Consider the following 91208-nt stretch of genomic DNA (forward strand, 5'->3'; position numbering starts at 1 on the left):
GGTAGTTGACAGTTTTTGTGGCGGATGTTTCAACCCTAAAAGAGGCTCGTCATACTACTTCTTCATTATACAAAAATAGTGCAAGATAGGAATTACTTCCTTTCTTACACTATTTATGGTACTAAAAAAGAGTGGACATAGTCCACTCTCAAAATTATAATTCTTTTTCTATTTCGTCTAATATTTCCAATAATTGTGGAAGGATTTCTTCAAGAACTCCATCGTTCATTGGGTTTTTGATGTTACCAGCCTTCATTATTCCGAAGAATGATTGGCTTCCACCAACTTTACAGATTTCAAGGTAATCTTTGAATGCTTCTTCTCGATTCTTTCTTGATTTCAATAAGAATTGGAATGCGCAAACTTGTGCCAATGTGTAATCAATGTAATAGAATGGGTTATTGAAGATGTGACCTTGTCTGTACCACCAAGTTCCTTTTTCCAAGAATTCATCATCATAATCCAAGTTTGGACGATACATCAATTCTATTTCGTGGTATTTTGCTTTTCTTTCTTCAGCTGTTGCATCTGGATTTTCGTATACGAAGTGTTGGAAATGGTCGATAGTTACACCGTAAGGAATGAAACTGATAGCTCCATCTAAGTGAGAGAATTTGAATTTGTTAGTTTCTTCTTCGAAGAACAATTCCATCCATGGCCATGTCAAAAATTCCATACTCATTGAGTGGATTTCACATGCTTCAAATGTTGGCCAGATGTATTCGAAAATTCTTCCGTCCATTGAAGTGTATGCTTGGAATGCGTGGCCGGCTTCGTGAGTCATTACTTCGACATCGTGAGTAGTTCCGTTGAAATTTGCGAAGATAAACGGAGATTCATAATCTTCAATTGTCGTACAATATCCTCCGCCTTCTTTACCTTTTTTACTTTCCAAATCGAATAATTCTCTTTCATACATAAAATCAAAGAATTTTTTAGTTTCTGGTGACAATTCAGAGTACATTTTCTTAGCGTTATCTACCAAGAAGTCTTTTTCTCCGTGAGGTTTTGCGTTACCATCAGTGAACATTACGTTGTTATCGTAAGCTTTCATATCTTCAATGCCAATTCTCTTAGATTGTTTCTTTCTCAATTCAAGATAAACTGGTGTTACGTATTTTTTGACAAATTCTCTGTATTTTGCAACATCATTCTTGTCGTAATCAGTTCTCATTAATGATTTGTATTGGTATTCAATGTAAGAATCAAATCCCAAAGCTTTAGCCATATCTGTTCTAACGTGAACCATTTCATCGTAAATATCGTCGATTTCTTTTTCATGTTCTGCGAAAAATTCTGAGATTTTTCTTGTGGCAGCTTTTCTTTCATCACGATCTTTTGATTGTGTGTAAGGAGCCATTTGTGACAATGTCAATGTTTTATTGTCAAATTCGATTTGAGCAGATGCTATTAATTTGTTGTATTTAGTAGTTAATTGGTTTTCTTTTTGCTTAAAAGGAACAGCTTTTTCATTAAAAATCAATTGGCAGCTGATTAAATCAAACAAATGTTGTCCGAAATGTTTAACCAATTCGTCTTTGAATTTGGAGTTGTCGATAGCTTCGTACATTTTAGTGTCAAGCACTGAATAATGTGGCATGTATTCATCCAAGAAATCTTGTTCTTCTTTGTAGAATTCATCGTTTGTATCGATCGTGTGACGAACGTATGCAAGGTTTACATTAGTGCTTAGTGTTTTCTTGTATTTGTCCATTTCTTCCATGATTTTGATTTGTTCTTCAGAAGTTGTGGAATCGTTAAATCTTTTGATAAAATCTTCGACCTTTTTCTTGTCTTCTTCGAAATTAGGTCTAGTGTATTTGTATTCTGTAAATTTCATTTTTTCACCTCTAAAATTATTTTATCATATTTTTATTGAATGTAAATGTTTTTATGGTTGATAAATTCAATAAGCTATCGGTTTGAGATATAATATACAAAAGGGGATGAAAAAAAAATGAACTCTGATTACAAAGACAGAATAAAAGGAGCGTTGTACGCATTTGCGATAGGTGATAGCATGGGCGCTACGACTGAATTTATGACAGAAGAAGAAATCCATGAAAAATACGGCAGGATTACAGATATTGTCGGAGGTGGTTGGCTTGATTTGAATCCAGGAGAATGCACTGATGATACTGATATGAGTATTTGTGTTATGAATTCTCTGATGGAAAATGACCGTGATAATTTTGAGAAAAATAATATGAAACTATTTGTCGATTGGTACAATACTCATCCAAGAGGTATTGGCAATCAATGTAGACGTGCAATTGAACACTACATTCAATACGAAATATTTATCGAAGAAGATGATACAGCGCTTGGCAATGGAAGTTTGATGAGAGCACTTCCTTGTGCACTGCTAGATAATGAAACTTCTGAAGATTTGAATATAAAACAAGGACGACTAACTCACAATAACCAAATGTGTGACAGAATTTTAAAAGAATACACACAAATTATCAGAGATAATATCAATGGAAAAAATCATGAACTAAAAGATACGCAATTGTTAAAACCATCAGGATATATCGTGAACACTTTCAATAATGCGATTCATTGGGCAAAGGAAAATTCAATTGAAGATTGTATTATAAATGCCGTAAATCACGGGGGAGATTCTGACACGATAGCTGCTATTGCTGGGAGTATCAGTGGATCAATTCATGGATATTCTACAATTCCTAAAAGGTGGATTGAAAAATTAGACGAAAATGTAAAAGAGCAAATTGAAAAATTCGTAGAGTATTTGGAAAATCAAATATAAAAGCAATAAAAAATCCTGCATTACGCAGGATTTTTTGAGTTATATTATTCTGTTATATCTTCGCCGTTGTAAGCGTGAGTAAATATCATTTTAACTATTTCTGGATTTGATTCACGTGGGTTTGTCAAAGTACATGGATCTTCATAAGCGTTCTTGCTCATTTCATCTAATACTTCGTCAAATTTTTCTTTGTTAAATCCGAATTTTTCTTCAACTTCTTTCAAAGTTGGTGGAATGCCAACTTTTTTAGCTAATTCTCTAACAGCGATTGGATAATCTTCAACGTTTAATTCTTTTTCGATCCAATCAACTTTGTCAGTAGCTTTTCTGTTAAATTGTGTGATGTATGGAAGTAGAATTGCGTTAGCAAGTCCGTGAGTAATTCCAAATTCTCCACCAATTTTGTGTGCTAATGAGTGAATTAAACCAAGTGAAGCTGATGTGAATGCGATACCTGCCATTGTTGATGCATTATGCATTTTTTCACGAGCTTCCATGTCATCTGGATTTTCACAAGCTTTTGGCAAATATTCAAATACCAATTTCAATGCGTGAATTGCAAGTGCATCAGTATAATCGTTAGCTATATTAGATACTAATGCTTCAGTTGCGTGTGCTACAACGTCCATACCAGTATTTGCTGTAACTGATTTTGGCATCTTAGATGGTAGGACTGGATCTACTATAGCGATGTCTGGGACGATGTGATCAGATACCAATGGGTATTTGATGTGTTTTTCTGTATCAGTGATTACTGAGAATGCTGTGATTTCACTTGCTGTACCAGAAGTTGATGGAATTCCTACAAATTTTGCTTTTTTACGAAGTTCTGGAAGTGATCCTGGTTCGATAATGTCTTCGAATTTTAATTCAGGATGTTCATAAAAAGCCCACATACATTTTGCAGCGTCCATTGCAGAACCGCCACCTAATGCTACAATCCAATCTGGTTGGAATTCTTGCATTTTCTTAGCGCCTGCTTCAACAGTTGTAACTGATGGATTTTCTTCAACGCCATCAAAAACACATACTTCCATGTTTGCTTTCTTCAATTCTTCACAAGCTCTGTCTACGAAACCGTTTTTCTTCATAGAATTACCGCCTGTAACTATGATTGCTTTCTTACCTTTTAATTCACTTAATTTTGAAAAAGCTCCTTCTCCAAAGTGAATAAAACCTGGAATATGAAGTACTCCGTTTGCCATAATAAATCACTCCTTTTGTAATTTGTACAAAAACTTATATGTTTCTGCTATAATAATATTATATCAATATTGGAATCGTTTAGTCAAATAAAAAACGAAATATTTAACGAATAAATCATATAGTGTTAAAGTATTTTAACATGACAAATAACAACGATATTTTAAAACGTTCTTTTATAATTTGAAAAGCGTTTCATAAAAATTTGGGAAATAAAAAAAGGGGGAATAAAATGTCAGAAGAAAATAAAACGAAAAATGTGAAGAAAAAAATATGGATTATTTTGGTAGTTGTACTTATATTTTTGGCGTCGTGCAGTGCATTGGTGTTCAAATCAGCAGGATTTCAAAGATTTAAGAAAAATGTAAAAAGTGAGTACAGCGGTGGAATCAAAAGAGAGATTATAATTTACAACGCAGAAGGAAAAGAAATTTTCAAGAAATCAGGCAAATTTGATTTTACTTACGATGACAAATGCATCGAATACATCGATACGCAAACTAATTTGAAACACAACGTGTTTGCAGGAGACAACTCGACTGTAATTATTAATGAATTGAAATAACAAAAAGCAAACTAATAAAATAAGGTAGCCTATATAAGGCTACCTTTTTTAGTGGTGGAGATGAGGAGATTCGAACTCCTGTCCAAAAATATATCCCTAAGAACTTCTCCGAGTGCAGTCAATTAAGTTTTATTCGTCGATCAAAATTTAATTGACAAAACTATGATCGATATATCCTCTTAAATAATCTCATATATCAGAGGAAAATATACGAGATGTTCCTGCTAATTAGTTGAGATTCAAAAAGAAAACGCAGGACGATTTTCTAGCTTTTGAATCGGCCGCCGTTATTAGGCAGCTAATGCGAAGTTATTATCTTCAGCGTTTATATTTAGTTGTCCTTTTTTTACGTTTGTAGACGAAAACGACTCGCTATTCAAACTTCAATATCCCTGTCGAAACCAAGACATCCCCATATTTTTGTAACTATATTTTATCATAAAATGTGTAATTCTTCAAATAATTGATAAATACATAAACATATTATAAAATGTAGGTAATAAAATATTTGGAGGTTTTTATGAAAATAGCAATAGCAGCCGATCACGGTGGATTTGAATTAAAAGATTCAATGGTTGAATATATAAAAAGTTTGGGAAATGAAGTTATGGATTTGGGAACAAATTCAGCTGATTCAGTAGATTATCCAGATTATGCAAAGAAAGTTTGCGAAGAAATCCAACAAGAAAACTCTGATTTGGGGATTTTGATTTGTGGGACAGGAATTGGTATGAGCTTGGCAGCGAACAAATTTGAAGGAATAAGAGCAGCTTGTGTGTCGGATGTATACAGTGCCAAAATGAGCAGAAATCACAACAACGCAAATGTGCTTTGCATCGGAGCGCGTGTAATTGGAGATGAGGTTGCGAAACTTATCATCAAAACTTTCTTGGAAAATGAATTCGAAGCTGGTCGTCACCAAAGAAGAGTGGATAAGATAATGGCCATCGAAAAAGAAAACAAGGGATTATAAAATGTCAAAAAAAGCTTTAATTATTGACGGTTCATCGCTTTTATTCAGAGGATTTTACGCTATCAGAGATTTGACTACAAAAGATGGCATTCACACAAATGGTGTGTTTGGTTTTATGAATATGTATTATTCAGTTATGGGAAAACTCGATCCAGAGCTTGTGGTGGTATGTTTTGATAGAAAAGAGCCAACTTTTAGACACGAAAAATATTCTGAATATAAGGGTAATCGCCAAGAAACTCCAGAAGAACTTATCGCACAATTCGATATGCTTAAAGAATTGTTGAAAGCGATGGGAGTTTCATACATTGATTTAAAAGGATATGAAGCAGACGACATTGCTGGAACTTTGGCAAAACAAGCTTCATCAAAAAACTACGATGTGTATTTATTGACTGGTGACAAGGATTATTTGCAACTTATCGACGATAATACAAAGGTAGTTCTTACAAAAAGAGGAATTACTGAAACGAAAATCTACGATGTGGATACACTAAAAGAAGAATACGGAATTACTCCTAAGCAAATGATTGATTTGAAAGGCTTGATGGGAGATAAATCGGACAATATTCCCGGAATTGATGGCGTTGGTGAAAAGACTGCACTTAAATACATTCAAAAATACGGAAGTATTGAGGGATTGTACGAACATGTAGATGAAATCTCAGGTAAGAAAACAAAACAAAAAGTCATCGATGGAGAAAAAATCGCATATCTAAGTAGAGAACTTGGAACGATAAACACAGATGTTCCAAAAGATTTATTGGGATTTGTAATTGATGATTGTTCGATAAAAGAAGCTGATAAGAATCATTTGATTGAAGTTCTTACAAAACTTGAATTCAATAGTTTTATCAAAAAACTTCCAAATGAAGAATCTAGTGACAAGTTTGAATACGAAAACTTAGATGAAAACGTAGATGAGATTAAAGCTTATATTAAAGAAAATAAAAAGTTTACTTTTGCATTGTTCAATGATGATTATTACGTAGACAATGAGCCTGTGATTTTTGCAATTTACACTGATAAGGTGTACATCACAAGAAACGTAGACATTGTAAAATCATTCAAGGAAGAATTTGAATCAAAAGATATCAACAAGCTTTCATTTGATATCAAACCATGCATTTATCATTTGATGCGTTATGGTATCGACATTTCGTACAATTACGACGATGTTGTCATCATAGAATACTTGCTTGATCCTTCGAAGACAAGTTATAGTATGGAAAGGTCTGACCCTAAAGTTATCGGTTATGATTTCAAGCCGCTTGAAGATATTACTGGTAAAGGTAGATCCAAGAAGACTATTTTGGAATCAGATGACAAAGAAATCGACAATTACGTAGTAAAATACATGATGTTCACAAACAAATTGTACGAAAAGATTTCTGAAATCGAAGAAGAGGATATGATGCATCTTTACAGAGATGTTGAAATTCCTTTGATAAAAGTATTGTGCGATATGGAATTTACGGGAGTTTGTGTAGAAAAAGAAACTTTGGTTGAGATGGGAGAACTTTTCGAAGATGAGATAAAATCAATCGAAGACAGTGTTGAGGAACTTATCGGCAAGAAAATCAACATCAACTCATCAAAGCAATTGGCAGAAGTGTTGTTTGAAGATTTGGAGCTTCCTGTAATAAAAAAGAACAAAACTGGTCCATCGACAGACCAAGAAGTTTTGGAGGCTTTAAGTGGTAGACACGAAATCATCGACTACATTTTAAGATATAGAACTATTGCGAAACTCAAAACAACATATATCGATGGAATGGTTGATTTAATTAAAGAAGACGGCAAAATCCACACTACTTTCCAACAAACTATCGCGCAAACTGGAAGAATTAGCTCTACTAACCCTAATTTGCAAAACATTCCTATCAGAACTGAAGAAGGAAGACTTATCAGAAAAGCATTTGTTCCAAGCGAAGGAAGTGTCCTGTTGGATGCGGATTACTCTCAAATAGAGCTAAGGGTATTGGCTGATTTGGCAAACGATGAAGTGATGCTTGATGCATTCAAAAACGGAGCAGACATTCACAGAAAAACTGCCAGCGAAGTGTTCAAGGTTGATTTTGACAAGGTAACATCGCTTCAAAGATCCAACGCAAAAGCTGTAAACTTCGGTATTGTTTACGGAATTGGAGATTATTCTTTGAGTAAAGATTTGCACATAACTAGAAAAGAAGCCAAGGAATATATCGAAAATTATTTGAACACGTACAAAGGCATCAAACAATACATGGAAGATATTGTCGCAATTGGTAAGGAAAAAGGCTACGTTGAAACTATAATGAAGAGAAGACGATACATCCCTGAATTAAAATCCAAAAACTACAACGTGAGAAGTTTTGGAGAACGTGTGGCACTTAACACGCCAATTCAAGGATCTGCAGCGGATATAATTAAAGTTGCGATGGTGAAATTCTATAATAGATTGAATGAAGAAAATCTAAAAGCCAAGTTAATCTTGCAAGTTCACGATGAGCTTATTGTTGATTGTCCAGAAGATGAAAGAGAAAAAGTCCTAGAAATAATGAAGGATGTCATGACACATGCTGTTGATTTGAAAGTCGACATGAAGATTGATGTTAACAGCGCAGATAATTGGTATGATGCAAAATAAAAAAATCATTGTAGTATGTGGTAATATAGCCAGCGGAAAAAGTACGGTGTGTACAAGGATAAAAGAAAAAGGCTTTGTTGTAATAGATTTGGATGAGATTACTCACCAAATCTATGAACAAGGAACAGATCTTTATTACAAGCTTATAGATGAGTTTGGGGAAGGAATTTTGGACGAAAATTCTAACATCGATAGGAAGAAACTTTCCAACATTGTATTTAATTCAAAAACATTACTAAAAAAACTTGAAGAATTGACACATACTGATATAATATTAAGAGTAGTAAAAAGAATTGAGAAGGAAAAATCTGATTTGATTTTTCTGGAAATTTCTATGTATTTGGAAAGCAAAAATTTGATTGACAAATATATCGATGTCGACGAAGATTGGGTAGTTGTAGCTGATAGAAATATCAGAATTCAAAGGATAATGGATAGGAATAACTTTGATTACGATACTGCAGTTACAAGAATTAATTCTCAACTTGATTATGAGAAAAAAATTAGTGAATTTGACGAAGTTATTGTAAACAACACGACTGAAACTGATCTGCTACAAAAAGTTGACAAACTAATAGATAGGAAAAAATTATGAAATTTATTAAAAGATTTTTAATCACGATTATTTCTATTATTGTGATTGTGTTTTTAGTTGGATTTGGCGTGAGCGCTTATTCAACTATGACAAGACCAGTGAAATATGTCGATTTGGTTAATACATACGCAAAAGAATACAACGTTGATCCACTTTTGGTTATGAGTGTGATTAAAGTTGAATCTAACTTTGATCCAAGTGTAAAATCAAAAGCTGGAGCTTTGGGTCTTATGCAATTGATGCCAGACACTGCTGAAAGTATTAACAATATGAGAAACACTCACTTTACAGTGGAAGATTTGAAAAAACCTGATAAGAATATTGAAATGGGTACGGCTTATTTGTCCTATTTATTGCACCATTTCAAAAATCACGATTTGGCGATTGCGGCTTATAACGGCGGAATTGGAAATGTAAAAGAGTGGTTGTCGAACGAATCTTTTTCAAAAGATGGTCAAACTTTAGACGATATTCCTTCTTCTGAGACGAAATATTACGTTGTAAAGGTTGAAAACCAATACAATATTTACAAAATTTTCTACGAAGATACTAAGCTTGAAGAAAATATGCACAAAAACTTCAAAGTTTGGGCTAAAAACTACATTAAATTAATCAAAAATATTATTAACAAATATTAAAAGACCTTTGTAAAAAAAGGTCTTTATCACGCAGGGGTGGTGGAATGGTAGACACGCTGTCTTGAGGGGGCAGTGGGAATAATCCCGTAAGAGTTCAAGTCTCTTTCTCTGCACCATTTTTTATTTTATTAAAGGGGTGAAAAAATGAGTTTAGAAAATCTGACTTTTAAAGGCGGATTTCACATGGATGATCATAAATCCTACACTCAAAATTGTCCTTTAGATACAAATTTTGAACCTAAAATGGTTTATATCCCATTGCATCAACACATTGGTGCGCCTTGTACACCTACAGTAAAAGTAGGAGATGAGGTCAAAGTGGGCCAAAAAATTGGTGAATCTAAAGCGACTATTTCAGCACCTGTTCACAGTTCAGTTAGTGGAAAGGTTATGAAAATTGAGCAGATGGTATTGTCAAATGGTCAAAAAGGTGAAGTTGTAGTAATCGAATCAGACGGTTTAAACGAATTAGGATACACTGAAACTAATGATGATTTCACACAATTATCAAAAGAAGTTATCCTAGAAAGAATAAAAGAAGCTGGTATAGTAGGTTTGGGTGGAGCAGGATTCCCTACTCACATTAAGATGAAGAAAAAACCAGATGTAAAAATCGAGGAAGTAATCTTAAACGGGGCAGAATGTGAACCTTATTTAACTAGTGACCAACTTAATATGGAATTATATCCTCAAAAGGCAATCGGTGGATTGAAAATTATCATGAAATTGATGGATTGCGACAAAGGATACATAGGGGTTGAGGATAACAAACAAAAAGCTATCGGAATTTTGAAAAATGCCGCAAAGGATGAAACAAATATTTCGATTTGTGCTGTTAAAACTAAATACCCACAAGGGGACGAAAGAAGACTTATCAATGCAATTACTGGTAAGAAAATTTCTAAAGCTCAAAGATCAAACGAAAGAGGAGTTCAAGGTTTGAACATTTCAAGTGCTATGGCGATTTACGATGCTGTAGTTCACAGTATTCCTTTGACTCACAGAATAGTTACAATGACAGGTTCAGCTATCAAAGAACCTAAGAATATTTACGTTCCAATCGGTACTAAATTCAAAGATTTAGTTGATTATTGTGACGGATTCAAAGAAACTCCATATAAGATTGTAGTTGGTGGACCTATGATGGGTGCTTGTCAATACAATTTGGATGCTCCAACTGTTAAAACAACAGGCGGAATTATTTTCATGAATGAAAAAGATGCAACTCTTGCTTCTCCAGAACCTTGTATTAAATGTGCTAAGTGCGTGGATGTATGTCCTATCGGCTTATTGCCATTGTTCTTGCAATTAAAATCATTGAATGGTGATTTTGAAGGAGCAGAAAAAATGCATTTGAATGATTGTATAGAATGTGGTACTTGCAGCTATGTTTGTCCATCAAACAGACCATTAGTTGAAGCAATTGTACACGCAAAGACTCAATTAAAAGCACAACAAAGGAAAAGGGGATAGTCTATGGAAAATAAAGAAATTGTACAAAAAGAATACGACTTATCTCATTTAATCGTAGAAGCTGCTCCTCATCAAAGAAGTGCAGTATCTATTCAAAGAATTATGCTTGATGTTATCATCGCTTTAGTTCCTGCTTTGATAGTGAGTGTTTACGAATTCGGAATGAGAAGTTTAGTTTTGGTATTGGCAGCTGTTATAGCTTGTGTTTTATCAGAATATTGTTATCAAAAAATAATGAAACAACCTTCTACAATTAGCGATTTATCAGCTGTTGTTACAGGTATATTATTGGCATTCAACGTGCCAGTTACTTTACCAATTCCAATGATCATCATAGGATCGGTATTTTCTATTGTAATTGTAAAACAATTATTCGGAGGAATTGGATCTAACTTTATGAACCCTGCATTAGCAGGACGTGCTTTCATAATGGCAAGTTGGGCACAAGCAATGAGTAACTACACTGCTCCAATAACAGCAAAAGCAGTGGATGCAGAAACTTATGCGACTGTTTTATCAGGTGGTCAACCAGTTAGTTTTATGGATGCATTTTTAGGAAACATGGGTGGTACAATCGGTGAAGTTAGTGCGTTGGCATTACTTATCGGTGTAGCTTATCTATTATATAGAAGAGTAATTAATCTTAGAATTCCATTAGTTTACATCGCAACAACATTTGTAACATTACTTATTTGCGGCGTAGGAATTCAAGACGCTTGTATGAACATATTTATTGGTGGTTTAATCTTGGGTGCATTCTACATGGCTACAGATTATTCAACTAGTCCAGTTACTCCAAAAGGACAAATTATATTTGCAATTGGTTGTGGTTTCTTTACAGCTATCATAAGACAATTTGGTAACCTTCCAGAAGGTGTATCTTATGCGATAATCTTCATGAACTGTGCTGTACCATTTATCGATCAATATACAGTTCCAACACCAATTGGTAGAGGAGGTAAACAAGGAATATGAGAAGTTCAATAAATTTAGCTATTAGATTGTTTATAATAACTGCAATTAGTGCGGTTGTACTTGCATTTGCAAACCAAGTTACAGCTCCTAAAATTGAAGCTAAAAGATTAGAAAATTATCAAAAATCTTTGAAGGTAGCTTTTCCTGATGCAGAATCTTTTAAACCTCTTGATGAAGCAAAAGTAAAAGATTTGAAAGCAAAAGACGAAAACTTAGATGACGTACAAGAAGCTATCAAAGGTGGCAAACCAGTAGGTCATGTATATAAAGCTACAGGCGTTGGTGGATATTCAGGAAATGTTGTTTTCGTATTTGGTGTAAACAATGAAAATAAAATCGTAGGATATTCAATTCTTGAAACACAAGAAACTCCAGGTATCGGAAGTAGAATTGGAGATCCAGAATTCGTAAAATCAGTTATTGGAAAATCTATGGAAAAAGAAATAGCAGCTGTGAAAAAACCACAAGCTGACAACGAAATTCAAGCTTTAAGTGGTGCAACTTATTCCACTACAGCAGCCAAAAACGCATTGAACGTAGCTCAAAAGGCCAATGCAGGATTAAAATAGGAGGGAAATTATGAAGAAAAGTAAAGCGGCACAAGTTTTTACAAGCAGCATTCTTAAGAACAACCCAGTTTTAATCCAATTGGTAGGTTTGTGTTCTGTACTTGGTGTATCAACATCAGTAGAAAACGCAATTGGTATGACTGCGGCGTTCACATTCGTTTTAATTTGTTCAAACATAGTAATATCATTACTTAGAAATTTTATTCCGGATAAAGTAAGAATTCCGGCATATATCGTTGTAATCGCAACATTCGTAACATTAGTTTCAATGATACTTGAAGCATTTGTTCCAGCATTATACAGTTCATTGGGAGCATTCGTTCCTCTAATCGTTGTAAACTGTATAATCTTAGCGAGAGCTGAATCTTTCGCATCTAAAAATGGTGTATTCTTATCATTATTGGATGGTATCTCAAATGGTTTGGGATATGGTGTTGTAATCATTTTGGTTGCATTCATCAGAGAATTATTAGGCTCAGGAAAAATCTTAGGAAAACTTGTAATAGGAAATATTCCTCCAATTGGTATTATGTCAGCAGCTCCTGGAGCATTCATGGTACTTGGAATATTGTTAGCTACTTACAATTATTTCTTAACAAAACAAGAAAGAAAGAAGAACAATATGAGAGGTGAAGACTAATGTTAGCAAATGTATTTAAAATAATAGTTCTTTACTTATTAGTAAACAACTACGTATTTGGTCAATTCTTAGGACTTTGCCCATTGATAGGTGTATCTTCAAAAACAGAAACAGCTATTGGTATGGGTATGGCAGTATTCTTCGTTATCACAATAGCATCTGTCGTTACTTACGTTCTACAAATTCAAATACTAGAAAGATTTCACATTGAATACTTACAAACGATAGTGTTCATATTGGTTATTGCGACATTGGTACAATTCGTAGAAATGGCATTGAAGAAAATGAGTCCAAACTTGTACTCCGCACTTGGTGTGTTCTTGCCTCTTATAACTACAAACTGTATAGTATTGGGTGTTGCATTAGCAAACGTAAAAGAAAAATACAACTTAATTGAAACATTAGCAAGTGCTATCGGTGCTTCACTAGGTTTCATTTTAGCGATAACTTTATTAGCTGCAATCAGAGAAAGAATCGCATTAAATAAAAACATTCCTGAAAGTTTTAAAGGTGTACCAATCGCATTTATTACTATTGGATTAATGGCGATGACATTCTTCGGATTCGGCGGATTGGTATAGGAGGTAATAAATGACAATTTTAACTCCATTTATAATCTTGGGAGCACTGGGGATTTTATTTGCATTACTATTGGGTTTTGCATCTAAAAAATTCGAAGTTCAAGTTGATAGAAGAGTACTTAAAGTAAGAGAAATGTTACCTGGCGCAAACTGTGGTGCTTGTGGTTTTCCTGGTTGCGATGGACTTGCAGATGCCATCGTAAACAAAGGAGCACCTTGTAATTCTTGTCCTGTTGGTGGAAAAGAAACTGCCGACAAATTAGCAGCATTAATGGGAGCTGATGCAGTGGATTCTGCAAAGCAAGTCGCATGTGTAATGTGCCAAGGAACTCCAGAATACGCTACTGAAAAATTCAAATACAAAGGTATTATGGATTGTAGAGTTAACCACAATCTTCAAGGTGGAAGCAAAACTTGTCCAGACGGATGTTTGGGTTGCGGAACATGTGTAGATGTGTGTGACTTCGATGCAATTCACATTGTAAATGGCATTGCATTAGTAGATAAAGAAAAATGTACATCTTGTAAAAAATGTATTGAAATCTGTCCAAGAAATATTATTAAACTTGTTGACTACGATCAAGACGTTTATGTAAGATGTAACAGTCACGATAAAGGTAAAGATGTAAGACAATATTGTAAAGTTGGATGTATTGCTTGTGGAATTTGTGCTAAAATGTGTCCAGATGGATTCAGCGTTGAAGATAACTTAGCTCACTTCAACAATGCAGAAGGAATAGATCCAGAACAAGTTCAAAAAGCAGTAGACAAATGTCCGACAAAAGCTATTTATCCAGGACTTAAAATAAAAGAAGAACAAGCTAAAGCAAAAGCTCAAGAAGCTCCTGCTAAAGAAGCTTAATATTTTACAGACCGTTTTTTACGGTCTGTTTTTTTACATTTAATTATCAAAAACTTAACAAACAAAGACATCAAAACAGCAAAATTGAAAATAAAAATTAATTAAAAGTTTAAAATAAAAAAGTAATGGGTATAATTTTAAGAAGTCAAATTTTGTTTGGCTAATAAAAATTAAGGAGAGCAATATGGGAGAATATTTAGTTTTCATAGGAATATTAATTATTGTCGTTGGATTCGCACTAAAACTAGATGTTTTGGGAATAGTTCTCTTGGCAGGTCTTGTTACAGGTCTTGCGGGAGGTCTTGGATTAACAGGCACTTTGAAAATTATGGGAGAAGGATTTGTCAATAATAGACTGATGAGTTTGTTCTTGATTTCATTTCCTGTTATCGCAATTATGGAACGATACGGACTTAAGGAAAAGGCTAGAGATTTCATATCGAAATTTAAAATGGCTAGTGCAGGTTCTGTTTTGTGGATTTACTTGTTCATTAGATGGATAGCTGCTGCGTTTTCTTTAAGACTTGGTGGACACGTTCAATTTATACGTCCATTGATTTTACCAATGGCAGAAGGTGCTGCAAGAAAGAAGGTTGATTTGACAGAAGTAAGACTTGATGAGTTAAAGGGTTTAGCAGCTGCTGTTGAAAACTACGGTAACTTCTACGGACAAAATATATTTCCATTGGCATCTGGTGTACTTTTGATGCAAACTACATTAAAAGATGCAGGATTTCCATTGGAAACTGCAGAAATAGCAAAATGGTCTATATTTGCAGGTGTTAGTATGTTGATTATTGCACTTATACAATGTGCTGTTTTTGAAATGAAACTTAGAAAGGATATAAAAAATGTTTGATTTTTTTGTAGATAATCAGGTTGTTCTTGATGAGATAGCATACATCTTATGTGGAATTATCTGCATAATGACTGGTATCCGTGCAAGATTCAACAAAGAAGCAAAGATAGGTACAATGCTTTTTTGGATATTACTTGGAGTATTGTTTGCTGGTGGAGGATTCTTGGTAAGAAATGTAGAATCTGGTGGAATAATTGTAGGTGTTATACTTTTATTCTTAGGGGTATTATCAATTGCAAATCAAATCAAACCAGCAGAATTTAAGGAACTAACAGAAGAAGAAAGAATGAAAAATGCTGAAAAAGTTGGAGGCAAGATTTTTATTCCGGCTTTAGTAATGGGAATTAGCGCGATGCTTTTATCGCAATTGAAATCTTTTAAGATTCCTTTGAAAAACACTGATGGAATATTCTCATTGTCAGCTGCACAAGTTCTTACTATTTCATCATTATTGGCTTTGATTATTGCGATTATAATCGCAAAACCAAAAGCAAAAGAAACTGCAGAAGACACTACAAAAATGTTGATGCAAGTTGGATCTTCATCATTACTACCACAATTATTAGGTGGTTTGGGAGTTATATTTGCATCTGCTGGGGTAGGAAAGCTAATAGGTAGCTTGGCTGCTGGAATTGTAGGCGATGCGGGAGTATTTGCAGCAGCTGTTGCATATATTGTTGGAATGGTTGTATTTACGATGATAATGGGTAATGCATTCGCTGCATTTACTGTTATTACTCTAGGAATTGGTGTTCCATTATTGATGGCAAAAGGAGCAAATCCTGCTGTTGTAGCATCACTTGGTATGACTGCTGGATACTGCGGTACTTTGATTACACCAATGGCGGCAAACTTTAACATAGTTCCAGCTGCAATCTTAGAGATGAAAGATAAAAACGGAGTTATTAAGGCACAACTTCCTGTTGCTTTAGCTCTAGTAGTTGTTCATGTTGTATTATTAATGATATTAGCATTTTAGGAGGTAATTTATGAAAATTTTAGTTTCCGGATTTGATCCATTTGGCGGAGAGAAAATTAACCCTGCAATTGAATCGGTTAAGCTATTACCTGATTCAATTAAAGGAAATGAAATAATCAAAATAGAAATTCCTACAGTTATTGGGAAAAGTGTAGATAAATTAAAAGAAAAAATTGCAGAAGTTAAACCAGATGTTGTAATATCAGTCGGACAAGCTGGTGGACGTGAAGATATCACTGTAGAAAGAGTTGCAATCAATGTTGATGATTGTAGAATTAAAGATAACGAAGGAAACCAACCAATCGACGAAAAAATCGCCGAAGATGGCCCTGATGCATATTTGTTGACTCTACCAATCAAAGCAATAGTTGAAAACATTAAATCAGCAAACATTCCAGCATCTGTGTCAAACACTGCAGGAACATTCATCTGTAATCATGTTGCATACGGAATGGCTCATGTAAGAGCTACTGAATATCCAAACATGAGAACTGGATTTATTCACATTCCATTCTTACCAGAACAAGTTTTAGATAAACCACACACTGCTTCAATGAACTTGGATACAATTGTAAAAGCGTTGGAAAAAGCAATTGAAGCTGTAATAGACAATGATGAAGACATCAAAGTTACAGGTGGAAAAACTCATTAAAATAAAATATGATTTAAAATCATAAAAATTTTGATTGAAGAACTTCGAAGCATTTGAGTTTCGAAGTTCTTTTTTATTTGCAAATGAATTTTCATTTTTGTTTAATCTTGAAAAGATACACGATAAAATGATAAACTATAAGGTAGTTTAAAGGAGAATTTAATGACTAAATACGATAAAATTTTGATTGGATTTTTGTTGTGTTTTTCAGCTGTATTGTTTGTGATTTTAAATATTAATAATGTAAATTCACAAGACAAATACGTTTCAATTCAAGTGAACGGAAAAGAAATCAAACAAATTACACTTCCAATCGATCATTATGATTATAAAATCGATAATAAATACGGTCACAACATTGTTCATATTAATGGATACAGTGTTGCAATTACTGAATCCGATTGTCCGGACAAGTTGTGTATGCTAAAAGGAAAGATAGATAAACCAGGGGATGTTATTGTTTGTTTGCCGAACAAATTAGTTGTAGAAATTAAGGCTAACAAGCAAAACAAAGATGATATTGATGTGGTGAATTATTGATGAAAAGATTACATATTCCTATTTTAACGGCAGTTGCATTGGTTGTAAGCTTGATTGAGTCAATGATTCCACTTCCAATCGTAATGCCTGGAGCAAAACTTGGGCTCAGCAACATTGTAATACTAACATGCTTAATTGTTTTTGGTTTTAGGGATTCTCTTGTAATAGGAATCTTAAAATCATTTTTACTAATGCTAATCACAGGGGCTGTTATAAGCTTTTTTTATTCATTGGCTGGAGCTGTAAGCTCCCTTGTTGTGATGTATTTGGTAAACAAATATTTGAGAAAATATTTTTCGTTGATTGGAGTTAGCTTGTTCGGAGCTTTTACTCACAACTTATCGCAAGTATTGGTGTGTGCAATTATGCTGAACAATCTTAGAATTTTGGTTTATTTGCCAATTTTGGTGTTTTTGAGTATATTTACAGGTGTATTTGTTGGGCTTACTTCAAATTACCTAACAAATGCACTTTCTAAGCAAAAAAATTATTTGTTTAATAACAGGAGATAACAATGAGAGTTAAGGAAATGAATGAGTCCCTAAGACCTAGAGAAAAAATGAAAATCAATGGTATTTCTTCAATGAGCGATGAAGAATTAATGCAAATCATATTGAAGACTGGAATCAAAGAAGAGGGAGTAGAAATTCTCTCCAAAAGAGTCGTTGATTATATTAATGAAAATGATTATAAAGATATTTGCGTTGAGGAATTAATGAAGATAAAAGGAATTGGGATGGCAAAGGCTACATCAATCTTGGCTGGAATTGAAATAGGAAGAAGACTTGCTTTGAGAAAAGCTATGGATAGTTTCAGTCTTAATGATCCAGATAGCGTTGCAGAGATTTTTTGTAATGAGATTGGAAGTTGTGATGTGGAAAACTTCTATGCACTACTTCTCGATACTAAAAATAGAATTATTTCCAAAGAGCTTATTAGCAAAGGCACTATCAATCAATCTATCGTTCATCCTAGAGAAGTTTTTAAATCTGCTATTAAGAAGGGAGCGAATTCGATTATTTTAGTACATAATCATCCTTCAGGTTCTCTTATTCCATCAAATGCGGATATTGAAGTTACAAAAAGATTGGATAAAGTGGGGGATTTGGTAGGAATACAAGTGTTAGATCATATTATCGTTAGCTCAAATGATAGTCTGAGTATGAGGAAAGGAATGTATTTTTAAATGAAATTATTTAAATTTCAACAAGAGGGTTTGGGAATTGATTTGGGAACTTCTAATTCCATTATTTCCGATGAAAATGGGAAAATAATAATCAACGAACCTAGCGTTGTAGCTATAGATATAAATAATTACGATATTGTCGCTGTGGGAACTGAAGCGAAAAGCATGATTGGAAAAACTCCGGACAATATCGTAGCAATAAGTCCGATTGAAAACGGCGTTATAGCTGATTTTGAATCGACTGTTAGCATGCTTTCGTATTTTATTAAAAAAGCGAGACCAAATTTTTCGGTTTTTCAACCAGAAGTGTGTGTATCAGTGTCTGCATCTTTGACGGATGTTGAGAGAAGAAGCGTGGAAGATTTGGCGCTAAATTCTGGAGCGAGAAGTGTAAAATTGGTTGAAGAAAACATAGCTTCTCTTAAAGGATTGGGTGTCGATGTAGATGAACCAACGGGACACATTATTTTAAATATTGGCGCAGGTACAATCGAAGCTTCTGTGATTAGTTTGGGTGGAATTGTTACAAGCTACTGCATCAAAAGTGGTGGAGAAGATATTGACCAAGAAATAAAACAAATTTTGAAGAAAAAATTTGGAGTTAACATCGGTATTTCAACAGCAGAAGCGATTAAGTTTAAGATTGCGACATTGAATTCTGACAGGGAAAACAACACGATGATTGTTGGGGGAACTGATGTGATATCCACGATGCCAAAATCTGTTGAGATTAGGGCGAAGGATATTACACCTGCGATTGTGCCGATAGCAGATATGTGCATCGAAGCGTTGAGAAAAGTTTTGGAGAAAACTCCACCGGATATTGCAAACGACATTATTGCAGAAGGAATCTACATTGTAGGTGGAGTGAGTCTTATCGACTACATTCATGAATACATCACAAATGTTTTGGGAATCAAAGTGTTGAAAGTGGATAGTCCGATGGATTGCACGGGAATTGGTATTGGTAAATTCTTAAAGAAGGGAGACAAATAATTGGCTAAGTTTGGATATAATAATAAGCTTAGAAAAAAAGTGTTCTTCTTTGCGGTGACTTTGTTTCTCATATTGACTATTACAATATCAAACAATAATAAAACCTACATGTCTATTGGAGAAAACGCGATAGGAACAGTGATTACTCCTGTTAACAAAGTGTTTTATGTGATAGGCTCCAAATTCAAGGAATCAGTTCATTATGTTTTTGGAACTAAAAAAATGCGTGAAGATAATCAAAGATTAACGGTAGAAAACGCAAAACTACGAAAAAATGTAGATAATTTGAACAAAGTTATAAGTGACAAGAGATATTTGCAAGAAGAATACGAACTTTTGAGTAAGGATAGGGCTATAAAAACAAAAGCTTTTATAACTGGAAAAGATCCGGGGAATATTTTTACTAGATTTAGTATAGATAAAGGTTCAATGGATAAAATCAAAAAAGGTGACATCGTGATTGAAGCTGTGTCTTCAAATGATGGAATCGAAAAAGGTTTGGTTGGAGTTGTAACAGAAGTTGGACTTAACCATAGCAAAGTGGACACTATTATGAATAGCGGAAACAACGTAGGGTTTAGACTAGCAAAGAGCGAAGATGTTGGGATTTTGAATGAAAAAGAAAAAGATATTTTAAAAGGATATATGTACGATTCTAATGCTGATGTAAAAGTTGGAGATATTATTACAACATCGGGACTTGGAGGAGTGTATCCGAGAGATATCAAAATCGGAGAAGTAACAGAAGTTATCAAGACAAAGGATAATTTCACCAAAATTATCAAATGCAAATCCCAAATCAACTTCAACAATATGTACCGCGTTCTTATAGTTGATGGACAAGGAGTGAATTAGATGAACAAATTAAAAATATTTTTGATAGTTTTGTTGGACATCATAATCCAAGCGACACTTCTTTCCAGAATTTCAGTGTTCAACGTGTACACGAATATTTCCATACCGATAGTAGTGTTATTGTCTATTGGATTTGGTGCGTATACAGGCTCATTAAACGGTATGATAATCGGGCTAATTGAGGATGCGATATTCAGTCCAGTTATTGGGGTAAGAGCGTTGATTTATTTTACATCAGGATTTTTGATTGGAAATAGCGAAGCAGGAATTAACAAAGAAGATCCAAGAAGTGGGATGATACTTACGTTTTTTGTGACTTTGTATTACACTCTTGTTCATTATTTTGTACTCTATATTACAGGAAATGGATTCAATAAAGCTTATTTAAAAGGACCGATTTTAATCGAAATGATTTTAAATGTTCTATTGTATTATGTTTTGTTCAAATTGTTCAAAAAGATATTTAAATTTCCAAAATTTAAGTTTATTTGAGGTACAAAATGAAGAAATTTGACAATAAATTTTTAAAAAAACTTGAAAAATACGATAGATTCACGATAATTATTGTGATATTGGCGATAATGATGGCCGTACTTACTTTGAAATTAATGCATTTGACATTGATTAAAGGAAACTACTACAGGGATATTGCCAAGAATAATAGACTTCGTGAAGTCAAAATCCCTGCTCCTAGGGGAAATATTTACGACAGAAACGGAGAATTGTTAGCGACGACGAAAAATGTTTATGTTGCTAATTTGTACAAAGATCAAATCAAACAAATGAAGCTTGACAATAGTAATGACGCATTGTTGAATTTATCGAGAATTTTGGAAAAAGATGGTTCGATGAATACCGAAGATTTTCCAATCGCACTTAACGCTTTTACTTACAGAAATACGGACGATTATTTGAAAGAAGATAAATCACCGCTTGACAAAGTGGCATCAATTGTCATGGATAAAAACATAATGGCAAATCTGATCGACAAGACTTACACACAAGAAACTAATCAAGGAATTTATAAGAAAACAGTCTTGGATTATTGCTTGAATGCACTTCGTTCAAAAGGTTTGACTTTGAAATTGGATCGTAAAGATAATAAAAAGTTCGATACAAATGACAAAGAAACTGTGAAGTTACTAAAAAAACACGGATTAAAGGAAACTTCAGATGTTAATTCTGCGATAGCTACGATAATTCAAAAAGACAAATCAATTATCAGAAAACTTTTGAACGACAGCGTCATTAGGTCGATGGTTTACAAGGAATTAGAAAAGGAAAATCTTCAAGATAATATAGTTCTGAAAGATATGGAACTCAAAGACAACCAAAAACTTTTGGAGAAAAAAGTTGAAATGATGAAGCTGTCCAACAAAATTGATTTTAAAACAGAAGCTGCTGACGATTTTGTAAATATTGTAAAAGACAATACTATAGTTGAGCTTTTGAAAAAAGTAGATGTAGAAGATGACAAGAAAACTATCGTGTTGGAAAAAGCCCTAAACTTACTCAAGAAAAACGGAATACAAACAAATGTAGAGTTTAGTTTGGATGAAAAAGACAAGCAAAATCCAAAAGTTAAGGCTAAGTTTGTCACAGAAAGTAAAAAGTCTACAGATCCATACAAACACGTTGCAGATTTATTGAATTCGAATAATTTATCATACAAGTTCATCACAGACGATGATATAAAACTTATTGCTCAATCGGTAAACACTGAAAACAACATCAATCCTTCGATTAGTGTTAATGATTGGAAATACATTTACCAAAAAAATATGGAAGATTTCTACAAGAGTTACGACAAGGAAATAAATTCTGATGTTAAGCTTTTGTATGAAGAAATTTTGAAGAAAAATAAATGCGAAAAATATTCAAAATACGATGCCTACAACATCGTAAGTATTTACAATCAATTAAAAAATAAAGGACAAAAAGGTTATGAGCCAATCGCTCTAAGCTATAATTTAACGGAAGAATCCGTGAGTAGCATCGAGGAAAGATTTGGGAAGAACCAAGGAATAGAAGTAGCGACAAGGTCAGTTAGATATTATCCTAATGGTGAAGAACTTAGCCACGTATTGGGATATATCGGAAAGATTTCTACTGAGAAAGAAATTGAAGAATACGTAAAACAAAAAGGTTACAGCAAGGATGCTTTGATTGGTAAAACTGGAATTGAAGAAAGCAAGGAAGATGCATTAAAAGGACAAGACGGATCATTGAGAGTTATGGTCGACAGCAAAGGAAATAGAACTGAAACTTTGTCTGAGAAAAAAGCAATTCCTGGCGACAATGTGTATTTGAGTATTGACACTAATGTTCAAAGAGTTGCCGAAGAATCTTTGAAAAAATCTATAAAAGCCGTAAGCACTGGAGGAACTTATGTATCCGAATGGGGCGACAAAACTTTAGCTGGATATAAAAGTGCAAAAAGTGGTGCAGCAGTTGCAGTAGATGTTGAGACTGGAGAAATACTTGCGATGGCTTCATTCCCATCGTACAATCCAAATTTGTTTTCAACGGGGATTTCACAAACTGATTGGGAAAGTTTACAAGCAGAAGATCCAAAAGATCCAATATCTCCAAGACCTTTGTATAACATTCCAATGCAAGCTGCGATGCAACCGGGTTCTATTTTCAAACTTAACACCTCACTTGCAGCATTAGAAGGCGGATTTGATCCTTATCACGAAATAAAATGTGGAGGATACGTCGATGTTGGAGGCTCTATATTCGGTTGCTGGATATGGAATGAACATAAAGGAACTCACGGTAGCGACAATGTGATGAAAGCACTAAGAGACAGTTGTAACTACTATTATTATTCTCTAGCGCTTGGAAAGGATCAAAGACGTTCCATAGATTTGGGATATCAATTGAGCATTGATGAATTAGTGTCTACTGCAAGAAAACTTGGGCTAGGCAGTAAAACAGGAATAGATATAAATATTCCGGCAGAAAATTCGGGAACTATTCCAGATCCACAAATAAAAGAAAATAACTTCAAAGCAATATTCAGAAGATTTTTGGAAAAAAATGCGGAAAAATATGTAAAAGAAGGAGAAGTATTTACTCCAAAGGAAATGAAATCCAAAATCGACAAAATAATGTTACTTGCAGATGATAAAAATCTTCAAACGAGAAGCAATATTATAAATACATTGGATAGTTTGGGATTTGATGCAGAAAAGAAATTAGACGGAGAGAGAAATTCGTTCGCCGATAAAATCAAATTCGATTATTTGAGCCAATCAAAGTGGAATATCGGTGATATGTTGAACGTGGTTATAGGTCAAGGACAAAACGCATACACGCCACTTCAAATGGCAAGATATATTTCTGCATTTGCAAATAATGGATACTTGAACAAATTATCACTTGTAAATGAAGTAAAATCCAATGACAATTCCACATCGCTATTTAAAAACGAAAAGAAAAGCGAAAAAATCAAATTGAAAAATTACGAAAATTTGGAATATATCAGAAAAGGACTTCACTTGGCTACGACTGAAGGCTACGAAAAAAATACTTTTAAAAACTTCCCAGTTTCTGCTGGAGTTAAGACGGGAACAGCCCAAGTTGGGGTTAATCCAGTATCTGGAGAGACATATGACAACCACGCATGGATGATTGGATTTGCTCCAGTTGAAAATCCTAAAGTTGCAGTGGTAACAGTTATTATGCAAGGTGGAACGAGCACGAACAACGGGCCAATGACAAGAGATATAATGGCAGAAGCGTTGAAATTAAAAAAAGAAAAAGACGAAAAACAAGAAAATACTGAGAGTGAGAATGATATGTATGAAAACAGTACTCGTTAATTCACAATTACAAAAAAAGGCTTTGTTGATACAAAGCCTTTGTAATTTATTAGACGGAAAAATTTTAATAGTAAATTCTGAAAAATCAAGAGAAATCGAATACGCATTAGGAGTGGAGGATTATTGCGTTTATGACACATTGGATGTGTTGAGTAATGTGGTTGATTACAAGAAATCAATGGTCAAAATCAGAGAAGATAGATATGTTATACCTTCAACCATAAAACCTGAAAAATATTCTGCGACAAAGGTAGATTACGAAAATTTGCTAGACAATTTAAGTGAGTTTGACATTGTAATATTCACTGAAGATATTGGAATAGAATTTGATGAAGAAATAATGTGGGGAAATGAAGAAAAATCTCACGCAAAAAAATTGTATCAAATTACGGATTCATCATCTAAAAGGAAATCCGATTACAAATACATTGGAAAATTAGAGTTCACAAAAGAATACGAGAAGAAAATTAATTCCTATTCTGAAAATGTAGATGAAAAACTAACTGAAATTATCCAAAATTACAAACAAGACAAAGAAGCGAAAATCGGATTTTTCGATAGGATTTTCAAAAGATGAAATATCTATTCATAGACAAAAACACTTGGGGATATTATGATGAGGAGCTTAAATTATTGGGAGATTACGACAGTGAACTTGGAAATATTTATGTAGCTAAAATCACAAAATATGATAAAAAACTCGACGCATTTTTTATAGAATACGACAAAAAGAAAACAGGATTTCTGAATAATACAAAGTTCACCAAAAATTTGAAACCATCTGAAGAAATAATAGTTCAGATGACAAAAGAATCAATAGATGATAAGTACCCCAAATTCACAACGAAAATTACGATTGAAACAGAAAATTTGAAATACACAAACGGCGACAAATTAAAATTTGAAGGAAAACAAAAATACAAAGATATCGATGATTTCAAGCAAAAATACAAATTTACAGGAATTGTCAAAGAGAATTTCTTCAAACAAGAAAAGTCTCAACAAGAAAAAGAAATGAATTTCATTGTAAACAAAATACACTACATTCGAACAGAGAAGAAATTCCTTCCGATTCCAAAACTTTTGTACAAGAAAAATCCAGTGGATAAAATAATTCAAGAAGAAGATGTGGATTATTTGATAACTAATGACAGAATAGTTTACAGACAGTACAAGGGAATTTTAAATGTAAAATTTGATGAAAATTACAATTATACCTATGATAATTTGATAAGTCGTGATATAATAGATAAAAATTCAGAAATAATAAAACTGGACAATAACGCAGAAATTGTCATTCAAAAAACAGAGGCGATGTGGGTTGTGGATGTGAATTCTTCTCAAATGATAATGAGTGAGGATTATTTTCACGAACTAAACACAAAAGCTTTGAAGAAAATTCATCAGATGATTTATTTGAAGAAAATGGTGGGAATGGTTATTGTGGATTGTGTCAGAGAAGGTGACAACAAAAAGTTATCAGATTTTATTGAAAATGAATTTTGTGAACCGAATATAAATTTTCATGGATTTAGCAATTTAAATCTACTAGAATTCACAGTAAAACTTGACAAATAAATGAAATTACTGTACAATTATTTGGTGTGTAACCGCTCGAATCGGGTTTTCAAACTTCAAAAGTACCTAGATTTGGCGAGTCTTAAAAATGAGGAGGTGCACTAAATGTTCGCAATTATTAAAACTGGTGGAAAACAATACAAAGTTTCTGAAGGAGATGTCATTAAAGTTGAAAAAATCGAAGCTGAAGCAGGCGATAAAATCGAATTTGATCAAGTATTAATGGTAGCTGGAGACGATGTTAAAGTTGGAAGCCCTGTAGTAGAAGGAGCTAAGGTTTCAGCTGAAGTTTTGGATCAAAAGAAAGACAAGAAAATTGTTATTTTCAAGTTCAAAGCTAAGAAAAACTACAGAAAGAAAAAAGGTCACAGACAACCATATACATTAGTTAAAATTGAAAAAATTGATGCTTAATGGTAACTGTCGATATTTTTAGAAAAGACAAAAAAATTGTAAAAGTCAAATCAACTGGTCATGCTGATTATGGATCCTATGGAAATGATGTGGTCTGCAGCGCTATCAGTGTTTATCTGATTAATACTGTTAACACATTTACTGAAATACTTAAGCTTGACAGTGATAAGTTGAAATTTCATTTTGAAAGCGGAGATGCTTTCTTCGAAATAAACTATGACTTACTAAACGAGACTGAAATGATTCAGGTGGATATTTTGATGAAATCATTGGTATTCGCCCTGGAATCAATACGAAACGAAAATATAAAACACTTGAAAATTAACTATCGGGAGGTGTAATGATGATAAAATTAGATTTACAATTATTCTCTAGTAAAAAGGGAGTAAGTTCTACTAAGAACGGTCGTGATTCCGAATCCAAAAGATTAGGAACTAAAAAAGGTGACGGCCAATACGTTCTAGCTGGTAACATATTAGTTAGACAAAGAGGAACAAAAATACATCCAGGCAACAACGTTGGAAAGGGTGGAGACGATACACTTTTCACTAAAATTGACGGAGTAGTTAAGTTCGAAAGAATTGGTAAAAACAGAAAGCAAGTTTCTGTATATCCAAAAGAAGCTTAATTTTTTAGCAACACCTTTGTTATGATTATAAATTGGATTTCCTTTTTATAATCGTAAGGTGTTGCTTTTTTAGTGGGAAATAATGTAAACTTACAAGTATAGTGAGCATTAATAAAGAGGTGAAAAATGTTTATAGATGTAGCGAAGATAGAACTAAAAGCTGGAAAAGGTGGAGACGGTTCTGTTGCATTTAGAAGAGAAAAATACGAACCATCAGGAGGCCCTGCAGGTGGCGACGGCGGAGATGGCGGTAGTATTATAATTGTCGGTGACAAAGACATTAAAACTTTGATGGATTATAGTTACAAATCCATTTATAAAGCTGAAAGTGGCGGCGACGGCAGAAACAAAAAACAATTTGGGAAAAAAGGTGAAGATTTAATTCTTAAAGTTCCAGTTGGAACTTTGATAAAAGATTACGATACAGATACGGTTATCTACGATGTAAAACACGATAAGGAAGAATTTGTAATTTGCAAAGGCGGCAAAGGCGGAAAGGGAAATGTTCATTTTAAATCATCTATAAGACAAGCGCCAAGATTTGCAGAGCCTGGAACAAAAGGTGAAGAAAAAACAATTAAGTTAGAATTAAAACTCTTAGCTGATGTTGGATTGATTGGTCTTCCTAATGTTGGGAAATCTACACTGTTGTCTATAATGTCAAACGCAAGACCCAAAATTGCAAATTATCATTTCACAACACTTGAGCCAAATCTTGGAGTGTGCAAAGTAGGAGAAAAAAGTTTCGTTCTTGCAGATATTCCTGGATTAATCGAAGGAGCAAGTGAAGGGCTGGGACTTGGTCATGATTTCTTGAAACACATTGAAAGAACTAAAATTTTAGTTCACGTGTTGGATATTTCTGGAAGTGAAGGTAGAAATCCAATCGAAGATTTTGAACTAATCAATAGCGAATTGGCTTCATACAATATCAAATTGAATGATAAAAAAATGCTCGTGGTTTTGAATAAAACAGATCTAGGAGCAGAAGATAATATAAAAGAATTTAGGGAAAAATATTCTGACAAAGTTGATGAAATCGTAGAAATAAGTGCTGCTACAACTGAGAATGTGGACAAACTTATGTATTTGATTGCAGATACTTTGGATAGTATAGAAGATGATTATTCTACATTGGATGAACAATACGTTTACTTTGAAGAGGAAAAAGAACCTGATTTCAAAGTTAGAAGAGAAAACGAAAACTACATTGTCGAAGGCCCGTTGATTGAAAACTTAATTTACAGAACAAACTTTGAAGTGTACGAATCAGTAAATCACTTGCAAAAAGTTTTGGAAGACAAGGGAATTATAGAACAATTAAAAGATCTTGGAATTCAAGATGGAGATAATGTAATTATCGGTGATGTGGAATTTGATTTTTATGAATAGGAGATAAAATGATAACACCAAAACAAAGAGCAAAATTAAAAAAGATTTCTCATGGTTACAAACCACTTGTAAATATTGGCAAAGGTGGAATTTCAGAAAATACTTTGAAACAAATCGATGATACTTTGAACAAGAGAGAAGTCATGAAGATTAAAATTCTCAACAATAATTTGGACGATAGAGATATGTTGATAGATGAAATATTGACAAAACTTGACTGTGAATTTGTCAGATATATGGGAAATATTCTAACAGTTTACAGAGAATCTGAAAACAAGGTAATAGATTTAGATGATTAAAGTCGGGATAATGGGTGGGACTTTTGATCCCATTCATATAGGACATTTGATATTAGCTATGGAAGCTATTAATTACAAAAATTTGGATGAAGTGTGGTTTATTCCTACTGGTAATCCGAATTTTAAGCAAGATAAAAATGTCACAGACAAACAAAAAAGATTTGAAATGGTGAAGATTGCCACACAGGATAACAAGAAGTTTAATGTATGTGATTATGAAATCAACAAAAATGGCGTGACATATTCATGGGAAACTATGAAATATTTGAGAGAAAATTACGATCATGATTTTTATTTCATAATGGGCGAAGATTCGCTAATGAGTGTGGAAACTTGGGAGAATGCAGAAGATTTTTTGAAAAATACTAAGATTTTGGCTTGTATTAGAAGACAAGAAGAGATGTCCAAACTAGATGTAAAAATCGATGATTTAAAATCAAAGGGATATTTTGTGGAGAAAATTCCCACAAGTTTTATAGATATTTCTTCTACAAAAATCAGAGAGAAAGTTCAAACAAATCAAGATTTTAGGTATTTCGTGCCAAATCAAGTTTTTGAATATATTGTGAGAAACAAATTATATGAAAGTTAAAGAAATAGAAAATAATTTGAGTAAAATGCTCAAAAAAACAAGATACGAACACGTTTTGAGAGTGAGGGACAAAGCTATTGAATTAGCAAAGCTTTACAATCAAGACTATGCAAAAATAGAATTAGCGGCGCTTCTTCACGACTGTGCAAAAAACAACGAAGAAATGTATTTGGATAAGTACAAGAAAGAATTTGAAGAGCTTAGAGAATTGAGAGGGAAAAATCCCGATATGGAAAATCCTAAGTTATTGCATTGCTATTTGGGTAGAATTGTCGCTAACAAAGAATACGGAGTGAATGACGATGAAATTTTGGATGCGATAGAATTTCACACAACTGGAAGAACTAATATGACTGATTTCGAAAAAATAATTTACTTGGCTGATAAGACCGAAGATAAGAGAGATTATGATGACGTTGATGAAATCAGAAGATTATCCAAAATAAATTTGAATAAAGCAATTGTCAAATCACTAGATGATACGATAAAATATCTTATAGAAGGTGAGAGGGAAATATCTATCACTAGTGTTAATGTCAGAAATTATTTATTGAAGGGAGTATAGATGACTGAATTAGAGTTAGTTCAAAAAGCAATAGACGATAAGATTGGAAAAGACATTGTAACTTTGAAATTAGATTCAGCTGTTGCAGATTATTTTGTGATTGCAACTGCCAATGCACCTAACCACGCTCAATCTATTATTGATGAAGTGGAAAAAGTGTGCGACGAAAATGGTTTTGAGATTTTAGGAAAAGAAGGTTACAGCGAAGGTAACTGGATTTTGCTAGATCTTAATGATATTATAGTACATGTATTTACAGAAGAAGCACGTTCTTTCTACGACATAGAAAGATTGTGGAATTAGGAGGATAGTATGAAATTTTTACATTCAGACAAAGCACCTGCTGCAATTGGACCATATTCACAAGCAACATCTGCTAACAAAACAATTTATGTATCAGGACAACTTCCAATCGTTGATGGAGAATTACAAACTGATATAAGAAAAGCTACAAAAGCATCACTAGATAATATTTTACATATTATCGAAACTGAAGGCGGCAAAGTAGAAAACATCGCAAGAGTTGGCGTGTTCATGCAAGATTTATCACAATTTTCTGATATGAACGAAGTTTATGCAGAATTTTTTGGAGATCACAAACCAGCAAGAAGTGCAGTTCAAGTTGCAGCTCTACCAAAAGGCGCAATAATCGAAATAGAAGCAATTGCTGAATTAGACTAAGAATTTTTCCTCTGAGTAAATTATACTCAGGGGATTTTTTTGTTTAAATCGTATTAAATTGTTAAGCAATTGTATTAATTCGTTTTGAATGTCAACAATTATCAAAATTGATACCATTTTGTAACTTTTTATGATATTATGTATGTATATTAGGAGGTTGTATCTATGAAGAACTTAAAAGATATTGCTAAGGTATCGTTTGTAGCACTGTCTGTGTCATTAATGATTTCTACAGGATCAATGGCTCAAACAGAAAATGATAAGAAAGATGTAGAAAACGAGCTTAGTGCCAAATATACATCAATTAGCACACATAATCAAAGTAAGTTGACTAAGAAAGCTAAATTGGGATACGCTAACGTAGACAACTTACAAAATGAAAAAAAGGAAAATGGTGATTTGAATCATGAAGATTTAAAATCAACAGATTCAAATAAAGATATTAAGGAAAAATCAGAAAAAAAAGAAGCTTCAGAGTCTACAAAAGATGAAGAAGAAACTGAAAAAGAAGTTGTATCTGAAAAATCAGATATAAAAGATACAGAAGAAGTCTTAGAAGATTCGCCTATTAAACCTGAGAAATCTGTATCAAAGGAAAATTCAGAAGAACAAGTTTCTGAAGAAGATGATGACAAAAAAGCGCAAGATGAAGAAGTAAAAGCATTAAATTCTGCTGGACAAATCATTCCTTCTAGAATTGCAGGTCAAAACAGATACGAATCTGCTGCACAAATTTCAAGAGAACAATTCACTAATGCTAAGAAGGTTATTGTTGTTAATGCACAAAAATACGCCGATGCATTGAGTGCAACGACTTTGTCTGATGGAAAATATTCTATTTTGTATACAGAAAAAGATTCTCTTCCAACAGCCACAAGAAATGAAATTCAAAGACTTAATCCTGTAGAAGTATATCTTCTTGGTGGTAAACAATCCATTAGTTCTGGAATTGAAAACATATTAAAGAAATACTCAAATAAAGTTACTAGAATTGCCGGAAGAGACAGATACGAAACTAGCGCAAAGGTTGCAGCTATGAGCAAGAAAAAGAACGTAGTTATTGCAAGTGGAGAAAACTTCAGCGACCCACTTTACGCATCTTCTTACGCTTATTCAAATAACGCTAAGATTTTGTTGAGTTCTGGAAAAACTTTGTCCAGACAAACAAGAGATTATTTACTTAGAAATAAATCTAGTATTGGAAAAGTAACAGTTGTTGGTGGAGGACAATCCATCTCATCGGCTACAGTTAGATATATCCAATCAGTAACTGGCAAAAATGTTAGTAGAATTAGTGGCAGAAACAGATACGATGGGTCTGTAAAAGTGGCTAATTCTATGAACAAGGACAAAGTGTTCATCGCAAGTGGTGAAGATTTTGCAGATGCACTTGCTATAAGTCCGTTGGCCCAAAAATTAAATGCACCGATTTTATTGAGTTCAAGAAGCAAATTAGACACAAGTGTCATAGCATTCTTGAATAACTTCAAAAAGTCGATCAAGGATGTATATATTGTTGGTGGATACAGAACTATCGATAACAACGTATATGGTACTGTTAAAAATGTTTTGGCAAAAACTCCAGAAAAGCCGAAACCAAAGCCACCAGTAGTAAAAGATCAATCAGATATTATCGAAGAAGATAAAGCGATAGGTTTGCACGATTTCGTGGTTGCAAAACACTCAACAAAACTTTACAATGCTGCAAATAGTTCTGCAAAATCTGTAAGAGATATCAACACTTCAACAGTTATGCAAGTTATAAATATTTTAAATAATGGATGGATGCAATTGGATATAAATGGATTTAAAGGATATGCAAAAATTGATGATTTTGGAATGTTTAATCCTAACAAATACAGATTAGTATTTCAACAAGGAGCAGACCTTTCAAAATTCAACCGCAATGTAAATATGAAATTAGCTAAGCAAAACGGAATGGATTTTGTAATATTAAAAGCAGGTTCCGGATACAGTGGTGAAGATCCAAAATTCCAACAAAACTACAGAAATGCAAAAGCAGCTGGATTAAACGTTGGAGCATATTGGTATTCATACGCTGTAAATGTTGAAGAAGCTAAGGAAGAAGCTGTAAGATACTTGAAAATATTGGGCAAAAAACAATTCGAATACCCAGTATATTTGGACTTCGAAGATCCTTCACAACGTAGAATTCCAACAAAAACAAAAACAGATATGGCGATTGCCTTTATGAGTATTCTTGAAAAGAATGGATACTACACAGGATTGTACAGCTCGGGATCTTGGATTAACAATCAATTTGAAAGAGAAAGATTGAAAGAATACGACATTTGGATTGCACATTGGCACGTTACAAGACCTAACTGCTTCACGCCTGATTATGGAATGTGGCAATTTACAAATAAATCAAAAATAAAAGGCGTTCCAGATACTGGAGAAGGCGGAGTAGATATGAACTATTCCTACAAAAACTATCCAAAGATTATCAAAAATGCCAAACTAAATAATTTTTAAATTAGAGCTCTGAAAAGAGCTCTTTTTTGAATGCGTATAATTTACAAAAAATATGGTATATGGTAAAATTTGAGTTAGTTAAAAGGAGTGAATGATATGAAATTAGGTATTGTGGGGCTTCCAAATGTAGGAAAGTCCACACTTTTTAATGCGATAACAAAAGCCGGTGCAGAAATGGCGAATTATCCATTCTGTACGATAGATCCTAACATCGGACTTGTAAATGTTCCTGATGAAAGAGTGTATAAATTAGCAGAACTTTTTAATTCCAAGAAAGTTATTCCAGCGACTATCGAATTTTACGACATTGCAGGTCTTGTAAAAGGCGCAAGTAAGGGAGAAGGTTTAGGAAATAAATTTTTGGAAAATATTAGAGAATCCGATGCTATTGTTGAAGTTCTAAGATGTTTTGAAGACGAAAACATAGTTCACGTTGATGGATCAGTGGATCCACTTAGAGATATCGACACTATCAACTACGAACTTATTTTGTCTGATTTGGAAATGGTTGAAAGAAGATTAGAAAAATCTAGAAAAGCTTTGAAAGGTAATAAGGAATTGAAAGAAGAAGTAGATCTTCTTGAAAAAATCTACGACGTTTTATCAGAAGGAAAATCTATCAGAATCTTGGATTTGGACGAAGATGAAATGAAACTTATGAGAAGCTTCAATCTTTTGAGTGTAAAGCCAATAATTTACGTGTGCAATGTAAGTGAAGACGAAGTAGCAGATGCTTACGAAAACAACGAAATGGTTCAAAAAGTAAAAGAGTTCGCAAAATCAGAAGATGCAAAAGTAGTTGTAATCTCAGCGCAAATTGAATCGGAAATTTCTGCGTTGGATAGCGAAGAAGACAAGAAAGAATTTTTGGAAGCAATTGGACTTGAAAAATCAGGGATTGATGATTTGATTACACAAAGTTACGATTTGCTTGGACTTATGAGCTTCTTGACAACTGGTGAAGATGAAACTCGTGCATGGACTATCAAGAAAAACACTCCTGCAGTACAAGCAGCTGGTAAAATCCACACAGATATTCAAAGAGGATTCATTAGAGCAGAAATCGTAAATTACGATGATTTGATCGAATTAAAATCTATGCCTGCAGTCAGAGAAAAAGGACTTATGAGATTGGAAGGCAAAGACTACTTGATGCAAGATGGAGATGTAGTTCATTTTAGATTTAATGTATAGAAAAGTTTTTATGTAGTAAAAAACACCAATTGAGTTTAACTGCGGATAATTTTGGTAATAGATATCAAAAACCAGTTAGAGGTATTGGTAATATATTAGAATATAAATCAAAACCGTATTAGCAAAGAATATCATTCGTAAAAAATAATTACAAATTCTAGCGAAATGAAGCGTTAAAAAATCTCATTGTTTGAGTGCGTAGCACGAGTTTGAGATTTTAGCTTCATAAGCTTTGAATTTGTTTATTTTTGGAGACAGATATTTGTGCTAATTGGTTTTGATTTTTTTATTAGCATAATTTACCTAGTTTTTTATTGTTAGCGTGAAAATAAACATCGTTATTTTTTGTGATATAATTATTATAACTACGAGGAGGTAATTTATGATTACAGAAAGATTAGAAAAGCTAAGAAAAAAAATGAGCGAAAGAAATATCGATGCGTATGTTGTATTATCGAGCGATCCTCATACATCTGAATATTTAGCAGATTATTATAAGACTAGAAAATATATTACTGGATTTAGTGGTAGTGCAGGAACTGCTGTAATTTTGAAGAAAAAAGCGGCTTTGTTTACTGATGGAAGATATTTTATTCAAGCTGCTAAGGAACTTGAAGGGTCTACTGTAGAATTGATGAAGATGGGTGAACCTGGGGTTCCAACTTTAATTGAATATTTGAATGAAAATGTCGGCGAATGTGGGAAAATAGGAGTCGATGGTCTTACTTTGGACTACAATGATTATTATCAATGGTTAGAAAATCTTGGCGATAGAATGATAATCACTGATGTGGATTTTGTTGGTGATATCTGGGAAGATCGTCCAGAAAAACCAAATTCAAAGGCTTATGCATTTGATGTAAAATATTGTGGCAAGGATACTAAGACAAAATTAAAAGAGCTAAGATATTTTATGGATTCTAACGATTGTGATTACAATTTTATAGGCTCTTTGGATGATATTTGCTACCTTTACAATATTAGAGGTAACGATGTATTGTACAATCCTGTTATCATAAGTTATGCATTGGTTGGAAAAGATTTTGCTAATTTGTACATTGAAGATGAAAAAATTGACGATGATTTGATTGAATTGTTGAAAGAACAAGGTGTTACTGTAAAAGCTTACGAAAAAGTCTTCGAAGATTTGAGTGAGCTTCCAGGAAAAAGTGTTTTATTCTTGGATCCTTCTAAGACAAATGTAAGAATTTACAATTCAATTAATTCAAATATTAGAATTTCAAAAGGAATTCAACCTACAACTTTGATGAAAGCTCATAAGAATGAAACAGAAATTAATAATCAAAAGAATGCTTACATCAAAGACGGCGTTGCGTTGGTTAAGTTTTTCAATTGGGTAGAAACAGGTACTCCAACTGGAAATGTTACTGAAATGAGTGCAGCAGATAAGTTGAGATATTTCAGAGAACAAGGCGATTTGTTCATGGATTTAAGTTTCGGTACTATATCTGCATATGGAGAAAATGCGGCACTTCCTCATTACGAACCATCAGTTGATCATCCAGTCACTTTACAACCGAAGGGATTGTATTTGGTTGATAGTGGTGCGCAATATTTGGATGGAACTACTGATATTACTCGTACGGTTGCTCTTGGTGAATTGACTGATGATGAAAAACTACACTATACTTTAACATTAAAATCACACATCAATTTGATGACTACAATCTTCCCTAAAGGAACAAAATCATCGAGCTTAGATCCAATTGCAAGAAGACCTATTTGGCAAGAAATGTTGGATTTCAGACACGGCACAGGTCACGGTGTGGGATTCTACCTTGGTGTTCACGAAGGACCACAAAGAATTTCGTCCGTAAATAATGATATCGACATGGACGAAGGAATGGTTACAAGCGATGAACCAGGAATTTACATCGAAGGTTCACACGGAATCAGAATCGAAAATATTATGCACTGCATCAAAGTTGGAGAATCTGAATTTGGAGAATTCTTGGGATTTGAATCATTGTCTATTTGTCCAATTGACACAAGACCTATTATCAAAGAAAAATTACTTCCTTTCGAATTAGAATGGTTGAACAATTACAATAAGGAATGCTACGAAAAATTATCACCATACTTGGAAGGATCTGACTTAGAATATCTTGAACAACAAACAAAAGCAATATAGAAATGTTTGATATAAAAAAAGAACTGCAAAAAGTACCTCACAAACCAGGCGTGTACATTATGCACGATAAAAACGACGAGATAATCTACGTTGGCAAGGCGATTGATTTGAGAAGACGTGTGGGTCAATATTTTGATTCATCAAAAAAACTCGCAAAGGTCGCTGCAATGGTAAGTCACGTAGAATATTTTGAATATATTATCGTGAATAATGAATGTGAAGCTTTGGTTCTGGAATCAAACTTAATCAAGAAAAACAGCCCGAAATACAACATCGTTTTAAGAGACGATAAGCAATATCCATACATCAAAATCACGAACGAAAAGTTTCCAAGAGTCTTGAAAACTAGACGTGTGCTGAAGGATAAGGCGAAGTATTTTGGGCCTTTTCCTAATGCTTATGCAGTTAATGATATTATAGATTTAATTCATGAAACGTACAAAATCAGAACGTGTAATTTGAATTTTGATAAGGGTCAAAAGCTTAAGAGACCTTGTTTGAATTATTATATCAATCGCTGTGACGGAATGTGCGTTTATGATGTTAACGAAGAAGATTACAACAAAGAATTGTTAGAAGTGGAAAATTTCTTGAATGGTCGTGAAGATGACTTGACTAAGAAATTGACCGATAAAATGATGGCTGCATCCAAGAATTTGAACTTTGAATTGGCAGCGAAACTCAGAGATTCTATTGCAAATATTCAAGTGATTTTGGAAAAACAAAACATCACCAACACCAAGGGGTTGGATTTGGATATGATATCCATGGCTAGAGAAGCGGAGACTGTATGCGTTCAAGTATTTTTCATGAGAAATGGCAAAATTATTGAAAGACAACATTTCATTATCGACAATAAATACGAAGAATCAAACGAACACATTGTAGGAGAATTTTTCAAACAATTCTACATTGATTTGACTTACGTTCCGAAACAAATCCTAACCGATATTGAAATCGAAGACAGAGAGCTTATCGAAGAAATGCTAACTGAGAAAAAAGGTTCCAAGGTTGAAATCAAAATTCCTAAAAGAGGTAACAAGACGGACCTTTTGGAAATGGTCAGAGTAAACGCAAAAGAAGGACTGGACAAATACATTTCCAGACATTTGAAAAGAGAACGTAATCGTGAGAATGCAATCTTAGATTTACAAGACATCACAGGGGTTAAACCAATTGATAGAATTGAATGCTACGATATTTCCAACACAAGTGGTGTAGATTCTGTGGGAAGTATGATTGTGTTCAAAAACGGGGCTAAATCTTCCAAAGATTATCGTAAATTCAAAATAAAAACTGTAGAAGGTGCCGATGATTATGCATCGCACAGGGAAGTGTTGACGAGAAGATTCAGAAGACTTTTGGATTCTGATAAAAGAGACAACAGCTTTGATGAAATGCCTTCTATTATTTTGATGGACGGTGGAAAAGGTCAAGTCAACATCGCAAAAGAAGTGTTGAACGAATTCAACTTGGATATTCCAGTTCTAGGGCTTGTAAAAGATGATAAGCATAGGACGCGTGGAATAATTTACGAAAACGACGAAATCAGATTGAAAGTGAACACTCCTTTGTACAGGTTGTTGTTTGCGATTCAAGAAGAAACACATAGATTTGCAATCAATTATCACAGAAAACTTCACGAGAAAAACTTCAAGAAATCTGAATTGGACAATATAGCTTTAATAGGAGAAAAAAGAAAGAAAGCTTTAATGAAACATTTTAAAACTCTTGATAGAATAAAAAAAGCCAGTGTAGAAGAGCTTTGCGAAGTTGATGGAATGAACGAAAAAGCAGCAGAAAATATAGTGAATTATTTTAAGCAATAATTTGCTATATTTTTTATTGTAAAGAAATATTGATTGATGGTAATATATAAGGTAGTGAAGGATGGATGGTTTATGACAAGAAAAAATTCTACTTTAATTAAAATGATAATGCTTTCAATATTTGTCGCAATAGGAGTTGTGATATCTCCAATTTTGAGAGTGGTTGGATTTTGTCCGACACAACATTTTGTAAATATCGTGTGTGCGGTGTTTTTGGGACCATGGTATGCACTTTTGTGTGCGACGTTGATTGGGATAATCAGAATGTCACTAATGGCAATTCCACCGTTAGCGCTGACTGGAGCTGTGTTTGGGGCGTTTTTGTCGGGAGTTTTGTATAAAAGAACGAACAAATTGATTATGGCTTGTATTGGAGAAGTTATTGGAACTGGAATAATAGGATCGATCGTAAGCGTTCCTGTTATGAAGTTTTTCTTCGGAAAAAGCAATTTGACTTTGTTTTTCTACACGCCATCATTTGTACTTGCGACTTTAATGGGAGCGACTGTAGCATTCGCATTTTTAAAGGCTATGCAAAAAAATAAAATGCTAGATAAATTAAAGGAAAGTATCAATGGATAATTTAATACAAAAAATGTCAGAGATTTACTCTGATTTGTACAACAATAATAATCTGATTCATTGCCTTACGAATGCGATTTCAATCAATGATATGGCAAACGCAGTTCTGAGTGTTAACCAAAGTCCGTTTATGGCAGATAATCCACGAGAAGTCGAAGATATTACGAAAAATTCTGATTCTCTGTTGGTAAATTTAGGAAACATCACGGATTATAGAATAGAATCAATCAAAAAATCCCTACGAATTGCAAATGAAAACAACATTCCAATTACATTGGATTTGGTTGGAGTGAGTGCGTCAAGATTAAGGCTTGATTTCACACTAGAAATCTTGCAAAAAAACATAATAACTTGCATAAAAGGAAATTACAGCGAGATAAAATCACTGGTTATTAAAGATTTAAGTACAAAAGGTGTGGATTCAAGAAAGCTTGAAGTAGACGATGTGATTAATTATTGTAATAATTTGCACGAAAAGTACCATTCAATGGTTGTGGCAACAGGGCATACGGATATTGTGTGTTCAGATGAGATTTATCTGCTTAATAATGGCGATGAAAGGCTTTCAAAAATCACTGCGACAGGTTGTGTTGTGGGAAGTTTGATAGCGTGTACACTTAGCGTATCTCAATCGATAGAAGCATGTGTTCTAGCAATTAGCATGATGAATATTAGCTGTGAAATGGTGGATAAAAGTGTTGGACTTAGTTCTTTCAAAATCGGTTTGTACGATAATTTATCCAAAATAAAATGGGAACAAATAAAGGAGAATATAAATGCGAGAAAAGTTGAATCTTAGCTTGTACTTGGTTACTGATAGGACAAATGTTAAAGATGAGGAAGATTTTTTAACAAAAATTGAAGATTCTCTTAAAGGTGGAGTAACACTGGTACAACTAAGGGAGAAAAATATCTCTACAAGAGAATACATAGACTTGACAAAAAAAGTGAAGGTAATTTGTGACAAGTTTGATGTGCCGCTTTTAATAGACGACAGAATTGACGTTTGCTTGGCAAGCGAGTGTGCAGGAGTTCATCTTGGAGATGATGACATGGAAATAAAAGATGCAAGAAGAATTCTTGGAGATAATTACATTATTGGCGCAACGGCTAAAAGTGTTGCCAGAGCTATACAATGTGAAAAAGAAGGCGCAGATTATCTTGGAGTTGGCGCGATTTATCCGACAAAAACCCATGTTAAAACGAAAATAACATCGGTTGAGACTCTAAGAGATATCAACAATAGCATAAGCATAAAAACTGTCGCTATTGGCGGTTTAAATGAGGATAACATAGATGTATTAAAAAACGGTGGTGCAAGTGGGATAGCAGTCGTAAGAGCGTTGATGAATGACGACAATCCACAAGAAAAAGCACACAGATTATTAGAAAAATCAAAACAAGTTTTAGAATTGAGGTAATTATGAAAAACAAATTTAAATTAGTATTGTTAGTTATGGTGTTGATGTTGGTGATGGTATCTTGCAAAAAAGCAGATCCAATAACACTTCCAAACGCCAATGATTCACAAGTAATCACAGTTACAAAAATCGAAGAAAACAAGGAAGGGCCAACGGCATCCATCACTTCGAAAAAAGATATCGTAGACACAATTAAATTGATAAAAGAAAAAGCAAAACCAACTAGAAAAAAATCAAACAACGACACACCTGCGAATACAAAAGATTTTAGAAAAATGGAAATATTCTACGGAAAAGACGAAAAAATGACGTTGTATTTGTATCAAAACAAAAAATACTACATTGAAAAACCATACGAAGGAGTGTGGGAAATCGACAAGGATACGTTTAACAAATTAATCGGTGCGATGTAGTTTTATAGAAGAAATTTATTGTGTAGATAAACCATCATAAACGAATATCTAGACTTTAAAAATTGTTGATTTCTAAATCTCAAATTCCTAAAATTGCAAACTCGTTTCACACAAACAGTGCAATTTTTAACGGATTTATCGATTTGAAATCAAATCAATTTTTTCCGTATGATATTCTTAGTATGATTGGTTTACTACTAACTATTACAAAAATTTAGAGTGCATTTCGATGCGCTCTTTTTTCTTTGAAAAAATATTGCATCTGTGTCTAATCTGTATTATAATAAGTAATACAAGGAGGACAGAATGATTAACATAAATACGACGAGTGATGTTCCAATTTACACTCAAATTCGAAACGAGATTATTAGAGAAATTGCCAATGGGAACTTACAAAATGGCGACGAACTTCCTTCTGTTAGACAATTTGCAAATGATTTGGGAATTAATCCTATGACGATTAGCAAAGCTTACAATATTTTGAAGGATGAAAAAATAATTGTAATAGATAGAAGAGTTGGGGCGAAGATTTGCGTGGACGAAGGTTATTCACGAAATTCATTTGAAGATGAATTGAAACTACTGTTGATGGAAGCGAAAATTCGCGGCAAATCACAAAAGGATATTAAAAATATAGTGGAGGAAATTATAAAATGATGTTGCAATTTATTTTATTTTTTAGTTTGGTGTTTATTTTGTTTATCATAAGAAGATTTAACATATATACATTGAAAATAAACGATACATTTATGTTGTTTACAAACTTTCCAAAAGGTTATGAAGATGACGAATTCATCGTCGATTTGCTGGGAAAAACTAAGAAAAAATTGAATATTTTATTTGCGGTGAGCATTGTTTTATCTTTTCTTGTGTTACTTGATTATGATTGGATAATGCTTGTATATTACAATTTAATAGTCGTGTATCTTGTGAGTGCAAATATTATCGAATACAACGCAATGAAAGAAATACGACAATACAAAAAAGACAATAATATATCGACTGAGAGTAGTATTTTGACGTATGATTTGAAGACTTCAAGAGATATTGAAAAAAAGAAAATCAAACTAAAAGCCTGGATAATTCCGCTGGTAGTTCAAATCGTATTGTTGGTAGCTTTTTTCAAAAACAGTGAGATGTTCTTCGTCTACATTTTGTTGCAAGTCGCAATGAGTGTAAGTACGATATTAACGGGATGGTTTTTGGGAAGGAAAAACACCAAAGTTTATTCGACTAATTCTGATGAAAACTTAAAGTTGAATGAAGAAAGCATCATAAAAGTACAACAAACGATGTATGCGATATATATAATGTTTATAGTTTTGGGATTTGTTGTAGCTTACTACTCATCAAAAGATATTTACAGAATTTTCCCGATTTTTTCATACATTGTTTTGTACACATTAGCGATAATATTGGTTCTTTTTAAATATCAAACCATGGCAAAAAACTTAATTGCGATTAATAGCGACTTGTACAATGGGGACTTCTTTGATCCGTGGGGTTATTATAATCCGAAAGATGACAGGATTATGGTTGAAGATATTAGCGTAAGAAATGGTAATATGACATTTAATAGGGCAAAATTATCAGGCAAAATACTATATGCATTGACGGCAGTTTTATTGATTTCAGTTGAATTTTTGATGATAAATATGAGTTTACCAAAAACGTATACTGTTGATAACACGCCAAGCACTCTTACAATCACTGAATCTGTTTACACCACTGTAATTGACAAAAAATTAATCGAAAAAGTTGAGCTAATCGAAGATGTCAACAAAACAGATGGAGTTAGGTTAAATGGAACATCATTGAAACACTATTCCTATGGAAAGTTTTCAATAAAAGGAATTGGAAACTGTGATGTGTACATTCATAATGACAATCCAAGAGCAATTTGGATTAAGACTAAGGATAATAAAAACCTTGTGTTTAATTTCCCAACTGTAAAAGAAACCGAAAAGTTTTATAAAAATTTACGCTAATCGTTTTTTTTTGTAAATTCTGGGTATATATTAATTAATAAATATTAGTAGAAATATTTTATTAATATGGGAGGGAATTTATGAAGAAATTTTTGATGGTTGCATTATGTATGATGATGCTTGTATCGTGTGGGAAAAAAGAAGTGTACAAGGGCGTAGAATCCAGCGTAAAAGTAGATAGAATCAAAAAAATGGATTCTCACAACAAATACACAGATAAGTTAAAGAACTCTGAGTTTATTCAGAAATTGTATGGAGATAAAATTGTCGTGTTAAAAGATGGCAAGAACTTTATTTACGACGATTCCAAGGACGAATTGGTACAACTAGATGATGGATATGGAATACACGATGTAGATAATAAAGATTATCTCCTTTATAAATCAGATGAATCTTTTGCTTCTAAGTTGATGATTAAAAGTGATGATGGAATGAAAAACCTCACATCAACAGAGCATATTAGTGATGCTAAGTTATCGGATAAAAATGTGTATGCTATGGTTTTGCGTTCTGATTCTCCAATTAAATTTTTTGAATGTGAGATTTTCAAGAATAATAATGACGCATTTGAATCTACTGGCAAAATTGGAAAATTAATCAAAAACGATAAGTCTGTAATGTATATGCATTATGAGAAGGACAAATTAACTGTCAAAGATATGGACGATAAGGAAATCTTCAGTAGAGATTTGAAAGAAGATGAGTTTCCGATTGATGTTGTGATGAATAATAAAGATGTCTTCTATTCTTTGTACGATTTTAAAACTGGAAATTCAAGGTTGTACAAGAATGATAAGTTGATAATGGAATCCACTATAAAAGGTTATGAAAATGTATTGAAAAGATTTAAAGTATCTAAGAAATATATGACTTGGTTGGACAATAAGATTGCTTATAATCTAGAAAAAGATAAACTCGTATTTTTTGAAGATGCAAAAGATGATACAATGATCGTTTCAATAGGTGATAGCGTGTACAGTTTGAAAATCAAAAACTCAATTGGAGTTTTCAATGATGAAACAATAAAATTCAAATAGACAATCAAAAAAGCAATGATTCCGATGAACCATTGCTTTTGAATTTAACCTAATAATCTTCTTGCTGTAACGAATGTTCTTTGGTAATATCTTGAGTTGATATCTGATAAGATAACTCCTGTTGATGGTGTAGAAGCGTGGATTAATTTGTTGTTACCAACGTAAATTCCAACGTGACTTATTCCGCCACCACCTGTTGCAAAGAACATCAAATCGCCTTTTTTCAAGTTTGATTTGGAAACTTTGTGTCCATAAGAAGCTTGTGCTCTTGAACTTGGGCTTATTGAAATTCCATAAGCTTGTCTGTAGAGGTAAGATGTAAGTCCTGAACAGTCAAATGATCTAGGGCCACGAGTTCCCCAAACGTAAGGCTTACCTAATTGTTTGTAAGCAAGATTTACGATTTTGTCTAATTTATTAGTTTGTTTTGGTTGTTCTTTTTTAGGTACATTTACTAATGCATCTACTTTTGGTTTTGCTTGTAGTGATTTACCAGCTAACAAATCTTTAATTCCATTTACTACGAAATTATCGATAGTGTTTTTTCCACCAAATACCATTGTGTACATGATGTTTGACTTGTTTTGTCTGAAGAAAGATTCCACAGAGTTTGATTTTTGTTCTTGTGTTTTGTAATCTTCGTTTCTTGGAACGTCCATTTTCTTAACCAAAACTATTGGGGCGTTGTATTTTTGAGCTACAGGAGATGCTGCAAGTACATCTACAAATTTTTCTCCACTAGCTACAATTGTTCTTTCAGAATTTACACCGACTTGTTTTGCAACTTTTACAGATGTTTGGTATCTGTCAGATCCTGCAATTCTAGTAACTTTTGCAAGTTTAGAAAGTTCATTTTCAACAGCTTTTGAAACTGAATTTTGTCCACCTACTATAGTGATGTCTCCCAAAAGGCCTTTTTTGCTGAAAGAATTTAAGTATTCTTTGATTGATTTTGGCACTTCATTCTTTTTAACTAAAAGAACTGGAGCGTTCTTTTTCTTAGCTAAAGAAGTTGAAGAAATAGAATCTGCAAAGTTTTCACCAGATGCGATAACTACGTTTTGTTTCTTGTTAGAAACTGGGTGAGACGTAGTAGCTGATTTTGCATTGACTTCGTATCTGTCTTTGCCTTTAACTCTGATGACTTCAATTCCCATACCGTTTAATTCGTCAACTACTTTTGAACTAATAGTTTTTTCGCCACCAGTTATGTAGACTTTTTTGACACCTTTCAAAGCTTCTTTTGTCAAGTTGTCTAGTTTGTTGGAATCAGTGTAAAGAATAGGTGATTTACCATTTGAAATGTTTGTTGCACTGATTGAATCTGAAAATTCGTTTGAATTCACAACTACAGCAGTGTCTGCATTTTTGAATTCTTTTTCTTTGATTTTCTTAGCTGTTTCAAATCTGTTTTTTGCGTCTATTCTTTCTGTTTTTGCACTTTTTTGTGATTTGACTTCAGCTTCTTTTTTTTCTGTATTATTTTGATTTTTATTAGATATTACTTTGTTATTTTCATCTAGCTTTACTTGTATCTTAGTTGTTGTTTCAGTTTTACTTGAATTATCTAATATAGCTTTAACATTTGTTTCTGACTTGTTATTTTCATTATCTGCAAATGAAACATTTGCTCCCAAAGATAATGATACAGCCAAAGTCATTACAAGAAGTGGCTTCTTAAAATTATTCATGTATCCTCCTAATATACTTCAATGAGCTAATTTTAATTGCTCATTATTTTTGTAACCAATTTGTAACTTATTCAAATTACTCTAATAGTTTACAAGAATTTTTCATAACTTTCAAACAAATTTGACATTTATTGGTTTAATTTGCACAATGTGCTAGATTTTATGTAAAATTTGCTCAAAACTATTTACAAATTGAAAAATTTGTGAATTACTTGAAAATCACACTTCCCATAAAATAGGGAATAGTTTGTAACCAATTTGTAACTTTTAGGGAAAAAGATGAAATACGCCACTGAAAAACTTAATTATTAAAAAAATGTAACAATTACTGGTTTTTATGAAAAATCGCTTAAAATTTATTTGGTAACGACTGAAAACTGACATTGTGTCTCAAAATCATTGTAAAAAATTACATTAAAAAAGCACTGATACATCAGTGCTTAATAGTTTCTATTATAAGATGTAGATTTTGACGTTTCTAACTCCCCAGTTACGTGATTGGGCTTTAGTATCCATAACTACATCAATTTTATTTCCTTTAATAGCTCCGCCAGTGTCTTCTGCTGTAGCAAATCCGTATCCTTCTACATATACTCTAGTTCTCAAAGGAATAACTCTTGGGTCTACTGCGATAACACCGCGTCTAATTTTAGTTCCGATTGCTGTTACATTCCATCCACCGTTTTCTCTAGGATCAGAAGTGTAAGCTGTGGATCTTACTGTAAATACTCTTTTTGCTTTTGCAAGTTGAGCTTGTAATGAATCTACAGGTTTAGATTTTTCAGTTTTACTTTTTCTTAGTTCAGCTTTTTCTTTTTTGTATAATGCATCTGCTTTTGGTGCAGTTTTAAGATTTTTACCTGCTAACAAATCAGATATAGATGATGATACGAAATCGGAAATTGAATGATTTCCTTCACAAACTATAACTTGGTCTATGGATTTGTTGTTCTTGAAGAATGCTTCCATAGTTGAACTTTTGTCGTTTGAAGAATAATCTTTTGTTCTTGTTACATCGTTAGGTTTTGTCAATATTAAAGAAGCATTTAACTTAGTAGCAACAGGTGTCATTAATAATGCATCGTTGTAACCATTGCCTTCAGCTACGATTACTCTTTTTGCATTAGGGTTAACTTGTTTTGCAACTTTTATGTTAGTAGTGTATCTGTCACGACCAGCAATTCTACTTACATTATTACTAAAAGTTTTTAAGTATGATTCTACTTGTTGAGATACTGATAAGTTACCACCAACGATTGTTATACTTCCTATAGCATTGTTTCTCTTTAAAGATAATAAATAACCTTTGATAGATGTAGGAACTTCATTTTTTCTAACGAAAAGTATAGGAGCTTTTTTGTTTTGAGCTAAAATAGCAGATGATATAGCATCACTATGATTTTCGCCTGAAGTTATAAGTATATTTGTTTTTTGTTTTGTATTTGGATTATGTGTTTTTGCTGCAACCTTAGAATTAACTTCGTATCTATCGTGTCCAGCAATTCTTTCTACAATTATTCCCAAACTTTTAAGTTGTTCAACAACTGAATTGCTAACGGATTTTTCTCCACCTAAGATGTAAACTTTTTTAGGTTTGTTAGCTTTTAAGTTTGCCAAAGTTTTACTATCTAATGAAGATTGGTTAGTAAATAATATTGGAGTGTTACCTCTAGATAATGAAACAGCAGATAGTGAATCTACAAAAGTTGAGCTATTTGTCAAAATAACTGTGTTTGATTCTGAAAAATATTCATCTCTTATATTAGTAGCTGTTTCGAATTTACTTGATGAAGTGATTTTCTTCACATCGGCTCTTTTAACTGCTTTTACTTCAGCAGGTTTTTTCAAAAGTTCTTTTGAATCTTCAAAGTCTTCTTTCAAATCTTCCTTACTAGTTTCTTCTTTATCTTCTTTTTCAGTATTTTCAGTATTAACTTTTTCAGTTTGTTGTGCATCATTGGATTTGATGGAATCCTCTGTATTCACATTTTCTTGATCTTTAATTGTATTTTGCAAATTTGTAGTGTAATTTAAAGCGTCATGTTTTACTTCTTCTACAAGCTTTGTATTGTCAACATCAGCAAATGAAGAAGTTGCATTTAAAGCAGAAAAGGTAAACATTAATCCCATCACTAACAATGGTTTTTTTATATTGTTCATTTTTCCTCCTAATTTTACGATTAAAAGTTTTTAATCTGCAAATTTAATATAATATATTGTAACACATTTGTAACTTGTTGTAACTTTTTTGTAATAAATTAGGTTAAAAAAACGTTAAATATTACAAAAACGTAACAATTAAGTTGTGATTTCGTCATTTATTATCGAAGATTGTTTGCTTATATACAGATTAGATAATAAAATATAATAAGGAGGGAACTTATGAAAACAGTAAAATTAAGTGCGGTTGTTAAAAAATTAGATTTGCACGTTGTAAGGACAAGTTCTGATTACGAAACAATTGAGATTACAAATTCTGAAATAAATAGACCAGGATTACAATTATCTGGTTTCTTGGAAGAATTTCCATTTAGAAGAATTCAGTTGTTCGGTAAGGCTGAACTTGCATATTATATGGCGATGGATATGGAGCTTAGAAAAGAAAGAGTAAGAGCAATGATGGAATATGATATTCCTTGTATTGTTTTTTCACATTATGCTCAAATTCCTGATGAAGTTAGGCAATTAGCTGAAGAATACGATAAAACTCTACTAATTTCAGATAGAACAACTACCAGACTTATCTCAGCATTGGATGAAGTATTGGAATATTTTCTTAGTGAGGAAGATACAATCCACGCTTCTCTGTTGGATGTTTTTGGTATGGGTGTTTTGTTGATGGGAGACAGTTCTGTAGGAAAAAGCGAGACTGCTTTAGATTTGGTTACTAGAGGTCACAGACTTGTTGCAGATGATGTGGTTGAAATTAGAAAAATCGAAAAAGGATTGTTGGCACAAGCTCCTCTTAACATTAGACATTATTTGGAAGTTAGGGGTCTTGGAATTTTAGATATTCAAAGGTTATACGGTACAGGTTCTGTAAGATTAACTACGTTTATCGATTTGGTTATAAAGCTAGAAAAATGGCAAGACGATAAAGAATACGACAGAATCGGACTTGACGATCACACTACTGAACTTTTGGGGGTTGAACTTCCATATCTTGAAGTTCCTGTAAAACCAGGTAGAAATATTGCAATGATTGTTGAGGTTGCAGTTAGAAATCAAAGGCAAAAACTTTTGGGTTATAATGCGGCACAAGAGTTAAATAATAAGTTAATTGCAAATATGAAAAAAGATACTGAAGAACACAGAAAGCAGTTAAAAAATAACAAAAATTAATTTCACAATAAAATTTTTTGATGAAGTTTGTTATTCTTGCAATGAGAATTTTATTGAGTTATAATAACTCATAGAGCGGAGTTCGTCCGTTTTAAATTAAACAATTTATTTATTTATATATAGGGGGTTAAATAAATGGCAAAACACATGAAAACCATGGATGGAAATACAGCCGCTGCTCACGTAGCTTATGCATTTTCAGATGTGGCAACTATTTATCCAATTACTCCATCATCACCAATGCCTGAAGCAATTGATGTATGGGCAGCAGATGGACGTAAGAACTTATTCGGTGAAACTGTACAAGTAACTGAATTACAATCAGAAGGTGGAGCAGCTGGTTCAGTACACGGGGCTTTAGTTGCAGGGGCTTTGGCATCTACATTCACAGCATCACAAGGTTTATTGTTGATGGTTCCAAATATGTACAAGATTGCCGGAGAAAACTTACCTGGCGTATTCCACGTATCAGCAAGAGCTTTAGCATCACATGCGCTTAGCATTTTTGGTGACCACCAAGACGTTATGGCAGCAAGACAAACTGGTTTTGCATTGTTATGTTCAGGTTCAGTACAAGAAGTTATGGATTTAGCAGCAGTAGCTCACCTTTCTTCTATTAAAGGTAAAGTTCCATTCTTACATTTCTTCGATGGTTTCAGAACAAGTCACGAAATTCAAAAAATCGAAGTTATGGATTATGAAGATTTGGCAAAGATTGTTGATTGGGAAGCTATTGATGAATTCAGAAGAAATGCTTTAAATCCAGAAAACCCTAAGACTATGGGTACAGCTGAAAATCCAGACGTTTATTTCCAAGGTATGGAAGCATCTAATACATACTATGAAGATATCGTTGGTATCACTGAAAACTATATCAATGAAATTAACAAGATTACAGGCAGAAACTACGGATTATTCAACTACTATGGTGCTGAAGATGCTGAAAATATTATAGTAGCTATGGGTTCAGTAACTGAAACTATTGAAGAAACTGTTGATTATTTAGTGTCTAAAGGAGAAAAAGTCGGAGTATTAAAAGTTCACTTATACAGACCATTCTCTAAAGAACATTTCTTAAATGCTATTCCAAAAACAGTTAAGAAGATTGCAGTTTTAGATAGAACTAAAGAAAAAGGTTCATTAGGAGAACCTCTATATCTTGACGTTAGAGATTGTTTCTACGATCATGAAAATAAACCAGTTATCGTTGGTGGTATCTACGGTTTAGGTTCAAAAGATACAACTCCAACTCACATTAACACAGTTTACGAAAACTTAAAACAAGATCAACCAAGAACACAATTTACTATCGGTATAGTAGATGATGTTACTCACAGATCATTAGAAGTAAAAGAAACTATAAACACTTCACCTGAAGGAACTATAAGATGTAAGTTCTGGGGATTTGGTTCTGACGGTACAGTAGGTGCTAACAAATCAGCTATCAAGATTATAGGTGATGGTACTGACATGTACGCTCAAGGTTACTTCGATTATGACTCTAAAAAATCTGGTGGGGTTACAATGTCTCACTTAAGATTTGGTAACAACCCAATTCACTCAACTTACCTTTTAGATGAATCAGATTTCATTTCTTGTTCAAAACAAGCTTATGTATATCAATACGATTTATTAAGAGGTTTAAGAAAAGGTGGTACATTCTTACTAAACTGTATCTGGAATGAAGATGAATTAGACACTCACCTTCCAGGCAAATTAAAGAAATATATCGCTGAAAACGACATTAAATTCTACACTATCAACGCTTCTAAGATTGCAGCAGAAGTAGGATTAGGTGGAAGAACTAACATGATTATGCAAGCTGCATTCTTCAAATTATCTAAAGTATTACCTATAGATGAAGCTATTAAGAAATTAAAAGAATCTATAGTTGCTAACTACGGTAGAAAAGGTGAAGACATTGTAAACATGAACTACGCTGCAGTAGATCAAGGTATCGATCAACTTGTAGAAATCAATGTTCCAGCTGAATGGAAAAATGCTGAAGAAGACGTTGAAAAAGACGCTAACCTTCCAGAATTCGTAAAAGAAGTTGCAAGTGTAATGAACGCACAACAAGGTAATGATTTACCAGTATCTGCATTCAAAGACAGAGCAAATGGTGAATTCCCAATGGGAACTTCAGCTTACGAAAAGAGATGTATCGCTCTTAACGTTCCAGAATGGCAAATGGATAAATGTATCCAATGTAACCAATGTGCTTATGTATGTCCACACGCAGTTATCAGACCATTCTTATTAAACGAAGAAGATAGAAAGAACGCTCCTGAAACTTTCGAAAGCAAAAAAGCAGTTGGTAAAGGATTTGAAGATTTAACATTCAGAATCCAAGTTTCACCAGCAGACTGTACAGGTTGCGGTAACTGTGCTGATGTATGTCCAGCAAAAGAAAAAGCATTAATCATGAAACCTTTCGAAGAACAACATCTTGCACAAAAAGACAATTGGACTTACGCTGTAGAAAAAGTTGGATACAAAGAAGACTTAATGCCAGCAGAAAAAACAGTTAAAGGTTCACAATTCCAACAACCATTATTTGAATTCTCTGGAGCATGTGCTGGTTGTGGAGAAACTCCATACGCTAAATTAATCACTCAATTATACGGTGATAGAATGCTTATAGCTAACGCTACAGGTTGTTCATCAATCTGGGGTGCAAGTGCTCCTTCAACTCCTTACTGCACAAACGCTGAAGGTAAAGGACCAGCTTGGGCTAACTCATTATTCGAAGACAATGCTGAATACGGATATGGTATGCACTTAGCTATCAAGAAGATTAGATTACAATTAAAAGAAAAAATGCAAGCATTCTTAGACTTGAACATTGAAAGTCCATTGAATACACCATTCAAAAAATTCGTTGAAAACATGGACGATGTAGCTACATCGAAAGCATGTGCAGCAGAAATCTTACAACACTTAGATGACAATACAAACAACGAAGAAGCTGAAGAATTATTGAAATATATAAGAACAGACAGAGACTTCTTAATTAAGAAATCTGTATGGATCTTCGGTGGAGACGGTTGGGCTTACGATATCGGATACGGCGGATTGGATCACGTATTAGCATCAGGTGAAAACATCAACGTTATGGTATTCGATACAGAAGTTTACTCAAACACTGGTGGACAAGCTTCTAAGTCAACTCCAACAGCTGCTGTAGCACAATTTGCTGCAAGTGGTAAGAAAGTTAGAAAGAAAGATTTAGGCTTGATGGCATCAACTTACGGATACGTATACGTAGCACAAATCGCTATGGGTGCTAACCAAAATCAAACATTAAAAGCTATTAGAGAAGCAGAAGAATATGATGGACCATCATTAATCATCGCTTACTCACCATGTATCAACCACGGTATTAAAGCTGGTATGGGTAAGAGCCAACGTCAAGAAAAATTAGCTGTAGAAGCTGGTTACTGGCACTTATACAGATTCGATCCAACTCTTGCAGAAGAAGGAAAGAATCCATTCCAATTAGACTCTAAAGAACCAACTGGATCATTCCAAGACTTCATCAGAGGAGAAGTAAGATACTTGTCATTACAAAAATCATTCCCTGAACAAGCTGAAGAATTATTCCAAGAAGCTGAAAGAGATGCTAAGGAAAGATACAACACTTACAAGAGAATGGCAGAAATGGATTATTCTAACTCAGTAGAAGATACAGATGCAGCAGAAAAAGAAGAAAACCTTGATAAAGAAGGTAAGAAAGTTGAATCTGTAGAAAAAGCTAAGGAAGAAGAAGGCGCAAAGAAAGAAGACGTCGTAAATCCAAATTCTACAAATAGATAATATAACGAAAACACTGTGAGAAAATCTCGCAGTGTTTTTTATTGCAAGTTTTTAACAATTTGAAAAATCATTTATAGATTTTTTCTATAAATGATTAAAAAGTTTATAACGTTGATTTTTCAATGATAAAACGAATAAAAAAATCAATAAATTTTCTAATTTGTTAAAATTCGAATGAAATTGGTAGGATTTATAGAAAGTTTCAATAAATGAAGAATTTTTAACAATATTTCTGGTTTTATTAGAGAATTAGTGATATCATATAAATGAAATATAAACTTTAGGAGGGTTTTATGAATTTTTACGAAGAATCAAGAAAATTTGCATTGGAACATGTAGAACCATATGCAAAGAGATCAGATGAAGAAGGTAGATTTCCTGTAGAATCATTTGAAGAAATGGGAAAAGCTGGTTACTTCAAATTACTTATTCCAGAAGAAATGGGTGGTTTAGGAAAGACTGCTGTTGAACACCAACAAGCTGTTTTAGCATTCGCTGAAAGCAACCCAACTGCTGGTCTTTGCTACATGATGCACAACGTTGCTTTAATGACTGTTCTTACTAATGGTAATGAAGAATTAAAGAAAAAAGTTGTTAAAGACATAGTTGAAAACAACAAATTTATGGCTTTAGCATATTCTGAATTCGGAACTGGTACTCACTTCTACATTCCAGAAATCAAAGTTACTAAAGACGGTGGAAAATTCGTTTTCAACGGAACAAAATCAATGGTAACAAGTGCAACTCATGCAAGCTATTACTTAATTTTAACTCCATCAACTGAAAAAGAAGGAGACATCAACAACTGGTTAATTCCATTGGAATCTGAAGGTTTAGAATTCAAGATGAGTCATTGGAAAGGTATTGGTATGAAAGGTAATGTTTCATGTCCAATGACTATGAATGATGTTAAATTAGACGAAGTTAACAGAATCGGCGAAGAAGGTTCAGGTGTTGACCAAGTATTTAACGTAGTTGCCCCATATTTCATTTTAGGTTTAGCTAGTGTATACACTGGATTGAACTTAAGATTATCAAAAGTTACTAATGATTACGCATTGAAGAGAAAATACCCTTCAGGACAATGTTTAGCTAACATTGAAACAGTACAAGTTCACTTAGGTAAGATTTATTCAAATGGTATGAGTGCAAAAGCTCTTACAGAATTAGCAGCTAGATCTTTAGTTGATGGTGAAGAAGATGCAGTATGTAAGATTATTGCAGCAAGAGTTTGTGCTATCGAAAATGCAATTGAATCTTCAACACTTGCAATGAGAGTAGGTGGAGGTAAGACTTACAACTGCGCATCCGAAATCCAAAGATTAATGAGAGATGCTTACGCTGGACAAATTATGGCTCCATCACTAGACGTTCTTAACGTTTGGTTAGGAAAAGCTATAACAGGTCAACCACTTTTATAGGAGACTTAATGGGAATTTACGAACAAGCAAAAAAATTTGCAAAAAAATATTTAGAAGAAGAAGGAAAAAAATCTGACAAGGATTGCACTTTCCCAAAAGAAGCATTTGAAAAAATGGGAGAAGAAGGATTTTTAAAACTTTTGATTCCTGAAGAAATGGGCGGACTTGGCAAAGGAGCAAAAGAACATCAAGAAGTTACAATGGCATTTGCTGAATACAATCCATCTGCAGCATTATGCTATATGATGCATAATGTTGGAATCAGTGGAGTGTTGGATTATGGTCAAAAAACTTTAATTGATAAAATAGTAAAAGATGTCGTTGAAAATAATAAATTTATGGCATTGGCTGATTCAGAATTTGGTAGTGGAACACATTTTGGTAATCCAGAAATGACCTGTACTAAAAATGGAGACGACTATGTGTTCAAGGGTACTAAATCAATGGTAACAAGTGCAACTTATGCAAGTTATTATCAATATAACAGTAAATCAGCTGAATTTGAAGGTAAAACGACATATTGGGTTGTTCCATTGGAATCTGAAGGTTTGAGTTTCAATATGGAATATTGGGATGGAGTTGGAATGAGAGGAAATGTTTCTTGTCCAATGAAATTTGACAATGTTAAGTTGACATCTGATTACAGACTAGGGGAAGAAGGCGGAGCAGATGAAGTCGCAAGTGTTGTAACAAAGATGTTTTTACTTGGACTTGCTAGTGTATATGCTGGTTTAAATATTAGAATATCAAACATTACTAATAAATACGCTACAAGTAGAAAATATCCAAATGGAAAATGCTTAGCAGATATTGAAATTGTTCAAATGTATTTGTCTAAGATATATTCAATGGCACAAAGCGCAAGAACACTATCAGAAGATGCAGCAGAAGCTATAGTTAATAATAGCGAAGATATGCTTAAAAAAATTATTGCAGCAAGAGTGACTTCAATTGAAAATTCAATGAACTCAGCTACACTTGCAATGAGAATTGGCGGCGGAATCACTTATAATAAGAAGACTGAAATAGAAAAGTTGATGAGAGATGCCTACGCTGGACAAATTATGGCACCATCATTGGATGTTCTCCATGTAATGTTAGGTGGTATTTTAGCGACAGAAAACAAGTAAATAGAACACAAATGTCAATAAAAAGGTAGGAATTATGGATATTTACGAACAAGCAAAAGAGTTTGCGAAAAATTATTTAGAAACGGCTGGGAAAAATTCAGACGTGGATTGTTCATTTCCAAAAGAAGCATTTGAAAAAATGGGAGAAGAAGGTTTTTTAAAACTTTTGGTTCCAGAAGAAATGGGTGGACTTGGCAAAGGAGCGAAGGAACACCAAAAAGTAATTATGGCTTTTGCTGAGTATAATCCGTCAGCTGCATTATGTTATATGATGCATAATGTAGCATTGAATGCTGTAATTAAATGTGGACAAAAAGATTTGTATGAAAAAGTTGTGGATGATGTAGTCAATCACAATAAGTATTTGGCATTGGCTAATTCTGAATTTGGAACAGGAACTCACTTTGGTAATCCAGAAACAACTTGCATAAAAGATGAAAATTATTTTGTATTTAACGGAACAAAGTCAATGGTAACTACTGCTACGTTCGCTAGTTATTATTTGTTCTTGAGTAAATCATGTGATTTTGAAGGTAAGACTACTTATTGGACAGTTCCTTTGGAATCTGAAGGATTGAGTTTCAATATGAAATATTGGGATGGAGTTGGAATGAGAGGAAATGTTTCATGTCCAATGAAACTCGAAGATGTTAAGTTAACAGACATGAATAGATTAGGAGTGGAAGGAGAAGGTCCTGAAGTTTCTAAAATAGTTACTAAGTTTTTCCTATTAGGTCTAGCTAGCGTATATTCTGGCTTAAATATTAGACTATCAAAAATCACAACAAATCATGCAAAAAATAGAAAGTATCCAGATGGAAGATGTTTAGCAGATATAGAAATTGTTCAAATGTATTTGTCCAAGATCTACTCGAAAGCACAAAGTTCAAGAACATTAGCAGAAGATGCAGCTGAAGCATTAGATAGAAATGATGAAGATGCTTTACAAAAAATAATAGCTTCCAGAGTTATTGCAATTGAACATGCGATGGAATCCTCAACTCTTGCAATGAGAGTGGGTGGAGGAATTAGTTACAATAGAAAGACTGAAATTGAAAAATTGATGAGAGATGCTTACGCTGGACAAATTATGGCACCATCTTTAGATGTGTTGCATGTTATGTTAGGACAATCTTTATCAAGTAAATAAAATAGGAGGAATTAAATGAAAAAATTAAAAATAGGTGCAGTTATTTACGCTCCAAGAGTTACAGTAATATGGGAAATGATTGAAGAATTTTTCAAGGAAAATGGAGCAGAAATCGAAGGAGTATTCTTCAAAGACTACAAACTACAAGTAGATGCTTTAATGAATGGAGAAATTGATGGAGCATGGAATTCCCCATTAGCACATTTAGACGCTCATTTGAGATCTGACGGAAAAGATAAGATCGGATGTATGAGAGATACTGATAGAGATAAGAAAACTTATCTAGTAGTTAAAAAGGGAAATTTTGATAAAGTTTCTGATTTAAAAGGAAAAACAATAGGATTTGGAGCTATTGATTCTCCACAAGCAAGACTTATTCCTATAAACTATTTACATCAAAATGGTTTAGAATATGGTAAAGATTACACTGAAAAAAGATTTGATATCGGTGTTGGCTTACATGGAGACCACGTTGGTGGAGAAAAAGACAGCATGATTGCTATGGTTAATGGAGAAGTTGATGCATCATTCTGTTTAAGTACAAATTATGATGCTTGGATTAGTGATGGTACACTAGACAAAAACGAAGTTGAAGTTTTAGATAAAACTGATAACTTTGACCATTGTATATTTACATTCAATCCTGAAGTTTCTGATGAAGACATCAAAGCATTTGATGACATTATGTTCAAGATGGATTACAACAACGAAAAAGAAAAAGAAATCATGGATCTTGAAGGATTAAAACAATGGATTCCTGGTAGAAGAGAAGGTTTCAAACAAATTACTGAAGCTAATGAATATTTAGGAAATTTCTTAAAGGAATTCAATAGTGAACAATAAATTATTCAATACCTCTTTGATAGGATCTATGCCAAGAGGAGACGAAATAATGAAAGCTCGTAGGATGTTAAAGGCTAATATGATTAGCCTTTCTGACTACGAACAATTGGTATATGATAAGACTAAAGAAGTTATAAAATTACAAGAAGATTTGGATATCGATGTAATCACAAGTGGAGAAATAGAAAGAGACAATTACGTATCTTTTATTTCTGAAAAACTAGGTGGAGTAACTCAAATGAGTATGGCCGAAATGCTAGATTACGTCGATGATAAAAGAGAGTTCGAAAATATTTTGACGACATTGGATGTTCCTGCTACATCTATTAAGAACGCTATTTGTACTGGCAAATTGGAATATAAAGGAGACATTGTATCAGAAGAATTAAAACTTTTGAAATCATTAACTGATAAGCCTGTTAAGATTACAATGCCTGGTCCTTACTTGGTTACAAGAAGTATGTGGCTTGCAAATGTTAGTTCCAAATATTACGACAGTAAGGAAGATTTGGGAGAAGATGTAATTGATATCTACAGAAAAGAAATCAAAAATCTTCAAGAAATCGGAGTAGATGTAATTCAATTTGATGAACCAGTTCTTACAGAAATTGTGTTCACTGAAGGTAAACCAAGAACATTTATGTGTGCATCTTTGTCTACTAGAAAAGATCCAACTGAAGAGTTAAAGTTTGCCACACATTTGATAAAAAGCGTGATGGATAGTGTCGATAGGGACAAATCTATTTGTTCACTTCACGTGTGTCGTGGTAATTGGAGTAAAAACGAAAGTATTTTATTGACAGGCCCTTATACTCCGCTTTTAGATTTGTTTGCAGATATCAATGCTGATTTATTGGCGTTAGAATTTTCTACTCCAAGAGCTGGGGAATTAAAAGCATTACTAGCTGATGAAAGAATCAATAACAAAGTGATTTTGGGACTTGGAGTGTTAAATCCAAGATTGGATGATAAGGAAGATACAGATGGAATTTACAAAAGAGCCAAGGAAGCTCTTACATTTATCGACAAGGATAAATTATGGCTAAACCCAGACTGTGGATTTGCTACATTCTCCAATAGACCAGTAAATGAATACGACCACATAAGAGAAAAACTACAATCGATGATTGATGCTAGAAATAAATTGAGGAAAGAATATGAATGATGATATAAATTCATTCCAAAAGAGTTTCAGAGCTATTGTATCCGATGATTTGGTCAAAGTTTACAACGAAAAATCATGTATTCCTGTGGACTCATCTATTTCATTTGATTCAGAAAAAGAAGAATTTACATCAATTGATTTTTTCGTAAGCTCCATCGTTTCAGAGTTGATTTTGACTATGATGAGAGTTGCAAAGAAAAGAAACACTATATTACAAGATATCGAAGCTAAGGTGAACTTAGATATCGACAATCCGATGTATCTGTTAAATGTTATAGGTTTTGAAGATAAGAGTATTATCAACAAAATCAATATTGACATTTATTTCTTCTCATTTTATGAAGGAGAAGAATTGCAAGAGTTTTTGGATGAAGTTTTGGATAGAACTTTGATTTACAATTCTATAAAAGATTTGGTAAATGTTAATTTTAAAACTGTTTTATAACTTGTAAATTATTTTATTTGTGATATAATATTAGGAAATATTTAAAAATATTAAATTCAATAGATAAGATAGTAGTATAAATGAAACTTCAAGAGAGGAAATGGTTGGTGCGAATTTCTAAGAGAAGTTTATATGAATGGGGTTATCTGAATTTTGAATGAAAAATAGTAGTTCAAAAAGTGATTCTCACTTTACAGGGATAGGATATGGAAGTATCTGAAAGAGATGTGTGCATTTTTGCACATAAATTAGGATGGTAACGCGAGTTTTGACACTTGTTCCTTTTGGGGAACAGGTGTTTTTTTATTATAAAGGCAGGTGAGTGTAATGAAATGAACTTATGAAATGATTTTAGAAGAGAAAAATTTTATGAAAAAGAAAGGAAGATATTATGGATTCAAAAAAATTAACAGTAAGTTCGATATTTTTAAGTGTAGGATTATTGCTTCATTACGTTACACCTGCGTTGTTCATGGGAGTAAAACCAGATTTTTTGTTAGTAATGATGTTTTTGGCAATATTATTTATGGATAATGTAAAAGAAGCTTTTGTGTTGAGTTTGTTTGCAGGGGCAATTGCAGCTTTTACAACAAGTTTCCCAATGGGACAGCTTCCAAACATAATTGATAAATTAGTTTCAGGAATTATTGTATTTTATTTGTTCAAATTGATGGGAAAAACCAGCAGAAAATCCAATCTCATATTTGCGATAGGAACTTTGACAAGTGGATTTGTATTTTTATCTCTTGCAATTCCAATGGGAATGGGTACAGAAAATTTTGTAGAGCTACTACCATCAATGTTTGTTGCAGTGTGTTTACCAACTTCAGTTTTGAATACAATTGTGGGAATTTTCTTCAAAAAAATAATTTATCGCACAAATTACATCAAAATCAACGCTCAATAATGCTATTTATCTAAAATTAGTATATACTAGTAATATAGATAAAAAAGAGGTGATTTTATGAAATACGCAGAAGAAGGCGTGCAATATCATTTGAATATTAAAAATGGAGATGTAGGGAAGTATGTAATCCTTCCAGGAGATCCAAAAAGATGCGAAAAAATTGCAAAGTATTTTGACGATGCAAAATTAGTAGCAGATCATAGAGAATATGTAACATACACTGGAACTATAAATGGAGAAAAAGTTTCTGTAACAAGCACTGGAATCGGTGGTGCTTCTGCAGCAATAGCAATGGAAGAACTTGTCAAAGCAGGTGCAGATACTTTCATAAGAGTTGGAACTTGTGGGGGAATTCAAGAAGATGTAAAAAGTTCTGATGTGGTTATAGCAAATTCAGCTATAAGAGCTGAAGGAACGAGTAAAGAATACGCTCCGATAGAATTTCCTGCAGTTGCAAACTTAGATGTGACAAATTCATTGGTAAAAGCTTCAAAAGATTTGGGGCACAATTACCACGTTGGAGTTGTTCAATGCAAAGACAGCTTCTATGGACAACACGAGCCAGAAAAAATGCCTGTGTCATACGATTTATTAAACAAATGGGAAGCTTGGAAAAGGCTTGGCACATTGGCAAGTGAGATGGAATCGGCAGCTCTTTTTGTAGTTGCAAATTATCTTCGAGTAAGATGTGGATCTTGTTTTTTGGTTGTAGCAAACCAAGAACGTGAGAAAAAACACTTAGACAATCCTGTGTGTCATGATACTGATGTAGCCATTAAAGTTGCAATTGAAGCAATAAAAAACTTGATAGAGAAAGATAAACAAGAATAAATGGTGGAAATTTAATTTTAAATTTTGACAATTTATATGTAGGGTGATATAATAAAAACAGTTAATAACGTTTTCATTTTATCCATTAAATGGGTATCTCCTTATGTTAAAAAAACAAAACTAGGTCACATAACCTAGTTTTGTTTTTTTATTTCATCTTGAAGTTTTTCTAATTGTTGATAAATTTCATCATCTATAGTAACAATATTTTCAGTAGATTGTTTTCTTTTCCTTAGCTTAGATCTTCTGAGGTTTTCTTTTAAAGTTAGATAATTTTTCCAAAGTTCATTGGCACTAATTCTGATACCTCCACGCGATAAAATAATTCTTTGAATCATTCCATCGTTACTAGCCACATACATTTTGTCGTGCTTTTTCATATCGTTGACTTTTCTTTCAATGTATCGGTCAGCAGATTCGTGTTCCTTTGTATAAACCACCGTCAAATTATCGCGTTTTTCTTCGATGCTCATTCCACCTTTTACAAGATACGCATCAAAAACCACATAAACTTGTTCGCCGCTTAGATTTTGATATTCTTTCATTATATCAATGAGCTCTTCACGGGCACTGTCCAAGTCCACGTCATTTGATAATTTGTACAAATTCGGCCAAGCGTTAATTATATTATAACCATCGACATAAAGATAAATCTGTTTATTTTTCATACCTTTGGCGTATGATTTCATAAATTAGAATACTCGCAGCATTTGATGCATTGAGTGATTCTGTTTTTCCATACATAGGGATTTTAATTAACTGATCACAGTTTTCTCTGACTAATCTCGAAATACCCTTGCCCTCGTTTCCAATTACAAGACCAATAGGTCCTTTCAAGTTAGCTTGTGTGTGAGTTTGTGAAGCTTCTCCACAGGCTCCGTAAATCCAAATGTTATGTTCTTTTAAATAATTAATTGTCGTGGTTATATTGGTTACACGTGCGATTTTGATATTAAAAACAGCTCCTGCACTTGTTTTAATTGCAGTTGCATTTACTTCACATGCGCGATGTTTTGGAATTATAACTCCGTGGCATCCAGCAACTTCTGCAGTCCTGATGATGGATCCCAAATTGTGAGGATCTGTGATTTCGTCCAAAATTATCAAAAAAGGATCTTCATTTATTTTTTTGGCGTAAATTATCATTTCATCAACGCTTGAATAACCAAAACTTGGCATTTTTGCCATAACGCCTTGATGAGCAGTGTTCTCTGCGAATTTTTCGATGTATTTTTTATCGACGTATTCGACTTTTATTCCCATATCGTAAGCTTTTTTTTCTATTTTTTTAATAAATCCTTTTAATTCGCCTTTTTGTATGTATATATTGGTTACTCCCATATCCATTTCCAAAGCTTCCATAACAGGATTTCTACCGACTAAATATTGCATTTATTCTCCTTATTCTTATCATTTTAATGTTATAATCTTATTAGATTATACAATATAAAGCAATTTCTTACAATTAATAGGGGGAACAAATGGGAAACGAAATAATGATGCAAGCTTTTGAATGGTACTTGCCAGACGATGGAAATTATTATAAAAATTTGACGAAAGAAGCGAAGAATTTAAAAGAAAAAGGGATTGATTCGTTGTGGCTTGCTCCAATGTTTAAAGCGACAGGGACAAATGATGTTGGCTATGGTGTGTATGATTTGTACGATTTGGGAGAATTTGATCAGAAAGGATCTGTTTGCACAAAATACGGAACTGTAGAAGAATTGAAAAAATTAATTGAAGTTTTGCACGAAAATGATATAAAAGTTTACGCAGATGTAATTCTTAATCACAAAGCTGGAGCTGATTTCTCAGAAACTTTTAAGGCTTATGAAGTGGATCCTAACAACAGGATGAAAAGAATCACTGATGCTTATGATATTGAGGGATGGACTGGCTTTGATTTCAAGGGTAGGAATGGAAAATATTCTGAGTTCGTGTGGCATTTTCAACATTTTAATGGAGTTGACTTTGATAACAAACAACAAAAGAAAGGAATCTTTGAAATCGCTGGAGAAAACAAAGGATTTAGCGAGAATGTTTCCAACGAAAAAGGAAATTTCGATTATTTGATGTTTGCAGATATTGACCACAAAAATCCTGATGTTAAAGCTGAGCTTTTTAGATGGGGAGAATGGTTTGTGAATTATATTAATGTGGACGGCTTCAGATACGACGCGCTTAAACACATTGACGATGAATTTATAATTGAATTCACAAAGCATATACAAAAGGTTGCAAATCGCGATTTTTATTTTTTCGGTGAATATTGGTTACAAGATAAGGACAACACTAATCATTATTTGTACGATACGAAATACGATGTGGATTTGTTCGATGTGGCACTTCATTTTAATATGTATTCTGCATCGAAAATGGGCGATAAATTTGATATGAGAAAAATTTTCGACAATACTTTGGTAAAAGAACATCCGGCAATTGCGGTTACATTCGTGGATAATCACGACAGCGAACCTGGTCAATCGTTGGAATCATTTGTAGAACCTTGGTTCAAAAAGATTGCGTACGGTTTGATTTTACTAAGAAAAGATGGATATCCTTGCGTGTTTTACGGTGATTATTGTAAAATAGGTGGAGAATTTAATATCGAAGGGCAAAAGGATATTATAGACAATTTGATGTACATCAGAAAACACTACGCATTTGGAGAACAGACAGATTATATGGAAAGTGAAAATTTGATAGGTTGGATTAGACACGGTGATGATTTTCACAATCCAATGGCTGTTGTAATCAGCACGGGTGACATCAACACTTTGAGAATGAATGTAGGAAAGGAAAATGCAGGTAAAAAGTATACGGAAATCACTGGAACAAATTCTAATGAAATTGTAATCGATGATGAAGGATTCGGAGATTTTGAAGTGGGAGCTGGAACTTTGAGCGTGTGGGTATGTAATGAGTAAATTTTATGCAGTAAAAATTGGGAAAAATCCGGGGATATACAATAGTTGGTCAGAGTGCCAACAACAAGTAAATGGTTTTAAGGGAGCGATTTTCAAATCTTTTAAGACAAAAGAAGAGGCAGATAATTTTATAAATGGCGAAGATAATAAAAAAGTAGCGTCAATTGATAGCTTAAATGAAAATGAGTGTGTGGCTTATGTAGATGGATCATTTAAAAAAGATACGGGAGAATATAGTTTTGGTTGTGTGTTGTTTCACAATGGTAAAATCGACAAATTCAATCAAAAATTTCCCAAATCAGAATTCTCAACGCATAGAAATGTATCGGGAGAAGTAAGTGGGTCGGTATTTGCAATTAAAAAAGCAGTCGAACTTAAAATGAACAAAATCACGATTTTTTATGATTATCAAGGGATTGAAAGCTGGGCTAATGGCGACTGGAAAACAAACAATTATTTAACCAAAAGCTACAAGAAATTTATTGACGAAATAAAGCCTCAAATCGATATTAATTTCGTCAAAGTTAAAGGTCACTCCAACGATACTTATAACGATATGGCTGATGAATTGGCAAAAGAGGCGTTGGGAATAGGGAAATAATAAAATATTAAAAAAATTAAAGTAGATTACATTTTTGCTAAGAATATCATACGGAATAAATTGTTGTGATTTCTCATCGAAGAACTACGTTAAAAAATCCAACTGTTTGAGAGCCTTGCTTGAGTTTTGGATTTTAGTAGTTCGAGATTTTGAAATCGCCAATTTATGTAGTCAGATGTTCGTGCAAAAATGATTTTCTACTTTTTGTTTATGTTATTATATTTGGAACTTTTCCCACAAAAAAACTCTCACGAATCTCGTGAGAGTAAATTATTTGAATATTATCATTAGTTGTGTAATTTTTCTTTTATCAACATTAACTACGACGAATTTCAAGTTTTCAAATTCAACCTCATCTTTTGATTTGGGCATTCTGTCCAATAATTCTATTACAAATCCTCCGATTGAATCGAATTTGTCGCTTTGAATGTCAAGGTCAAATCTTTCGTTTACTTCATCAATTCTCATTTCAGGATCGACTAAGTATTCATTGTCGCTAAGTTTAGTTACTTCTTTTTCGTTGTCGTATTCATCGTCGATTTCTCCGACAAGTTCTTCTAAGATATCTTCCATCGTTACAATTCCACTAGTTCCACCGTACTCATCGATAATTATACTGATGGAAATATTTTTAGTTCTCATTTGTTTGAACAAATCCACTACTGGAATGTATTCATAAGCATAAAATGCTGGTTTTAGGATATCTCTGACTTTAAAATCTCGGTCATCTTCGATGATTTTGTGCGCTAATTCTTTTATGTGAAGAACGCCTATAATATCGTCGATGCTGCCTTCATAGACTGGAATTCTAGAATAAGTAATATTTTTGATGATTTCCTTCAAATCACTCTCTGCATCTTCAATATCAACTGATGCCATGCTAGTTCTTGGAGTCATAATATCAACTGCTAGAGTTTCCTTTAATTCCAACGCATTTATCATGATTTCAGTTTCTTGATTTTTCAGTACGCCTTCTTCTTCACTAACTTCCACCAAAGTTTTTAGTTCTTCTTCGGTAAGTGTCGAACTATCCTCATCTTCGCCAACAAAAAGTTTGATTATCAAACGAGTTAAGAGGTTTAATACTTTTACAATTGGTTTGAAAACTAAAGTCAGAAAATAAATAAACCTTGAAAACTTTAATGCTACGGATTTGTTTTTGTATTGTGCAATTGTTTTTGGTAAAACCTCTCCAAAAATCAACACAAAAACAGTCATTACAACTGTAGATATCAAAGCTCCGTTTTGATGAAAAATATTTGTGAATAAAATTGTAGCTATAGAACTCGCTGCGATATTTACAATGTTGTTACCAATCAAAATAGTAGATATGGTAGTTTGCATATTATCGTGCAGTTTCTTCAGTAAATGTGCATTTTTGTTATCTTTTTGGTCTAATTGTCGAACTTTTATTTTGCTTACAGATGTTATCGCCGTTTCACTTGATGAAAATACGGCGGACATTGCAACCAAGAACACTAACGCAATTATTTGCGAGACACTCGAACTGTCCATTACATCACTCTCCAAACATATCGTAACATATATAAATATAGTTGTAAATAAAATATTTTGACAAAATTTTTAAATAAAAAACATAACGATTTAGAAAACTAAAAATAATTTAACAACAAACAAATCTCACAATATGGTATACTATAGATGTAGATAATACAGTAAAAAAGAAACGGTGATGAAAATGGATTTAAAAGAAAAAATTAGAGTTATAGACGGATTTCCAAAAGAAGGAATTTCATTCAAAGATATTACTACATTGTTAAACGACAAAGAAGCCTACAAATACGCAGTAGACCTTATGGTAGAAGATTTAAAAGACAAAGGAATAACTGTGATAGCAGCTCCAGAAGCTAGAGGATTCTTGTTCGGCTCAGCTGTAGCATATGCGCTTGGAGTTAGATTTGTTCCTGTTAGAAAACCTGGAAAACTTCCTGGAGAAGTGTCAGAGTATTCTTATGATTTGGAATATGGTACCGACAAATTAGAAGTACACAGAGACGCGATTTATGAAGGCGACAAAGTTGCTATAGTTGACGACTTATTGGCAACAGGTGGAACTGTGAATGCAGTAGCTAAGTTAGTTGAAAAAAACGGTGGCGAAATCACTGCTATGGAATTTTTGATTGAACTTACTGAACTTGGCGGAAGAGATGTTAACAAAAATTATTACATCAATACTTTAGTACAATACGATATCTAAATCTTATCCACATGTCATGCATGTGGATTTTTAATTGCAAAAAAAGCACAACCAAAATTTTATGGTTATGCTAAATTTACTATTTGCTTTGCATCAATAAATTGTATTTTATATCCCACAATTTTTGTGACAAATCGACGTGGAACAAATGAGGATGTTCAAATCTTTTTACTTCTTCCCATTGCTCAGCAATTTGTTCATTTTTTCTTTCGATTATTTTATCTAATGTTGGAAGCTCGTACACCAATTCTCCCTTATCAAATACTCTAACCAATAATTCTTTTGTTGTGAAGTTGGTTAATGTTTTTCTCTTCCAAGTGTGAATAGGGTGGAAGATTTCCAAATCTTTTGATTCGTCGATTTTTTCATCGTGAAGAGTTATCAAATCGGCTTCTGCTTTGCCGCTACTCTTGTCGTAAATTCTGTAAACTGTTTTGAATGCAGGAGTTGTGATTTTTTCGATATTTTCACTGATTTTAATTTTAGGAATGATTTCTCCGTTAGGTTTTTCAACTGCACATAATTTGTACACGCCACCTAAAACTGGATCTGATTTTGCAGTTATTAATCTTTCACCAACGCCAAATCCATCTAGTTTTGCTCCTTGTTCAATCAAATCAGAAATTGTGTATTCATCAAGTGAATTACTTGCCATGATTTGACAGTTTTCATATCCAGCATCATCCAACATCTTACGCGCTTGTTTTGATAAATAAGCAAGGTCACCACTGTCAATTCTAATAGACATATTTTTAATTCCACGAGGTTTCAAAACTTCGTCGAAAACCTTTATAGCATTAGGAACACCTGATTTTAAAACGTTGTAAGTGTCCACTAAAAGTGAACAAGAATTTGGGAAAATTTCGGCATATTTTTTGAATGCTTCGTATTCTGAATCAAACATCATAATCCATGAATGGGCCATTGTACCAAAAGCAGGAACATCGTAAGTGATATCTGTCAAAGTATTGCTTGTAGCAGTAGCACCGCCTATGAAAGCAGCTCTTGCACCAAGAACTGTAGCATCAACACCTTGTGCACGTCTTGCGCCAAATTCCATCACAACTCTTCCTTCAGCTGCGTGAACTATTCTATTCGTCTTAGTCGCAATCAATGATTGATGATTGATTGACAAAAGTGCAAAAGTTTCTATCAATTGTGCTTGTGGAGCAGGTCCACGAACTATCATCAAAGGTTCATTAGGAAATGCAACCGAACCTTCAGGCATTGCCCACACATCGCATTCAAATTTGAAATTTCTAAGATAATCTAAGAATTTTTCGCTGAACATATTCTTGCTCTTGAAATATTCGATGTCTTTTTCGTCAAACTTCAAATTTTGAATATATTTAACCACTTCTTCTAATCCCGCAACGATAACAAATCCTCCGTTGTCTGGAATTCTTCTAAAATACAAATCAAAATAAGCATACTCATCTTCCATATTATTTTCCAAATATCCATTCATCATTGTAAATTCGTAGAAATCAGATAACATGCTTAAATTTTCATAATTTTTCCAATCCATAATCTGCCTCCATATTTTATTATGAATATTATAATCCAAATCCAAATCCTTGACAAAGTATTTTAAATATTATACAATAACCATACCACCAGTAGGGGGGGTAGAAAGGAGAAAAAAAGGAGAAAAAATGGAAGAAATAAAATTAAAAATACAAGGCATGAGCTGTGAATCATGTGCGGCTAGAATAGAAAAAGTTTTAAGTAAATACGAATACATCGACACAGTTAACGTGAACTTACTTCAAGAATACGCATATTTGAAATTAAAAGAAGGATACGATATAGAAACTATCGTAGGCAAAATAAAAAAAGCAGGGTATGATGTTCCGGTAAAGACATCGAAGTTTGATATCGAAGGAATGAGCTGTCAGTCATGTGCATCTAGAATTGAAAAAGTTTTGAACAAAAATAATTTCAAAGATGTTAACGTGAATTTGTTGCAAAACTCACTTACGGTTAGTTTTTATGAAGGATACAAGACTAATTCTGAAGTAAAAAGATTAGTTGACAAAGCAGGATATTCTGCAGAAATAAAAACAGACAATAAAATAGCTAACGAAAAAAATATTACTGAATACGAAAAATTGAAACGTGATTTTATAATTTCTGCGATTTTTTCAATTCCTTTATTTTCAGCGATGTTTTTTCACATGGCTGGAGTTCACACGATTTTAAGTAATGGATATTTTCAATGGGCGTTGGCAACTGTGGTTCAATTCTACATTGGAAGAAGATATTATGTGAATGCATACAAATCATTGAGAGGCGGAGGAGCAAACATGGATGTTCTAATAGCATTGGGAACAAGTGCTGCCTACTTCTACTCGATTTATCACGTATTAATAGGATCTGACCAATTGTATTTTGAATCGTCTGCTGTTGTTATCACTTTGATTTTACTCGGAAAAGTTTTCGAAAAAAGAGCGAAGACTAGAACTACTGATGCTATAAGTAAATTAATGGGACTCCAAGCGAAAAAAGCGAACGTAATTAAAAATGGTGAGACGATTGAAACGGATATTGAGGATGTTATGGTTGGAGATAAAATCCTCGTAAAACCAGGTGAGAAAATCGCTGTTGATGGGATTATAATTGAAGGAAGCTCATCGATTGATGAATCTATGATTACTGGAGAATCGATGCCTGTACAAAAACAAGTTGGAGATGAATGCATTGGCTCTACGATTAATAAAAATGGATCATTTGTATTTGAAGCGAAAAAAATTGGCGAAGATACAGTTCTAAGTCAAATCGTGAAATTAGTGGAAGATGCACAATCCAACAAAGCACCAATCCAAAGACTAGCAGACAAGATTTCATCTGTTTTTGTACCCATTGTTATTGTAATCGCTGTGATTACATTCGCCATCACTTATTTTGTGACAAAACAATTCGACAGGGCGTTGTTAAATTCAGTTTCAGTTCTTGTAATAGCGTGTCCTTGTTCATTGGGACTTGCAACTCCGACAGCCATTATGGTAGGAAGTGGCAAAGGTGCAGAGCTAGGAATTTTGATAAAAAGCGCAGAAGTTTTGGAAACTGCGAACAAAATAGATGCAGTTATTTTGGACAAAACGGGAACAATAACAAATGGAAAGCCAGAAGTTGTAGATTACAAATCAGAAGATGCGGATTTCTTGAAAATTGTGTCCTCAATTGAAAAAAACTCGGAACACCCACTTGCAGATGCCGTGGTTAAAGAATATGAAAAAAATAGTTCGGATTTCTATAAAGTTGAAGATTTTGATTCGATTACCGGTAAAGGACTTTCAGCTAAAATAAATAGTGACGATTACTATATTGGCAATGAGAAATTGATGAGAGACAATAATATTGATGTCAATGTAGATATTCAAAAATATCAATCTCAAGGAAATACAGTTGTTCTTGTTGGGAAAAACGACGGATTTTACGGATATATTTTGATTGCAGATAAAATAAAAGAATCATCACCAAAAGCCGTTGCAAAATTAAAAGACAATAATATCGATGTATATATGATAACTGGTGATAGCGAAAATACTGCAAAACATATTGCAGAAAAAGCGAACATTGACCATGTTATTGCAGAATGTTTGCCAAAAGACAAATCAGACAAAGTATTAGAATTGAAAAACAAGGGCAAAAAAGTCGGAATGGTTGGAGATGGAATAAATGATGCTCCAGCGTTAGCGACAAGTGATGTTGGTTTTTCTATAGGAACTGGTACAGATGTTGCGATTGAGGCGAGTGACATCACAATTATAAATGGCGATTTAAATAAAGTTAATACTGCGATTAGATTAAGTCACAGAGTAATAAAAACAATAAAACAGAATTTGTTCTGGGCGTTTTTCTACAATGTTGTTGGTATTCCGATTGCTGCATTTGGATTTTTGAATCCAATGATAGCAGGTGCTGCAATGGCGTTCAGTTCGGTAACCGTAGTTACAAATTCGTTAAGAATCAAAAATTTTAAGGAGGAAAAATAATGAAAAAAGAATTTGAAGTATTGGATATGGTGTGCAATCATTGCGTAGAATCAGTGACAAAAGCTTGTAAATCTGTAGAAGGTGTGACAGATGTCAATGTAAATCTTGATGACAAAAAAGCGGTAGTAGAAGGAGATTTTAACGAAGCTGATATCATTAAAGCAATTGATGAAATAGGATTTGAGGCTACTGTGAAATAATGACAGAGCACAAACAAAAAGCCCTCAAAAAAATCAAAACTGTTCGTGGACAACTCGATGCGATTGTAAATATGATTGAAGAGGACAGATATTGTGTGGATATTTCCACTCAGATTTTGAGTTGTATTGGTCAATTGAAAAAAGCGAACATCGACATTTTAAACGGACATATGCGAACATGCGTTAAACATGCAATAGAAAATGATAATGCAGATGAAAAAATCGAAGAAGTAATCAACATTATTGACAAATATATCAAATAATGAAGACTTCCCCAGAGCAAATGAAAATTTGTAAGGGGAAGTTTTTTTGATATAGTGATTAGTATCGTTTGCAAAAACGTAAATTGGGTATATATAGAATAAGAAAATAAGAAATTATTTCTTAATTCATAAACAGGAGGAATTTTATGAAACTTAATTATGTAACAAAAGATATCAAATTAACTGATGATTTGAAACAAATGGCAGAATCTAAATTACACAAGTTAGATAAATATTTCCATGACGAACAACAAGCTCGTGTAGTATTCAAAAAAGAAAAAGACAAAGCGAGAGTTGAAGTCACTATGATTTTAGATAAAGGAGTTGTTTTAAGAGCGGAAGAATCCAACGAAGATATTAAAACAGCTATCGACAAAGTTGAAGACGCGTTAGCAAGACAAATAAGAAAACACAAAACAAAATTACAAAAGAGATTTACAGAAAGTAATTCAATAAGATTTGAAGCTGTTGAAGAAAACAACGACAAAGAAATACCAACAGGTGCAATCGTTAAGACAAAAGAATTTGGAATCAAACCAATGGACAAGGAAGAAGCTATCATGCAAATGGAATTAATCAATCATGATTTCTTCGTGTTCTTGGATTCAAAAACTAATAATGTAAATGTTGTTTACAAGAGAAAAGATGGCAACTACGGATTATTAGTTCCAGGATTTGAAAAATAGCAAAAATGTTCAAATTGATGATATAATAAGAGAGAAACAGGATTTCTCTCTTATTTAAGTGGAAATAATGTTAAAATCAGTTTAAGAAAAAATGCAATCAAAAATATATCAGAAAAATTTTTGAGGTTGTCATTGTAAATTATTAGGAGGCTATTATGTCAACACCACATATCGAAGCGAAAAAAGGAGACATCGCAAAAACAGTTTTATTGCCAGGAGATCCATTGAGAGCTAAATTTATTGCAGATAATTTCTTGGAAGATGTAAAACAATTCAACGCAGTTAGAAATATGTTCGGATACACTGGAAAATACAAAGGAAAAGAAATTTCTGTTATGGGAACTGGAATGGGAATTCCATCTATAGGAATTTATTCTTACGAACTTATCAACGAATACGGAGTAGAAAATCTTATTAGAATTGGTTCAGCAGGAGCTTACAGCAAAGACCTTGATTTGTACGATGTCGTAATAGCAATGGGAAGTTGTTCAGATTCCAATTTTGCTCACCAATTCGATTTGGAAGGAACTTTTTCAGCGATTTGTGATTATGATTTGTTGAGAAAAGCAGTAAATGTTGCAGAAGAAAAAAACATAGACGTTCATGTTGGAAATGTATTTTCAGCAGATATTTTCTACAACCAAAAATCTGAAGAATGGAAAAAATGGGAAAAAATGGGCGTGTTAGCAGTTGAAATGGAAAGCTACGGATTGTATTTGACAGCAAAAGCAAACAACGCAAGAGCTTTGACTATTTTGACAATTTCTGACTCATTCCATTCAGATAAGCAAACTACTCCTGAAGAAAGACAAACATCATTTACAAAAATGATGGAAATTGCATTAGAATTAGGTGAATAATATGGAATTAAATAAATATATCGACCATACTTTATTAAAAGCAGATGCAACATCAGCTGACATCAAAAAAATCTGCGATGAAGCAGTTAAATACGATTTTAAAAGCGTGTGTGTAAATTCTTGTTACACATCTTTGGTCAAAAAGTCTTTGGAAAATTCAAATGTTTTGGTGTGCACTGTTGTGGGATTTCCACTTGGAGCTATGAGCATCAAATCAAAAGCTTTTGAAGCAAAGACAGCAATCGAAGATGGTGCAGATGAAATCGACATGGTTATCAATATCGGCAAATTAAAAGAAAAAGATTATGATTATGTCGAAAAGGACATCCAAGCTGTAAGAGATGCTACAAAAGGAAAAGTTTTGAAAGTAATCATCGAAACTTGTTTATTAACTGATGAAGAAAAGAAAAAAGCTTGTGAAATCTCCGTGAAGTGCGGCGCTGATTTCGTGAAGACTTCTACAGGTTTTTCAACAGGCGGGGCAAAAGTAGAAGATGTCAAATTGATGAAAGATACTGTTGGAGACAAAGCTATGGTAAAGGCAAGTGGTGGAATTCATTCTAGAGAAGAAGCTTTATCTATGATAGAAAATGGAGCAGATAGAATCGGAGCATCAAGCGGTATTAAAATAGTAGAAGGATAATTGTAAAAGATGCTAGTTATTTAGCATCTTTTCGTTCATTTAAGGAGTAATATGTATTATAGAGATCAACATTGTCATACGGAATTTTCATTCGATAGTAAAGAAAAATTTGAGAATTATTTGAAACTTGTCAAAGGTGACATTATCACAACCGAACACTTGGATTATGGATTTACCTATAATGATGGTAGAGTTGAGGATGTGGACATTGATTATGACAAATACGTAAAAGTGATTGAAGAACACAACCAAAAAAGTTCACAAAAAATCTTAAAAGGAATAGAAATAGGATACACAACTGAGAATTTGGATAAGATAATAAAAACTGTTAATGGCAGAGATTATGACATTCAACTTCTGTCAGTTCATCAATATGGAGGCAAAGATTTTATGAATCCAAAGCCAGAAGATTATTCTCAAAGAGAGTTTCTTACAAATTATTTTGAAAAAATGCTGGAAGCTGTGAATAATTTCAAAGATTTTGATGTGTTAACACACATTGATTACGCATTAAGACTTAATAAATTGGAATCTAAAAATATGGACATTGTAGATGAATACTTGACAAAAGTTTTTGCAGAACTCATTAATGATGAAAAAGCCTTGGAGCTTAACACTAGAAGTGTGTACCAATACGACAACTTAGAGTATTACACATTTGCGCTCAAAAAATACGTAAAAATGAAGGGCAAATTATTCTCAGTTGGTAGCGATGCACACTATGAAAATTATTACAGATATCACTTTGATGATGCTTTCAAATTATTAAAAAGCGTGGATGCAAAGTATTTGGCGATGTTTGAAAATAGAAATATGACAACTATTAAAATGGAGGATATGTAATGAAAGTTTTGATTACTAATAGAATCCCTGAAGAAATTATAAAAAAATACGAAGAGAATTTTGAAGTAGATTATCACGATAGTTTGGACTTTTTGTCAAAAGAAGAATTGAAAACTAGAATAAAAGATGTCGAAGGATTAGTGTGTCCTTTGAGTGAAAAAATCGATTCAGAAATTATCGATGCAGCTAAAAATTTGAAAATAATTGCAAATTATGGCGCTGGTTTTGATAATGTTGACATTGATTACGCAAAAGAAAAAGGAATAATTGTCACAAACGCACCTGCATCTGCATCTACAAAATCAACTGCAGAATTGACTTTTGGTTTGATGATAGATCTACTCAGAAATATTACCAAGATGAATTCTGATTGTTATGACGATTCATTTGAAGGATGGAAGCCTGTGTATGGTTTGGGAGAAACATTGGAAGGGAAAACTTTGGGAATAATTGGACTTGGAAGAATTGGAACTGAAGTTATGAGAAAAGCCAAAGCTTTCGATATGAATGTGATATTCTACAATCGTAGCAAAAAAGAAGTTGATGGGGCAAAGCAAGTAGATTTAAATTATTTACTTGAAAACAGTGACGTAATAACTTTACACACAGCTTATAGCGAAAAATTACATCACTTAATAGATGCAAAAGCATTCTCAAAAATGAAAAAATCAGCATATCTTATCAACGCATCGCGTGGCAAAGTTATTAGCGAACAAGATTTGATAAATGCATTAAATAATGGAGAAATTGCTGGTTGTGCATTGGATGTGTACGAATTTGAGCCCAAAATTTCAGAAGATTTGAGAAATGCCAAGAATATTTTATTGGCGCCTCATTTGGGAAATGCAACTAAACTTGCGAGAGTTCAAATGGGAGAATTTACTTTTGATAATATTATGCAATTTAAAAAAGGAGAAATCCCTAAAAATAAAGTAAATTAGTTTATTATCGCGTTTAATTATGGTATACTAATTTAGTAAAAAAATGAAAAGGGGAATTTATGACTGATGATATAAAAGCATTGTTCCAATCAAAAGGGTTTTTTGTGTTTTTATCATTGATGTTTAAATTGTTTTTGGATTTGAGCTATTCTTATGCGATAAGTCCATTGTTTTCGTACATGGGGCTTGTGAACAATTTAAATATTTACAAATTGATAGAATCATACGCTTTGGTTGTGATAATGTGTTATACGATAAGGCATAAAGTAGAGAGAGTCAGTGATTTTTATCTGATGCTATTTTATGTTTTGATAATCATACCATGTTTAAATATATATCCTTATAAGGATTTCTCCAGATTATATATGTACATGTTGATAGCATCGTTTTATACAATTCAAATTTTCGCTAATTCACCGAAATTGAGATTATCTTTCTCGGATAAAAAAATCAACGAAAATTTCATAGTCTATGCTTTTGCACTGGTGGGAATATTGATGTTTGCCTGGATAATAATGCGAGGCGGACTAAAATATTTGAATTTCGATTTTAGAAAAGTATACGACACTAGAAGGGAAATCGCGGAAGTAATCTTCCCAGGACCATTTGCATATTTTATGAACTGGTATGGTAAAATTATCAACCCAACTTTGTTGGTGTTCTGCCTTTGGGATAGAAAAAAATTAGGAACTGTAATCACATTGATTTGCCAAGTATTTTTCTTTGGATTTACTTCACATAAGTCAATGCTATTTTATCCGGTTTTGGTAATTTTTATAGCTATCGTAAAGGGAAACAAATACACTGGAAATTTAATGACTATGGGACTAGCGGGGCTTACGTTTTTGTGTTTAGCTTTTTATTTGATAACTGATAATTGGCAACCGATAAGTGTAATTGTAAGACGTGTTTTCATGGTAACTGCAGATAATCATTTCAGATATTATGATGCATTCAAAAACATTGATTTCGTGTATTTGACAGACAAATCTTGGGTATTTGGAGGAAGATTGTATCCATATAATTATCCAATCCAAGCATTGATTTCGATGATTTATTACGGTCATCCAAATACTTGGGTAAATACTGGATTCATTGCAAATGGATACGCTAACTTTGGTTTTTACGGAATGTTAACTTATTCTGCGATAACTGGTTGGTTAATTGGAATTATGGATGAAATCTCATACAAAAAAATGCCTTTGTGGGTAGCAATAGCAATAACTATTGTTCCTGTGTTCAATCTTATTAGTGTAGATTTACTTACAGGACTTCTATATCACGGATTGATTATGAGCATAATTTTAATGTGGTTATTGAGTAAAAGAGATAAAAAAGTTAAGGAGATATAAACTTGGAAGAATTAAATTTAAAAGAAGCGTGGCAAGCAATACTTAGAAAATTGCCACACATTATAATAATAATGCTTGTGTGTGCGTTATTGACAAATGTTTTTAATAATGTTTTGGGAAAGGACTCTTACTCATCAAAAGTTTCAATAATGGTGGGAAGTCCAGAAGATTTTGAAAAAGAAGGAGCAGTTGTTTCCAAAGTAGACGCAATGATCAATACACAATTGGTTTCAAATGTTGAACAGTTGATTAAATCAAATTCTGTTTTGGATACAGTAGCAGAAAAAGTAGGAAATGGTGTTAGCTCTTCTGATTTAAGAAAAGATTTGAAAGTAAAAAGCGTTCCATCTACATCAATTATTGAAATGGAATATTCAAGTGAAAGCGCTGAACAAACTAACAAAGTATTGGAAGAATCATTAAAAGCTATTACAGATTTGACTAAAAAAACGATGAAAAAAGATAACATTCAAGTCGTTGATGCACCTAATGCTAAGAAAAAAATAAAACAACTTGTAAATAAAATGGACATAGTAATAGGATTGTTTTTGGGAATGTTAATAGGTTTAGCATATGCATTCGCTTCTTATTACAAAGATCCTAATATTTTCAGCAAAGAACAATTGCAAAACAAATTGGGACTTGAAACAGTTAGCGTACTTTCAAATGATTACAATGAAAGTTCAAATAGCGCATTGAGCTTATTGAACAGAAGAATAGATAGTTTTGATAATGTTGGTGTGTTTAGTTTTGATCAAAACACAGCAAATTTAGCCAAAGCATACAATTCAAATTTCGATAAGAAAATTACAGCTGTAAGTCCAATTTCAGAAAAGGTAGACCTTACAGATTTGACAAAAGACATTCAAAACGCAATCGTACTTTACAAGAAAGACGATTCAAGATTAGGAGAAATCAAAAACACATTGGAAGCAATAAAATCGTTGGGAATTAATCCAATTGCAGCAGTTGAAATCTCTAAATACAATGCAGAAGACAAAAAATATTTACCATATGCTTAAAGCCAAACGCATTAGAATGAAAATTCTGGTGCGTTTTTTAGTGCACATATAAAATTATTGGGTATAAAAATAATGGTGATTAAATGATAAATTCAAAACTTTTTAAAAATTTTACAGAAGAAGAATTTAAACAATTTCTTATTGAATCAAATTCGATAATAAACAAATACAACAAAAATTCTTACGTTTTTTCTCCTGGAGATATTTGCAATAAAATCTACGTTTTGAAAAGTGGAAAGCTCAGTCTTGAAAAGACGGATATTAATGGGAAAAACACTGTGGTGAATATTTTCAAAAATCATGGGGAAGTAATGGCTGAGGTGTATTCATATTTGAATAAAATCAGCGATTTTACATTAGTGTGCAACACTGATTGCGAAATTCTTGAAATTCCTGTAAGTTTTTTCGATATATCTGAAAACTCCACTCCGATTAAAAATAAAATTATGACTAATCTTATAACGATTCTTGCAGAAAAAGCATTTTTCTTAAATAGCAAGGTAAGATTGTTGTCTAGTTTTTCATTGAGGCAAAAAATCGCAACTTTTTTAATTCAAACAGAAAAAAAAGACGTATCAAACACTGGAATGACAAGACAACAAATGGCAGATTTTATGGCTACTACTAGACCTTCGTTATCAAGAGAACTGTTGAACATGGAAGATAGTGGTCTTATTGAATTAAATGGGTCTGAAATTAAAATTAAAAACAGAGAAGAATTGGAAAACTTATTGTAGTGAACAAATGTAACTTATGTTACAGAAATCCATACTTTTGATTAATTATAATTAAACCATAAGTTAGAAAAAATCAGGAGGAAAGAAAATGGAAAAAACTATTGAAAAAAAAGAGGAAATGTTTTGTTATCAATGTCAAGAAACTGCAAAAAACATTGCATGTACAAAACGAGGCGTATGTGGTAAAACATCAGATGTTGCAAACATCGAAGATTTGCTTGTTTGGGTTACAAAAGGATTAGGCGAAATCCTAACTAGAATGAGAAAAGAAAACAAAGATATCTCTAATTTACATTCTTATGTCAACAATAATTTGTTTACTACAATTACAAACGCAAACTTCCACTATGGAGATTTGTTAGAAAAAGTAAAAGAAACTATCGATTTGAACCAAAAATTAATCAAAGGCTTAGATGACAAAGAAAACTTGTCGAAGGCAGCTTTGTATAACGAAAAAGACGATGATGAATTAAAATTGAAATCACAAATTATCGGCGTATTGAATACTTTGGATGACGATAAGAGAAGTCTTAGAGAACTTATCACTTACGGATTGAAGGGAATGGCAGCCTACAATAGACACGCTAATGTTTTGGGGAAATTCGATGACAATGTCGACGAATTTATGGAAAATACTTTAGCAAAATTAATGGACGATAGTTTGTCCGTAGAAGATTTGATAGATTTAACATTACAAACTGGATCAAATGGTGCAGCAGCAATGGCTCTTTTGGATAGTGCAAATACATCTGCTTACGGAAATCCAGAAATTTCAGAAGTAAACATAGGAGTTAGAAACAATCCTGCGATTTTGATTTCAGGTCATGATTTGAAAGATATGGAAATGCTTTTGGAACAAACTCAAAACACAGGAGTAGACGTGTATACTCACAGTGAAATGTTACCTGCAAATTATTATCCAGCTTTCAAAAAATACGATAATTTCGTGGGAAATTACGGAAATTCTTGGTGGTTACAAGACAAGGAATTCGAATCATTTAATGGTCCAATCTTGATGACTACTAACTGCATAACTCCACCAAAAGATTCTTACAAAGATAGAGTATTCACAACTGGCGTTGCAGCATATCCTGGAATGAAACACATTGTAGCAGATGAAAATGGCCACAAAGATTTCTCAGAAATAATCGAACTTGCAAAAAAATGTGATTCACCAAAAGAAATCGAAAACGGTAAAATAGTCGGTGGATTTGCACATAATCAAGTTTTAGCTTTGGCAGACAAAGTTGTTGAAGCTGTTAAAAATGGAGATATTCAACAATTTGTAGTAATGGCTGGTTGTGACGGAAGACAAAAAGGTAGAAATTACTACGAAGATTTTGCTAAAGCATTGCCTGATGACACAATTATTTTAACTGCTGGTTGTGCAAAATACAGATACAACAAATTAAACTTAGGAGATATCAATGGAATTCCAAGAGTTTTAGATGCAGGTCAATGTAACGATTCTTATTCATTGGTTGTAATTGCACAAGCTTTACAAAAAGCTTTTGGTCTTGATGATATCAACGATTTGCCAATTAGCTACAACATTGCATGGTATGAACAAAAAGCAGTAATCGTACTACTTGCACTTTTGAGCTTAGGCGTTAAAAATATTCATCTTGGACCAACTCTTCCTGCATTCTTATCTCCAAATGTAGCCAATGTTTTGGTAGAAAATTTTGGAATTGCTCCAATAGGAGAAGTTGATGAAGATATGAAAAAATTTGGAATAAAAACAAAATAATTCGTGAAAATTCATTTAATTAAGAGTCCGAAAGGGCTCTTTTTTGTTTGAAAAAATCTTGTTTTAAAATCGATTGACTTCCAATTTTTAAAGATATATTATTATATAGATTGAAAAAACTTGGAGATACAAATGAAATACGAAGATTTTATTTTAAAATGTGAAGATGTAGAAATAAAAGCGTTGGAAATGAAATATTTGAGAGATTTTTATGAATACGCTATGCAAAATGAGGTGGGACCATCTGCGGGCTGGAAACCACATAAAACAATCGAACAATCCAAGAAAATTCTCAAAGATTTCATCGATTCAAAATTAGAATATGGTATTTTTCAGGAAGACAAACTGATAGGAATGATTGGAGTATACGAAGACGATTACTTGTATGAACAGCCAGAATTTGAAGATAAGACAGGCGTTGAAATTGGCTACAGTCTGAACAAAAATTATTGGAATCGTGGGATTATGACAAAGGTTGTAAAGTGTTTTGTAAATCACTTGCTAAAGGATTTGGACTACGATTATGTTTCTTGCAGTTGTTTTGTTGAGAATAAAAAGAGTGCAAGAGTTATTGAAAAATGTGGGTTCAAATTTTATGGTGAACATCTGTATGAAAACTTTGATGGAACAAATAAGCTTTGCCACTATTATTACTTAAAGAATTTGAAGGAGGGATAGATTGAATTTAGTATTAAAGAAGTGTAAGTTTTTCGGGGATAAAAATTTCTACAAAGGTGTGTTGATACTAGCAATTCCAATCATTATTCAGCAACTTATTACATCGTTTGTAAATATGTTGGACAATATTATGGTTGGACAGACTGGAACTTTTGCGATGAGTGGAGTTTCTGTTGCTAACCAATTGATTACTGTATTTAACTTGGCAATTTTTGGACTTGTGTCAGCGGCTAGTATTTTTGCGGCACAATTTGCAGGTAAGAAAGATTACAAGAATGTACAAAACTGTTTGTATTTTGATATCGTGTTATCTTTTATCGTTTCTGTGATTAGTGTGTTAATTTTCTGGGTTTTTGGCGAGAAATTATTGTATTTATTTATGAATCCAGATACGGATACTGTAAAAAATATTAATACGACTATGAAGTTTGCACTAGATTATACCAAGATAATGACTATAGGATTTATACCTTTTGCTTTTTCACAATCCATCTCATCCTCAATGAGAGTGAATGGCGAAACTAGACTTCCGATGATAACGTCGATTATTACTGTTTTAGTGAATTTTGTGTTCAACTTGGTTTTGATTTTCGGACTTTTAGGATTTCCTGCATTGGGACCAAAAGGCGCTGCGATTGCGACTGTTATTTCAAGATTTGTTGAACTTTCATTGTTTATTTATTTTGCAAACAAAAACAAACTTAGATTTACATTTTATTCTAATTTTTTCAAAAATTTCCATGTCGATACAGGGCTTTTCAAGAATATAACTGTTGCGGGAATCCCTTTGATTATCAATGAAGTTTTGTATTCTGTAGGGATTGCTGCGATTACACAATCTTATTCAACAAGAGGAATTGAAGCTTTGGCTGCGTACAATATTTCTCAGACAATTATAGGACTTTTCATCGTTTTTAATTTGGCGATGGGAGATTGTATTTCAATTATGGTAGGGAGACTTTTAGGTAGTGGAAATGTCGATGAAGCTGTGGACACAGACAGGAAATTAATTGTGTTCTCGTTGATGTTAGCACTTGTAGTTGGAATTGTGTTGATTATTTTGGCGCCACTTTTTCCAGAATTTTACAACACAACTGATGATGTAAAATCGATGGCGACAAATATGCTTAGAGTTGGTGGAGCGTTTTTGTGGATATCTGCTTTATACAATGCATCATATTTTACACTCAGAAGTGGTGGCAAAACTATTTTGACTTTGCTTTTTGATTCTGTAGGAATTGTGTTGATCTCGTATCCGATTTCGTTTTTATTGGCACAGTTTACAGATTTAAATGTCGTGTTGATGTATTTGATAATTTCTGTGATTGATTTGTACAAGGTTGTTTTGGGATTGTATTTAGTTGGAAAGAAAATTTGGGTAAAAAACTTGGCGAAATAATCGCTTTGGGTTTATTAATAAATGTTGAATTTGGCTATTTGTGATATAATAAAATAAGTTAAATTTATTTTTTATGGAGGATATTATGAGTGAAGTAAGAGTAAGATTTGCTCCAAGTCCAACAGGATTTTTGCACATTGGTGGACTTAGAACAGCTTTATATAATTATTTGTATGCTAAAAGAAATAACGGAAAATTTCTTTTGAGAATTGAAGATACTGATAGAACTAGATATGTTGATGGTGCTATCGAAAATTTATTGGAACAATTAAAATGGGCAGGGCTTGATCCGGACGAAGGAGTTGTCCTTGATGATGAAGGAAACGTAACTGAAGTTGGAGAATGTGGTCCTTATGTTCAATCTGACAGAGTAAAACAAGGTTTGTACCAAAAATATATCGATGAATTAATCGAAAAAGGTTACGCATATTATTGTTTCTGCTCAAAAGAAAGATTGGATCAAGTAAAAGCACAACAAAAAGCAGATGGTTTGATGCCAAAATATGACGGTCTTTGCAGAGGAATTAGCGTTGAAGATGCTAAGAAGAGAATTGCAAACGGAGAAGAATATGTTATTAGATTGAAACTTCCTGAAAACAAAGAAATCACTTTTAACGATGCGATTAAAGGTAAGATTACTTTCAACACTAATGATATGGACGATCAGGTTTTGATAAAATCAGACGGATTTCCAACTTATCACTTCGCAGTTGTAGTTGACGATCATTTGATGGGAATTACTCATATTGTTCGTGGTGATGAATGGATTTCTTCAACAGCAAAGCATGTGTATATGTATCAATGTTTCGGATGGGATGTTCCAGAATTCGTTCACTTACCAGTTGTTTTAAACAAATCAGGTAAGAAATTATCCAAGAGAAATGACGACGTTGCAGTCAAAGATTTCCGTACAAAAGGATATTTACCAGAAGCTATCGACAATTACCTTGCACTAGTAGGTTGGTCAAGTGAAGATAACCAAGAAATTATGTCGATGGAAGAATTGGAACATAAATTTGATTTCAGTAGAGTTTCAAAATCTGGAGGAGTTTTCGATACAGAAAAATTAAACTGGATTAACAGACATTATATAAAAGAAATAGAAAACGAAAAATTAGCAGCGATGTTAAAACCATACTTGGTTGAAGATGGTGTGATTTCTGAAGATTATCCAGATGACAAATTATTAGAAATAGCTTCATTATTCAAAGAAGAATTGGATTATTTGGCAGAAATTACTGAAAAAGTTGAATTCTTGTTCAAGGATTACGAAATGGATGATGATGCTAAGGAATTCCTAAACTACGAAAAATTAGACGAATTGATGAATGCACTAAAAGAAGAAGTCGAATCAGTTGATGAAATCGAAAAAGAATTTGCATCAGGAGTTATGAAGAGAGTTCAAAAGAAAACAGGAATCAAGGGCAAGGATTTGTGGATGACTACAAGAGCTGTAGTTACTGGAAATGTTCACGGACCGGACTTGGATTCTATCATGGTAGTTTTAGGAAAACAAGAAGTTTTAGATAGGATTAACAAAGCTTTAAATAGATAGGAGAAGATATGAAGTTATACAATACACTGACACGAAAAAAGGAAGAATTCAAACCAATAAAAGAAAAAAATGTCGGTATATACGTATGTGGTCCTACAGTTTATAATTATATTCACGTTGGAAATGCAAGACCGATTGTGGTATTTGATACTTTAAGAAGATATTTTATTTACAAAGGATATAATGTTAAATTTGTAAGCAACTTCACTGATATCGACGACAAAATTATCAATAAAGCAAAAGATGAAGATATAGACTTCAGAGAAATCACCAAGAAATACATTGAAGCATATTTGGACAATGTATCGGGACTTAATTTCGATGAAGAAGACACAATTCATCCAAAAGCTACTGAATATATCGATGAAATGATTAAATTCGTGAAAACTTTGGAAGACAAAGGCGCGGCTTACAATGTCGATGGCAATGTGTACTTTGATATCACAAAAGCAAAAGACTATGGCAAATTATCCAAGAAAAATATCGATGATTTACGTGCTGGTGCGAGAATTGATGTAAATAGCGAAAAGAAAAATCCAATGGATTTTGCTTTGTGGAAAAAGAGAAAAGAAGAAAGTGAACCGGCTTGGGAAAGTCCATGGGGAATGGGAAGACCTGGTTGGCACTTGGAATGCTCTGTAATGAGTAAATCAATTTTGGGTGACACTATTGACATTCACGCTGGTGGAGAAGATTTGCAATTTCCACACCACGAAAATGAAATCGCACAATCAGAAACATGCACTGGAGCTCATTTTGCAAATTATTGGCTACACAACTCAATGATAACTGTAGACAAGGAAAAAATGAGCAAATCAAAGAATAATTTCTTCTTATTAAAAGATATTGAAAAAGAATTTGATTTGGAAGTTATCAGATTGTGGTTGTTATCAGTTCACTACAGAAATCCGATTGATTTTAGCCACGACACGTTAGTTGCTACGAAAAATTCTCTGGAAAGATTGTACACAGCTAAGAAATTTTTGAATAGAATTTTGGAAAACTCTTCTGAAAAAGAAGAAAGCGATGATAACATACAATCATTCAGAGAAAAATTCGAACAAGCTATGGATGATGACATCAATACGGCCGATGCAATTAGCGTATTGTTTGATTTCATTAAATATATCAACAAAAATTACAATGAAAATACATCTAAAAATATCTTGTTTGAAGCTAAGAAATTAATGGATGATATTTCTTATGTTTTGGGAATTTTATTCAAAGAAGATGACGATGATTTGGATTCTGAAATAGAAGATTTGATCGAACAAAGAAATGCTGCTAGAAAAGAAAAAGACTTCAAAAAAGCAGACGAAATAAGAGACAAACTCTTATCTATGGGAATTGTGTTAAAAGACACAAGAGATGGAGTTATATGGGAGAGAAGTAATTAATGAAGGTTAATCTAATTAGATACACTCCAGATGCACAAAAACTTGTCGCATCAAGTGCAAAACTTTGTTATTCAGATAGTTCTGTTATGGAGATTGAAGAGGGACTAACTGATGAAAATGTAGAAAATTTCATAGACAAATTAATGGATTTGGGGCACATGTCGCCAGTCGAACACATTAGTTTTACTTTTGCAATTGAGGGTGTATCTAGAACTTTGACCCACCAATTGGTCAGACACAGATTAGCAAGTTACTCACAAAAGTCACAACGATATGTGAGAGCGAATAATTACGAATATATTATTCCTCCCAAAATAAAAAACAATCCAAAGGCTTTAGAAATCTACGAAAACCACATGAAACACACGATTGATGCTTACAATGAACTTACAGAAATTCTGATACAAGAAGAATACGACAGATTAATCGAGTCTGGAGTTGATGAGAAAAAAGCAAAATCAATGTCAGAAAAAAGTTCCATTGAAGATGCAAGATATGTTTTTTCAAATGCAACTGAGACCAAAATTGTCATGACAATGAACGCTCGTGAATTGTTGCATTTCTTTGAAGCGAGATGCTGCCAAAGAGCCCAATGGGAAATAAGAGAAATGGCTACATTGATGCTTGTTGAAGCGAAAAAAGTGTGTCCACAAATTTTCAAAAAAGCAGGGCCAGGTTGTGTTAAAGGAAGTTGTCCAGAAGGAAAGATGACTTGTGGTAAAATAAAACAAGTTAGAGAATATTTTAATAGCCTTGACTAGTTAGGAGATATTATGGGAAAGATAGCAATTTTAACAGATTCAGGTAGTGAAATTACACCAAAAATAGCAGAAGAATACGGCATTGAATTGATGCCACTTCAAATAAACTACTCAGATGTATCCTACGATGATTATACTGTTGATCCTAAATATATATATGAAAATATAGATAGAGAAGTTCCAAAAACATCCATCCCATCTCTTGGAGATATCGTTAATAAATTAAATGAAATCAAAAATAAGGGATTTGACAAGATAATCTGCATTTCCATTTCTTCAAAATTAAGTGGAATGTACAATGCATTTATGCTTGCGAAAGACCAAGTGGAAGATGTGCAAGTGGAAGTATTTGATTCGAAAAATATTTCGATTGGAACAGGGTTTTTTGCAATATTTGCGAGAAAATTAATCGACGAAGGGTTATCTTTTGAATCTGTAATTGAAAAAATGAAACAAAAAATAAAAGATTCAGTACCAGTAATTACTTTGGATACTTTGAAATACTTGACATTAGGTGGTAGAATAGGTAAAATTACTGGGATCGTTGGTAATTTATTAAATTTGAAGCTTATAATATCTTGTAATGAAGACGGAGAATATTATACAGTAGAAAAAAATCGTGGTACAATGAAAAACATCAACCACGCTATTGATATAGTGAAAAAAGAATTAAATGGTATCAAAGACTATTATTTGGTTTTATTAAACGGTGATAATCAAAGCGCGATGGAAAAGGCCAAGGAAAGTATGAATGATTTAATTGAAGGAGCAAAGTTCTACTACGAAGGACAAATCGTTCCAACATTAAGTATCCATACTGGACCGGGATTATTTGGAATAGGATATTTTAAATTATAAATTAATAGGGGGCGAGTGAATGGGAAATAAAAAAAGTAACATAGAATTTATTACAAACGGAAATATCACGGATGTGATTTTTAAATTAAGTATCCCATTGATGATTAGCAACCTAATCAAAACCCTTTATGGTATAACTGACGGAATATATGTAGCTCAAATCAGTTCTGAAGATTATGCTGCGACATCTTTTACTTGGCCGGTGCTGTATTTGTTTATAGCAGTTGGCCTTGGGGTAAGTGTGGCAGCTACTTCTTTAATGAGTCAAAGACTTGGAGCTAGAAAACTAAAAGACTGTTCAATATACGCAGTTCACACTTTAATTCTCACGACAGTACTTGGAGTTTTCTTCAGTATTCTAGGGGTAATCACCGCACCATTTATTGTAAGGTGGATGGGAGCAACAGGCAGCTTTGAATACAAATCTTACATATTCCTTGCGATAAACTCTGTGGGGCTATTGTTCGATATGATATTTTTTGGATATCAATCGATACTCAATTCTCAAGGCAGAACTAAGTCTATGACTATTATTTCGACAATATCATCCATTACAAATGTCGTATTAGATCCATTCTTTATTTTTGATAATGTTTTGGGAATTCCAGGACTCAACATGGGGCTTGCAGGTGCTGCATGGGCGACAGTGTTATCTAAAGTATTGCTTGTAGTTTTTGCGATAAGAGTTGTCAAAAAAGAATCTGAAATCGAAGTTAATTTTAAAAACTTCAGACTAGATATGGGAATAATCAAACACATATTCTCCATCGCAATTCCTGCATCACTTGGATCAAGTGGAGAGGCTATTGGTTTTACTGTTCTTAATGGATTTATCCAATCATACGGTACAACTACACTTGCCGCATTTTCAATGGGCAACAGATTGTCCGATATATTCAACCAAGGGGCTATAGGAATTGGAATGGCTCTTACATCAATCACTGGACAAAATATGGGAGCAGGTAAAAAAGAAAGAAGTAAGGATATTTTCAAAAGGGCAAATGTTATAATAACTTTCTTCTCTTTAGCTTCTGCGATAATAATATTATTATTCAAAGATCAATTGCTATCCATATTTATCAAAGATCGTTCAGATATTGAACTTTGGAGACAAGCGAGTGAGTACATGTACTTCTCAGCGATAATTACATTTTTCATGGGATATTTCTCAGCGATTAATGGTTTCTTCCAAGGTGTTGGGAAAACAAAGCTTACAATGTATTTGTCACTTGCAAGATTGTGGGTTTTAAGACTTCCACTTATTATGTTATTAAAGAGTTTGACAAATCTTGGTTCTACAGGAATTTGGATATCTATGTTAGTGTCAAATGCTCTGACAGTTATTGTGGGATTTATTATTTACAAACGAGGTAGATGGGAAAGATAAGGCTGATGTTTAACATCGGTCTTTTTTTATTGAGAAAATCTATATATTACAAAAATTAAATAATATTTGTAAATTTCAATTTGAAATCAAATAAACAAAAAAGCGTTGATATATTAACGATAACTGGCATAAATTGTAAAATAATTTTAAAATCTTTATCAAACCATTATTTTTATAAATTTTGAAAAGAACACAATAAACCTTAGAATTTACAGAAAAAATTGATATATAGGATAATACAATAAATAAGACATGATGAAAACGATAGTATCAATTAAATATCATTGTCTATTATAAGACAATATGATAAGATTAGTGTGACAAAAATATATAAAGGAGATGTTGAAATGATTAAAAGCTTAATCGCTTTAGTTGTAGCTTTCTTATTGTGCGTAGTTATCGATCGTTTGAAGAAAAAAGGTACTTCATTCATGATTAGAATTTTATTAGCTACAGCAATGGGTGCTATAGTAGGACTTATTTTCAAAGGAAGCACTGACTATGTAGCAATATTTGGTCGTGTATTTGCAAGTTTATTACAAGCATTTGTAATTCCACTATTATTATTCTCAATTATAACTACAGTTGCATCCTTGGAAAGCTCAGAAAAATTGAGATCAATGGGTGGCAAAACAATCGCAATTTTAGCTTTACACAATGTTTTAGCTGCTATATTGTCTATAATTTTAGGTAAATTAGTAAACATAGGAATGAATGCAAATATCAAAATGGATGTTGCAGATAAGGTTAAGGAAGTTCCACCTTTTGCAGACGTATTTGTAAGTTTCTTCCCTAAAAACATTATTGACAGTATGAGTCACAACAAAATCGTGCCTATAGTAATTTTTGCAATTATCATCGGTATTGTTGTACTTAGATACACTAACAAGGAAGAAATCAAACCATTCTTAGATTTCGTTGAAGCTGGTAATAAAGTAATGAACAAAGTAATCGGAGAAATCATTGAATTCACTCCTTATGCAGTTCTTTCTTTATTAGCTAACCAAGTAGCTACATTGGATTTATCATTTGTTAAATCATTATTATTCTTATTATTAATGGTTTATGTAGCATGTTTGTTCCACACATTCATCACTACTTCAGCAATGATGAGTTTGATTGCACACATCAATCCATTCAAGTTCCAACGTAAATTCTTCCCAGCATGGTTGATAGCATTTACTACACAAAGTTCAATTGGATCTTTACCAGCAAACATTAAAGAACAAGAAGACATGGGAACTCCAACAGAAATTGCATCATTTGCAGGATCAATCGGTACTACATTTGGTATGCCAGGTTGTGCAGCAGTATGGCCAATTTTATTAGCGATGTTTACAATTAACGCTCTTAATATTCCATTCTCTGCTACTCAATATTTAATCATGGTTGGTTCATGCTTGTTCGCTTCAATGGGAACAGTAGGGGTACCAGGAACAGGAACAATTCAAGCTACAGCAATCTTTGCTACAATGGGATTGCCAGTTGAAATGATTTTAGTATTAAGCCCAATCCAAGGTGTTGCAGATATGGCACGTACTTCAACTAACGTTCACGCAGGTGGATCTACTGGTGTTATGGTAGCAGCTATGCAACACGATTTAGATATGGAAAAATATAATGCATAATTGATTAAAAATGGAAGCATTTTGTTAGTTACAAAATAGCTTCTATTTTTTTGTGATTTCAGTTGAAAATACAATTATTTTGTTCAAAATAAGTTTAGCTTAAAAGATTAATTGGGTATTAATATAAAGATGAAGGCATACTAATTATGATTGAAGGTATCAATAGGAGGAATTTATGAAAGATAATAAGAAAGACAAAGATATGAAAATGGATAAGGATTCTGTAGCTTACATGCAAAAAGGACCTTCCGTAAAAAACGGTCTAGGTGAAAATTTGCCATCAGAAAACGATGAAGTAAAAGACCCTCATCTTAGAAGAGCATCAGGTCAACCAGTTGATAACAACTACGATTCAATGACTTCTGGAAAAAGAGGACACATATCTATGCAAGATGTTTGGCTTTTTGAAAAACAAACACATTTTAATAGAGAAGTAATTCCAGAAAGAAGAATGCATGCTAAAGGTTGGGGAGCCTGGGGAGAATTCACTGTAACAGATGATATAACAAAATACACTAAGGCGAAGATTTTCAGTGAAGTAGGAAAGAAAACAAAAATGTTTGCAAGATTTTCCACTGTAGCTGGAGAAAGAGGAGCTACAGACGCTGACAGAGATATCCGTGGGTTTGCACTTAGATTTTACACAGAAGATGGAAATTGGGATGTAGTTGGCAATAATACTCCTGTATTCTTTTTAAGAGACCCAATGAATTTCATAGATTTAAACCACGCTGTTAAAAGAGACCCACAAACAAACAGAAAATCAGCGAATACAAATTGGGATTTTTGGACTTCACTTCCAGAAGCATTACACCAAGTGACGATTACTATGAGTGATAGAGGAATTCCTTCTTCATTTAGATTTATGCACGGATTCAGCTCTCACGCTTATAGTTTTATAAACGCAGATGATGAAAGAGTGTGGGTGAAATTCCATTTTAGAAGTCAACAAGGTATCCAAAACTTGACAGACCAAGAAGCAGACATGGTTAATGCGAAAGATCCAGATTCAAATGGAACAGATTTGTTTGAAGCCATTGAAAAAGGAGACTATCCAAAATGGAAGATGTATGTTCAAATAATGACTGAAAAACAAGCGGATGAGCTTGAATATAATCCATTTGATTTGACTAAAGTATGGTACAAAAAAGATTTTCCATTGATTCCTGTTGGAGAATTTGAACTTAATAAAAATCCTGATAATTATTACCAAGATGTTGAGCAAGCTGGATTTAGTCCGTCAAATAACGTTCCAGGCATAGGATTTTCACCAGATAGAATGCTACAAGCAAGACTATTCTTCTATAATGATGCACAAAATTATAGACTTGGTGTAAATCACCATCAAATTCCTGTAAACAGTCCATTAGGAGTTGAAAATCCTCACGATTATCACCGCGATGGAAGAATGAGAGTAGATGGAAATAAAGGTTCTGAAATATCAATTACTCCAAACAGTTATGGAGCATGGAAAGATCATCGTGAATTTGAACTTCCTGCTGACAAAGGTGGAGATTCTCAAAGATATGACTTCAGAGAAGACGACCATGATTACTTCACACAACCAGGAATGCTTTTTAGAGCGATGACTCCTGAACAACAATTAGTATTATTTGAAAATACTGCTAGAAATATGGAAGATTCAACGCTTCAAATCAAGTACAGACACATCAACCATTGTTATCAAGCTGATCCTGAATATGGAAAAGGCGTAGCAGAAACTTTGGGAATTGATATAAATGATGTTGATTTAACTCCATTGGAATCTAAATCGAGAGAAGAATGGGAAAAGGATCAAGAAAAATATAAAGAATTACAAAAACCAACTAAACCAGCTGATCCAAAATCAGCAAAAGACTTACCTGAAGAAGGCAGAGATACAAATGTAGAAGATCCAAAAACTTTATCAGATCCAGAAAACGACCCATATTTATTATAAATAATTGAAATTAATGATATCAAAGTATGATATTTGTTTCATTATAAACCAAAAGGATAGGCAGCCTTGTGACCTGAACCCGTAAACACGGAATAATTTAATAATATTTTAAGCGGAATGTAATCTGTACATAACAGGGGACATTCCGTTTAATTTTGTTTTAATTCTATCTTCATTGTACCATCTAATATATTTT

87 protein-coding genes, 1 tRNA gene, 1 other RNA gene and 1 other annotated feature are annotated in these 91208 nt (G+C 33.2%); of the genes, 79 read left to right on the forward strand and 10 right to left on the reverse strand.

All coding sequences use genetic code 11. The features are described 5' to 3' along the window. Positions 1 to 154 precede the first annotated feature (154 nt). Positions 155 to 1840 carry a M3 family oligoendopeptidase gene (locus ACU68U_RS03010; protein WP_446762729.1) on the reverse strand — a complete coding sequence of 562 codons (1686 nt, stop codon included), beginning with the start codon at positions 1838 to 1840 and terminating at the stop codon, positions 155 to 157. A 117-nt stretch (positions 1841 to 1957) separates the two neighbouring features. On the opposite strand from ACU68U_RS03010, the gene ACU68U_RS03015 reads away from it, so the two are divergent. Beyond that, positions 1958 to 2770 (forward strand): ADP-ribosylglycohydrolase family protein, encoded by an 813-nt coding sequence (locus ACU68U_RS03015; RefSeq protein ID WP_446762730.1) that lies wholly within the window; start codon positions 1958 to 1960, stop codon positions 2768 to 2770. Between the two features lie 44 nt (positions 2771 to 2814). Here the strand turns inward: ACU68U_RS03015 and ACU68U_RS03020 are convergent, their stop codons facing one another. After that, entirely contained in the window at positions 2815 to 3975 is a 1161-nt protein-coding gene (locus tag ACU68U_RS03020) for an iron-containing alcohol dehydrogenase (protein WP_446762731.1), read from the reverse strand. A 230-nt stretch (positions 3976 to 4205) separates the two neighbouring features. Here ACU68U_RS03020 and ACU68U_RS03025 point away from each other — a divergent pair, with 230 nt between their 5' ends. Beyond that, positions 4206 to 4538 carry a hypothetical protein gene (locus ACU68U_RS03025; protein ID WP_094208301.1) on the forward strand — a complete coding sequence of 111 codons (333 nt, stop codon included), beginning with the start codon at positions 4206 to 4208 and terminating at the stop codon, positions 4536 to 4538. A gap of 52 nt (positions 4539 to 4590) precedes the next feature. On the opposite strand, the gene ssrA is transcribed toward ACU68U_RS03025, so the two are convergent. Then, positions 4591 to 4952: a transfer-messenger RNA gene (gene ssrA / locus ACU68U_RS03030) on the reverse strand. A gap of 106 nt (positions 4953 to 5058) precedes the next feature. On the opposite strand from ssrA, the gene rpiB reads away from it, so the two are divergent. From rpiB to ACU68U_RS03245, 43 genes are all read left to right on the forward strand, one after another. Further along, entirely contained in the window at positions 5059 to 5511 is a 453-nt protein-coding gene (gene rpiB, locus ACU68U_RS03035; RefSeq protein WP_274983425.1) for a ribose 5-phosphate isomerase B, read from the forward strand. Position 5512: 1 nt separating this feature from the next. After that, complete coding sequence (gene polA, locus ACU68U_RS03040) at positions 5513 to 8140, forward strand: DNA polymerase I (protein ID WP_446762732.1); 2628 nt, start codon at positions 5513 to 5515, stop codon at positions 8138 to 8140. Beyond that, complete coding sequence (coaE, locus tag ACU68U_RS03045) at positions 8127 to 8735, forward strand: dephospho-CoA kinase (RefSeq protein WP_446762733.1); 609 nt, start codon at positions 8127 to 8129, stop codon at positions 8733 to 8735. The genes polA and coaE overlap by 14 nt, the downstream gene beginning before the upstream one ends. After that, complete coding sequence (locus ACU68U_RS03050; protein WP_002835551.1) at positions 8732 to 9373, forward strand: lytic transglycosylase domain-containing protein; 642 nt, start codon at positions 8732 to 8734, stop codon at positions 9371 to 9373. Before coaE ends, ACU68U_RS03050 begins: the two co-directional genes overlap by 4 nt. 30 nt (positions 9374 to 9403) lie before the next feature. Next, a tRNA-Leu gene (locus ACU68U_RS03055) sits at positions 9404 to 9489 on the forward strand. 28 nt (positions 9490 to 9517) lie between these two features. Continuing rightward, complete coding sequence (rsxC, locus tag ACU68U_RS03060) at positions 9518 to 10846, forward strand: electron transport complex subunit RsxC (RefSeq protein WP_094205306.1); 1329 nt, start codon at positions 9518 to 9520, stop codon at positions 10844 to 10846. A 3-nt stretch (positions 10847 to 10849) separates the two neighbouring features. After that, entirely contained in the window at positions 10850 to 11821 is a 972-nt protein-coding gene (locus ACU68U_RS03065; protein ID WP_446762734.1) for an RnfABCDGE type electron transport complex subunit D, read from the forward strand. After that, entirely contained in the window at positions 11818 to 12390 is a 573-nt protein-coding gene (locus ACU68U_RS03070) for an FMN-binding protein (RefSeq protein ID WP_446762735.1), read from the forward strand. The genes ACU68U_RS03065 and ACU68U_RS03070 overlap by 4 nt, the downstream gene beginning before the upstream one ends. 10 nt (positions 12391 to 12400) lie before the next feature. Next, positions 12401 to 13030 (forward strand): electron transport complex subunit RsxE, encoded by a 630-nt coding sequence (gene rsxE / locus ACU68U_RS03075; protein ID WP_225559651.1) that lies wholly within the window; start codon positions 12401 to 12403, stop codon positions 13028 to 13030. Further along, positions 13030 to 13611 (forward strand): electron transport complex protein RnfA, encoded by a 582-nt coding sequence (locus ACU68U_RS03080; RefSeq protein ID WP_094225462.1) that lies wholly within the window; start codon positions 13030 to 13032, stop codon positions 13609 to 13611. The genes rsxE and ACU68U_RS03080 overlap by 1 nt, the downstream gene beginning before the upstream one ends. A gap of 10 nt (positions 13612 to 13621) precedes the next feature. After that, on the forward strand, positions 13622 to 14473 hold the full coding sequence (locus ACU68U_RS03085) for an RnfABCDGE type electron transport complex subunit B (RefSeq protein WP_446762736.1): 852 nt from the start codon (positions 13622 to 13624) through the stop codon (positions 14471 to 14473). Positions 14474 to 14657: 184 nt separating this feature from the next. Next, positions 14658 to 15332, forward strand: coding sequence for a DUF969 domain-containing protein (locus tag ACU68U_RS03090; RefSeq protein WP_002835543.1), 675 nt, complete (start codon positions 14658 to 14660; stop codon positions 15330 to 15332). Continuing rightward, positions 15325 to 16311 carry a 5-oxoproline transporter, DUF979 family subunit gene (locus tag ACU68U_RS03095; protein ID WP_154254403.1) on the forward strand — a complete coding sequence of 329 codons (987 nt, stop codon included), beginning with the start codon at positions 15325 to 15327 and terminating at the stop codon, positions 16309 to 16311. Before ACU68U_RS03090 ends, ACU68U_RS03095 begins: the two co-directional genes overlap by 8 nt. Before the next feature lie 10 nt (positions 16312 to 16321). Beyond that, positions 16322 to 16963, forward strand: coding sequence for a pyroglutamyl-peptidase I (pcp, locus tag ACU68U_RS03100; RefSeq protein WP_446762737.1), 642 nt, complete (start codon positions 16322 to 16324; stop codon positions 16961 to 16963). Between the two features lie 162 nt (positions 16964 to 17125). Beyond that, positions 17126 to 17503: a NusG domain II-containing protein gene (locus tag ACU68U_RS03105; protein WP_094206822.1), complete on the forward strand. Its 378-nt coding sequence runs from the start codon at positions 17126 to 17128 to the stop codon at positions 17501 to 17503. Further along, positions 17503 to 18015, forward strand: a complete 513-nt coding sequence (locus tag ACU68U_RS03110) for a Gx transporter family protein (protein ID WP_002835538.1) — start codon at positions 17503 to 17505, stop codon at positions 18013 to 18015. Before ACU68U_RS03105 ends, ACU68U_RS03110 begins: the two co-directional genes overlap by 1 nt. Before the next feature lie 2 nt (positions 18016 to 18017). Beyond that, positions 18018 to 18689 carry a RadC family protein gene (radC, locus tag ACU68U_RS03115; RefSeq protein ID WP_156849876.1) on the forward strand — a complete coding sequence of 224 codons (672 nt, stop codon included), beginning with the start codon at positions 18018 to 18020 and terminating at the stop codon, positions 18687 to 18689. Then, positions 18690 to 19685 carry a rod shape-determining protein gene (locus ACU68U_RS03120; protein ID WP_154254405.1) on the forward strand — a complete coding sequence of 332 codons (996 nt, stop codon included), beginning with the start codon at positions 18690 to 18692 and terminating at the stop codon, positions 19683 to 19685. Then, complete coding sequence (mreC, locus tag ACU68U_RS03125; protein ID WP_227905651.1) at positions 19686 to 20540, forward strand: rod shape-determining protein MreC; 855 nt, start codon at positions 19686 to 19688, stop codon at positions 20538 to 20540. It begins immediately after the preceding gene. Further along, complete coding sequence (gene mreD, locus ACU68U_RS03130) at positions 20541 to 21032, forward strand: rod shape-determining protein MreD (protein WP_002838856.1); 492 nt, start codon at positions 20541 to 20543, stop codon at positions 21030 to 21032. An 8-nt stretch (positions 21033 to 21040) separates the two neighbouring features. After that, on the forward strand, positions 21041 to 24367 hold the full coding sequence (locus tag ACU68U_RS03135) for a penicillin-binding transpeptidase domain-containing protein (protein ID WP_446762738.1): 3327 nt from the start codon (positions 21041 to 21043) through the stop codon (positions 24365 to 24367). Further along, positions 24348 to 24944 (forward strand): cell division inhibitor, encoded by a 597-nt coding sequence (locus tag ACU68U_RS03140; RefSeq protein ID WP_311437336.1) that lies wholly within the window; start codon positions 24348 to 24350, stop codon positions 24942 to 24944. The genes ACU68U_RS03135 and ACU68U_RS03140 overlap by 20 nt, the downstream gene beginning before the upstream one ends. After that, positions 24941 to 25945 carry a ribonuclease E/G gene (locus ACU68U_RS03145; protein ID WP_311437335.1) on the forward strand — a complete coding sequence of 335 codons (1005 nt, stop codon included), beginning with the start codon at positions 24941 to 24943 and terminating at the stop codon, positions 25943 to 25945. The genes ACU68U_RS03140 and ACU68U_RS03145 overlap by 4 nt, the downstream gene beginning before the upstream one ends. Before the next feature lie 20 nt (positions 25946 to 25965). Continuing rightward, positions 25966 to 26038, forward strand: a sequence feature (ribosomal protein L21 leader region). A 12-nt stretch (positions 26039 to 26050) separates the two neighbouring features. Beyond that, a complete protein-coding gene (gene rplU / locus ACU68U_RS03150; RefSeq protein WP_094208313.1) occupies positions 26051 to 26359 on the forward strand; it encodes a 50S ribosomal protein L21 in 309 nt (102 codons plus the stop codon). Continuing rightward, entirely contained in the window at positions 26359 to 26700 is a 342-nt protein-coding gene (locus tag ACU68U_RS03155) for a ribosomal-processing cysteine protease Prp (RefSeq protein ID WP_446762739.1), read from the forward strand. Before rplU ends, ACU68U_RS03155 begins: the two co-directional genes overlap by 1 nt. Next, positions 26700 to 26987: a 50S ribosomal protein L27 gene (rpmA, locus tag ACU68U_RS03160; RefSeq protein WP_002835526.1), complete on the forward strand. Its 288-nt coding sequence runs from the start codon at positions 26700 to 26702 to the stop codon at positions 26985 to 26987. Before ACU68U_RS03155 ends, rpmA begins: the two co-directional genes overlap by 1 nt. Before the next feature lie 126 nt (positions 26988 to 27113). Next, a complete protein-coding gene (gene obgE, locus ACU68U_RS03165; RefSeq protein WP_446762740.1) occupies positions 27114 to 28379 on the forward strand; it encodes a GTPase ObgE in 1266 nt (421 codons plus the stop codon). A gap of 8 nt (positions 28380 to 28387) precedes the next feature. After that, positions 28388 to 28678, forward strand: a complete 291-nt coding sequence (locus ACU68U_RS03170) for a YhbY family RNA-binding protein (RefSeq protein WP_278725887.1) — start codon at positions 28388 to 28390, stop codon at positions 28676 to 28678. Further along, positions 28671 to 29270, forward strand: a complete 600-nt coding sequence (nadD, locus tag ACU68U_RS03175) for a nicotinate-nucleotide adenylyltransferase (RefSeq protein ID WP_274983419.1) — start codon at positions 28671 to 28673, stop codon at positions 29268 to 29270. Before ACU68U_RS03170 ends, nadD begins: the two co-directional genes overlap by 8 nt. After that, positions 29260 to 29835, forward strand: a complete 576-nt coding sequence (gene yqeK / locus ACU68U_RS03180; RefSeq protein WP_392434032.1) for a bis(5'-nucleosyl)-tetraphosphatase (symmetrical) YqeK — start codon at positions 29260 to 29262, stop codon at positions 29833 to 29835. Before nadD ends, yqeK begins: the two co-directional genes overlap by 11 nt. Beyond that, positions 29836 to 30138, forward strand: a complete 303-nt coding sequence (gene rsfS / locus ACU68U_RS03185; protein ID WP_002835520.1) for a ribosome silencing factor — start codon at positions 29836 to 29838, stop codon at positions 30136 to 30138. It abuts the gene before it with no gap. A gap of 9 nt (positions 30139 to 30147) precedes the next feature. Next, on the forward strand, positions 30148 to 30516 hold the full coding sequence (locus tag ACU68U_RS03190) for a RidA family protein (RefSeq protein ID WP_002835519.1): 369 nt from the start codon (positions 30148 to 30150) through the stop codon (positions 30514 to 30516). A 165-nt stretch (positions 30517 to 30681) separates the two neighbouring features. Further along, positions 30682 to 33012, forward strand: a complete 2331-nt coding sequence (locus tag ACU68U_RS03195; protein ID WP_446762741.1) for a cell wall-binding repeat-containing protein — start codon at positions 30682 to 30684, stop codon at positions 33010 to 33012. Positions 33013 to 33108: 96 nt separating this feature from the next. Next, the gene (ychF, locus tag ACU68U_RS03200; RefSeq protein WP_446762742.1) at positions 33109 to 34206 is read left to right on the forward strand and encodes a redox-regulated ATPase YchF; all 1098 of its coding nucleotides are present in this window, start codon (positions 33109 to 33111) and stop codon (positions 34204 to 34206) included. 382 nt (positions 34207 to 34588) lie between these two features. Then, a complete protein-coding gene (locus ACU68U_RS03205; protein ID WP_446762743.1) occupies positions 34589 to 36358 on the forward strand; it encodes an aminopeptidase P family protein in 1770 nt (589 codons plus the stop codon). 2 nt (positions 36359 to 36360) lie between these two features. Beyond that, complete coding sequence (gene uvrC / locus ACU68U_RS03210; RefSeq protein WP_446762744.1) at positions 36361 to 38187, forward strand: excinuclease ABC subunit UvrC; 1827 nt, start codon at positions 36361 to 36363, stop codon at positions 38185 to 38187. A 72-nt stretch (positions 38188 to 38259) separates the two neighbouring features. After that, entirely contained in the window at positions 38260 to 38769 is a 510-nt protein-coding gene (thiW, locus tag ACU68U_RS03215) for an energy coupling factor transporter S component ThiW (protein ID WP_094203323.1), read from the forward strand. Next, positions 38762 to 39568: a hydroxyethylthiazole kinase gene (gene thiM / locus ACU68U_RS03220; RefSeq protein WP_446762745.1), complete on the forward strand. Its 807-nt coding sequence runs from the start codon at positions 38762 to 38764 to the stop codon at positions 39566 to 39568. Before thiW ends, thiM begins: the two co-directional genes overlap by 8 nt. Continuing rightward, positions 39546 to 40190 carry a thiamine phosphate synthase gene (thiE, locus tag ACU68U_RS03225; protein WP_446762746.1) on the forward strand — a complete coding sequence of 215 codons (645 nt, stop codon included), beginning with the start codon at positions 39546 to 39548 and terminating at the stop codon, positions 40188 to 40190. Before thiM ends, thiE begins: the two co-directional genes overlap by 23 nt. 2 nt (positions 40191 to 40192) lie before the next feature. Next, on the forward strand, positions 40193 to 40603 hold the full coding sequence (locus ACU68U_RS03230) for a DUF5301 domain-containing protein (RefSeq protein ID WP_446762747.1): 411 nt from the start codon (positions 40193 to 40195) through the stop codon (positions 40601 to 40603). Positions 40604 to 40909: 306 nt separating this feature from the next. Beyond that, positions 40910 to 41260: a GntR family transcriptional regulator gene (locus ACU68U_RS03235; protein WP_094206842.1), complete on the forward strand. Its 351-nt coding sequence runs from the start codon at positions 40910 to 40912 to the stop codon at positions 41258 to 41260. Continuing rightward, positions 41257 to 42591, forward strand: a complete 1335-nt coding sequence (locus ACU68U_RS03240; protein ID WP_446762748.1) for a PH domain-containing protein — start codon at positions 41257 to 41259, stop codon at positions 42589 to 42591. The genes ACU68U_RS03235 and ACU68U_RS03240 overlap by 4 nt, the downstream gene beginning before the upstream one ends. Positions 42592 to 42671: 80 nt before the next feature. After that, complete coding sequence (locus ACU68U_RS03245; RefSeq protein ID WP_154271660.1) at positions 42672 to 43628, forward strand: hypothetical protein; 957 nt, start codon at positions 42672 to 42674, stop codon at positions 43626 to 43628. Between the two features lie 44 nt (positions 43629 to 43672). Here ACU68U_RS03245 and ACU68U_RS03250 read toward each other — a convergent pair whose 3' ends face one another. Both ACU68U_RS03250 and ACU68U_RS03255 read right to left on the reverse strand, forming a co-directional pair. Further along, positions 43673 to 45319 (reverse strand): cell wall-binding repeat-containing protein, encoded by a 1647-nt coding sequence (locus ACU68U_RS03250; RefSeq protein ID WP_094206845.1) that lies wholly within the window; start codon positions 45317 to 45319, stop codon positions 43673 to 43675. A 453-nt stretch (positions 45320 to 45772) separates the two neighbouring features. Next, positions 45773 to 47479, reverse strand: coding sequence for a cell wall-binding repeat-containing protein (locus tag ACU68U_RS03255; protein WP_446762749.1), 1707 nt, complete (start codon positions 47477 to 47479; stop codon positions 45773 to 45775). Positions 47480 to 47701: 222 nt separating this feature from the next. Between ACU68U_RS03255 and hprK the strand changes: the two genes are divergently transcribed. From hprK to udp, 10 genes are all read left to right on the forward strand, one after another. Continuing rightward, a complete protein-coding gene (gene hprK, locus ACU68U_RS03260) occupies positions 47702 to 48661 on the forward strand; it encodes an HPr(Ser) kinase/phosphatase (RefSeq protein WP_446762750.1) in 960 nt (319 codons plus the stop codon). Positions 48662 to 48796: 135 nt separating this feature from the next. Then, entirely contained in the window at positions 48797 to 52477 is a 3681-nt protein-coding gene (gene nifJ, locus ACU68U_RS03265) for a pyruvate:ferredoxin (flavodoxin) oxidoreductase (protein WP_154272931.1), read from the forward strand. Between the two features lie 293 nt (positions 52478 to 52770). Further along, positions 52771 to 53898: an acyl-CoA dehydrogenase family protein gene (locus ACU68U_RS03270; RefSeq protein WP_094206849.1), complete on the forward strand. Its 1128-nt coding sequence runs from the start codon at positions 52771 to 52773 to the stop codon at positions 53896 to 53898. 8 nt (positions 53899 to 53906) lie between these two features. Continuing rightward, positions 53907 to 55028, forward strand: coding sequence for an acyl-CoA dehydrogenase family protein (locus ACU68U_RS03275; protein ID WP_094206850.1), 1122 nt, complete (start codon positions 53907 to 53909; stop codon positions 55026 to 55028). A 34-nt stretch (positions 55029 to 55062) separates the two neighbouring features. Continuing rightward, positions 55063 to 56178, forward strand: a complete 1116-nt coding sequence (locus ACU68U_RS03280) for an acyl-CoA dehydrogenase family protein (protein ID WP_094206851.1) — start codon at positions 55063 to 55065, stop codon at positions 56176 to 56178. 15 nt (positions 56179 to 56193) lie between these two features. Continuing rightward, complete coding sequence (locus ACU68U_RS03285; RefSeq protein ID WP_446762751.1) at positions 56194 to 57021, forward strand: phosphate/phosphite/phosphonate ABC transporter substrate-binding protein; 828 nt, start codon at positions 56194 to 56196, stop codon at positions 57019 to 57021. Then, entirely contained in the window at positions 57011 to 58186 is a 1176-nt protein-coding gene (locus ACU68U_RS03290; RefSeq protein WP_446762752.1) for a cobalamin-independent methionine synthase II family protein, read from the forward strand. Before ACU68U_RS03285 ends, ACU68U_RS03290 begins: the two co-directional genes overlap by 11 nt. Continuing rightward, positions 58179 to 58631, forward strand: a complete 453-nt coding sequence (locus tag ACU68U_RS03295; protein WP_094203338.1) for an OsmC family protein — start codon at positions 58179 to 58181, stop codon at positions 58629 to 58631. The genes ACU68U_RS03290 and ACU68U_RS03295 overlap by 8 nt, the downstream gene beginning before the upstream one ends. A gap of 391 nt (positions 58632 to 59022) precedes the next feature. Further along, the gene (locus tag ACU68U_RS03300; protein ID WP_094206854.1) at positions 59023 to 59538 is read left to right on the forward strand and encodes a tryptophan transporter; all 516 of its coding nucleotides are present in this window, start codon (positions 59023 to 59025) and stop codon (positions 59536 to 59538) included. 57 nt (positions 59539 to 59595) lie between these two features. After that, the gene (gene udp, locus ACU68U_RS03305) at positions 59596 to 60369 is read left to right on the forward strand and encodes a uridine phosphorylase (protein WP_094206855.1); all 774 of its coding nucleotides are present in this window, start codon (positions 59596 to 59598) and stop codon (positions 60367 to 60369) included. A gap of 134 nt (positions 60370 to 60503) precedes the next feature. Here the strand turns inward: udp and ACU68U_RS03310 are convergent, their stop codons facing one another. Beyond that, positions 60504 to 61037: an NYN domain-containing protein gene (locus ACU68U_RS03310; RefSeq protein ID WP_094205354.1), complete on the reverse strand. Its 534-nt coding sequence runs from the start codon at positions 61035 to 61037 to the stop codon at positions 60504 to 60506. Continuing rightward, a complete protein-coding gene (gene rlmB, locus ACU68U_RS03315; RefSeq protein ID WP_304115952.1) occupies positions 61027 to 61761 on the reverse strand; it encodes a 23S rRNA (guanosine(2251)-2'-O)-methyltransferase RlmB in 735 nt (244 codons plus the stop codon). The genes ACU68U_RS03310 and rlmB overlap by 11 nt, the downstream gene beginning before the upstream one ends. Positions 61762 to 61850: 89 nt before the next feature. On the opposite strand from rlmB, the gene ACU68U_RS03320 reads away from it, so the two are divergent. Next, positions 61851 to 63296, forward strand: coding sequence for an alpha-amylase (locus tag ACU68U_RS03320; protein ID WP_446762753.1), 1446 nt, complete (start codon positions 61851 to 61853; stop codon positions 63294 to 63296). Continuing rightward, a complete protein-coding gene (locus ACU68U_RS03325) occupies positions 63289 to 63897 on the forward strand; it encodes a ribonuclease H1 domain-containing protein (protein WP_154254441.1) in 609 nt (202 codons plus the stop codon). The genes ACU68U_RS03320 and ACU68U_RS03325 overlap by 8 nt, the downstream gene beginning before the upstream one ends. A 270-nt stretch (positions 63898 to 64167) precedes the next feature. Here ACU68U_RS03325 and ACU68U_RS03330 read toward each other — a convergent pair whose 3' ends face one another. Next, on the reverse strand, positions 64168 to 65412 hold the full coding sequence (locus tag ACU68U_RS03330) for a hemolysin family protein (protein WP_154254443.1): 1245 nt from the start codon (positions 65410 to 65412) through the stop codon (positions 64168 to 64170). Between the two features lie 184 nt (positions 65413 to 65596). Between ACU68U_RS03330 and ACU68U_RS03335 the strand changes: the two genes are divergently transcribed. Beyond that, positions 65597 to 66115: an adenine phosphoribosyltransferase gene (locus ACU68U_RS03335; RefSeq protein WP_154272928.1), complete on the forward strand. Its 519-nt coding sequence runs from the start codon at positions 65597 to 65599 to the stop codon at positions 66113 to 66115. A gap of 79 nt (positions 66116 to 66194) precedes the next feature. Here ACU68U_RS03335 and ACU68U_RS03340 read toward each other — a convergent pair whose 3' ends face one another. Continuing rightward, positions 66195 to 67643 carry a nicotinate phosphoribosyltransferase gene (locus ACU68U_RS03340; protein WP_274983405.1) on the reverse strand — a complete coding sequence of 483 codons (1449 nt, stop codon included), beginning with the start codon at positions 67641 to 67643 and terminating at the stop codon, positions 66195 to 66197. A 127-nt stretch (positions 67644 to 67770) separates the two neighbouring features. Between ACU68U_RS03340 and ACU68U_RS03345 the strand changes: the two genes are divergently transcribed. The 21 genes from ACU68U_RS03345 (at position 67771) to ACU68U_RS03445 (ending at position 91012) form a co-directional block, all read left to right on the forward strand. Beyond that, positions 67771 to 70113, forward strand: a complete 2343-nt coding sequence (locus ACU68U_RS03345) for a heavy metal translocating P-type ATPase (protein WP_446762754.1) — start codon at positions 67771 to 67773, stop codon at positions 70111 to 70113. Next, positions 70113 to 70313 (forward strand): heavy-metal-associated domain-containing protein, encoded by a 201-nt coding sequence (locus ACU68U_RS03350; RefSeq protein WP_278726470.1) that lies wholly within the window; start codon positions 70113 to 70115, stop codon positions 70311 to 70313. The genes ACU68U_RS03345 and ACU68U_RS03350 overlap by 1 nt, the downstream gene beginning before the upstream one ends. Further along, entirely contained in the window at positions 70313 to 70576 is a 264-nt protein-coding gene (locus ACU68U_RS03355; RefSeq protein ID WP_002841343.1) for a metal-sensing transcriptional repressor, read from the forward strand. The genes ACU68U_RS03350 and ACU68U_RS03355 overlap by 1 nt, the downstream gene beginning before the upstream one ends. A gap of 146 nt (positions 70577 to 70722) precedes the next feature. Then, positions 70723 to 71262 (forward strand): ribosome hibernation-promoting factor, HPF/YfiA family, encoded by a 540-nt coding sequence (gene hpf / locus ACU68U_RS03360; RefSeq protein WP_278730659.1) that lies wholly within the window; start codon positions 70723 to 70725, stop codon positions 71260 to 71262. 155 nt (positions 71263 to 71417) lie between these two features. Further along, positions 71418 to 72122, forward strand: a complete 705-nt coding sequence (gene deoD / locus ACU68U_RS03365) for a purine-nucleoside phosphorylase (protein ID WP_002835475.1) — start codon at positions 71418 to 71420, stop codon at positions 72120 to 72122. A 1-nt stretch (position 72123) separates the two neighbouring features. Next, the gene (deoC, locus tag ACU68U_RS03370) at positions 72124 to 72765 is read left to right on the forward strand and encodes a deoxyribose-phosphate aldolase (RefSeq protein ID WP_094224441.1); all 642 of its coding nucleotides are present in this window, start codon (positions 72124 to 72126) and stop codon (positions 72763 to 72765) included. Positions 72766 to 72816: 51 nt separating this feature from the next. Further along, positions 72817 to 73608: a PHP domain-containing protein gene (locus ACU68U_RS03375; RefSeq protein WP_316532521.1), complete on the forward strand. Its 792-nt coding sequence runs from the start codon at positions 72817 to 72819 to the stop codon at positions 73606 to 73608. Further along, the gene (locus ACU68U_RS03380; RefSeq protein ID WP_446762755.1) at positions 73608 to 74549 is read left to right on the forward strand and encodes a 2-hydroxyacid dehydrogenase family protein; all 942 of its coding nucleotides are present in this window, start codon (positions 73608 to 73610) and stop codon (positions 74547 to 74549) included. Before ACU68U_RS03375 ends, ACU68U_RS03380 begins: the two co-directional genes overlap by 1 nt. A gap of 59 nt (positions 74550 to 74608) precedes the next feature. Continuing rightward, positions 74609 to 75901 carry a hypothetical protein gene (locus ACU68U_RS03385; RefSeq protein ID WP_278726465.1) on the forward strand — a complete coding sequence of 431 codons (1293 nt, stop codon included), beginning with the start codon at positions 74609 to 74611 and terminating at the stop codon, positions 75899 to 75901. Between the two features lie 2 nt (positions 75902 to 75903). Next, positions 75904 to 76923, forward strand: a complete 1020-nt coding sequence (locus ACU68U_RS03390) for a YveK family protein (protein ID WP_446762756.1) — start codon at positions 75904 to 75906, stop codon at positions 76921 to 76923. An 83-nt stretch (positions 76924 to 77006) separates the two neighbouring features. Then, positions 77007 to 77660 carry a Crp/Fnr family transcriptional regulator gene (locus ACU68U_RS03395; protein WP_446762757.1) on the forward strand — a complete coding sequence of 218 codons (654 nt, stop codon included), beginning with the start codon at positions 77007 to 77009 and terminating at the stop codon, positions 77658 to 77660. An 88-nt stretch (positions 77661 to 77748) separates the two neighbouring features. Further along, positions 77749 to 79410 carry a hydroxylamine reductase gene (gene hcp, locus ACU68U_RS03400; protein ID WP_446762758.1) on the forward strand — a complete coding sequence of 554 codons (1662 nt, stop codon included), beginning with the start codon at positions 77749 to 77751 and terminating at the stop codon, positions 79408 to 79410. A 132-nt stretch (positions 79411 to 79542) separates the two neighbouring features. Beyond that, positions 79543 to 80088 (forward strand): GNAT family N-acetyltransferase, encoded by a 546-nt coding sequence (locus tag ACU68U_RS03405; RefSeq protein ID WP_154271640.1) that lies wholly within the window; start codon positions 79543 to 79545, stop codon positions 80086 to 80088. Between the two features lies 1 nt (position 80089). Next, on the forward strand, positions 80090 to 81487 hold the full coding sequence (locus tag ACU68U_RS03410) for an MATE family efflux transporter (RefSeq protein ID WP_446762759.1): 1398 nt from the start codon (positions 80090 to 80092) through the stop codon (positions 81485 to 81487). An 85-nt stretch (positions 81488 to 81572) separates the two neighbouring features. Beyond that, positions 81573 to 83042 (forward strand): glutamate--tRNA ligase, encoded by a 1470-nt coding sequence (gltX, locus tag ACU68U_RS03415; RefSeq protein ID WP_446762760.1) that lies wholly within the window; start codon positions 81573 to 81575, stop codon positions 83040 to 83042. An 8-nt stretch (positions 83043 to 83050) separates the two neighbouring features. Beyond that, the gene (cysS, locus tag ACU68U_RS03420; RefSeq protein WP_446762761.1) at positions 83051 to 84439 is read left to right on the forward strand and encodes a cysteine--tRNA ligase; all 1389 of its coding nucleotides are present in this window, start codon (positions 83051 to 83053) and stop codon (positions 84437 to 84439) included. Continuing rightward, complete coding sequence (thyX, locus tag ACU68U_RS03425) at positions 84439 to 85200, forward strand: FAD-dependent thymidylate synthase (protein WP_227905569.1); 762 nt, start codon at positions 84439 to 84441, stop codon at positions 85198 to 85200. The genes cysS and thyX overlap by 1 nt, the downstream gene beginning before the upstream one ends. Positions 85201 to 85212: 12 nt before the next feature. Next, positions 85213 to 86058 (forward strand): DegV family protein, encoded by an 846-nt coding sequence (locus ACU68U_RS03430; protein WP_446762762.1) that lies wholly within the window; start codon positions 85213 to 85215, stop codon positions 86056 to 86058. Positions 86059 to 86077: 19 nt separating this feature from the next. Continuing rightward, positions 86078 to 87445: an MATE family efflux transporter gene (locus ACU68U_RS03435; RefSeq protein ID WP_446762763.1), complete on the forward strand. Its 1368-nt coding sequence runs from the start codon at positions 86078 to 86080 to the stop codon at positions 87443 to 87445. Between the two features lie 347 nt (positions 87446 to 87792). Further along, positions 87793 to 89073 carry a dicarboxylate/amino acid:cation symporter gene (locus tag ACU68U_RS03440; RefSeq protein ID WP_446762764.1) on the forward strand — a complete coding sequence of 427 codons (1281 nt, stop codon included), beginning with the start codon at positions 87793 to 87795 and terminating at the stop codon, positions 89071 to 89073. A gap of 175 nt (positions 89074 to 89248) precedes the next feature. Next, positions 89249 to 91012: a catalase gene (locus tag ACU68U_RS03445; RefSeq protein WP_446762765.1), complete on the forward strand. Its 1764-nt coding sequence runs from the start codon at positions 89249 to 89251 to the stop codon at positions 91010 to 91012. 108 nt (positions 91013 to 91120) lie between these two features. On the opposite strand, the gene ACU68U_RS03450 is transcribed toward ACU68U_RS03445, so the two are convergent. Beyond that, positions 91121 to 91201, reverse strand: a complete 81-nt coding sequence (locus ACU68U_RS03450) for an IS3 family transposase (RefSeq protein WP_414731760.1) — start codon at positions 91199 to 91201, stop codon at positions 91121 to 91123. Positions 91202 to 91208 lie beyond the last annotated feature (7 nt).

It is taken from the genome of Finegoldia sp. P3-F-LR, assembly GCF_052932165.1.

Excerpts from the sequence above, each read along its gene's own strand:
- ACU68U_RS03155 (WP_446762739.1), top strand. The coding sequence starts at position 26,359 with ATGGTAACTGTCGATATTTTTAGAAAAGACAAAAAAATTGTAAAAGTC.
- thiE (WP_446762746.1), top strand. The coding sequence starts at position 39,546 with ATGCGAGAAAAGTTGAATCTTAGCTTGTACTTGGTTACTGATAGGACA.
- ACU68U_RS03010 (WP_446762729.1), bottom strand. The coding sequence starts at position 1,840 with ATGAAATTTACAGAATACAAATACACTAGACCTAATTTCGAAGAAGAC.
- ACU68U_RS03295 (WP_094203338.1), top strand. The coding sequence starts at position 58,179 with ATGAATGATGATATAAATTCATTCCAAAAGAGTTTCAGAGCTATTGTA.
- pcp (WP_446762737.1), top strand. The coding sequence starts at position 16,322 with ATGAAAATTTTAGTTTCCGGATTTGATCCATTTGGCGGAGAGAAAATT.
- ACU68U_RS03250 (WP_094206845.1), bottom strand. The coding sequence starts at position 45,319 with ATGAATAATTTTAAGAAGCCACTTCTTGTAATGACTTTGGCTGTATCA.
- ACU68U_RS03320 (WP_446762753.1), top strand. The coding sequence starts at position 61,851 with ATGGGAAACGAAATAATGATGCAAGCTTTTGAATGGTACTTGCCAGAC.
- ACU68U_RS03375 (WP_316532521.1), top strand. The coding sequence starts at position 72,817 with ATGTATTATAGAGATCAACATTGTCATACGGAATTTTCATTCGATAGT.
- ACU68U_RS03050 (WP_002835551.1), top strand. The coding sequence starts at position 8,732 with ATGAAATTTATTAAAAGATTTTTAATCACGATTATTTCTATTATTGTG.
- rsxE (WP_225559651.1), top strand. The coding sequence starts at position 12,401 with ATGAAGAAAAGTAAAGCGGCACAAGTTTTTACAAGCAGCATTCTTAAG.
- deoC (WP_094224441.1), top strand. The coding sequence starts at position 72,124 with ATGGAATTAAATAAATATATCGACCATACTTTATTAAAAGCAGATGCA.
- ACU68U_RS03245 (WP_154271660.1), top strand. The coding sequence starts at position 42,672 with ATGAAGAAATTTTTGATGGTTGCATTATGTATGATGATGCTTGTATCG.
- ACU68U_RS03195 (WP_446762741.1), top strand. The coding sequence starts at position 30,682 with ATGAAGAACTTAAAAGATATTGCTAAGGTATCGTTTGTAGCACTGTCT.
- ychF (WP_446762742.1), top strand. The coding sequence starts at position 33,109 with ATGAAATTAGGTATTGTGGGGCTTCCAAATGTAGGAAAGTCCACACTT.
- thiM (WP_446762745.1), top strand. The coding sequence starts at position 38,762 with ATGGATAATTTAATACAAAAAATGTCAGAGATTTACTCTGATTTGTAC.
- ACU68U_RS03065 (WP_446762734.1), top strand. The coding sequence starts at position 10,850 with ATGGAAAATAAAGAAATTGTACAAAAAGAATACGACTTATCTCATTTA.
- cysS (WP_446762761.1), top strand. The coding sequence starts at position 83,051 with ATGAAGTTATACAATACACTGACACGAAAAAAGGAAGAATTCAAACCA.
- rlmB (WP_304115952.1), bottom strand. The coding sequence starts at position 61,761 with ATGCAATATTTAGTCGGTAGAAATCCTGTTATGGAAGCTTTGGAAATG.
- ACU68U_RS03380 (WP_446762755.1), top strand. The coding sequence starts at position 73,608 with ATGAAAGTTTTGATTACTAATAGAATCCCTGAAGAAATTATAAAAAAA.
- ACU68U_RS03090 (WP_002835543.1), top strand. The coding sequence starts at position 14,658 with ATGGGAGAATATTTAGTTTTCATAGGAATATTAATTATTGTCGTTGGA.
- ACU68U_RS03275 (WP_094206850.1), top strand. The coding sequence starts at position 53,907 with ATGGGAATTTACGAACAAGCAAAAAAATTTGCAAAAAAATATTTAGAA.
- thyX (WP_227905569.1), top strand. The coding sequence starts at position 84,439 with ATGAAGGTTAATCTAATTAGATACACTCCAGATGCACAAAAACTTGTC.
- rplU (WP_094208313.1), top strand. The coding sequence starts at position 26,051 with ATGTTCGCAATTATTAAAACTGGTGGAAAACAATACAAAGTTTCTGAA.
- ACU68U_RS03230 (WP_446762747.1), top strand. The coding sequence starts at position 40,193 with ATGAAAAACAAATTTAAATTAGTATTGTTAGTTATGGTGTTGATGTTG.
- ACU68U_RS03385 (WP_278726465.1), top strand. The coding sequence starts at position 74,609 with ATGACTGATGATATAAAAGCATTGTTCCAATCAAAAGGGTTTTTTGTG.
- nadD (WP_274983419.1), top strand. The coding sequence starts at position 28,671 with ATGATTAAAGTCGGGATAATGGGTGGGACTTTTGATCCCATTCATATA.
- ACU68U_RS03015 (WP_446762730.1), top strand. The coding sequence starts at position 1,958 with ATGAACTCTGATTACAAAGACAGAATAAAAGGAGCGTTGTACGCATTT.
- ACU68U_RS03435 (WP_446762763.1), top strand. The coding sequence starts at position 86,078 with ATGGGAAATAAAAAAAGTAACATAGAATTTATTACAAACGGAAATATC.
- ACU68U_RS03020 (WP_446762731.1), bottom strand. The coding sequence starts at position 3,975 with ATGGCAAACGGAGTACTTCATATTCCAGGTTTTATTCACTTTGGAGAA.
- rsxC (WP_094205306.1), top strand. The coding sequence starts at position 9,518 with ATGAGTTTAGAAAATCTGACTTTTAAAGGCGGATTTCACATGGATGAT.
- ACU68U_RS03070 (WP_446762735.1), top strand. The coding sequence starts at position 11,818 with ATGAGAAGTTCAATAAATTTAGCTATTAGATTGTTTATAATAACTGCA.
- ACU68U_RS03235 (WP_094206842.1), top strand. The coding sequence starts at position 40,910 with ATGATTAACATAAATACGACGAGTGATGTTCCAATTTACACTCAAATT.
- obgE (WP_446762740.1), top strand. The coding sequence starts at position 27,114 with ATGTTTATAGATGTAGCGAAGATAGAACTAAAAGCTGGAAAAGGTGGA.
- ACU68U_RS03280 (WP_094206851.1), top strand. The coding sequence starts at position 55,063 with ATGGATATTTACGAACAAGCAAAAGAGTTTGCGAAAAATTATTTAGAA.
- ACU68U_RS03405 (WP_154271640.1), top strand. The coding sequence starts at position 79,543 with ATGAAATACGAAGATTTTATTTTAAAATGTGAAGATGTAGAAATAAAA.
- ACU68U_RS03190 (WP_002835519.1), top strand. The coding sequence starts at position 30,148 with ATGAAATTTTTACATTCAGACAAAGCACCTGCTGCAATTGGACCATAT.
- ACU68U_RS03285 (WP_446762751.1), top strand. The coding sequence starts at position 56,194 with ATGAAAAAATTAAAAATAGGTGCAGTTATTTACGCTCCAAGAGTTACA.
- ACU68U_RS03350 (WP_278726470.1), top strand. The coding sequence starts at position 70,113 with ATGAAAAAAGAATTTGAAGTATTGGATATGGTGTGCAATCATTGCGTA.
- rpmA (WP_002835526.1), top strand. The coding sequence starts at position 26,700 with ATGATGATAAAATTAGATTTACAATTATTCTCTAGTAAAAAGGGAGTA.
- radC (WP_156849876.1), top strand. The coding sequence starts at position 18,018 with ATGAGAGTTAAGGAAATGAATGAGTCCCTAAGACCTAGAGAAAAAATG.
- hcp (WP_446762758.1), top strand. The coding sequence starts at position 77,749 with ATGGAAAAAACTATTGAAAAAAAAGAGGAAATGTTTTGTTATCAATGT.
- deoD (WP_002835475.1), top strand. The coding sequence starts at position 71,418 with ATGTCAACACCACATATCGAAGCGAAAAAAGGAGACATCGCAAAAACA.
- ACU68U_RS03340 (WP_274983405.1), bottom strand. The coding sequence starts at position 67,643 with ATGGATTGGAAAAATTATGAAAATTTAAGCATGTTATCTGATTTCTAC.
- ACU68U_RS03095 (WP_154254403.1), top strand. The coding sequence starts at position 15,325 with ATGTTTGATTTTTTTGTAGATAATCAGGTTGTTCTTGATGAGATAGCA.
- ACU68U_RS03120 (WP_154254405.1), top strand. The coding sequence starts at position 18,690 with ATGAAATTATTTAAATTTCAACAAGAGGGTTTGGGAATTGATTTGGGA.
- ACU68U_RS03240 (WP_446762748.1), top strand. The coding sequence starts at position 41,257 with ATGATGTTGCAATTTATTTTATTTTTTAGTTTGGTGTTTATTTTGTTT.
- polA (WP_446762732.1), top strand. The coding sequence starts at position 5,513 with ATGTCAAAAAAAGCTTTAATTATTGACGGTTCATCGCTTTTATTCAGA.
- ACU68U_RS03105 (WP_094206822.1), top strand. The coding sequence starts at position 17,126 with ATGACTAAATACGATAAAATTTTGATTGGATTTTTGTTGTGTTTTTCA.
- ACU68U_RS03140 (WP_311437336.1), top strand. The coding sequence starts at position 24,348 with ATGAAAACAGTACTCGTTAATTCACAATTACAAAAAAAGGCTTTGTTG.
- ACU68U_RS03325 (WP_154254441.1), top strand. The coding sequence starts at position 63,289 with ATGAGTAAATTTTATGCAGTAAAAATTGGGAAAAATCCGGGGATATAC.
- ACU68U_RS03170 (WP_278725887.1), top strand. The coding sequence starts at position 28,388 with ATGATAACACCAAAACAAAGAGCAAAATTAAAAAAGATTTCTCATGGT.
- ACU68U_RS03345 (WP_446762754.1), top strand. The coding sequence starts at position 67,771 with ATGGAAGAAATAAAATTAAAAATACAAGGCATGAGCTGTGAATCATGT.
- ACU68U_RS03255 (WP_446762749.1), bottom strand. The coding sequence starts at position 47,479 with ATGAACAATATAAAAAAACCATTGTTAGTGATGGGATTAATGTTTACC.
- coaE (WP_446762733.1), top strand. The coding sequence starts at position 8,127 with ATGATGCAAAATAAAAAAATCATTGTAGTATGTGGTAATATAGCCAGC.
- ACU68U_RS03135 (WP_446762738.1), top strand. The coding sequence starts at position 21,041 with ATGAAGAAATTTGACAATAAATTTTTAAAAAAACTTGAAAAATACGAT.
- hpf (WP_278730659.1), top strand. The coding sequence starts at position 70,723 with ATGAAACTTAATTATGTAACAAAAGATATCAAATTAACTGATGATTTG.
- ACU68U_RS03145 (WP_311437335.1), top strand. The coding sequence starts at position 24,941 with ATGAAATATCTATTCATAGACAAAAACACTTGGGGATATTATGATGAG.
- ACU68U_RS03445 (WP_446762765.1), top strand. The coding sequence starts at position 89,249 with ATGAAAGATAATAAGAAAGACAAAGATATGAAAATGGATAAGGATTCT.
- udp (WP_094206855.1), top strand. The coding sequence starts at position 59,596 with ATGAAATACGCAGAAGAAGGCGTGCAATATCATTTGAATATTAAAAAT.
- ACU68U_RS03205 (WP_446762743.1), top strand. The coding sequence starts at position 34,589 with ATGATTACAGAAAGATTAGAAAAGCTAAGAAAAAAAATGAGCGAAAGA.
- rsfS (WP_002835520.1), top strand. The coding sequence starts at position 29,836 with ATGACTGAATTAGAGTTAGTTCAAAAAGCAATAGACGATAAGATTGGA.
- ACU68U_RS03085 (WP_446762736.1), top strand. The coding sequence starts at position 13,622 with ATGACAATTTTAACTCCATTTATAATCTTGGGAGCACTGGGGATTTTA.
- ACU68U_RS03395 (WP_446762757.1), top strand. The coding sequence starts at position 77,007 with ATGATAAATTCAAAACTTTTTAAAAATTTTACAGAAGAAGAATTTAAA.
- ACU68U_RS03300 (WP_094206854.1), top strand. The coding sequence starts at position 59,023 with ATGGATTCAAAAAAATTAACAGTAAGTTCGATATTTTTAAGTGTAGGA.
- ACU68U_RS03080 (WP_094225462.1), top strand. The coding sequence starts at position 13,030 with ATGTTAGCAAATGTATTTAAAATAATAGTTCTTTACTTATTAGTAAAC.
- ACU68U_RS03335 (WP_154272928.1), top strand. The coding sequence starts at position 65,597 with ATGGATTTAAAAGAAAAAATTAGAGTTATAGACGGATTTCCAAAAGAA.
- ACU68U_RS03430 (WP_446762762.1), top strand. The coding sequence starts at position 85,213 with ATGGGAAAGATAGCAATTTTAACAGATTCAGGTAGTGAAATTACACCA.
- ACU68U_RS03270 (WP_094206849.1), top strand. The coding sequence starts at position 52,771 with ATGAATTTTTACGAAGAATCAAGAAAATTTGCATTGGAACATGTAGAA.
- rpiB (WP_274983425.1), top strand. The coding sequence starts at position 5,059 with ATGAAAATAGCAATAGCAGCCGATCACGGTGGATTTGAATTAAAAGAT.
- ACU68U_RS03440 (WP_446762764.1), top strand. The coding sequence starts at position 87,793 with ATGATTAAAAGCTTAATCGCTTTAGTTGTAGCTTTCTTATTGTGCGTA.
- hprK (WP_446762750.1), top strand. The coding sequence starts at position 47,702 with ATGAAAACAGTAAAATTAAGTGCGGTTGTTAAAAAATTAGATTTGCAC.
- ACU68U_RS03310 (WP_094205354.1), bottom strand. The coding sequence starts at position 61,037 with ATGAAAAATAAACAGATTTATCTTTATGTCGATGGTTATAATATAATT.
- thiW (WP_094203323.1), top strand. The coding sequence starts at position 38,260 with ATGACAAGAAAAAATTCTACTTTAATTAAAATGATAATGCTTTCAATA.
- yqeK (WP_392434032.1), top strand. The coding sequence starts at position 29,260 with ATGAAAGTTAAAGAAATAGAAAATAATTTGAGTAAAATGCTCAAAAAA.
- ACU68U_RS03355 (WP_002841343.1), top strand. The coding sequence starts at position 70,313 with ATGACAGAGCACAAACAAAAAGCCCTCAAAAAAATCAAAACTGTTCGT.
- ACU68U_RS03025 (WP_094208301.1), top strand. The coding sequence starts at position 4,206 with ATGTCAGAAGAAAATAAAACGAAAAATGTGAAGAAAAAAATATGGATT.
- nifJ (WP_154272931.1), top strand. The coding sequence starts at position 48,797 with ATGGCAAAACACATGAAAACCATGGATGGAAATACAGCCGCTGCTCAC.
- mreD (WP_002838856.1), top strand. The coding sequence starts at position 20,541 with ATGAACAAATTAAAAATATTTTTGATAGTTTTGTTGGACATCATAATC.
- uvrC (WP_446762744.1), top strand. The coding sequence starts at position 36,361 with ATGTTTGATATAAAAAAAGAACTGCAAAAAGTACCTCACAAACCAGGC.
- gltX (WP_446762760.1), top strand. The coding sequence starts at position 81,573 with ATGAGTGAAGTAAGAGTAAGATTTGCTCCAAGTCCAACAGGATTTTTG.
- ACU68U_RS03110 (WP_002835538.1), top strand. The coding sequence starts at position 17,503 with ATGAAAAGATTACATATTCCTATTTTAACGGCAGTTGCATTGGTTGTA.
- ACU68U_RS03330 (WP_154254443.1), bottom strand. The coding sequence starts at position 65,412 with ATGGACAGTTCGAGTGTCTCGCAAATAATTGCGTTAGTGTTCTTGGTT.